Annotated in this window: 130 protein-coding genes (2 of these 130 cut by a window edge); 20 read left to right on the top strand and 110 right to left on the bottom strand. The window is 69.6% G+C overall.

Annotation, left to right across the window (positions count from 1 at the left end; genetic code table 11):
- Both ABTX60_RS07520 and uppS read left to right on the top strand, forming a co-directional pair.
- Nucleotides 1-235: the end of a YihY/virulence factor BrkB family protein gene (locus ABTX60_RS07520; RefSeq protein ID WP_352096124.1), read on the top strand. 731 nt of this gene lie to the left of the window's left edge; 235 of the gene's 966 nt are visible here — the last part of the coding sequence; its start codon lies beyond the left edge, outside the window; the stop codon is at nt 233-235.
- 67 nt (nt 236-302) lie between these two features.
- A complete protein-coding gene (uppS, locus tag ABTX60_RS07515) occupies nt 303-2186 on the top strand; it encodes a polyprenyl diphosphate synthase (protein WP_352096123.1) in 1884 nt (627 codons plus the stop codon).
- Nucleotides 2187-2269: 83 nt separating this feature from the next.
- Here the strand turns inward: uppS and ABTX60_RS07510 are convergent, their stop codons facing one another.
- Nucleotides 2270-3166 (bottom strand): alpha/beta hydrolase, encoded by an 897-nt coding sequence (locus tag ABTX60_RS07510; RefSeq protein WP_352096122.1) that lies wholly within the window; start codon nt 3164-3166, stop codon nt 2270-2272.
- 113 nt (nt 3167-3279) lie between these two features.
- On the opposite strand from ABTX60_RS07510, the gene ABTX60_RS07505 reads away from it, so the two are divergent.
- Nucleotides 3280-4260, top strand: coding sequence for a helix-turn-helix domain-containing protein (locus tag ABTX60_RS07505; RefSeq protein WP_352096121.1), 981 nt, complete (start codon nt 3280-3282; stop codon nt 4258-4260).
- Nucleotides 4261-4300: 40 nt separating this feature from the next.
- Here the strand turns inward: ABTX60_RS07505 and ABTX60_RS07500 are convergent, their stop codons facing one another.
- Nucleotides 4301-5353: an amidohydrolase family protein gene (locus tag ABTX60_RS07500; protein WP_352096120.1), complete on the bottom strand. Its 1053-nt coding sequence runs from the start codon at nt 5351-5353 to the stop codon at nt 4301-4303.
- Between the two features lie 35 nt (nt 5354-5388).
- Here ABTX60_RS07500 and ABTX60_RS07495 point away from each other — a divergent pair, with 35 nt between their 5' ends.
- Both ABTX60_RS07495 and ABTX60_RS07490 read left to right on the top strand, forming a co-directional pair.
- The gene (locus ABTX60_RS07495) at nt 5389-5565 is read left to right on the top strand and encodes a hypothetical protein (protein WP_352096119.1); all 177 of its coding nucleotides are present in this window, start codon (nt 5389-5391) and stop codon (nt 5563-5565) included.
- Between the two features lie 87 nt (nt 5566-5652).
- Complete coding sequence (locus ABTX60_RS07490; protein WP_352096118.1) at nt 5653-6114, top strand: MFS transporter; 462 nt, start codon at nt 5653-5655, stop codon at nt 6112-6114.
- 345 nt (nt 6115-6459) lie between these two features.
- Here the strand turns inward: ABTX60_RS07490 and ABTX60_RS07485 are convergent, their stop codons facing one another.
- Nucleotides 6460-8112: a site-specific integrase gene (locus tag ABTX60_RS07485; RefSeq protein ID WP_352096117.1), complete on the bottom strand. Its 1653-nt coding sequence runs from the start codon at nt 8110-8112 to the stop codon at nt 6460-6462.
- Between the two features lie 163 nt (nt 8113-8275).
- Here ABTX60_RS07485 and ABTX60_RS07480 point away from each other — a divergent pair, with 163 nt between their 5' ends.
- Nucleotides 8276-8530 (top strand): DNA-binding protein, encoded by a 255-nt coding sequence (locus tag ABTX60_RS07480; protein WP_352096116.1) that lies wholly within the window; start codon nt 8276-8278, stop codon nt 8528-8530.
- 88 nt (nt 8531-8618) lie between these two features.
- Here the strand turns inward: ABTX60_RS07480 and ABTX60_RS07475 are convergent, their stop codons facing one another.
- The 10 genes from ABTX60_RS07475 to ABTX60_RS07430 form a co-directional block, all read right to left on the bottom strand.
- Nucleotides 8619-8840: a hypothetical protein gene (locus ABTX60_RS07475; protein ID WP_352096115.1), complete on the bottom strand. Its 222-nt coding sequence runs from the start codon at nt 8838-8840 to the stop codon at nt 8619-8621.
- Nucleotides 8837-9244 carry a DUF6302 family protein gene (locus ABTX60_RS07470; protein WP_352096114.1) on the bottom strand — a complete coding sequence of 136 codons (408 nt, stop codon included), beginning with the start codon at nt 9242-9244 and terminating at the stop codon, nt 8837-8839. Before ABTX60_RS07470 ends, ABTX60_RS07475 begins: the two co-directional genes overlap by 4 nt.
- Before the next feature lie 75 nt (nt 9245-9319).
- Nucleotides 9320-9631 carry a DUF6087 family protein gene (locus tag ABTX60_RS07465; RefSeq protein WP_352096113.1) on the bottom strand — a complete coding sequence of 104 codons (312 nt, stop codon included), beginning with the start codon at nt 9629-9631 and terminating at the stop codon, nt 9320-9322.
- Nucleotides 9632-9707: 76 nt separating this feature from the next.
- A complete protein-coding gene (locus ABTX60_RS07460; protein ID WP_352096112.1) occupies nt 9708-10841 on the bottom strand; it encodes a methyltransferase domain-containing protein in 1134 nt (377 codons plus the stop codon).
- Nucleotides 10841-11806, bottom strand: a complete 966-nt coding sequence (gene tgmB, locus ABTX60_RS07455; protein WP_352096111.1) for an ATP-grasp ribosomal peptide maturase — start codon at nt 11804-11806, stop codon at nt 10841-10843. Before tgmB ends, ABTX60_RS07460 begins: the two co-directional genes overlap by 1 nt.
- Before the next feature lie 3 nt (nt 11807-11809).
- Nucleotides 11810-12106, bottom strand: a complete 297-nt coding sequence (tgmA, locus tag ABTX60_RS07450; protein ID WP_352096110.1) for a putative ATP-grasp-modified RiPP — start codon at nt 12104-12106, stop codon at nt 11810-11812.
- 60 nt (nt 12107-12166) lie between these two features.
- Nucleotides 12167-12355 carry a hypothetical protein gene (locus tag ABTX60_RS07445; protein ID WP_352096109.1) on the bottom strand — a complete coding sequence of 63 codons (189 nt, stop codon included), beginning with the start codon at nt 12353-12355 and terminating at the stop codon, nt 12167-12169.
- A 288-nt stretch (nt 12356-12643) separates the two neighbouring features.
- On the bottom strand, nt 12644-13018 hold the full coding sequence (locus ABTX60_RS07440) for a DUF6415 family natural product biosynthesis protein (RefSeq protein ID WP_352096108.1): 375 nt from the start codon (nt 13016-13018) through the stop codon (nt 12644-12646).
- Nucleotides 13015-13710, bottom strand: a complete 696-nt coding sequence (locus ABTX60_RS07435; RefSeq protein WP_352096107.1) for a hypothetical protein — start codon at nt 13708-13710, stop codon at nt 13015-13017. Before ABTX60_RS07435 ends, ABTX60_RS07440 begins: the two co-directional genes overlap by 4 nt.
- A 109-nt stretch (nt 13711-13819) precedes the next feature.
- The gene (locus tag ABTX60_RS07430; protein ID WP_352096106.1) at nt 13820-15013 is read right to left on the bottom strand and encodes a helix-turn-helix domain-containing protein; all 1194 of its coding nucleotides are present in this window, start codon (nt 15011-15013) and stop codon (nt 13820-13822) included.
- A 423-nt stretch (nt 15014-15436) separates the two neighbouring features.
- On the opposite strand from ABTX60_RS07430, the gene ABTX60_RS07425 reads away from it, so the two are divergent.
- Together ABTX60_RS07425 and ABTX60_RS07420 are read left to right on the top strand one after the other, a co-directional pair.
- Nucleotides 15437-15610, top strand: a complete 174-nt coding sequence (locus tag ABTX60_RS07425; RefSeq protein ID WP_352096105.1) for a hypothetical protein — start codon at nt 15437-15439, stop codon at nt 15608-15610.
- A gap of 116 nt (nt 15611-15726) precedes the next feature.
- Nucleotides 15727-16287 (top strand): hypothetical protein, encoded by a 561-nt coding sequence (locus ABTX60_RS07420; protein ID WP_352096104.1) that lies wholly within the window; start codon nt 15727-15729, stop codon nt 16285-16287.
- Nucleotides 16288-16387: 100 nt separating this feature from the next.
- Here ABTX60_RS07420 and ABTX60_RS07415 read toward each other — a convergent pair whose 3' ends face one another.
- The 6 genes from ABTX60_RS07415 to ABTX60_RS07390 form a co-directional block, all read right to left on the bottom strand.
- Nucleotides 16388-17341 (bottom strand): pentapeptide repeat-containing protein, encoded by a 954-nt coding sequence (locus ABTX60_RS07415; RefSeq protein ID WP_352096103.1) that lies wholly within the window; start codon nt 17339-17341, stop codon nt 16388-16390.
- Between the two features lie 329 nt (nt 17342-17670).
- Nucleotides 17671-18060, bottom strand: a complete 390-nt coding sequence (locus tag ABTX60_RS07410) for a hypothetical protein (protein WP_352096102.1) — start codon at nt 18058-18060, stop codon at nt 17671-17673.
- 68 nt (nt 18061-18128) lie between these two features.
- Entirely contained in the window at nt 18129-18830 is a 702-nt protein-coding gene (locus ABTX60_RS07405) for a collagen-like domain-containing protein (RefSeq protein ID WP_352096101.1), read from the bottom strand.
- A complete protein-coding gene (locus ABTX60_RS07400) occupies nt 18827-19177 on the bottom strand; it encodes a hypothetical protein (protein WP_352096100.1) in 351 nt (116 codons plus the stop codon). Before ABTX60_RS07400 ends, ABTX60_RS07405 begins: the two co-directional genes overlap by 4 nt.
- A 12-nt stretch (nt 19178-19189) precedes the next feature.
- Nucleotides 19190-19489 (bottom strand): hypothetical protein, encoded by a 300-nt coding sequence (locus tag ABTX60_RS07395; protein ID WP_352096099.1) that lies wholly within the window; start codon nt 19487-19489, stop codon nt 19190-19192.
- Between the two features lies 1 nt (nt 19490).
- On the bottom strand, nt 19491-20372 hold the full coding sequence (locus ABTX60_RS07390) for a peptidoglycan recognition protein family protein (RefSeq protein ID WP_352096098.1): 882 nt from the start codon (nt 20370-20372) through the stop codon (nt 19491-19493).
- A 188-nt stretch (nt 20373-20560) separates the two neighbouring features.
- Between ABTX60_RS07390 and ABTX60_RS07385 the strand changes: the two genes are divergently transcribed.
- Nucleotides 20561-21181, top strand: a complete 621-nt coding sequence (locus tag ABTX60_RS07385) for an endonuclease domain-containing protein (RefSeq protein WP_352096097.1) — start codon at nt 20561-20563, stop codon at nt 21179-21181.
- A gap of 139 nt (nt 21182-21320) precedes the next feature.
- On the opposite strand, the gene ABTX60_RS07380 is transcribed toward ABTX60_RS07385, so the two are convergent.
- The 9 genes from ABTX60_RS07380 to ABTX60_RS07340 all read right to left on the bottom strand — a co-directional run bounded on the left by ABTX60_RS07380 (nt 21321) and on the right by ABTX60_RS07340 (nt 31455).
- Nucleotides 21321-21623 (bottom strand): hypothetical protein, encoded by a 303-nt coding sequence (locus ABTX60_RS07380; RefSeq protein ID WP_352096096.1) that lies wholly within the window; start codon nt 21621-21623, stop codon nt 21321-21323.
- A 12-nt stretch (nt 21624-21635) separates the two neighbouring features.
- Nucleotides 21636-22388, bottom strand: a complete 753-nt coding sequence (locus ABTX60_RS07375) for a hypothetical protein (RefSeq protein WP_352096095.1) — start codon at nt 22386-22388, stop codon at nt 21636-21638.
- 67 nt (nt 22389-22455) lie between these two features.
- Complete coding sequence (locus tag ABTX60_RS07370) at nt 22456-22740, bottom strand: hypothetical protein (RefSeq protein WP_352096094.1); 285 nt, start codon at nt 22738-22740, stop codon at nt 22456-22458.
- A 4-nt stretch (nt 22741-22744) separates the two neighbouring features.
- Nucleotides 22745-23584 (bottom strand): hypothetical protein, encoded by an 840-nt coding sequence (locus ABTX60_RS07365; protein WP_352096093.1) that lies wholly within the window; start codon nt 23582-23584, stop codon nt 22745-22747.
- Between the two features lie 14 nt (nt 23585-23598).
- Nucleotides 23599-24315 (bottom strand): glycine-rich domain-containing protein, encoded by a 717-nt coding sequence (locus ABTX60_RS07360; RefSeq protein WP_352096092.1) that lies wholly within the window; start codon nt 24313-24315, stop codon nt 23599-23601.
- A gap of 73 nt (nt 24316-24388) precedes the next feature.
- A complete protein-coding gene (locus tag ABTX60_RS07355; protein WP_352096091.1) occupies nt 24389-24649 on the bottom strand; it encodes a hypothetical protein in 261 nt (86 codons plus the stop codon).
- A gap of 380 nt (nt 24650-25029) precedes the next feature.
- Nucleotides 25030-26058 (bottom strand): hypothetical protein, encoded by a 1029-nt coding sequence (locus tag ABTX60_RS07350; RefSeq protein ID WP_352096090.1) that lies wholly within the window; start codon nt 26056-26058, stop codon nt 25030-25032.
- Nucleotides 26058-27398, bottom strand: coding sequence for a hypothetical protein (locus tag ABTX60_RS07345; protein ID WP_352096089.1), 1341 nt, complete (start codon nt 27396-27398; stop codon nt 26058-26060). The genes ABTX60_RS07350 and ABTX60_RS07345 overlap by 1 nt, the downstream gene beginning before the upstream one ends.
- Nucleotides 27399-27411: 13 nt before the next feature.
- On the bottom strand, nt 27412-31455 hold the full coding sequence (locus ABTX60_RS07340) for a phage tail protein (protein WP_352096088.1): 4044 nt from the start codon (nt 31453-31455) through the stop codon (nt 27412-27414).
- Nucleotides 31456-32011: 556 nt separating this feature from the next.
- Here ABTX60_RS07340 and ABTX60_RS07335 point away from each other — a divergent pair.
- Nucleotides 32012-32374, top strand: coding sequence for a hypothetical protein (locus tag ABTX60_RS07335; protein ID WP_352096087.1), 363 nt, complete (start codon nt 32012-32014; stop codon nt 32372-32374).
- 223 nt (nt 32375-32597) lie between these two features.
- Here ABTX60_RS07335 and ABTX60_RS07330 read toward each other — a convergent pair whose 3' ends face one another.
- From ABTX60_RS07330 to ABTX60_RS07195, 28 genes are all read right to left on the bottom strand, one after another.
- A complete protein-coding gene (locus ABTX60_RS07330; protein ID WP_352096086.1) occupies nt 32598-32810 on the bottom strand; it encodes a hypothetical protein in 213 nt (70 codons plus the stop codon).
- A gap of 5 nt (nt 32811-32815) precedes the next feature.
- Nucleotides 32816-33352: a hypothetical protein gene (locus ABTX60_RS07325; protein WP_352096085.1), complete on the bottom strand. Its 537-nt coding sequence runs from the start codon at nt 33350-33352 to the stop codon at nt 32816-32818.
- A gap of 175 nt (nt 33353-33527) precedes the next feature.
- Nucleotides 33528-34286, bottom strand: coding sequence for a hypothetical protein (locus ABTX60_RS07320; protein WP_352096084.1), 759 nt, complete (start codon nt 34284-34286; stop codon nt 33528-33530).
- A gap of 266 nt (nt 34287-34552) precedes the next feature.
- Nucleotides 34553-35821: a GIY-YIG nuclease family protein gene (locus ABTX60_RS07315; RefSeq protein WP_352096083.1), complete on the bottom strand. Its 1269-nt coding sequence runs from the start codon at nt 35819-35821 to the stop codon at nt 34553-34555.
- Nucleotides 35822-35966: 145 nt separating this feature from the next.
- Nucleotides 35967-36347, bottom strand: coding sequence for a hypothetical protein (locus ABTX60_RS07310; protein ID WP_352096082.1), 381 nt, complete (start codon nt 36345-36347; stop codon nt 35967-35969).
- The gene (locus tag ABTX60_RS07305; protein WP_352096081.1) at nt 36337-36933 is read right to left on the bottom strand and encodes a hypothetical protein; all 597 of its coding nucleotides are present in this window, start codon (nt 36931-36933) and stop codon (nt 36337-36339) included. The genes ABTX60_RS07310 and ABTX60_RS07305 overlap by 11 nt, the downstream gene beginning before the upstream one ends.
- A gap of 12 nt (nt 36934-36945) precedes the next feature.
- Entirely contained in the window at nt 36946-37755 is an 810-nt protein-coding gene (locus ABTX60_RS07300) for a hypothetical protein (protein ID WP_352096080.1), read from the bottom strand.
- Complete coding sequence (locus ABTX60_RS07295; protein ID WP_352096079.1) at nt 37755-38459, bottom strand: hypothetical protein; 705 nt, start codon at nt 38457-38459, stop codon at nt 37755-37757. Before ABTX60_RS07295 ends, ABTX60_RS07300 begins: the two co-directional genes overlap by 1 nt.
- Nucleotides 38459-39154, bottom strand: coding sequence for a hypothetical protein (locus ABTX60_RS07290; RefSeq protein WP_352096078.1), 696 nt, complete (start codon nt 39152-39154; stop codon nt 38459-38461). Before ABTX60_RS07290 ends, ABTX60_RS07295 begins: the two co-directional genes overlap by 1 nt.
- A gap of 57 nt (nt 39155-39211) precedes the next feature.
- The gene (locus ABTX60_RS07285; RefSeq protein ID WP_352096077.1) at nt 39212-40621 is read right to left on the bottom strand and encodes a glycosyltransferase family 4 protein; all 1410 of its coding nucleotides are present in this window, start codon (nt 40619-40621) and stop codon (nt 39212-39214) included.
- Between the two features lie 63 nt (nt 40622-40684).
- Entirely contained in the window at nt 40685-41152 is a 468-nt protein-coding gene (locus ABTX60_RS07280) for a hypothetical protein (RefSeq protein ID WP_352096076.1), read from the bottom strand.
- Nucleotides 41152-42090 (bottom strand): hypothetical protein, encoded by a 939-nt coding sequence (locus ABTX60_RS07275; protein ID WP_352096075.1) that lies wholly within the window; start codon nt 42088-42090, stop codon nt 41152-41154. Before ABTX60_RS07275 ends, ABTX60_RS07280 begins: the two co-directional genes overlap by 1 nt.
- A 71-nt stretch (nt 42091-42161) precedes the next feature.
- Nucleotides 42162-42632: a hypothetical protein gene (locus tag ABTX60_RS07270; RefSeq protein WP_352096074.1), complete on the bottom strand. Its 471-nt coding sequence runs from the start codon at nt 42630-42632 to the stop codon at nt 42162-42164.
- A gap of 16 nt (nt 42633-42648) precedes the next feature.
- Complete coding sequence (locus ABTX60_RS07265; RefSeq protein ID WP_352096073.1) at nt 42649-43116, bottom strand: hypothetical protein; 468 nt, start codon at nt 43114-43116, stop codon at nt 42649-42651.
- Nucleotides 43116-43580 (bottom strand): hypothetical protein, encoded by a 465-nt coding sequence (locus ABTX60_RS07260; protein WP_352096072.1) that lies wholly within the window; start codon nt 43578-43580, stop codon nt 43116-43118. Before ABTX60_RS07260 ends, ABTX60_RS07265 begins: the two co-directional genes overlap by 1 nt.
- A gap of 227 nt (nt 43581-43807) precedes the next feature.
- Nucleotides 43808-44452: a hypothetical protein gene (locus ABTX60_RS07255; protein ID WP_352096071.1), complete on the bottom strand. Its 645-nt coding sequence runs from the start codon at nt 44450-44452 to the stop codon at nt 43808-43810.
- The gene (locus ABTX60_RS07250) at nt 44442-44648 is read right to left on the bottom strand and encodes a hypothetical protein (protein ID WP_352096070.1); all 207 of its coding nucleotides are present in this window, start codon (nt 44646-44648) and stop codon (nt 44442-44444) included. The genes ABTX60_RS07255 and ABTX60_RS07250 overlap by 11 nt, the downstream gene beginning before the upstream one ends.
- A 13-nt stretch (nt 44649-44661) precedes the next feature.
- Complete coding sequence (locus tag ABTX60_RS07245; protein WP_352096069.1) at nt 44662-48423, bottom strand: hypothetical protein; 3762 nt, start codon at nt 48421-48423, stop codon at nt 44662-44664.
- Entirely contained in the window at nt 48420-50726 is a 2307-nt protein-coding gene (locus ABTX60_RS07240; RefSeq protein WP_352096068.1) for a hypothetical protein, read from the bottom strand. The genes ABTX60_RS07245 and ABTX60_RS07240 overlap by 4 nt, the downstream gene beginning before the upstream one ends.
- Entirely contained in the window at nt 50726-51199 is a 474-nt protein-coding gene (locus ABTX60_RS07235) for a hypothetical protein (RefSeq protein ID WP_352096172.1), read from the bottom strand. Before ABTX60_RS07235 ends, ABTX60_RS07240 begins: the two co-directional genes overlap by 1 nt.
- Nucleotides 51200-51201: 2 nt before the next feature.
- Entirely contained in the window at nt 51202-52032 is an 831-nt protein-coding gene (locus ABTX60_RS07230; RefSeq protein WP_352096067.1) for a cupin, read from the bottom strand.
- 70 nt (nt 52033-52102) lie between these two features.
- Nucleotides 52103-53764: a major capsid protein gene (locus ABTX60_RS07225; RefSeq protein WP_352096066.1), complete on the bottom strand. Its 1662-nt coding sequence runs from the start codon at nt 53762-53764 to the stop codon at nt 52103-52105.
- Between the two features lie 122 nt (nt 53765-53886).
- Nucleotides 53887-54147 (bottom strand): hypothetical protein, encoded by a 261-nt coding sequence (locus ABTX60_RS07220; RefSeq protein WP_352096065.1) that lies wholly within the window; start codon nt 54145-54147, stop codon nt 53887-53889.
- A complete protein-coding gene (locus tag ABTX60_RS07215; RefSeq protein ID WP_352096064.1) occupies nt 54147-54305 on the bottom strand; it encodes a hypothetical protein in 159 nt (52 codons plus the stop codon). Before ABTX60_RS07215 ends, ABTX60_RS07220 begins: the two co-directional genes overlap by 1 nt.
- A 37-nt stretch (nt 54306-54342) precedes the next feature.
- Complete coding sequence (locus tag ABTX60_RS07210) at nt 54343-57789, bottom strand: phage minor head protein (protein ID WP_352096063.1); 3447 nt, start codon at nt 57787-57789, stop codon at nt 54343-54345.
- On the bottom strand, nt 57782-58012 hold the full coding sequence (locus tag ABTX60_RS07205) for a hypothetical protein (protein ID WP_352096062.1): 231 nt from the start codon (nt 58010-58012) through the stop codon (nt 57782-57784). Before ABTX60_RS07205 ends, ABTX60_RS07210 begins: the two co-directional genes overlap by 8 nt.
- Complete coding sequence (locus ABTX60_RS07200; protein WP_352096061.1) at nt 58009-59745, bottom strand: hypothetical protein; 1737 nt, start codon at nt 59743-59745, stop codon at nt 58009-58011. The genes ABTX60_RS07205 and ABTX60_RS07200 overlap by 4 nt, the downstream gene beginning before the upstream one ends.
- A 2-nt stretch (nt 59746-59747) precedes the next feature.
- Entirely contained in the window at nt 59748-60080 is a 333-nt protein-coding gene (locus ABTX60_RS07195) for a hypothetical protein (RefSeq protein WP_352096060.1), read from the bottom strand.
- 296 nt (nt 60081-60376) lie between these two features.
- On the opposite strand from ABTX60_RS07195, the gene ABTX60_RS07190 reads away from it, so the two are divergent.
- Nucleotides 60377-60874, top strand: coding sequence for a hypothetical protein (locus ABTX60_RS07190; protein ID WP_352096059.1), 498 nt, complete (start codon nt 60377-60379; stop codon nt 60872-60874).
- A gap of 51 nt (nt 60875-60925) precedes the next feature.
- Here the strand turns inward: ABTX60_RS07190 and ABTX60_RS07185 are convergent, their stop codons facing one another.
- The 3 genes from ABTX60_RS07185 to ABTX60_RS07175 form a co-directional block, all read right to left on the bottom strand.
- Nucleotides 60926-61198, bottom strand: coding sequence for a hypothetical protein (locus ABTX60_RS07185; RefSeq protein WP_352096058.1), 273 nt, complete (start codon nt 61196-61198; stop codon nt 60926-60928).
- 178 nt (nt 61199-61376) lie between these two features.
- Nucleotides 61377-62066, bottom strand: a complete 690-nt coding sequence (locus ABTX60_RS07180; protein ID WP_352096057.1) for a hypothetical protein — start codon at nt 62064-62066, stop codon at nt 61377-61379.
- 109 nt (nt 62067-62175) lie between these two features.
- A complete protein-coding gene (locus ABTX60_RS07175; protein WP_352096056.1) occupies nt 62176-62412 on the bottom strand; it encodes a hypothetical protein in 237 nt (78 codons plus the stop codon).
- A gap of 187 nt (nt 62413-62599) precedes the next feature.
- Between ABTX60_RS07175 and ABTX60_RS07170 the strand changes: the two genes are divergently transcribed.
- From ABTX60_RS07170 to ABTX60_RS07160, 3 genes are all read left to right on the top strand, one after another.
- A complete protein-coding gene (locus ABTX60_RS07170; RefSeq protein ID WP_352096055.1) occupies nt 62600-63916 on the top strand; it encodes a pentapeptide repeat-containing protein in 1317 nt (438 codons plus the stop codon).
- 182 nt (nt 63917-64098) lie between these two features.
- The gene (locus ABTX60_RS07165) at nt 64099-65655 is read left to right on the top strand and encodes a PIN domain-containing protein (RefSeq protein WP_352096054.1); all 1557 of its coding nucleotides are present in this window, start codon (nt 64099-64101) and stop codon (nt 65653-65655) included.
- Between the two features lie 3 nt (nt 65656-65658).
- Nucleotides 65659-66645: an ATP-dependent DNA ligase gene (locus ABTX60_RS07160; protein WP_352096053.1), complete on the top strand. Its 987-nt coding sequence runs from the start codon at nt 65659-65661 to the stop codon at nt 66643-66645.
- Between the two features lie 56 nt (nt 66646-66701).
- Here ABTX60_RS07160 and ABTX60_RS07155 read toward each other — a convergent pair whose 3' ends face one another.
- The 9 genes from ABTX60_RS07155 to ABTX60_RS07115 form a co-directional block, all read right to left on the bottom strand.
- A complete protein-coding gene (locus ABTX60_RS07155) occupies nt 66702-66953 on the bottom strand; it encodes a hypothetical protein (protein WP_502992286.1) in 252 nt (83 codons plus the stop codon).
- Between the two features lie 5 nt (nt 66954-66958).
- Complete coding sequence (locus tag ABTX60_RS07150; protein ID WP_352096052.1) at nt 66959-67261, bottom strand: hypothetical protein; 303 nt, start codon at nt 67259-67261, stop codon at nt 66959-66961.
- Nucleotides 67262-67640: 379 nt separating this feature from the next.
- The gene (locus ABTX60_RS07145) at nt 67641-67985 is read right to left on the bottom strand and encodes a hypothetical protein (protein WP_352096051.1); all 345 of its coding nucleotides are present in this window, start codon (nt 67983-67985) and stop codon (nt 67641-67643) included.
- Between the two features lie 196 nt (nt 67986-68181).
- Nucleotides 68182-68376: a hypothetical protein gene (locus ABTX60_RS07140; RefSeq protein ID WP_352096050.1), complete on the bottom strand. Its 195-nt coding sequence runs from the start codon at nt 68374-68376 to the stop codon at nt 68182-68184.
- Between the two features lie 53 nt (nt 68377-68429).
- Nucleotides 68430-69182, bottom strand: coding sequence for a hypothetical protein (locus tag ABTX60_RS07135; RefSeq protein WP_352096049.1), 753 nt, complete (start codon nt 69180-69182; stop codon nt 68430-68432).
- Between the two features lie 156 nt (nt 69183-69338).
- A complete protein-coding gene (locus ABTX60_RS07130; RefSeq protein ID WP_352096048.1) occupies nt 69339-70916 on the bottom strand; it encodes a terminase large subunit domain-containing protein in 1578 nt (525 codons plus the stop codon).
- A 3-nt stretch (nt 70917-70919) separates the two neighbouring features.
- Nucleotides 70920-71516, bottom strand: coding sequence for a hypothetical protein (locus ABTX60_RS07125; RefSeq protein ID WP_352096047.1), 597 nt, complete (start codon nt 71514-71516; stop codon nt 70920-70922).
- Complete coding sequence (locus ABTX60_RS07120) at nt 71513-72442, bottom strand: ParB N-terminal domain-containing protein (protein ID WP_352096046.1); 930 nt, start codon at nt 72440-72442, stop codon at nt 71513-71515. Before ABTX60_RS07120 ends, ABTX60_RS07125 begins: the two co-directional genes overlap by 4 nt.
- Nucleotides 72439-73794, bottom strand: a complete 1356-nt coding sequence (locus ABTX60_RS07115) for a putative antirestriction adenine methyltransferase (RefSeq protein WP_352096045.1) — start codon at nt 73792-73794, stop codon at nt 72439-72441. The genes ABTX60_RS07120 and ABTX60_RS07115 overlap by 4 nt, the downstream gene beginning before the upstream one ends.
- Nucleotides 73795-74107: 313 nt before the next feature.
- Here ABTX60_RS07115 and aroA point away from each other — a divergent pair, with 313 nt between their 5' ends.
- On the top strand, nt 74108-75409 hold the full coding sequence (aroA, locus tag ABTX60_RS07110) for a 3-phosphoshikimate 1-carboxyvinyltransferase (RefSeq protein WP_352096044.1): 1302 nt from the start codon (nt 74108-74110) through the stop codon (nt 75407-75409).
- A 130-nt stretch (nt 75410-75539) separates the two neighbouring features.
- On the opposite strand, the gene ABTX60_RS07105 is transcribed toward aroA, so the two are convergent.
- From ABTX60_RS07105 to ABTX60_RS07095, 3 genes are all read right to left on the bottom strand, one after another.
- On the bottom strand, nt 75540-75944 hold the full coding sequence (locus tag ABTX60_RS07105) for a hypothetical protein (protein ID WP_352096043.1): 405 nt from the start codon (nt 75942-75944) through the stop codon (nt 75540-75542).
- 358 nt (nt 75945-76302) lie between these two features.
- The gene (locus tag ABTX60_RS07100; RefSeq protein ID WP_352096042.1) at nt 76303-76746 is read right to left on the bottom strand and encodes a hypothetical protein; all 444 of its coding nucleotides are present in this window, start codon (nt 76744-76746) and stop codon (nt 76303-76305) included.
- A gap of 53 nt (nt 76747-76799) precedes the next feature.
- Entirely contained in the window at nt 76800-76967 is a 168-nt protein-coding gene (locus ABTX60_RS07095; RefSeq protein WP_352096041.1) for a hypothetical protein, read from the bottom strand.
- Between the two features lie 50 nt (nt 76968-77017).
- Here ABTX60_RS07095 and ABTX60_RS07090 point away from each other — a divergent pair, with 50 nt between their 5' ends.
- The 3 genes from ABTX60_RS07090 to ABTX60_RS07080 all read left to right on the top strand — a co-directional run bounded on the left by ABTX60_RS07090 (nt 77018) and on the right by ABTX60_RS07080 (nt 79754).
- Nucleotides 77018-77701, top strand: coding sequence for an NsdA family TPR-like regulatory protein (locus ABTX60_RS07090; protein ID WP_352096040.1), 684 nt, complete (start codon nt 77018-77020; stop codon nt 77699-77701).
- Between the two features lie 473 nt (nt 77702-78174).
- Nucleotides 78175-79221, top strand: a complete 1047-nt coding sequence (locus ABTX60_RS07085; RefSeq protein WP_352096039.1) for a histidine decarboxylase, pyruvoyl type — start codon at nt 78175-78177, stop codon at nt 79219-79221.
- Nucleotides 79222-79400: 179 nt separating this feature from the next.
- Nucleotides 79401-79754, top strand: a complete 354-nt coding sequence (locus ABTX60_RS07080; protein WP_352096038.1) for a hypothetical protein — start codon at nt 79401-79403, stop codon at nt 79752-79754.
- A 208-nt stretch (nt 79755-79962) separates the two neighbouring features.
- On the opposite strand, the gene ABTX60_RS07075 is transcribed toward ABTX60_RS07080, so the two are convergent.
- The 34 genes from ABTX60_RS07075 to ABTX60_RS06910 form a co-directional block, all read right to left on the bottom strand.
- Nucleotides 79963-80418: a hypothetical protein gene (locus ABTX60_RS07075; RefSeq protein ID WP_352096037.1), complete on the bottom strand. Its 456-nt coding sequence runs from the start codon at nt 80416-80418 to the stop codon at nt 79963-79965.
- A 57-nt stretch (nt 80419-80475) separates the two neighbouring features.
- Entirely contained in the window at nt 80476-81540 is a 1065-nt protein-coding gene (locus ABTX60_RS07070) for an LAGLIDADG family homing endonuclease (protein WP_352096036.1), read from the bottom strand.
- Nucleotides 81541-81719: 179 nt separating this feature from the next.
- On the bottom strand, nt 81720-82691 hold the full coding sequence (locus ABTX60_RS07065; protein ID WP_352096035.1) for a hypothetical protein: 972 nt from the start codon (nt 82689-82691) through the stop codon (nt 81720-81722).
- Nucleotides 82692-82767: 76 nt separating this feature from the next.
- Nucleotides 82768-83373 carry a hypothetical protein gene (locus tag ABTX60_RS07060; protein ID WP_352096034.1) on the bottom strand — a complete coding sequence of 202 codons (606 nt, stop codon included), beginning with the start codon at nt 83371-83373 and terminating at the stop codon, nt 82768-82770.
- Nucleotides 83374-83450: 77 nt separating this feature from the next.
- The gene (locus tag ABTX60_RS07055; protein ID WP_352096033.1) at nt 83451-84206 is read right to left on the bottom strand and encodes a magnesium chelatase domain-containing protein; all 756 of its coding nucleotides are present in this window, start codon (nt 84204-84206) and stop codon (nt 83451-83453) included.
- A 74-nt stretch (nt 84207-84280) separates the two neighbouring features.
- Entirely contained in the window at nt 84281-84754 is a 474-nt protein-coding gene (locus ABTX60_RS07050; protein ID WP_352096032.1) for a hypothetical protein, read from the bottom strand.
- A gap of 135 nt (nt 84755-84889) precedes the next feature.
- Nucleotides 84890-85105 (bottom strand): hypothetical protein, encoded by a 216-nt coding sequence (locus ABTX60_RS07045; RefSeq protein ID WP_352096031.1) that lies wholly within the window; start codon nt 85103-85105, stop codon nt 84890-84892.
- A gap of 120 nt (nt 85106-85225) precedes the next feature.
- On the bottom strand, nt 85226-86953 hold the full coding sequence (locus tag ABTX60_RS07040; RefSeq protein WP_352096030.1) for a DNA cytosine methyltransferase: 1728 nt from the start codon (nt 86951-86953) through the stop codon (nt 85226-85228).
- Between the two features lie 72 nt (nt 86954-87025).
- Nucleotides 87026-87349, bottom strand: a complete 324-nt coding sequence (locus tag ABTX60_RS07035; RefSeq protein WP_352096029.1) for a hypothetical protein — start codon at nt 87347-87349, stop codon at nt 87026-87028.
- Between the two features lie 121 nt (nt 87350-87470).
- Nucleotides 87471-88343 (bottom strand): hypothetical protein, encoded by an 873-nt coding sequence (locus ABTX60_RS07030; RefSeq protein ID WP_352096028.1) that lies wholly within the window; start codon nt 88341-88343, stop codon nt 87471-87473.
- A gap of 72 nt (nt 88344-88415) precedes the next feature.
- Nucleotides 88416-89297, bottom strand: a complete 882-nt coding sequence (locus tag ABTX60_RS07025) for a Hint domain-containing protein (protein ID WP_352096027.1) — start codon at nt 89295-89297, stop codon at nt 88416-88418.
- Nucleotides 89298-89362: 65 nt separating this feature from the next.
- Nucleotides 89363-90310 carry a hypothetical protein gene (locus tag ABTX60_RS07020; protein ID WP_352096026.1) on the bottom strand — a complete coding sequence of 316 codons (948 nt, stop codon included), beginning with the start codon at nt 90308-90310 and terminating at the stop codon, nt 89363-89365.
- A gap of 80 nt (nt 90311-90390) precedes the next feature.
- Complete coding sequence (locus ABTX60_RS07015; protein WP_352096025.1) at nt 90391-91080, bottom strand: HNH endonuclease; 690 nt, start codon at nt 91078-91080, stop codon at nt 90391-90393.
- A complete protein-coding gene (locus ABTX60_RS07010; RefSeq protein WP_352096024.1) occupies nt 91077-91496 on the bottom strand; it encodes a hypothetical protein in 420 nt (139 codons plus the stop codon). The genes ABTX60_RS07015 and ABTX60_RS07010 overlap by 4 nt, the downstream gene beginning before the upstream one ends.
- A gap of 58 nt (nt 91497-91554) precedes the next feature.
- Complete coding sequence (locus ABTX60_RS07005) at nt 91555-91782, bottom strand: hypothetical protein (RefSeq protein WP_352096023.1); 228 nt, start codon at nt 91780-91782, stop codon at nt 91555-91557.
- 113 nt (nt 91783-91895) lie between these two features.
- A complete protein-coding gene (locus ABTX60_RS07000; protein ID WP_352096022.1) occupies nt 91896-92723 on the bottom strand; it encodes a class I SAM-dependent methyltransferase in 828 nt (275 codons plus the stop codon).
- A gap of 94 nt (nt 92724-92817) precedes the next feature.
- Entirely contained in the window at nt 92818-94188 is a 1371-nt protein-coding gene (locus tag ABTX60_RS06995; protein ID WP_352096021.1) for a ParB/RepB/Spo0J family partition protein, read from the bottom strand.
- Between the two features lie 121 nt (nt 94189-94309).
- Nucleotides 94310-94600 carry a hypothetical protein gene (locus ABTX60_RS06990; RefSeq protein ID WP_352096020.1) on the bottom strand — a complete coding sequence of 97 codons (291 nt, stop codon included), beginning with the start codon at nt 94598-94600 and terminating at the stop codon, nt 94310-94312.
- A gap of 134 nt (nt 94601-94734) precedes the next feature.
- A complete protein-coding gene (locus tag ABTX60_RS06985) occupies nt 94735-95751 on the bottom strand; it encodes a DUF3560 domain-containing protein (protein ID WP_352096019.1) in 1017 nt (338 codons plus the stop codon).
- Between the two features lie 84 nt (nt 95752-95835).
- Nucleotides 95836-96507 (bottom strand): hypothetical protein, encoded by a 672-nt coding sequence (locus ABTX60_RS06980; protein WP_352096018.1) that lies wholly within the window; start codon nt 96505-96507, stop codon nt 95836-95838.
- A 129-nt stretch (nt 96508-96636) separates the two neighbouring features.
- Complete coding sequence (locus ABTX60_RS06975; RefSeq protein ID WP_352096017.1) at nt 96637-97665, bottom strand: YgjP-like metallopeptidase domain-containing protein; 1029 nt, start codon at nt 97663-97665, stop codon at nt 96637-96639.
- Between the two features lie 68 nt (nt 97666-97733).
- The gene (locus tag ABTX60_RS06970; RefSeq protein WP_352096016.1) at nt 97734-98309 is read right to left on the bottom strand and encodes a hypothetical protein; all 576 of its coding nucleotides are present in this window, start codon (nt 98307-98309) and stop codon (nt 97734-97736) included.
- A 122-nt stretch (nt 98310-98431) separates the two neighbouring features.
- Nucleotides 98432-99499, bottom strand: a complete 1068-nt coding sequence (locus tag ABTX60_RS06965) for an N-6 DNA methylase (protein WP_352096015.1) — start codon at nt 99497-99499, stop codon at nt 98432-98434.
- An 89-nt stretch (nt 99500-99588) separates the two neighbouring features.
- Nucleotides 99589-99825, bottom strand: coding sequence for a hypothetical protein (locus tag ABTX60_RS06960; RefSeq protein ID WP_352096014.1), 237 nt, complete (start codon nt 99823-99825; stop codon nt 99589-99591).
- Nucleotides 99826-99888: 63 nt separating this feature from the next.
- Nucleotides 99889-100194 carry a hypothetical protein gene (locus tag ABTX60_RS06955; protein WP_352096013.1) on the bottom strand — a complete coding sequence of 102 codons (306 nt, stop codon included), beginning with the start codon at nt 100192-100194 and terminating at the stop codon, nt 99889-99891.
- A gap of 134 nt (nt 100195-100328) precedes the next feature.
- Nucleotides 100329-100835 carry a hypothetical protein gene (locus ABTX60_RS06950; protein ID WP_352096012.1) on the bottom strand — a complete coding sequence of 169 codons (507 nt, stop codon included), beginning with the start codon at nt 100833-100835 and terminating at the stop codon, nt 100329-100331.
- A gap of 60 nt (nt 100836-100895) precedes the next feature.
- On the bottom strand, nt 100896-101072 hold the full coding sequence (locus ABTX60_RS06945; RefSeq protein WP_352096011.1) for a hypothetical protein: 177 nt from the start codon (nt 101070-101072) through the stop codon (nt 100896-100898).
- Between the two features lie 24 nt (nt 101073-101096).
- A complete protein-coding gene (locus tag ABTX60_RS06940; protein ID WP_352096010.1) occupies nt 101097-101987 on the bottom strand; it encodes a hypothetical protein in 891 nt (296 codons plus the stop codon).
- Nucleotides 101988-102042: 55 nt separating this feature from the next.
- A complete protein-coding gene (locus ABTX60_RS06935; RefSeq protein WP_352096009.1) occupies nt 102043-102417 on the bottom strand; it encodes a hypothetical protein in 375 nt (124 codons plus the stop codon).
- Between the two features lie 64 nt (nt 102418-102481).
- Nucleotides 102482-103246 carry a hypothetical protein gene (locus ABTX60_RS06930; RefSeq protein ID WP_352096008.1) on the bottom strand — a complete coding sequence of 255 codons (765 nt, stop codon included), beginning with the start codon at nt 103244-103246 and terminating at the stop codon, nt 102482-102484.
- A gap of 28 nt (nt 103247-103274) precedes the next feature.
- Complete coding sequence (locus tag ABTX60_RS06925) at nt 103275-103805, bottom strand: hypothetical protein (protein WP_352096007.1); 531 nt, start codon at nt 103803-103805, stop codon at nt 103275-103277.
- 18 nt (nt 103806-103823) lie between these two features.
- Nucleotides 103824-104165 (bottom strand): hypothetical protein, encoded by a 342-nt coding sequence (locus ABTX60_RS06920; protein WP_352096006.1) that lies wholly within the window; start codon nt 104163-104165, stop codon nt 103824-103826.
- A gap of 141 nt (nt 104166-104306) precedes the next feature.
- A complete protein-coding gene (locus ABTX60_RS06915) occupies nt 104307-104657 on the bottom strand; it encodes a hypothetical protein (RefSeq protein WP_352096005.1) in 351 nt (116 codons plus the stop codon).
- 36 nt (nt 104658-104693) lie between these two features.
- The gene (locus ABTX60_RS06910; protein WP_352096004.1) at nt 104694-105389 is read right to left on the bottom strand and encodes a hypothetical protein; all 696 of its coding nucleotides are present in this window, start codon (nt 105387-105389) and stop codon (nt 104694-104696) included.
- 173 nt (nt 105390-105562) lie between these two features.
- On the opposite strand from ABTX60_RS06910, the gene ABTX60_RS06905 reads away from it, so the two are divergent.
- Together ABTX60_RS06905 and ABTX60_RS06900 are read left to right on the top strand one after the other, a co-directional pair.
- A complete protein-coding gene (locus ABTX60_RS06905) occupies nt 105563-105847 on the top strand; it encodes a hypothetical protein (RefSeq protein WP_352096003.1) in 285 nt (94 codons plus the stop codon).
- A gap of 84 nt (nt 105848-105931) precedes the next feature.
- The gene (locus ABTX60_RS06900; RefSeq protein ID WP_352096002.1) at nt 105932-106651 is read left to right on the top strand and encodes an HNH endonuclease; all 720 of its coding nucleotides are present in this window, start codon (nt 105932-105934) and stop codon (nt 106649-106651) included.
- A 24-nt stretch (nt 106652-106675) separates the two neighbouring features.
- Here the strand turns inward: ABTX60_RS06900 and ABTX60_RS06895 are convergent, their stop codons facing one another.
- The 5 genes from ABTX60_RS06895 to ABTX60_RS06875 form a co-directional block, all read right to left on the bottom strand.
- Nucleotides 106676-106897, bottom strand: a complete 222-nt coding sequence (locus ABTX60_RS06895; protein WP_352096001.1) for a hypothetical protein — start codon at nt 106895-106897, stop codon at nt 106676-106678.
- A 118-nt stretch (nt 106898-107015) separates the two neighbouring features.
- A complete protein-coding gene (locus ABTX60_RS06890) occupies nt 107016-108329 on the bottom strand; it encodes a hypothetical protein (protein ID WP_352096000.1) in 1314 nt (437 codons plus the stop codon).
- Nucleotides 108326-108742: a hypothetical protein gene (locus tag ABTX60_RS06885; protein WP_352095999.1), complete on the bottom strand. Its 417-nt coding sequence runs from the start codon at nt 108740-108742 to the stop codon at nt 108326-108328. The genes ABTX60_RS06890 and ABTX60_RS06885 overlap by 4 nt, the downstream gene beginning before the upstream one ends.
- 17 nt (nt 108743-108759) lie before the next feature.
- Nucleotides 108760-109761: a hypothetical protein gene (locus ABTX60_RS06880; protein ID WP_352095998.1), complete on the bottom strand. Its 1002-nt coding sequence runs from the start codon at nt 109759-109761 to the stop codon at nt 108760-108762.
- Nucleotides 109758-110114, bottom strand: partial view of a conjugal transfer protein gene (locus ABTX60_RS06875; RefSeq protein ID WP_352095997.1) — the 3' portion only. 912 nt of this gene lie beyond the right edge of the window; only the last 357 of its 1269 coding nucleotides appear in the window; the start codon falls outside the window, past its right edge; it ends in the stop codon at nt 109758-109760. The genes ABTX60_RS06880 and ABTX60_RS06875 overlap by 4 nt, the downstream gene beginning before the upstream one ends.

Raw genomic sequence — 110114 nt, 5'->3', positions numbered from 1 at the left:
CGCGGTCCATCTGGTGCTGTGGATCACGGCCACCTGGCTGCTGGCGCTCTACGTCGCGAAGAGCGGCTCCTTCGGCGCCGTCTACGGGCCGCTGACCGCCTTCGTCGCCCTGCTGCTGTGGGCCAACCTGACCGGTGTGGTGCTGTTCCTCGGCATCGCGTTCGCCGCCCAGCTCGAAGCGGCCCGGGCCGGCATCACCGAGGCCGTACGGCCGGATCCGGGACCGGGGCCGTGAGGTACGTCCCTGACGCGCGCCCGGCCCCTGTGATCCACTCGGTCAACCAGGACGTATCGTCCTCGGTGTGAGCGATGTGCCCCCCGCGACCACAGCACCGGCGGACCGGAAAGCGACCTCCGAACCCCCGGAGCGAGCCGACCGCCCGGTGACCGGCGACGACCCGGCCCTGCGGGCGGCCTACCGGCTGTGCCGACGCCGGACGAAGGACCAGGACCCGGCGGAGTACGCGCTGATCCAGCTGGTTCCCGCGGCCCTGCGCCCGGCGCTGCACGCCCTGTGGGCGGCCGCCAACGCCCTCGACGACCTGGGCGACGACCGCACCGCACCCGCCGCCGAGCGGGCCGCCCGGGTCGAGGCCTGGATCACCGCCCTGCACCACGAACTGCCCACCGGCTCCAGCCCTGACCCCGTGCGACACGCGCTGGTGGACACCGCGAACCGCTGGCGCCTGGACCTGTCCGAGCTGCGGGACGCCATGGCCCAGGTCCGGGACGACACCCGCGGCAGGCACTTCGCCGACTGGGCGCAGTGGCGCGCCTGGGGCCGGGAAAACCTGCTGCCCTGGTTCGGTCTGGTCCGCACGGTCCTCGACCGGGCAGGCGTCCCCGTCGCCCTGCGCATGGACACCCGGGAGGCCTACGAGAAGTTCCTCGACGGCGTCCGGCTCACCGACATCCTCACCGACCTGGCCGCCGACCTGGCCCAGGACGACCTGCTCCTGCCCGCCGAGGCCCTCGAACCGCACCCCGGCTCCGCGGCCGACCTGGCGCAGCGCCGCTGGAGCCCCGCCGTCGCCGCCCTGGTCACGCACCTGACCGGCCTGGCCCGCCAGTGGGTGAGCCAGGAGGCCCTCACCCGGGGCATGCACCCCGGGCCCGCCACGGTCCTGGACACGATGGCCGCCCTGCTGTGCGCCCAGCTCGACGCCGTCGACGCGGCCGGCCCGGACCTGCTGCGCTCCCCGCCCCGGCCCGCACTGCGCACCCGGGCCCGCATCCTCGCCCCCGCCCGCGCCCGCGCGGCCCTGGCCTGGAGCCTGACCCCGCTGACGGTGCCGCCGCGACGCCCCGGCCCGGGCAGGGCGCCGGCACCCGCCGGGCCGGCGCCCACCGGCGCCTTGCGGCCGCCGCCGCCGCACCCGAGCGGCGAGCGGCCCCCCGAGATCCCGCCCGGTCTGATGCCCGCCCACGTCGCCGTGATCATGGACGGCAACGGCCGCTGGGCCCAGCAGCGCGGCCTGCCCCGGCACGCGGGCCACCGCGCCGGTGCCTCCGCCGTCCGCGAAGTGGTCCACGGCGCCCTGGACATCGGCGTGCGCCACCTGACGCTCTACACCTTCTCCACCGAGAACTGGCACCGCGAGCCGGAGGAGGTCGACGCGATCCTCGGCCTGCTCCACGACGAACTGGCCGAGGACCCCTTCCGCGACCTGGATGTCCGGCTGCGCTGGCACGGCCGCGCCGGCCGCCTGCCTCCCGACCTGGTCGACCTGCTCCACCTGCGGGAGCGCACCACCCGGGCCCGCACCGGCCTCACGGTGACGATGTGCATCGACTACGGCGGCCGGGACGAACTCACCCGCACGGCCGCCGCCCTGGCCCACCGGGCCCGGGCCGGCCGTCTGGAACCCGGTCTGATCGCCGAGGACGACTTCGCGGAGCACCTGCCGCTCCCGGACATGCCCGACGTGGACCTGCTCTGGCGCACCGGAGGCGAACAGCGCGTCTCCAACTTCCTGCCCTGGCACACGGCCTACGCCGAGCTGCACTTCACCCCCGGCCTGTGGCCCGACACCGACCGCCGCGACCTCTGGCAGGCGGTCAGCGCCTACACCCGGCGTCAGCGCCACCACGGGGCGACTCCGGCCGCCACGGGTGAGCTCGATCCTGCCGACGGGCCGTCAGCGGCCCGCTGTGTGACGACCCCTGCTGCGGGGCCGGGCGGGTGAACGGGCGGGGCCGCCCTGGAGCGGCTCCTGGTCGGCGTGCGCTCGTCCCGTCGGCGTGCGCTCGTTCCGTCGGCGTGCGCTCGTCACCGCAGATGTTCGGCGAAGAACTCGGCCGCCGCGTCGGAGACCCGGTCGAAGGCCGGACCTGCCTTGTACACGTCGAAGTGGCCGGCCGGCACGGTCAGCAGCCGCTTCGGCTCCCGGGCCCGCGCGTAGGCGCCGAGTTGCAGGTCCGGCGGGCACACCAGGTCGCTCTCGCCCACGATCATCAGCATGGGCGTGGGGCTGACCCGTTCGATGAGCAGACCCGGCTCGTAACCGGACACCAGCTCCATCGACCGCAGCGTCACCTCGTTGCGGTGCGTGGGAAGGTGGGCCTCCGCCTGGATGAACTCCCAGGAGTCGGGCGTGGGCAGCGCTGCCTGCGCGGTGGGGTCCGGACTGGCCACCGGGATCATCGCCGGCTCCTTGCCGGCCATGCGGGCCGCACGGTCGGCGCGCTGAAAGGCGGCTCCCGCGGCGAGGGCCGGAGCGGGCACCAGGCGCTGACCGCATTCCCGGCCACTGATCATGGGCATCTGGCTCACGATGCAGCGCACCCGCCGGTCCTGTCCGGCGAGGACGATCACATGCCCACCCGAGAGGCTGGAGCCCCAGGCGCCGATGCGCTCCGGATCGGTGTGCGGCAGCGTCTCGGCGAACGTCACGGCGTCGCTGTAGTCCCGCATCTGCAGCAGCGGGTCGATCTCCTGCCGTGGCGTGCCCCCGCTGGTTCCGAAGTTCCGGTGGTCGTACACGAGCACCGCGAGCCCCGCCTGTACGAAGCGCTCGGCGGTGGCGGGCGTGTGCCCTCCCTCTTTGACACCCGAGAAGCCGGTGGCCATCACGATCGTCGGGAACGGCCCGGGCCCTTCCGGCACGTAGTGCCAGCCGCTGAGCCGGGTACCGTCACTGGTCGGGAATTCGATGTCGGTTCGCATACCTGGATCCTCGCGGCGGCCCGGTGCCTGCGCTGATCCCCGCGCGCAACGGAACCTGCCGATCCGCGCAATCCGGCCGTCCCACGGCGCGGACGGCGTGGTTCACTCGTTGCATGAGCACTTCGGCAGTGCGGACGGCCCGCCTCGACTGGCGTGGCGGGCACGAGCAGGACGAGGCCCTGCTGTCCGCCACTCATCTGCCGTGGGCGGTCGAGTCACGGGCCGCGGCACCGCCCGGCGACCTCGGTGACCGGGTCCGGGTCCGCTCCTGCGAACTCGGCCGGGCCCGGCTGGTGGACTGTACGGTGGCCCCCCTCACCGCCCGCCGGGATCGCCGCGAGATCGCCCGGACAGAGGGCGAATGGATCGGCGTTCTCATCCAGTTGGCCGGCCGGAGCCTGATCAGGCACGGCGACGTGGCCGTCGAGTCGCGGGCCGGCAGCGTCACCGTGTGGGAGAGCACCATGCCGGGGCGGTTCACCGTCACCGAGACGGAACGCAAGCGCACGCTCCTGTTCCCCCGCGACGTCGCCTCGGGGCTGTGCCCGTCACTCGATTTCCGGTCCGTGATCCAGCTGCCCCGGGACCAGCCCGCGGTGCGGTTGTTCCGCACGGTCGCCGACGATGTCGCGAGCTGCGCCGCAGAGCTCGACGAGGGCGCTCGCCAGGCCGCGTCCCGGGTACTGGCGGAGCTGCTCGCGGCCTGCCTGCGACCGTACCGGGTGGCCGGGCGGGCCGCACTGCAGGCGGGACTGTTCGCCAACGCCTGCGCGCACATCGACCGGCACATCGGCGACTCCGGTCTGCGCCCCGCCACCGTCGCCGCGGAGCTGCGCGTACCGTTGCGCACGCTGCAGGACGTCTTCGCACAGCGGGGCGAGACCATGGGGGGCCACATCAAGTCCCTGCGGCTGACACGGTGTCACACCGCACTCGAGCGGGGTGACGACCGGACCGTCACGGAGATCGCGTTCGCCTTCGGGTTCACCAGCGCCGGGCACTTCAGCCGTGCCTTCCGCGAGCGGTACGGGGTCACGCCCAGCGAGGTACGCGCGGCGGCCGCGGCCGGGCACCCCGCCCCGCCGCGGCCGTGACCCTCCGGACCGGTGTCCGGCGAACCCGGGATGAGCGGCCTCAGCCGCGGGCCCCCTGGCCCTCCCGCGCGAGCAACTGCCGGTACTCCTCACGCGGTGGGCGCTTGTGGAACCGTCCGCCCTGCATGATGTGGGTGATCCGGTCCCGGTCGCGCAGGATGGAGACGTCCTTCAGCGGGTCACCGTCGACCAGCAGGAGATCGGCGAGGTAGCCCTCACGGACGAGTCCCAGTTCGTCGCCCATGCCCATCAGCTGTCCGCCGTACATGGTGGCCGCGGTGAGCGCTTCGGCCGGGGTGAAGTCGTACAGCTCGACGAAGTACTGCAGGTCGCGCGCGTTCGCGCCGTTGGGGTTCCACGGGAAGCCGTAGTCCCCGCCGGGCAGGACCCGGATGCCCCGGCGCCGCATCTCCGGGATGACCTTGCTCCACCGTTCGAGCGTCTCCAGCAGGCCCTTGGCCTCGGCGGTCTCCTGGGTGACACCGAACGCGGCGGCCTCGTGGGCCCCGGTGTAGACCACCCCGACGGCCGGTGCGACGAAGATCCGGTCCTTGGCCTCCTCCAGCAGGTCGAGCGCTTCCTCGTCGGCGTGCGTGCAGTGGTAGACGATGCGGAAGCCGTTCCGCACCGCCTGCTTGATCGACCCGGCGGCGTGCGCGTGGCAGGCGAGCCACACACCGGACTCCCTGGCCTGCTCCCCGGCCGCCCGCACCTCCTCGTCGGTGTAGAGGAGCTGGTGCGATCCGCCGGGCACGAACGCGTCGTCGCTGGAGAGCAGCATCTTGATCGTGTCGACCCGACGGTGACGGCCGCCACCAAACCTCCCCCCACGGCCCCCGCTCGTGACATCACAAGGAGGTGTGTCATCGTGACCGACGCCGTCGACCGTGACCGGCCGCAGACCGAGCTGTCGCCGCCCGCACCGGACCAGGCGCCCGCACCGGACCAGGCGGTCGCACCGGATCAGGCAGCCCGCGGCCCAGCCGGGCGACCAGCAGGACGTGCCCAGTTGACGCTGCTCGTGACGGGGATCTGCATGCCGGTCCTCGGATCCGCCCTCATCGCGCCCGTGCAGCCGCAGATGCAACGGCATTTCCGTGGCACGCCGGCAGCGACGTCCTGGTCCCCATGGTGGTCGCCCTGCCGGGATTGTTCCTCGCCCTGTCCGCCCCGCTCTTCGGTTTCGTCGCCGACGGCGGAGATGGTGCCGACGACGGCGGTGGAGTCGATGCCGATCCCGTCCAGGATGAACGGCAGTTCGACGACCAGGGTGAAGAAGTACAGTCCGCCGAACAGCGTGACTAGGCACGGAACCAGGACCTGACGGCGCGGCGGCGGCTCCAGACGCGTCCTGACGCCCGGCGTGCCGGTGCGGAGCGGCTGCCACAGCTCATGGCGCTGGCCACGGCCGCCGGTTCGGCACTCTTCCCCCGGCTGGCCGGCAGACCGGCCCGTGTCCTCGTTCCCCTCGAGTTCGCCGGCGTGGCCATCGGCCTGGCCACCGTCTTCGCGACCGGGGCGCTGCCCGTCGTCGTGGCCGGCGCGATCATCACCGGCTTCAGCACCGGGGTCATGCTGCCGACGCTGCTGGTGTGGGCGATTCACCGGCTGAGCTTCACCCAGCGCGGCCGGGGCACCGGCTGGTGGAGCGGCGCGCTGACCCTCGGGCAGTTCTTCTGCCCCCTGGTCGTCGCGGGTCTGAGCGCCGCGGCCGGAGGTCTCCAGCCGGCTCTGGCGGTCCTGGCGGTCGCGGCAGCCCTGCTCGCCGCGACGGTACTGCTGGGCCTGCGCCGCCGGAACGACCCGCTGACACCGTCCCACGGCGAGCCGGTCACGGCTCCGGTCGGCCCCTGAACCCCGGCATCACCCGAGTCGCCTGACCGCCGGCCAAACTGCCGGGCAGATCGTTTCCTCGCGGGCAGCAAGTGGTGGGGCGGGTGGGACTCGAACCCACGGCCGACGGATTATGAGTCCGCTGCCGAGCCACGGAGCCCCATGCCGGGCAATGTCGCCCAGTGTCGGCTACTGCCGATCTGTGCAGGTCACAGCCCTGTCCAGCATGGTAGCGCCGTTAGGCGCCTGTCGGCTTCTGCCGGGTACTTCCGAGCCGTTACGGGACGTTCGGGCGAGCATGGGGCGAGCAGAGAGGCCCCGCCACCTGCATAGATGGCGGGGCCTGGGCGCTGCTCGCCCGGCACTCTACTCGCTTCCACGACCCTCGTCGTCGTCCTGGTCGTCGCCATCGACCGGCTTCTCCGGCTCGGGCGGCGTGGCCTCCGGGGAGCGGCGAGCGCGGGGCACCAGGCCCGCCGCCTTCTCCGCGATGTCCCGGTCGACCTCCTCCAGCAGCTCGGTGTACGTGTCGCCCGTGAGCTGGATCGTGGAGTGCCGCAGCACCTTCTTCACCGCGAAAATGTCGCCACCGCCCGCATGGGTGAGCGTGGCCGCCAGGTGCCGCAGATCCCTCAGGTTGATCGGCGGCAGCCCGACCCGCTTGTAGATCCGCCGGAACTCCTCGGACACCTTCTCGGGGTGGAGCCACGTCCCGTCAGGCTCGGTCCACACCTTGCCGGTGTCGACCCAGTCGGCGACGTCCTTGCCGTTCGCGCGCTCCCTCTTGGCGTGCCGGTTCCACTCGTCCCGCTCGGCGAGCTGCCGCGCACGCTGCTCGCGCAGCACAGTGACGTTGAGGGAGTCGAGGGCGATCGTCGACGTCGACTCCTCCGTCTTGAGGTCGTCCTCGAACACCTCCCAGTTGTCGACGACGAGCGCCCGCGAGGGGGTGATGAGCCCGGCGTCCAGGTCGATGTTCGTCCACTCGATGCCGACGCCCTCACCACGGCGCAGGCCCCGGAAGGCGATCAGGTGGAAGAACGAGTACAGGCGCGAGCTCTCGGCCTCGTCGAGGAACACGCCGAGCTGCGGCGGCGTCCACACCATGACCGGCGACGGCTTCTCGCCCGTGCGCTCCCAGTGCGCGACGTTCTGCACCGTCCACAGCTTGGCCTTCGGACGCTTGCCGGACTCCAGCTCGACCCACTCGGCCGGGTTGAAGGTGATGAGCTGCTTCCTGATCGCCCCGTTGAGCGCGGCCCGCAGCGTCGCCCGGATCCGCTGCTTCGTCGCCGGACCGGTGATCTTCCGGTACGGCGGCATCGCCTTCAGCTTCTCGCGCTCGACGGCGAGCCGTTCAGAGACCGCGGGTGAGGGCCGGCCGCCCTTGGTTCCCGGGCGCCACTTGCAGCGCGCCTCCTGCTCGCGCCGGGCCTCGTTCTCCGCCCTGGCCACCTCGTTCTGATCGTCGATCGCGTCGAAGAACGCCTGTACGTGGTGGATGTTCAGGCGGTCGAGCCGGTAGTGCCCGAGGCCCGGCTTCAGGTGCACGCGGATGTGCGAGACGTAGCTGCTTGTCGTCCGGCGCTTCGTCTTCTTCGCTGCGGCCCACGCGTCGAGCCACTGGCCCACGGTCATGTCGCTGTCGAGCGCCACACCGCCGGCGAGGCGGCGCTTCACCTCGGCCGCATCCGGGATGTCCGCGCGGTCGCTCTGGACCTTGGCGAGCAGGTCGCCGATCTGCCGTGCGTAGTGGCCGTCGTCGTCGCTGTCGTCGGCGAGATCGAGGATGGCGCGGACCTTGTCGAGGTCGCTCTGCGCGTCCTTGCCCGTGGTGTAGCCGGTGCGCCGGAACGTCCGGCGGGTGCCGTCCGCCGCGGCGGGGATTTCCTGCCGCAGCTGGTAGGCGCCGTGGGTGCGTTTCGTCAGCTGCGGGCACTTCGCACCGAGCCGCTTACTGTCCGGGCCGCGACACTCGCAGCGCTTCGAAATGCCGCCAGCGCGACGCGCTCCGGCCATGCCTACCCCCCGAGGTCCCTCGCGAACTACGCGCGTACTTATGCGTACCCAGCTGACAGCAACGTACGTCAGCTGTTGCCTACTATCAACTCATCCCGTACTGTGCGTACTGCGCGCAGCAATGCGCAGTAACATCACGACGCTGTTCGGGAGTGGTCCGCACATGACTCAGCTGGCGAGCACGGAGAACCAGGAGTTCACCGTCGGCGACCTGATCAACCTGCCGCCGACGACCGACGTCGAAACGGCCGGGAGGGCATTCGGGTTCGGCCGCACGAAGGCGTACGAGCTGGTGCGGGCCGGGCAGTTCCCGTGCAAGGTCATCCCAGCGGGGCGCACCTACCGCGTCGTGACCGCCGACCTCCGCCGCGTCCTCGGCGTTCAGCAGGAGGACACCGAGCACTCGCCGGCGGCCTGACGCCACTTCACAGACCACTGCCCATCCCCCAGCAGCGGGCCCGGCCTCCCCTCCCCCCCCCGGAGGCCGGGTCCGCTTCCTTGTCCGGTCAGACGACCCGCGCGGCGAATGCGATGACCAGAGCCACGAGTAGGGCGACGTATGCCGCCCCCGCACAGGCCACGATCGGGTTCCGGCGCCACAGGAGGCGCCACGCCTCACGGCCCGAACGCCCGTCGGCCCGCACTCTCATGCCTAACGCGCTGACGCGAACGGACGTGTACTGCACGGCGGGCTCCTCACCAGGCGTCCGCGAACGGTCATTGCTCATGCTTCTCTCTCCTTCGTGAAGCGAGCGATGGACTGCTCGCTGTATCCGTAGAACCTGCCGCGCTCGGCGTCGCAGTCTGTGTCCGGCGGGTGCTCGCCCCACTCGACGACGTCGCACGCATCCAGGTGGAACGACCAACGCACCCGCACCGAAGGGAAGCCGTCGAGTCCTTCGAGCGCCTGGCGCAGCAACATGACCGCCGTCGGCTCGCGGACGGGCAGGTAACCGCCGCGCCGCTCCCCGCCGACCGGCACCGCGAGATAGCTGATTCCCCTGGCGACCACCGCAACCGCGGTGTTGAGGAGCGACGGGTCCGCCAGCCTCTCCCGATACCAGGACGCTTCCCACTCCTCGCGCATGTCCGGGCGCCGCACCTCGGCGGGACCCTCCACGACGTCCTTCATCCTCAATCTCCTCCGCACAGCAGTGGGCCCGGCCTCCTGTACCGCTCCGGAGGCCGGGCCCACAGCTGTGCGCGTTCAGGGCCTGCGGAACACCTGGGTAGGCCTGAACGGCCGCTCCGGAGCGGGCGGCAGAGCGCTGAAGCGCGGGAGGGCAACACGCTCCGCCGCGTCCTGCGCGCTCTCCTGCGCGGCCACGGCCTGGTCGTCGGCCACACCGCTCGGGATCCACTGGTGGCCGTCCCACTCCACCATCCCGCGCGGCGCGTCCGGGTCGACATGCGCCCCGTGTTCGGGGCCGTCTCCGAGAGGGACGGCCTTCCGGTCACCGGGCGCAGGCCGGCGGGCATCACGACGTGCGGCCCACTCGTCCAACGGCTCGTCGTCCACGGGCTTTCCCCTTCCCTGCGTGGCCACGGCCCTGCCAGTGTGCCCAGGGCCGTGCCGCCGCCGGAACCCCGGCCGGTCAGAGCGTGACGGTCCAGCCGCCCCGGGCCAGGGTCGTCGCACCGTCCGGCGTGATCGTCACCGTGGCCCCGTACACGGGCAGTTCGCCGTCCTGGAGCCACCGCCACCGGATGCCGTCCAAGATGTCGTAGAGGCGGCGTGGGCCGCCCTGGTGGACGGTCGCCGTACGGCTTATGGGCTTCGTCTCGGCGCGAGCCCAGGAGCCGTCCGGGTGAAGCATCCACGCTGTCGGGTTGCCGTCGTTGTCCGTGCCGGTGCGGTGCTCGATGCCGGGGGCCGTGACGGACAGCATCGACCACACCTCCCACGCCTGCATCACGTTGAGGACCGGGTACGGCGAATCGGTGACCTCTTCGCCCTCCTCATCCCGGGCCTGGGCGAACAGGTCGTCGAGCTGGGGCGGGTAGTCGTCGCCCGTGCGGGTGGCCATGAACGCCCCCCGGTCCCATTCGATCCGGCCGACCGCGCCGCCGTCGTCGCTCTTGTCGGCGGTCAGGATCAGCCCGGTTCCGGCGAGGGTGGTCACCAGGCGCCCACCCGGCCGCAACGCGCGCAGCCACGACGCGGGGACGGACGGCACGGACACCATGGACACGATCCGGTCGTACTCGCCGGGGAGCGCCGCGGTGGCGTCCTGCACGAGCATCTTCGGGTTGTAGCCCACCGAATCGAGCCGCTCCGAGGCGGCCTCGACCAGGTAAGGGTCGACGTCCACGGTGGTCACCTGGTGATCACCCAGATAGGCGCACGCCAGGGCCGCGCTGTAGCCGGAGCCGGTCGCGACGTCGAGCAGCTCATGAGCGGGGTGGAGCTGCCCGTGGCTGAGCATGCTGACCACCAGTCCCGGCAGTGTGCTGGACGACGTGGGCCGCCCCGTCACCGCCTGGTCGTCGGCCGCGTGGTCGGCGTGTACCGGGCCGACCTTGGTCACGAGGGTCTGGTTCGCGTACGCGGCGCGTGCCCAGGCCGCCTCGTACGAAGGGCCGTCCTTGGGAGTCCAGCCCTCCGGGCCGGCGGTGAACCACCGGGGCACGAACTCGTGTCGGGGTGTGGCCAGGACCGGCCTGTGCCACCGAGATGTGGGGTGCACCACCGAGCGGGCGAGCTGGGTGGCGTGGTGCGTCCAGTCCATCAGACTCCTTGCAGTTCGTCGGCGATCGCCGCGGCGATCGGCTGCCCGGTTGCGCCCGCGATCCAGTCCCATTGCCCGCAGGGATTGACCTCAAGGAACCACCACCGCCCGTCAGGGTCAACGACGAAGTCGGCGGCCCCGTACGTGAGGTGAAGCCGGTCCATCAGGAGGCGCATTCCTGCCTCCACGTCGGCGGGAACCGTCGTCGTGGCGTACGTGAGTGACCCGTAGTCGGCTCGCCAGTCCTCGTGCGCGGCGTCGCTTCCGGCGTGCACCTCGGTGGCGAACATGCGCGACCCGACGACCGTCAGGCGGACCTCGTGGCTCTTCTCGATCCAGGCCTGGAACAGGTGGGCGGTGGTTTCGATGCCCCGCAGGTCGGCGAGGTCATCCGGGGTGAGGCGGCGCGTGTACACCGCCTTGAGCTGGCCGTCCTCGATCAGTACCGGGGAGGCCACGGGCTTGCAGATCAGCGGGCCGGGCACCTCTGCGGCGAACTCGCGCACCGCATCCGGCTCGTTCGTGATCAGCGTGGGCGGGATACGCAGCCCACACGCGCGGGCCGCGTCGAGCTGGACCGGCTTGTACTCGGCACGGGCCATGAACGTCGGATGGTTGACCCACCGGCAGTCCAGCGCGGACAGCACACCACCAAGGCCGGCGCGGGCCTGCGCGGCCGCGAACCGCTCCTCGGGTCCGCTCATGCCGTCGGGGAACTGGAACGCCCCGGGGGCGCGGTAGTACACCGCGCCGACCCGGGACAGCTCCACCGTGCGGTGCACGGTGGCCAGATCCCCCGCCCACCCGTCGAGGCCCCAGTCGAGTCGGCCAGTCAGCGATATCCGCTGAGGGAAGTCCGCGGTGTCCATGCGGAACACCTCGACTCCCCGGCCGGTCAGCTCGGTCACGACACGATCGGTCGGCCAGTCATCGTTGGCCGCGATCACCAGGACAGGCAGGGACATGAGTTAGTCCTTCGCGCCTTCGTCCAGCGGCGGCGGGTTGCTCGTCGAGCCGTCCGGCACCGTCGGGCTGTGAGTGTTGGCCATGCACGTCAGCAGGCCGCCGTCGTACGACAGGTTGACCTGCCGGTTCGCGTCGTAGAAGTGGGCCGGGATGACGGCCGCGCCGGTCGAGTCGGGGGTGCGGGCGAACCGCAGTCCCCACGGCCGGGTCGCCGGCCCCGACGGCGCCTCCCCGCTGAACGGGATCGGACCTCCAGGCGGGGTGAGCGGGAACGCCTCACGGTTCAGAGCTGTCGTCACGAGTTCTCCTTCAGTCGGTAGTGCCACGGTGCCCGGTCTGTCTGGGCCGGGCCTGTCCGGTCAGACGCCGAGCGGCTGCCGCGCAAGGAAGTAGGCGCGGGCCTGCCGCATGAGGCGGTCTAAGCACTCCTCGCAGACGAGGAATGGGGCGTGCTGCCCGTCCCACTGCACCGGCCCGAGCCAGATCACCCGGAGCTGAGTGCGCTCGCACCCGAGCCAGCAGTCGCCGATGATCCATTGCCGCTCCACGGGACGGTCCTCTTCTGTGGGGGTGGGATGGGGCGATGCGGGCCGGCCCCGCCGTGGGGGAACGAGAAGGGGCCGACCCGCCCCCGCGCAGCGTTCTAGCCGTGTTGGTCGCTGCGCGGGCGTTGCTGCCGACGAGGCCAGGAGCACGTCATCCCAGCCCCGCCGACGTTCGGTGGACGAGCGGCGAGAGCGCCGCCGTGTGGGCCCCGACTCATCCGCCACGGGGGGGGACGGACGAGCCGGGGCCGGGCCCTGGAAGCGCGGGTCCGCAGTCACGCTTCCAGGCGTTCAGGTGGGGCTGAGAAGCCAGCCTCCGCTCGGCACCACACCAGGTATCGGTTCGCGGCACTGCTTATGCAGGACGAGCAGAGCCCGCGCGACGACGCCGAGGTCATGCAGCCGCGCGGGCAGGTTCGCGGAAGGCGCCGCAGGGTCGAGGACCTCGTCCACGTGCCCCAGGGTGCTCAGCGCGGCGTCCTTCGTCCCGCTCTGCATGCGCGGCACGATGGCGGCCACCTCGGGCGAAAGCTGACGGACGTAGCCCTCGATCTCCGGGATGAGCTTTGCCAGTTCCGCGTGGTCCGGGATCGGCTCCCACAGGGCGCGGTGACACGCCCGCTCGACAGCCGCGGTGTCGATCTCCGCTGCGACCGCCGCACTCACCGGACGCCGCCGTGGGCGGGCTCGGTGAGGGACTGGCGCAGCCTCTCGCGCAGCACGTTGAGCAGGTGCGCGGCGTCGACGTGCCGGCAAGCGACGCGGTCCGGCGGCATGAGCCAGAACAAGCCGGGCCGCTCCGTGCGACCGATGGGCGGCACCCCGATGTGACGAACGTACGGCTCGGTTCCGCCGAGACACTCCACCTTGACCGACTCGAACTCCTCGGCAGGCCACACGCGGTCCGTGCCGGCCTGGACGAGGAAGTACACGTACGGGCGGTACGGGTCGCAGAAGCTCGGACCAACCAGCCGCAGGTCGGCGACACAGGTCCGCAGCGCCTTCGGGGCGGTGTCGGCGTCGAACGAGGTGTCGAGCACCTCGTACGGCACCCGTACCGCGTCCCAGGTGCGGCCTGCGACGAGCAGCGCGACACCGCAGCTCCACTCGTTGAGCGCCACCTGCTCTTCCGGCGCCGCCTGAAGAAGCCACCGCTGCGCCAACTCCTGGCGTCCACGATCGGCGCCGTTCAAGACGTACTGCGAAGATCCGTTCATCATCACGTCCTTGTGAGGGAGCGTGGAACCGACGGCGCAGACACGCAGGCCCGACTCCGGGTGCGCGTCGAGGGAAAGGTCAAGGAAACCGGCGGCAGCACGTCGACAGGTGCGCTGCTGGGCCGGGTATCTGATCGTCATGGTCGGCTCCATGTCGAAAGGCCAGTGACGACATAGTGCCGACACGCCAAGGCCCCAACTATCAAGAATTGTTGATAGTTGGGGCCAAGGATTGACCGACTGTTACGGGCTACGCGTGCGCGGCTCCCAGCCAGGACCCGAACGACAGGAAGTTCTCAGGCAGCCGCCGGTAAGCGGCCTCCAGGCTCGCGTACGTCTCACGCACGGTCGGGTGGTACTTCGCCTGTTGCGGGGCGGCCTTGCGCGCCTTGAGGAGGCTCTGGTACGACGCGTCGATCTTGCCGGTCCACATCTGCGCGCGAGCGACCTCAGCGAAGTGGTGACTGGTCCGCGACTTGGGCCAGTCCTTCGGGATGTGCAGGTCTGACGTCGCCTCGACCGCCTCGCCGTACTGGTCGAGTTCGGCGAGAACCGACACACGGTGCACCTTGACGTTGGTCGGTCCGAAAGCGAGCCAATGCACCTGTACGGACTCGCCGGTCGCCCCGGCGATCCGCTCGGCTTCTCCGAGGTGCATGAGGGCCTGGTCCTTGTTGTGGGCGCGACCGGCCATGACGGACGCCCCCAGGTGGAGTTGCCCCGTGACGACCTCACGCTCTCGCGTCTCGTCGGCCTGTTGGAGCGTCGACAGCCCCAGGTTCACGAGTCGCTGCCCAGTGCGGTACTTCCCCTCACGGAGGTAGGTGAGCGCCCGCATGTAGTGGTACATGCCACCGATGACGGCGTCCGAGCCGCGCTGCGCGGCCCAGTCCATCCGGGCGAGCGAGAGCTGAGCGAGGTCGGGGAACCCGAGCTTGGTCGCGACGTCGTAAGCCGTCCGGTAGAACGACGCCAGGGTCAACCACCCCTCGGTGCTGCCGAGTTCATGAGCAGCTGTCGTCGTCTCCTCGATGAGCCCGGCAAGGTTGCTCGCCGCCCTCTTGATCTCGCCGGCGCGTACGGCGACACACAAAGCTTCGGCCTCATCGCCCAGTTCGGTCAGAGACCGGGGCTGGATGTCCGGGTCGGGGCCGAGGTCAAAGACATCGAGGGCCTCGCGCACCGGCATTATCAGAACGTCGAGTTCGTCGGCCCGCAGTTCCTCGGCGTACGGCTGTCCAACGACTGTCGCCACCTCAACCCGGATGGCTCGGGCGAAGGCAGCGATGACATGCGGCGTCGCCGAGATAACGCCTTGCTCGGTCTTCGTGTACGTGCTGTACGGGATTCCGGAGAGATCCGCAACGGCCCGTTGCGTGAGGTGGCGTTCGAGGCGGAGGCGCTTCATCCGCACGCCGGTGCGGTCTTCGGGCAGAGCGTGCATACTGGCTCCTGTTCTGCTTCGACACCAGAACAGTACCCGCGGTCGGCTGCGTGGGTCACGAACGAGCCCCGCTTCCCAGTGAGGTGGGGCTCTTCGTTTCCGGCTCCCCGCGCGGCCCGCCGGTCAGGCGCTATGGCTCTTGCACCTCACGCCCGGCCCCCACTTCGCCGACGCCACTGCGAAGCAGTACGAGCAAAGAGGACAGCCGCCCCGCCCGTATTTATGCGTCTTCCGCTGGCACGTCGAGCAGGGACCGACCTGGTCTCCAGGTGCGGTCAGCACGGAGGGATCGGGCTCCGCCATCGGAGGAATGTCCGTCGTCATCATCGCGTCCGTTCTGGGCGACGAGCAGCCGCCACCTCGAACGCAGAATAGAACAGGGCTCCCGGGCCCAATGTCAGTGCGGCGCCGTACGGTGTGGGCATGTCCTCCCCTCCCCGGCCTCACGGCCAGGTGACGCCTGCCCTCGAAGATCTCAACGAGCTGATCCGCAACCTCATGGACCAGCCCGCCGACGATCAGCGGTCGGCGACGTACTCCGAGCTCCTCGCCCAGTGGGCGGAGGTCACACGGGACGAGGTCGGACCGGCAGCGTGATCACCAAGAGGGCGCTCGCTCACGACGGCAGCGTCCGTGCGTTGCGGTGAACGCCCCACGCACCAAACTGCTCTGCTCTAACGTCGGGCTGAAAGCGCACAAGCCGGGGGCGGAACGTGGCATACAAGATGACAGAGGACTTCGCGACGACGATGGCCACCGTCATCCCGATCGTCCTGGTCGTGGGAACGGCTGAAGTCGCCACGCTCTCCCAGAACCTCCATGCGGACCTAAGAGCTATGAACAAGGACCGCGTGATCAGGCAAAAAACGGTGCTCGGCGTGAGAGCGCTGATGAAAGCCCTGATCGGCACCTACTGGGCGGCGATGGTGCTCCTTCACGCCCTTGTGGAAGTGGACCTGATCGCCTGGCTGGCGACTCCGAAGCGCACGGACGATCCAGATCTTGCAGCGCAAGTCGTTCACGTGAGCAAGGACGGGTTCCACTTCGTCGCAGCACTCACCGTGATCCTGCTGCTCATGCGGACGCTCGACGTCGAAGGCATGCTGCGGGATCTGCTGAACGCGCCTCCCCCAGGCTGGGATGAGCCGACTCCTCCGGCCTCAGACCGACCCGAGCCGACTCCGCCGCCACGCCCCCGGGCACGTCCCCTCTACCCAGCGCACCGGGCCATCCGCCGGCCGTCACGCCGCGACCGCTCGGTACCTGGTCGCTGACGGTATCGGACCAGCCCGCCGGTAGGGAGCGTTCCACGACCTACGCGGATCCCCAGGAGCTGTGGGCGGATATCTCGTAGGACGACGTCGAGCAGGCCGCCTAGTCATCGAGGGGGAGCCCCAGCGCGCCGGTCGTCGTGGCGCCTTCCAGTTTTATATCGGTCAGCTTGGCGCCACGGAAGTCCGCATTGGTCAGGTCCGCGTTGCTCAGGTTCGAGCGTGCAAGGTCTGCACCACGAAAATCTGCGCCTGACAGAATCGCGTAGCTGAGATTCACGTCGCTCATAATGGCGTTACGAAGATCAGCATCTGTCAGGTCGACGAGTTGCATGTCCACACAGTTTTGACGCTCTTCTACGGCGCCGGTCTCGTTGATGAATAGGTCGATACAGGTCATGTCTGCCCGGCGAAGATTCGCTCCCGCTAGGGACGAGTTGGGGAGGCTTGCCCCCGCCAGATAGGCACCCCAGAGATTCGCTCCTCCCAGATCAGCCCCTTCCAGGTTCACGTCCCACAAGTAGGCCTTGTGCAGGTCCGCACCGGCCAGAGAAGCCTCGCGGAGATCAGCCTCGGACAGATCCACGTTGGGGAGCTTGATGGGTGCCCTTTCATTGAATCGGAGACCACGCAGGTCGGTCTTGCTCAGGTCGACGATCGTTCCTCTGTCGAGGTTGGGGCGGCGGTGGACCAGCGTGGCGATCGCCGCCCGTACATCCGCCACCGGGGTAGGAGTTACCTCGGGGTCAATCGGCTTCTTCAGGCTGTCTGCGCTTGACCCTGCGTGCCTTTGCGCGAAGGCGGCCAGCACGGACACGACCGTCGGTTGGTCGCGGGGGGAGTCCTGCATGATGCGCTGCAAGGCGTAGATGCCGCCCAGACGAATGTCTAGGGACTGCGATCCCAAATGGTCAACTGCAAAGTTGAACCGGCTGGTGATCTGCCCGTGCTCGGAGATGCTCAGTTCCTTGCTGGCTTGTCCGACCTGCATCCAAGTGAACAGCAGCGCGCCCAGGGCGGCGATCCCTGGCAGGCTGAGCGCGATCAGACTGACCAACTGAAGCCGGCCCCGCCCCTCGGATGTAGGCGCCGACGAGCGGCCGTAGTGTCGACGCCGGCGAACGTGACGGCGACGAGCAATACGGCGAAGCCCGTCGGCGCTCGGTTTCCCAGCCACCTGTACATCGCATCTCGCAGGCCGAGAGCCAGCAACTCTCACTACTCCGATCGGACCACCGGCAAGGGGCGCCCGTTGGGGAATGCAGCGCAGCGAGCCCCCACCCGAAGAAGCCACGGGCGGGGGCTCACCTCCGAAATCCGATCAAGCCAGCCAGCACGATGGATTTGACGTGCCCAACGTATCTCCGGACACTGACAATCGGAGACCTACCTCCCGGGGTGCGCAGTCTCGTAGTGGTCGACGAGCGCAGCCTCCACGCGCTCCCGGAACAGCTCTCCACGCTCGTTCGCACTCGCGGTCAGCGCGGCACTCACCGCCTGCGAATCGTAGGGGGCAGCCACGACGATCGGCCCGTAAGCGTCGACCCCCGGCTCCTCCTGGTGGTGCCAGCCGCACCCCAGCGGGCACGGGTACCGGATTACCCCGAAGGCGGGGAACTCCGACGTGGGCACGATGCTCGGCTCCGGCCAGGGCGCGTTCCTCTCAGCCCGCCGCGCGGCCTCGATCTCCGCGAACACTTCAGCCGGCGTGCGGCGCGGGAGACGCGCCATCACCGCCTCCAGCTCGCGGCGGTCTTCCTCGGGGTCGTAGCTCATGCCCCGAGCATGGCAGACCCCTCGCCCTCTGGAGCGGGAGAGGACGAGGGGTCGTCTGGGGGAGGCGGTTACCCGTATTCCCGCCGAAACGGGCTCAGGGCCGCCTGCGGCGTCGGGCTCGGCTCGGAGGGGGGCACCTGGTCAGGCTGGCAGTCGTAGCGCGGGGCGCCCGGGTCGAAGCCGTCGACGGGCCCACACCTGTAGGTGACGCCTTCGTAGGTGAACGTCCACCCGGCGGGCGCCCGGCCGTCCTCGCCGTCCCGCCCGTCGCTGCCGTCCTGTCCCGCCGGGCCCGGCGGGCCCTCGCGGCCTTCGGGCCCGGGCGGACCGGCGACCGTGGACTCAGCGCCCGGCGCCCCGGACGGACCCGGCACCGTCGAGTCGGCGCCGTCCTGGCCCGCCTGTCCCGGCGGGCCCGACGGACCCCGCGACGGCGTGATGGTCGGCGCGGGTTCGCCCGGTCGTCCGTCGGCTCCCCGTTCGCCGGCCGGGCCGGGCGAGCCGACGATGCTCTTGCCGGGCGCCCCGCGTGAACCAGGGGGCCCGGCGACCGGCTTGCCGCCGAGCCGCTGCACCTGCTCCGCCAGCAGGTCGCGGGCCCGGTTCGCGTCCCGCAGATGGCCCGCTGTCGCCCGCAGGTCATGCGCCTGGGTGATCACCTGCACGGCGAGCCAGCCCATGAACAGCACGAACACGGCGCCCGTGACGGCGATGAGCCACTCGGCGCGCGGCAGGCGAGGACGGCGGATCATCTTGCGCCAGGCGTTCACTTCGCCACCACCGCCCATATGGCGATCACGGACGTGAGCAGGCACAGCAGGATGGGCACCACGGCCTGATACAGCCGCTTCTGCCGCTCGTCGTCGCGGCGTTTCGACTCGTCGCGCTGGTACTGCTCGAAGTCGTCCTCGAGTTGGGTGTTCGCGTCAGAGCAGCGCTGGATGTCCGTTTGCAGTTGCGCCAGGCGCTGCTCGACGTGCGTCGTCTGGATGGTGTAGACGTCCAGCGACACGACCTTGTCGAGGCGGGTGTTCAACTCCCCGAAGCGGACGTCGAGCAGCGCGTGGAGCGTGCTGATCTGCCGCCCGAGTTCGCCGTTGGACGGCTCATCAGGCATCAAGAACTCCGATCAGGCCCCGGGGCGGCTCTGCCGTAGCAGCTCGCGCGCATCGTCGGTCGGCTTGTACCGCGGCGGCCGCGCGTACCCGAGGAGCACCCCGGCGGCGCCCTTGACCCAGGCCGGCCATGCGGCCTTCTCGGCGGCCCGCTCGACGAGCCGGAACACGAGGTAGTACGCGCCGGCGACGGCAAGCGCGACGGCCGACTGGGCTGTGTCGCTGTCGAGGCTGAACCCCAGGCCGGTCAGGGCGACGATGATCCAGCCCGCGACCAGCGGAACGACGGTGCGCAGCAGCGAGGGCAGCAGCATGTCAGGACTCCTTCCACACTAGCGCCGACAGGACGGCGCTGGAAACGGTGACCGGCTGCTTCGATTGGTTCAGCAGCCGCACCCGCATGCCCCGCCCGGCGGCGAGACGCTTCGTCAGCGGCACTACGCGATACGAGCCGCCCTCCGTGCCCGTGACCTCGTCGATGGGGTGATCTGCGCGGTGCTCGTCACCCTCGTACTCGGACATGCGCACCTGCACGACGTCGCCTTCCTGCAGCCCGGACAGGGTCAGGGAGACGCTGCCGGTGAACCGGGCGGCGCCGCGCACGAAGACGCTGCCCCCGGTCGCATGGTCGCCGGCCGTGTCGTTCCACTCGCGCGTGAACTCGATCGAGTCCCAAGCGCCGGGCTTGAGCGTGAACGGCTTGGCCAGGCCGAGGTTCACATAGTCGGGCACGTCTTCCTCCTGTGTCTGGCCGTTGGCGGCGGCGACGATCCGCGGGAACAGCACCTCGCGGAACTGGCGTATGCGGGCGGCCCCAGGGCATGCCGTGCCGTCCGTCGACCACTGCGGGAACATCGAGTGGAAGCCGAAGCCCGGGTCGGAGTGGCTGCGACAGATCCGCAGCGGGATCCCGTGGTGCTGATGGAGCCACACGCCGAGCTTGATCAGCTCCTCGACCTGGGCGGCCGTCCACGGGTCGGAGCCCTTCGTGTTCGACGCCGTCTCGATCGACACCGCACCCGTTCCGTCGGCCCGCCGGTTCGCGCCCGCGTTCGCGTCAGCGCGGGTCTCCGTGCCGATGAACTGGCCCAGGTCGCCCTGGTAGCCGAGGCCGAAGTGGGACTCCAGTGAGGTAGATTTCCAATATTCGTAGAGCCGTTGGGCGCTCCACGGGGCGATGACGCTATGAACGATCATCTGTGTTGGCCGGATCGCAGGCTGCTGATCGCTCTCGGGCTGAAGCTCAAGCTTCTTCGCGAACGGGCACCAAGCCATCAGAGTGCCTCCTGCCTCTTCATCGAAGGGACGCCGGTGTGGACGTGCCCACCTGCACAATCGACGGATGCGACCGCCCTGTGCGCGTGCACTCCCGAGGATGGTGCGCCATGCACTACAGCCGCTGGCAACGTCACGGGGACACGGGACCTGGATCCGCACACCGCGTGCACGCCCGCACGGCGACGGAACCCCGACGGTGCGAGTTTCCCGACTGCACACGGCCGTACATCAGCAAGGGCCTGTGCGCCAGTCACAACTGGCAGCGCAACGCGGGACGCGAACTGACCCCCCTGCCGGAAAGGCGTGACGCCAAGCCGACCGACAGGAACGAACGGGGCGAGAAACAGTGCCGCACCTGCCTTGTCTGGCTCCTCCCACACATGTTCACCCGACTCGCTAGCGCCCCCGACGGGCTGCAAGGCCACTGTCGAGGCTGCGCGCGGGACGCCCAGCGCAGGGCGCTCTACAACATGCCTCGCGGGCAATACGACGAGATGTTGGCGAGTCAGAACGGCGTATGCGCCATCTGCGGACTGACGGACGATAACGCGCTCACCCTGTCCATTGATCATGACCACACCTGCTGTTCAGGCCCCGCCACGTCCTGCGGCCGATGTGTCCGTGGCCTACTGTGCACCGCGTGCAACCACGGGCTCGGGAAGTTCCGGGATGACCCCGCACTCCTGCGTGCTGCAGCCGCGTACTTGGAGCAGAGCCGGGCCAAATAGTCCCGCCAGTACTCGTCGGTACGCTGCGGCGTCCACGGCGCGACGATGGTGTGCACGATGAACTGCGTCGGCCTGATGGCCTCCTGCCGGTCACTCTCCGGCTGGAGCTCCAGCTTTTTCACAAACAAACACCGAACCATCAGGAGCCCTCCACCGTCTCAGTCGGGGGGATGTAGCCGGTCAGTGTCGTGGCCACCGCCGGATCGAGGTTCGCGGCGATCAGAGCGTCGTACGCGCTCTTCTTCTGCGCGATCTCGGCGGCCTCAATGTCCGCCTGGCGCTGCGCGGCCGCGGCCTGGATCTGGGAGAGCTTCGCCGCGTACGCCTCCGCGTCGAGCGGCGTCCAGCCCGCGGGGGTCGTGGGGTTCTCCTCGTTGGTGACCCGCTGCCGCAGGTTCCCGTCCGCGTCACCGTAGTAGAGCGTCTGCTGTGTTCCTGCCATGGGTCCGCCTCCTCACGCCTCGACGATGCTGTTCAGGAACACGCGGAGGGTGGCCTGAATGCGGGTGATCTCCGCGCCGCCGGAGCCACGGCCCGCCTGGATGTTCATGGAGATCGTCCGCGTCTCACCCGCCGCCAGGCGGATCTCGCTGATCTTGTTGTCCTGCGTGTGGGTGTTGAAGATCGTCCTGCTGCCCTGGTTGCCCAGGTAGGTCATGTCGTCGTTGTCGATGCCGGCCATGGCGCCGCTGTCCGGCGGCAGCATGAAGTCCAGGTCGATTTCCCTGAAGAGCAGGCCCAGCGCCGCCCGGCACGGGTCCGGGTTGGTCACCGTGAGGGTCATCGTGTCGACGGTCTCTTCGGGCGTTGTCGGCACCGGGATGGGCGTCGCGAGGACGTCGTTCCTCTCGTTGTGGAAGTAGTCCTGCTTCAGGGGCGGTTCGCCCTTGAGTTCGCCGGTCGCCGGGTCGCAGTAGATGCCCGAGCTGTTGTTGCCGATGGGGCACGCGTAGGGCCACGTCTGCGTGTTCGCGGTGACCGGGTCCGTTGCGGTTCCGGTGCCGGTGAGGCCGCAGCCCGCCGTCAGGGAAGCGGCGGGGACGTACAGGCCGCCGGAGTCGATCGTCAGCGTGTTGCCCGGCGTCGGGGAAACCTTCGCGCCGACCGTGATCGGGTTCGTCGTCGTGCCCGCCCCGGTGACCGTCGAGCCCGGCCCCTCCCGCACCACACAGTTGCAGGCACTGCCGCCGCACTTGCAGCTCGCCATGGGCCCCTCCGAGGGGAGTCAAGTTGAGCCCGGCCCACAACCAGCAGCGACCCCAGTTTAAGAGTGCTCAGGGCGTGTACCGGGTCAGGTACTTCGCCGTCTCCGGGCCGATCCCGGGCAGAAGCGACAGCACCGAGTACGCGGACTTCGCTGCCGCCTGCCGGGCCGCGAACGCGTCGTCAACGGCCTTCTGCCTGGCCGCCTGGTAGGCGGCCATCGACGCATCGAACTCGGCGGCCGTGATCTCCTCGATGCCGTCCACCTTCGGGGCGGACGGTTCGACGTTCTCACCCGACAGCATCAGCACCGTGCCGTCGAGGTTCCTGAAGTACCGGCTCGTCTGCACAGCCATCTCCTTAGTTCGGCAGGGAGAACACCCAGGCCTGCTGCCGGGCCTGGATGCGCGAGTACGTGGCACCGCCGAAGCCGCGCCCCATGGTGATGTTCAGGACGGTCGTCGCGGACCCGCCCGCTGGCACGTTGACGTTGATCAGCTTCCCGACCTGGGCGTGCACGGCGTTCAGCGGCGCGTCGCCGTGGTTCTGCATCGCGAACATGTCGTCGCCGCTGATCCCGTACGCTGCGCCCGATCCGTTCCCGGCGGACGGCAGGAACACGTCGGCGTCCACGTCCTGCCACACCATGGCGATCGCCGGGCGGCAGGTGTCGGTGTTCTGGAGCGTCAGCGACAACGAAGCGACGGTCGTATCCGTGGCGGGGACCGCGAGGTCGTTGTACGTCTGGTTCATCGACGCCGTGTACGTGTTCATGCGCGCCGGAGGGTCGCTGCGCAGGACGCCGTTGCCGTCGCAGTACACGCCCCCGCCAGCCGTGTTGACCGGGCAGGCGTACGACCACGTCTGGGTCCTCGCCGCCACGGGGGAGCTCGCCGAGCCGTTGCCGGTCAGGCCGCAGCCCGTCGTCACCGTCGCCGCGCCCGTCGGCACGTACAGGCCGTTCGGGCGCACCACGAGGTTGTTGCCCGGGTCCTCCGACAGGTCGACAGAGATCTGCCCCGTCGTCGCGCTGTAGCTGATCCCCCGCGCGTTCGACAGACAGGCCCGTACCTCGGCGCAGTTCGTCACCGCGCTGACCGCGAACGGATTGAGCGTGCTGCCCGACCCGGTGACCGTCGTGTTGTCGCCAGCGACCACCACACAGTTGCAGTCGCCGCCGCCGCACTGGCACCTAGCCATGGTTCCTCTCCCCCTCAGCCGTACAGCTCGATGATCACGGCGCCCGGCATTCCCGCCGCGCCGTCGACCGCGCCGCCGTACGACAGCGCTCCACCGGCCCCGCCACCAGCGCCACGGCCCGACGCCCCGTCCGTCTCGAAGGCGCGGGCCTGACCGCCGTGCCCCATGACGGACTCGCCGCCCACGCCGGACATTCCGTTCGTACCGTTCAGCCGGATCGACGCGCCGCCAGGACCACCGCCCTGCTTCCAGCCGCCCGTGCCGGCCAGCGGCCCGTTCGCGCCCGAGGACACATCGAGGCTCGTCCCCGACGTCTGGAGGGCATGCCCGCCATCCCCGCCGTTCGCCATGACGAACCCGCCGAACGACGAGGAGCCGCCCGTGCCGCCCGCGGTGGTCGCTGTGCCGGCTGTGCCGCCCGCGCCGACGACGATGGTCTCCGAGGCGCCCAGGTCGGCCGCCTCGATCAGCGATTCGGAGTAGCCGCCGCCTGCGCCGCCGGGCCGGACGATGCACTGGTCGGCGGCCGCGTTCGCGCCTGCGGCTCCGCCGCCCGCGCCTTGTACCCGCACCCGCACACGCGCGAGCCACGGATACGACGCCTTCTTGAAGGAGAACGTCCCCGGCGCGGTGAAGTACAGGATGTTCCGCAGCCCCAGCGAGCCGGGGACCATGGTCAGCTCGCCGTTGTCGTTGATCTCGAAGTACGACCCGTCGGCACACGCACGCAACCGGACTCACACCCCTTCGGGTTCACGGAGTCCGGCCCTCAACCAGTCGACGGGACGAGTTTACGAGCGGTGATCAGGCAAGGGTGCCCACCGCTAGGACGTGCACCTTGACCCCCGAGCCGGCCGGTGCCGCCGTCTGCCCGCCGACCAGCACACCGGTCGACGTCCACACCCGCACCACGGCCTGCGTGGTGGTGACGCTCTCCAGCGACACGAACAGGCCTCGTGCGTCGGCCGGGGCCGCATCGACGGGGAGCGCGCCGATAATCGGCGGCTGCGTGAAGGCCCGCGGGTAGACCCACGTAGCCCGCCCGTCGGCCCCCGTGGTGACCACGGTCGCGGCTGGCGGCGCCCCTGCGGGGCCTGGAGGTCCGGGAGGTCCCTGGGGGCCCGGCACTGTGGAGGCCGCCCCTGGAGGCCCCGGCGGGCCCGCAGGCCCTGGCGGTCCCGGCACCGTGGAGTCCGCCCCGGACGGCCCGGGAGGCCCTGGCGGTCCCGGCACTGTGGAGTCCGCCCCGGGCGGCCCGGGAGGACCCGGCGGTCCCGGGACCGTGGAGTCCGCTCCTGCTGGCCCTGGCGGGCCCGCGGGGCCGGGAGGGCCCTCGTCGCCTTGGTCGCCGCGTGGCCCCGGCTGCCTCGCCGAGCGCTGTGCCTCGCGCAGCACACCCGCGAGCGGGTTGTCCGGGATCAGTCTCGTCGCCGGTCGGTGCGCCATCAGTTGTCCTCCGAGGTGCTCACGGGCCCGAACTGGACCTTCACCTGCTCGCCTGCGCCGTCCGCCGACACGCTCAGGCCGGTGATTTTCATGCGCTGCGAGATGTTCCGGCACGTCGCTGTCGTCGTCAGGTCCACGCACCAGCCCGGCACGAGGCGGGCGATGTCGACGCCCGCGTCCGGGGACAGCGTGACCTCGCTGCTGTCGATGTAGACCGGGACCGGCAGCGATGCGTTCAGCCGTGACTGTGCTGCCGCGTCAGCGCTCGCCTGGTCCTTGATGCTCGTGTCCTGGATGCTCCGCTCGATCAGCCCGTAGTACGGGTGGACCCCGCCGGCCGTGCCCACGACTCCCGAGGCGTCGTCGCCGTAGACGATCCACCTGGTGGCCATCGCCGTGCCGTCCTCTTCGACGCTCAGCCCGTCGGGGAGGTCCGCGTCGGTGAGGAGGCCGATGCTCGCGCTCCAGTCGTCCGGCATGAGCAGCAGCGTCGCCCCGACCGCGGTGAAGTCGAGGCCGGTCTCCGCCAGGTTGCGAAGGTGGTCGCCGCTCTGTCCGATGTTGGCTCGGTAGTCGCGGGAGCCGAGGATGCCGGACTCCGCGAGGACGGTGACGGTGTGGCCTGGGTCGTCGGGGGCGAGGGCATCCTCGATCAGCCACTCGGCGATGTCGGTCAGGTCGGTGTTCGTGAACGCCTTCGTCTCGTGCGGCGTGCGCCGGTTCAGCACGGACACGATGTCGGCGGCCGAGATCGTCACCGTGCCGACACCCCACTTCGGCAAGAGGATCTGCCCACCCCACACGTACACGTCGTTGCGGTAGATGTGCAGCCAGTGGCGCATCGCCCGCATGTCGCCGAGGACGCCGCAGCAGTCGCCGTCCGGTTCGATCGTGACGCTCGCCGTGGAGGCGTCGTTCAGGATCCTGGACCATTGCAGGCTCGTGATGACCTGCGCCTGCGCGAGGATCTGCCCGCCCCGGTCCGTGATGTGGGCGGTGTACTCGGCTGCGCACCCGAGTTCGGCCATCAGAGGGCCCTCCCCGACACCGCGAACGACAGCCGCGCGTCCGCCGCCGGCGGCTCGAACGCGTCCGTCTCCACCAGGAGGCAATACTCCGCGCAGTCCAGGGCCGGCCACGACGCCGGGGCGCCCTCACGGCCGAACACCGTCGTCGCCGACGAGCACTCGCCGCCGCAGAACAGCACAGCCCGGGACGTCTGCCCGTCCAGGACGAGTTCCGATCCAGCAGCCAGGTAGCTCACCGTCCACTGCGCATACGGCTCACAGCGCTTCTTCTCGGCTATCTCCTCGCACGTCAAGCCCGCATCCGCTGCCGTCTTCTGGAACAGGCTCACTCTCAGCCGCCGCAGGTCGCTGCTCCCGGCGTAGACGCTGATGAGCGGCACGTCGTCCATCCACCCGGGCCGGTCGGACAGGTCGAGGGCGTAGGCGGCCGAGTTGACGGCGAGGGCGTCGCAGAAGCACGTCACCGGGGCCGTCGGAACCGGCGGTACCGCGCTGGCACAGGCGGGGTCGCCGCACTTGTCCTGGCTGTCCCGACAGGGCTTGAGACGGCAGTCCTTGCACGTGTTCGCCCAGTCCGGCAGCCACGGTTCGTGGATGCACCACTCTATGCACTCGCCGTCGGTATCGGTCGGCAGCGTGACGTCCAGCAGCTCCACCGCGTCCGCGTACGCGAACGGGCTCGCGGCCGTCATGGTCCATTCGACCTGGATGATGTCGGCGCCTATCGAGCACGTGCCTCCCGCGCAGGAGCCGTCGCCGTTCCTCGCCGTCACCTTCACCTTCGAGGTGAGCGCCACCCGCCGAAACGTCCGCCGGTGCGCCCGGTTGAACTCGTCCCGCGTCATCGCCTCGCCCGGACAACAGGCGTACATCTCGACGCAGTCGCCGCCGCACTGCGAGCCCGTGCAGCCCTGCAACGCCGCCTTGAGGAACTGAAGCCCGTACTCGACGCCGCAGCACGTAGAGCCGAGCAGCAGCGCCGTGAACGTCATCTGCCGCGGTTGCACCCGGGCCGGGCCGATCGAACCGCCACCGGTCACCGCCGTGTTCACCGACCGCTCCACCGCGGAGTCATCGATCCCGTCGATGCTGAGGAGCAGCACGCCGGCGAACTCCAGGCTCTCGGGCGCATCGGGGTCGTACCACTCGGCCGGGGTGAGCGGATCGTCGGGCGTGGTGTACGGCTGCCCGTCATCGTCCAGGACGGCCGCGGTGAGGCTCTCGCAGCCGCAGATGTCCGACCCGCTCGTCAGCGGCGACCCGACCGTCTGTAGGTACTGCCGCAACCGGGCGTGGTTGACCACCTCCACACCGCCCACGGTCACGAAGTCAGCAAGCACCAGAACACCTCTCTCAGGTCAGGTTCGCCAGCGCGATGCGCCGAAGGATCACGCGGGCCGTCTGCTCCGGGTCGTTGGCGGCCTGCACGGTGATGTTGTTCGTGACCGACGCACCGAACGGGGCCCGCACCGTGCTGAAGTCGGCGGCGCTGCGCCTCCCCGACCCGGGCGGCACGATCCCGGCGACGTCGCCGAGGGACGGCTGAACCACCGGCCCTGCCACCGTGCTCGCGAGGCCGGCCAGCGGCTCGTTGACCGCGTCGGTCAGGCGCCGCGCCGACGTTCGGGCCGCCTTCACCAGGTCGCCGAGGCGGCCGAGGAAGCCGTTGTGCAGGCCGAGGCCCGTCAGGTCGCCGATCTTCGCGAACACCACGGACGGCGACTTGATCCCGAGGGCCTTCCGGATGCTCTGCTGCATGGCCTTCGCGATCGAGACCATGAGCGTCTCGATGTCCTTCTGCTGGCCCTTGAGTCCAGCCAGGAAGCCTTTCGATGCCTGCTTACCGGCGTCGAACAGGTTGTCGGCGGCGCTCTTGCCGAGCGTGTTCGTCGCGTTGACCAACTGCTTTTGCAGGCTGTTGATCTGTTGCAGGCTGGCCGTCGACTGCTTCGACAGGAACCCGGCGAGCTGCGCGCCCTGCGTCGGACCGAGCGCGATGATCTGCGCCAGCAGGTCCTTGCGCAGGCCGCGCTTGGCGAGGTCGTTGATCTGCTTGGTGAAGCCCCGTACCTGGCCGATGGCCTGGTCCAGGCCCTCGGTGATGTTGAACATGCTCACCCCGCCCTGGGTGAGGTTCTGGAGGCTGAACGACTGGAGCGCCGACGCCGCGGTGTCCGTCGCGAACTTGTTGGCGTCGGCGATCCGCTTCGCGATGGAGTCCCGCTGGTTCGCGAGGGACACCAGCCGCTTGTTGCCGTCGGCGATCAGCTTCAGCAGCTGGTCATCCAGCTTGGTCTTCTTGCCCTTGAAGGCGTTACGGATGCTGGCGGCGATCTTGTCCGTGGTGGACTTGATCTGGTCCACCGTGCCGGTGAGACCGACGATGAAGCCCTTGCCGGTGTCCTTACCGATCTGGATGAACACCTTCGACGGCGAGCTGATCTTCAGGACGCTCTTCGCCGACTTGATGGCCGACGAGACGACTTCCTTCGCGGCCGAGGCGACCTGACCGGCCATGGCCCTGACGCCGCTGATCAGACCCCGGACGAGGTCGCGGCCGACGGACACCAGCGCCGACGTCGCCCCGGACAGTGCGCCTCGCACGCGGCCCGGGATGCCCTGGAAGAACGACACGACCTGCGAGCCGAAGCTCCGCGCGGCCGCCAGCGCCTGGGAGCCGGCCGACCGGAACAGGGACGACACGCGGCCGGGCAGCGACGACAGGAACGAGGAGATCCGGCCGGGCAGCGCCGAGAAGAACGACCCCACGGCCGACAGCCCGGACGACACCGCCGAGCGGGCGGCGCTCAACGCCGAGTTGAACAGCCGCAGGATCGTCGACCCCAGCGACGACAGGGCATTGGAGATCATGCCGGGCACGCGCGTGAACAGCGCGATCGCATGGCCGATGCCGAAACCGATGGCCGTGCCGACGGCGCGAAGCGCCGCATAGAACGCCTGGGACAGTAGCCCCGGCAGCGCGGCGAGCGCGCTCATGATCATGCCGGGCAGCGAGGTGAAGAAGCCGACGACCGCGTTGAACGCCGTGGTGATCATGCCGCCGAGCGCCGACAGCCCGGACACGATCATCGACGGCAGGTTGACGATGAAGTTGACGACGGACGTCACGGCGCCGAGCAGCCCGGACAGCACCGACACCACGGCCTGGATGATCGGCACCACGACGTTGATCGCCACCCAGCCCACGAACGCGGCGCCGATCTGGAGGATCGGGCCGACGATCTGCACGACCATGCCCACCAGCGGGGCGAGGGAGGCCACCAGTTGGGCGATGGGCGGGATCAGCGGGACGACAGCCTGGACGATCGCCAGGAAGGCGTCGATCAGCGGCGGCAGGACCGGCAGCAGCGCGGAAACGATCTGCTGCACGAGCGGCACGAACGCGTTGACGATCTGAAGGATCGCCTGCGACAGGACCGGCAGGATCGGCAGCAGGGCCCCGGTGATCTGCGCGATCAACGGCACGAACGCGTCGACGATCTGCGAGATCGCGGCGACGATCGGCGGCAGAGCGGGGGCCAGGCCGGTAAAGAGGTCGGCGAGGGCCTGGCCGACGCCAGAGACCAGCGGCTGAAGCGCGGTCACCAGCTGCACGAACGCGGCCGTCAGCGGCGGCAGGATCGGCATCAGTGCGCCAACCAGCGCCGAGATGATCGGCTGGAACAGGCTCGCCAGCGCCGACAGGATCGGAGCGAGGATCTGCCCCAGGGACGCCGCGAGCTGCCCGACCAGCGGCAGCACCGGCGCCAGGGCGACCGCGATCTGCCCGATCGCCGCGCCGAGCGGCGCCAGCGCCGGGGCGACCAGCGCCAGGCCCTGCGCGAGGCCGTCGACCAGCGCCTGAATGCCCGGCATGAGCGCCTGAATGGCAGGGCCCAAGGCGTTGACCACGGTCAGGATCGCCGGGCCCAGCGCGCTGAAGATCGGCAGTACCGCGGGGGCTATCGCCCCTACCTGCGTCACGAGCGCGGCGAGGATCGGACCGACCTGCCGGGCGGCCTCCCCAAGCGTCGCGAAGATGTTCCCGAGCGCCTCCTGGCCCGCCATCGACTGGACGAACGCCGCCATCTGCCCGGTGATCGTCTGAAGGTTGGCCAGCAGCCCCCCGCCGACGCTGTTGGCCGCCTCGGACATGCCGGAGAAGATCGACCCGACGTTCGACGCGATGGCGCCGAGCTGCTGGAAGACGGTGATCGCGTTCTGGATCCACGTCAGCCCTGACCCGGCGGCCGTGGCGCGCTCGAGAAACGCGGCGAACCGGTTGATCACCCCGTCGAGCGAGGCGCCCAGGCCGTTGAAGGCGGGAAGCGTCGACGACGCGAACCGGCCGATCGACGTCAGCAGCCGGTCGATCGTGTCGGACTTGATCCCGGTGATCTCCGTCTTCAGCCCGGCGAAGACGTTCCGGACGAGTCCGACCGCCGTGGACGACTTGGCGAACCCGAGCGCGGAAAAGGCGAGCCGCCCGAACTCGGCGGACAGGCCCGTCATGCCGGTCTTCAGCGGCCCCTTCAGCGCGTTCGCCGCCGCGGTGATGTCGCCCGTCAGCGGCTTGAAGAACGCGCCCTGGACGCTGGACTTCAGCGCGTCGAACGCCGGCTTCAACGCCCGCACTTCCTGGGCGGCTGCCCTCGCGGCCGGGGACAGACCCTCAAGGGACGCCTCGAAGGCCTTCGCGTCTCCGGTCAGCGCCGAGGAGAACGCCGCACCCACACCGTCAAGGGCGAGCTTCAGCGTGCCGATCGCAGCCCCGGCGGCGAGGAACACGGCCGGGGCCGCCGCGACGATGCCGACCGCGGGGGCGAGCGCGCCGACCAGAGCGGCGACCCCTCCAGCCGCGCCGGCCGCCGCCAAGCCGAGCGCGCCAAGTCTCAGCCCCGACGCGAGGCTGCGGCCGATGCCTCCGACGATCCGGCCCAGGCTGCCCAGCGCCCGAGTGAGCCGGTTCCCGTCGAGGTCCGCGTTGACGTTGACATCGACGTCCGGCGTGTTGTGCGCCCGTATCCGCGCGTCGAAATCGTCCAGGTCGGGGACGACCCGGATCGACACCTCTTCGTCCGCGAGAGCGGCCCGCAGCCGCTCCATGAACACCGTCAGGTCCGGCGCGACGGGGATGTTCAGCGAGTCGATCCCGGACAGCCCGGCGAGAAGCTGAGCGTCGAACCGGCTCAGGTCCGGATCCACACGGATCCGCACCGAGACGTTGCGCAGGCTGTTCTGAAGGTTCCGCTGGATCTGCCGGGCGATGCCGTTCGTGGCCCGGTTCAGGGCGTTCTGGATCCGCTGGCCGAGCAGCCGGGCATCAGCCACGATCCCGGTGTCGTCCAGGTCGATCGTGATGCGCGCTGAGCCGTAGTCCTCGTCCTCGCCGACCACCGGGCAACCCGCTTTCGCGTGTGGTTGCCCGGCCCTGAACCAGTCGGCTCTGGCCCCCCATCTACCTAGGGCGGCCGGTCTTCAGATTATCGGTTAGCGGTGTGCTGTCCCGGGACGCTGTTGGCAGGCGACACGCTTTGAGTGCCCTTGAACGAGGCGAAGGCCTCCGGGGTCGGTGTGGATTGCGAAGTCTGCGCCGATGCACAGGAGGCCTTTGCTGTTCCAGGGCCGCTGCTGCGGGCGGGCTGGTGCGGATCGACGGGCCGCCGCGGTGCCGCTTCGGCCGGGAACGTGCCCAGACAGCAATCCAGGCCATATTTATCCGAAGGTGCCCCGAAGCTACAAGTGAATCCCCGCACAGTTCCCCAAGGTTGCTCAGCATGCGAGTCAGCAGCGCCGGACGTAGCCTGGAATCAACGCTAGTCAGCGGCAGTTGCCGCACTGAAGCTCGTTCGGCCTCAATAAAAGGTGACCTCCCAAATATTGACGCCGCAACTGGTAAATCCAGCGAGACAGCGGAAGCCGCCGCACTGACGCTTACGGCTAGGAGGAAGTCATGACCTCTACCTCTTCATCGCTCCCGAACGGTGGCCAGAGTTACGGGACGACCTTGACAGACACGGCCCCAGAGATCATCGCTGCCAGCGAAGTGGACCCCACCGTCCGCAGTGCCGCGCGGCATTTCCGCTTCTCGGGGCGTCAGTTCTTCGCGATCACCTGCAACTTCCCCGAAGCAACTCCCGACAGCGTGGTGCTCGCGTCCGTCTGCGAACTCTCACCGACGACCCAAAGGCCATTCCTGGGCGGCGCCAGCGTTCAGACATTCAACGTCGTTCCGGAAAACGGCAAGGTGGTCGTGTCGGGAAGGATCTGGTGGGATTCCAACCTTCTCATCAGGGTCAGCCTGTTCCTGGCGTAACCGTTCGCTCTCCGTCCGGCGGTCGGTCAGCGACGCCGCCAGCGCCCCAGTAGTCAAGGCGCAGTAGGCGTTGTATCAATCGGGTCGAGGGAAGGCGCGGCTGGCCCGAGAATTCAACTCGGACCAGCCGCAGGGCGATCGGGCGATGACCTGATTCCAAATTCCCACCAGCGGGCGGGGACTGCTATGGCCCGCGGCAAGATCACGAAGTGAGACAGGAGGGTTAGCGGCTCATCAGCCGTGCGTCCTCCCTGGCCATGGCAGCCATCAGGGCTTGGGCGTCGTTCCTGCCCATCGCCGCCGACCTCGGCCGCCCAGAAGCGCCCGCCGGGGGCCGGTAGCCCTTCGGCGGGGCGTACAGCTCGGCCCGCTTCCGGGCCCGCTCACTGTCGTCCTTCGCCCCGGCGTCGAGCTGCGCCTCGGCCGCGTTCAGCATCCGCTTCAGCGGCCACGTGTGCGGGTCGACACCTTGGAGGGCGAGGGTCCCGTCCCAGGAGTCCCACCAGGCCGCGACCTGGGCGCAGAGCCTGAAGACGACGAAGTAGGGCGGTTACCACCGCCGTACAGCTCCACCGTCGTTTCGAGGATCTCGGCGATGGCCCGGGTGGGCAGACGCACCGCGTCGCGGATCTTCACGCCCGGGTGCTCGTCGGCGAAGGCCTGCGCCTGGTCCAGGTCGGTGAAGGACTTCAGCACCTCGCCCTCCTTCACGACGTTCAGCGTCAGGAACTCCTCGGCGCTCTCCGGCATCATCTGCCGGGCGAGGAACACCCGCAGCGAGCGAAGCGTCTGCCGCAGCAGCGTCGGGTCGGTGTCGCTGAGATTCTCCAGGTCGACGCCCTTGGCCTTGTGCGCCTCGTTCAGCTCAACGTAGGCGTCCACGAACTCGTCACCAAAGACCTCGGGTTCGAACTCAAGCTCGTGGGGGCCGACCACGATGACGTGGGGCTCGGTGTGCAGCGCGATGGTTTTGCGCACGGGTCCGTCCTTGTCTCCGCTCCCTCGCCCGGCCCTAAACCAGCAACGCACGCGGAATCCTAGTAGACCGCCCGCGGCTGGAGAGGCGTGGCGGGCTGTACCCCGATGGGCGCCTTCGCACCTTTGCAGACGTCATCGTCGAGGACATTAGGCGAGGCACGGCGTCACACTGGACCTATTGCAGGAGCCACCAAACGCCTCCTGCGATGAGCACCACGGAAACCACAACAACCACCGGCCCAAGCCAGTTGGCACGGCGCTTTGCTGTCGCCGGTGAGTCGGGCGCCGCCACCCTAGGCAGCAATTTTGCTGGGCTGGCCGCGTCCGGGTGCTCAACTACGCGTTCGACCACGGGGGACTCCCGATGCCCCCAGATTTCCTGCCCGCCGGCCCCCTGCTGCGCACGCCGCAGAGCACCGTAGCCCTCACGGCGCCAGCGGACCCCGGCAGCGTCGGTGAACTCGACGGTGACCTCACCCAGCTGGTCGTAGCGCTCGCCGACCGGAATGGGCGGCAGCGGGACGTGATGGTGGCCGGTCTCGACGAGTGGCAGTTCGCTTTTCACCTCGCCACGGAGGGACGCGCGCACGTCCCGGACCGGCTGATTGGACCCGTTGTAGATCACGACCTGCGGGACGACCCAGCTGTCGTCGAGAGAGGACGGGGATAGCCCGATATGCCCGCCGATCATGGATGCCTGATACCGGTCCCGCTCCCGATCGTGCGCTTCTCTCTCCTCTTGGGCGCGGGCTTCCATCTCCCGCCATTCCTGCTCGTGTCGCTGCCGCTCGTGCTCCATCCTCTGCTGTTCGTCCGCACGGAGCGCGCGCTCCTGCGCATCCTGCCGGACCTTCTGCCGGTGACCTGCGTAACTCAGCAGTAGCCCCGCAGTTCCGATCAACAGGCTGAAGACGGCAACAAGGTTTTGCACCATGCACGGACTCTGATCGATGGGACGCCGCCATGTCAGCATGCAACCCCGGCCACGCGGTCAGAGCACCTCAGAAGTCACCCTGCCGCCACGAGGGTGCTCCCTCCACCGGGGCACGCCCCTGATTGGGACTGGTTCACGAAACGCGGCTCGGTGTGCAGCGCGATGGTTCTTGCACACGGGTCCGTCCTTATCTCCGCTCCATCGCCTGGCCCTAAACCAGCAACGCACCCCTGAGGGTAGCCGCCGGCGCGGCTACCCTCGGGCACTCAGGCGCGGATGGCCGGATGGTTGTCGACCAGGTCCAGGACGACGGGAAGCACTCGGGTCGCGAAGTACTCCCGGCCGCGCACAGGCTTCTCGCCAGCGTCACGCAAGGCGGCCAGGAGCGTCTGTTCCAGCTCGGGGGCAACACTGGATGGCAAGCCGGTGTGCAACCTCACGACCTGGTCAAGTCCGGACCTCTCGTGGTGCAGCAGCCGTGGCCTCGGGTTGCCGGACGTGATCCCAATCTTCACGACGTCGTTGATCTCGTCCGCTACGACGTAGAAGGCGTCCCAGACCTTGCCCTTACAGAATCGGCACAGGCCACCACCATAGATGACGTTCTTCGGAATCGGACTCGCCTCATGCCCCTCTGAGCAGCGCACGAGCACACTCTCATGGATGTTGAACCACTCGCCGATCACTGTGCCGCCCAGCTCGGCGACCCGCTCACGGAACCGCTCTTCGACCACATGCGGGTCACGGCACGCGCAGATCCGGCAGATGCTCTTCTCTGGGAGTCCGGCTGGGCGCGGGCTGCAAAGGTGCCCCTCGGAGCACAAGACATCGTGAGGCTCATGCACACCGAGCCAGCGTGTGGCAAGGAGCGTCCCACCCTGCGCCTCCACGAGCGCCCGAAAGGCAGCCAGGCGGGACGCAGGGTCGAGACCGGCGCACACACGGCAGACGTGCGGCGAACGCACCACGACGGCGGGCCTGCCCGTGAACTCGTGCCCCTCAGCGCAGCGGAACCTCACCGGCTTATTTGCGCTGCGGTACGGATCGAGCAGCACCGCACCAATCTCGTCGAGTCGGACGAGGAGCTGCCGGACAGCCTCGGCGGGGTCAAGTCCGGCGCACACCCGGCAGATGCCCACGCCCTGTGCAACACGGCCGGGATACGGGTAGCTGGTGTGCCCTTCCTTGCATCGGATCTCATGCTTGACGCCGACACCCCTCCACGATGGCTCGACGACAGTCCCTCCGAGTTCCTCCACGCGGGTCTTGAACGTCGCCCAGGCGGTCGCCGAGTCACATCCGGAGCAGATCCGACAGACTCCGCCACCAGCGATCACCCGCTCAGCCTTCGGTGTGCACTCATGCCCTTCCGAGCAGATGACGCGATGCTTAGCCTTGGAGCCCAGGTAGGGGTCAAGCAGCTTCGCGTCAAGGGCCTCCAGCCGGGCACGGAACTTGGCTTCCGCCTCGTAGGACTCTGGTCGCCGCCTGCGGGGCTTGGGGATCGCGGTCGGGGATGCCTTACTGTCGGCCATAGGCCGTACTCCTTCTCAGGTAAGGAATCGGTCGAGGCCCCCGGTGCCGTTTGGCCGCATCACCGGGGGCCTCACATATGAGGTGTCATTGAGCAAGACGACTGAACTGCCCTTTTAGTTCCCGTAGTTGCCGCAAAGTGCCTGGTCAGCGGCCTAACCGCAAGGCCCTCTGTAGGAACGGGTTGGGCCGTGTGCCAGGGTGCCGAACGAGGCGGGTGAAGACCACGCGTCCGTCGACCTCGAACCTGAGCACGCCATTGCGCCTGCGTGGCTTTATGAGGTGGGGCCTCGTACCGTTCAGCACGTAGTGCACCGCGTGGTGGTCGCACACGATGACGCCTTGCAGGCCGCGGGGTCCCTCCACGACCTTCCAGGAGATGTACCTGCCCATGCTGCCGGGCGCTTCGGTCTCGGCGATCCGCGCGACGCGTTCGGTTCGCTGGCTCATCTTGCGGTGGGCGATGCTGCCCCGGGCGCGCAGCAGCCGGGCGATGCGGCCCGGGTCGATCCTCACCTCAACACTCACAGCCGGGTACCTCCTCCGGGCATTTGCAGCCGGGCAGCGCGATCGTGACCCGCTGCTCGACGCCGACGCAGCCGCCCTGCGGGCCGAGGGTCTGCTGACGGCCAAGGATGTACGGCCGGCCGCGCCGTCGTCCTGGTCGTTTGGTGGCCGCCAGGCAGCACGTGATCGCGTTGAAGACGCCGACGGCATCGATGTGGGTGACGCGTGCCGCCGCCTCCAGGTCCTCGCACGACGGCGGGCAGCCCTCCTCGCTGGGGCCCGGCGCGCACCGCAGCACCGTCACCACCAGCTCGACAGCGGTCGACAGCGGGGGCGTGCAGCCGCGCACGTTCTGCGGCGTCTGATCCTCGGCGGGGAAGTTCGTCGACCCGTACATGCGGGACAGGTTCACGGTCAGCTGCCCGCCGGCCTCGCTCGTGCACGGGTTCTCGCAGTCGTCCCAGGCGGGAAGGCCCGGGACGAGGCAGCGCCGGCATGTCGGGCAGCCCGGATAGTCCTCGACCTGCGTGGCCATCTCGTCGAGGGTGGCGCACACGCAGGCGAGGAGGTCCGAGGCGGCCTCGTGAATGGCGAGCGGCTGGAGCACGGTCGGTTTCCTCTACGGCCAGGTCTGGGTGCGTGGGCGCTTGAAGTCGGGGCTGTAGACCCGGCTCGGCGAGGCCTGCTTGTACGGGTTCACGGCGTTGAGCCACATGTCCACGGCGGGGAGGCCGGTCCGCATCTCGGAGTAGATGAGCGTCGGGTCCGCGAATTCGAGGTCGACGCCCTGCCGCGACAGTCGGCTCAGGTTCCGGTTCGTCGACACCTTGCAGCCGCAGCCGCCGCCGCAGTCCTTGACGAGGTGGCAGACCAGTGCGCTGTGGGCGGCGATCGCCGCGTCGTCGAGCGGCAGCCCGATCCGGTAGGTGACGCAGAAGGTGTTCGGGTCGCCGCACGATGCGGCCATGTCCTGGCAGTCCGGCCAGCATCCGCCGTCCGTACGGACCAGCAGCCCCGAGGCGTCGACCCGGTACGCGTCTTCCGGCAGTGTCTGCCCGTCGACCTCAACGGCGAGGATGTCGTGCACCGGCCCCTCAAGGCGCACTTCGCACAGTTCGCCGCACGAGCAGTCCGACTTGCAGCCGCAGACACTGGCGTTGCGCCAGGCCCCGTCGCGGCCGAGGTAGGGGATCCACGGGCCGGCGGTTTGCCAGCGCACGGTCAGCCCGCCGGAGTCGAGGCAGCTCTTCCGGCACGGCCGCACCGTGTAGGGGCATGACGGGCCCACGCGTCGCCCGGACAGCGCCCAGAGGATGAACGTCGCCACCGACCGCCAACGGTCGATGGTCGCCTCCTCGACACCGTCCGGCAGCGAGCAGCACTCAGGCTCGTACGGCCACGGCTCACACGGGCCTATCCGCAGCGGCATCAGCGTCTCCGCACCTCGTACGGGCACGGCTCGGGGAACGCCGCGCGGATGAACTTGCCGACGGCCCCGTTGGCGAAGGCGTCCGGCATCGTCGACAGGAACGGCGAGCCGGGGTCGAACTGGGGCCCGCGCTGCTGCACCTTGACGTCCGTCATGCGGGTGCCGCCGATGCCGTTGAGGACCCCGTACACCGTGCGCTTGTGGGTGTCGTGGCCCGGCGCCGCATCGAGCGCCAGCAGCATCCCGGTCTTCTCCACGGGCAGCGGCACGTGCAGGTCGTACGAGGCCGGGTCGTCGTGCCCCAGCTCGACGAGGAAGTCCCGCGTCCTGCGCATCTCGGCCAGGTACCGGTTCGAGCTCGGCCCGAAGTGCGCCTCCAGCTCCCGCACCGGCCCGCGGTGCCACACCGGTAGCTCGGCCGGCTGCGGGCGCATCACGAAGAAGTCGTCGTTGCACCAGATGAACGGGTCCGACACCTCGGGGTGCTCGCACGCCGCGCGCATCGCCGCCGTGGTGTTCGCATACCTCGGCTTGCCGCCCTGCTGGGTGGGGATGTGCCGGGCACCGGCTGCCCACCACGGCCGGAAGCCGACAATCCACACGTGCCGGTGCGGGAGGTTCGCCGCCCACGACCGCAGCGCGTACCGCAGCGGCTCGTTGTTGGCGCCCTCCCGCACCGGGACGACCAGGTCCGGCAGCTCCATCACACGAGTGACATGGAGTTGCAGACGACCGGCTGGTACTCGCACGACGGGGTGGGCGGGGGCGTCGTCGTCAGGAAGATCCGGCGGTGGCAGGACGAGCTGAGCGGGGTGAGCATCGGGCCCGGTGTGCCGGCCGCGTCGATCGGCATGACGTCGTACGGGCCCACTCCCCACGAGCCGCCCGCGCGGGTCGCGCCGGTGATCTGAAGCGTCACCGCCTCCGAGCCGACCTCCAGGTCACCGAGGAGCCCGTTCGTGATCCATGGCAACACGAAGTACAGCCACTGTCCCTCGGCGCCTTCCGCGCACTCCTCGCCGAGGACCTCCGCCCACAGTTCCAAAGCGAAGCCCGTCTTGCAGGCCACGCCGCAGGTGTCGATGCCGATCGGCGTGCCGTCGAATCCGAGGACGACCGGCTGGCCCGTGAGCAGCTCCAGGATCTCCGGGGAGACACTGAAGATATTGAGTTCCAGATCGAAACCGCGGAAGGTCGGACACGCCTTCTTGTAGCCGCACACGGTGCCGTTGGCGGCCTTGTACTCGATGTCGTCGCCGTCGTCGACGTTGTTGTTCATCGCGATGCTGCTGAAGCACTCCGCGACGAACGAATTGTCGTCACCGCAGACCGGGTTGCCGCACTGGTCGACGCGCGTGATCCGGATGACGTCGGCGTTCGCGATCAGGGGACAGGACATGGGCCGTAGCTCCCTCATTGCAAGGAGCCAGGCCCTTAACCATTCGGCGATGAAAGTCTATCCAGCCGCCGCCACTGCGAGGGCGCCATGCTGCTCTGTGACGCCCCTGGTCAAGCCCTCGATCGTGTCCGCCCACACCTTCAGTTCGGTGTGGGCCTGCTCGGCGAGGAACACGCTGCGGGCCAGCGCCGCGGCGGTCGCCTTCGCCCGGCGCGGCCCGTCGGCGTACAGGCCGGCGGCCGCGTCCGCCCACGCCTGGTGGTCGTCACGGTCGATGAACGTCGCCGCGTCGCCGAGGGCTTCGCGAAGGCCCGCGGTGGGGTGGGCGATGACGGGTACACCACTCGCGAGGGCCTCGACGGCCGCCATGCCGTACGACTCGTACACGCTGGGCACGAGGAGGACCCGCGTGTGCGCCCACACGTCGCCGCGCATGTCCGACGTCTGCCGGATCACCCGCATGTTCGGCGCGAGCGGCGCCGTGACCTGGATGCCGTGCGCTCCCATCACGCCGAGGAACGGCAGCCTGGGCAAGGCGCGGGCGACCGCCCGCCACGTGTCCACGCCCTTGTCGGAGGAGAGGTTGACGAGCGTCACCCGCTCCCCTGCCGCTGCGGCTCGGTGCTCGCCGGGGACGACGGGCGGGTGCACGATCAGGGACGGCGTCCGGTCGACTTCCAGATAGCGGGTGGCGAGCGATGCCCTCACCCACTCCGTGTTGAAGACGATCAGGTCCGGGCCGGCCTGCATCGAACGGGCCGCGTAGTCGAGGTCGGAGTGCATCAGCAGCACCGACCGAGCCCCGATCTCCCGCGCGAGGCCGGTAGCCCGCGCCGCGTAGTTGTGGTGCGTCACCATCACCTGCGGTCGCATCGACCGGAACAACAACTCGGCCGCGTGCGGCCCCAGGTGCAGGTACGGGACGCCGTCCACCTCCCACGACGGCGGAGCCTCTGGCATCGAGGAGCACACGACGAGGACGCCCATGCCCGCGTCGCGCAGGGCACGCATCATCGTCTGAAGCATCGTCTCCGACCCGGCCCGCCGATAGGGCACCCCGAAGTGGATCCACGCCACCACCTTGACCGGCTCCCCCGCGAGCGGATCGCCCGGCACCGTGACGCGGGCCTGCGCCTGCTGGTGCACGGGCAGCCGCCGGATGCACGCCTCCTCGAACTCGCCGAAGTCGGCGTCAGCGTCCGGAAGGACGAGCCGGGGCACGCGCCGCAGGTTGGGCATGAGCCGCTCGGCCTGCCGGTCACCGGCCACCGTCACCAGCACGTCGGGCCGGGCCGCCTGCTTGGCCCGCCACCAGTATCCGAGCGGCCACACCTGCACACCCTCCACCTCGCACGGGTTGTCCCGCCAGCGGACGGTGGCGATGACGTGCACCTCATGCCCAGCCGCCGCCGCGGTGCGCAGGTACGCGGGAGGCTCTTGAGTCGGCAGAAGTGCCAGGATGCGCATGCGAGCTGTCTCCGTCCTGGTGCGCGTCGCGCGCTGTTCCATATGGGTCTCCGCCGCGCGTGCTCATGCAAGTCGCTCGAATTGCAGTGTCGTGCGCCCGTTGCCGTCCGAGACCACTGACGCGCTGTCGGTGGTGCCGCTTGAGGTGATCCGGCTGGCTTCCAGCCGGATCGTACGGGTGCCCGGGACCGTGTACCGGGTCTCGATGGACGCTGTGCGGTTCCAGGCGAGGAGCGTTGCCGACGTGCCGCCCCCGACGCTGAGTTGATGCGCCAGGACTTCACTATCGGGGACGACGGCACCGGCGGTCACGTCGAAGAGGCGGGCGACGATGAACGCGCCCTCACCGGTCGTCATGGTGCCGAGGACCGTGCGGACAGTGGAGCCGAGCCGGTATCTACCCGCGGCCGGCAGCACGACGGATAGGCCGGTGGCCACCCATGCCCCGGACGCGGAGGAGTTGAGGTTGACGTTCGCGGGGAGGACGGCGAAGCCGTCCGCCTCGATGCGGATGCTGCCCGATGTGGCCATCAGTCGGTGTCCGTGTAGACGTGCTCGGTCCAGTGGACGAGGAAATCGGCGCCCGCGGCCGTCCCGGTGAAGATCAGGCTGCCGTCGAGGGCGAGGTCGTAGGAGTCGCCGTCGACGGCCCAGGTGAGCGTGACCCCGGCCGGTACGGTGACGTCGTCGGTGTAGGCGGTCGGCCCGCTGCTGCTGGTCGCCCCGGTGCCCACGGCGCGGACCCGGACGGCGCCAGCGAGGACGGTGAGGGTGATGGACTGGACGTCCGAGCCGAAGTCTTCCAGGTTCGCGGTGCCGTTGGTGCCGCTCAGGCGGGCAATCCGTGGCCGTACCCGCTGGGTGGGGGTGACCCGGGCGTCCGGCGTGACCTGGACGGTGCACTCCACGAGCTGCGCCGGGTCCGGGGCCGGGACGGTGGCCCCGTCGTTGTCGACCCACCGGGTGGTCGTCTGCCCTGAGCAGTCGATCTCGGTGATCCGCCGATAGAAGGTGTCCAGGACGACGGTGTCGGCCGGGGTGAGGGTGATGTTCTCCCCCGTGTCGACGTCCACGGCGGTCAGGACGCCGTACTTCGTGCCCGTGGGCGGCAGGGCCCTCGACCGCACGTGATAGGCGCAGGTGTCGGAGAGAGCGACCGTCCACCTGCCGGCGAACGGGTACCAGGTGTTGAGCGTGGCGGCGAGGTCGGACAGGAAGGGGACGCCGCAGGCGTCCCAACCGTCCGTGGTCGGGTCCGCGATGACGTTCTTGCCGTTGATGATCCACGAGGTGACCCGCACGTTGGGCCGGTCACAGACCGTGGACGTAGCGCCGTTGACGGCAGACACCCCGCACGGGGTGCTCGCCGAGTTGTCGTAGGAGACGTACCGGTATCCCGGCACCTTCCAGCACTCGTTGGCGAGAGTGGTCGGGCAGTCCAGGGAGATCCCGGCATTCGTGCCGCTCACGCCTACACCTTCCAGCCCGAACGCGCCAAGACGCTGCCGCTGATTCCGTACATGAGGGGCTCCTTGGGGGGTCAGGCAACTCGGAGGTAGCGCAGGGTGGTGCGCTGGAGCGTGTCGGAACCGATACCGGCCACCTCAGTGGTCCCCGAGACGTCGATCCGTGCGGCTTCCACCCGGATCGTCCTCGGCGAGGTGGGCGTGTACTCCACACTGATCGCCGCGGAGGCGTTCCACTGCAAGGCAGTCGCAGCGCCCGGGGCCCACTCCGAGATCTGCACGACGATGGCCTCACTGTTGGGGACGACGGCGCCCGCGGTGACGTCCCACAGCCGGGCGGCGATCAGCGCGTTCTCGTTCACCGTCATGTTGCCGATGTTGCCCCGCACGATCGCGTCCAGGTGGTAGGTGCCGGGCGTGGGCAGTGTGAGGGAAAGACCGAGGTCGACGAACGCGCCGGACGCGGCCGACGTGAGGTCAACGCCTGCTGGCAGTGCGGCGAACCCGCTACCGCCGGTGTCGATACTGCTCGCGGTTCCGGTCATGTGGCAGGGCCTCGTTTCATACTCGGACCCGCACCCAGGAGGCGCGGGTATAGCCGTCGCCGTTTCCGATGACCGACGCTGCCGCCCCGGCGGCCGTGATGGAGCCCCTCGCGCAGGCCACCATGGACAAGACGTCCCCAGCGGTGAGGCCCACCAGGAAGCTGGTGCCGCTGCCCTCATTGGTGCCGACCGGGACTGTGGTGTTCGCGATCTGGTGGGCGAGGTGCTCGGTGCCTCCGATGACCGCGCCATTGCGGGCGATGGCACCGACGACCCATACGTTTCCGCCGGCCGGGACGTTGATCGCGGCGCGGGTGTCGGCCGTGACGAGGTACAGGCCGGACTCCTTGATGGTGTGGTCACTGCTCGTCGTCGGTGCCACCTCGGTCCACGCGCCCGAAGCCGGGAGGGCCAGCCCACCGCCCGCGAAGACGCATTGCCCGGCGATGGGCGGCAGGTAGACGCTGGCTCCAGTTCCGGCCATCAATCGGCCAACTTTCGCCACACGATGAGGTTCTGCGAGGCGCCGCCGTTCTGTTGGATGGCGTGCTGGACGTTCGCGGTGGTGGCCGCCGAGCCGTTGCCGGTTCCTCGGATGCCGCGAAGACGGAACGTCGTCGGCACGGTCACCGATACCAGCGCCCTCACGACGACGTTCTCCCACACGGAGGCAAGCCCCACAGCTCCGACACTGCCGCCCGGATCATCATGCACCCACCACCGGTTACTCCCCGGGACGTTCGTACCGGTGGTGACGTTGAACCACTGCGCCACGATCGCGGCGACGTGTCGACCAGTGAAATTCCACGAAGCGATGAACAGCAGGTCAGCGGTCAACTCATAGACCCCCGCTTCGGGGAGCGTGATGTCACTCGACGGCACATCAAGCGGTGTGCTCTGGGGCACCGTGAGGAGGTCGAGGGTGCCCGCGTTGCGCTGCCCGCTCACAGGAGTGAGGCGGGCGCCCACAGTCCACGTCTCCGGGCACGCCTCGGCGGCCGGTGCCGTCACGTCGACGTCTACGGAGCGCTCCGTCCCCACGGCACCGCCAGGGGCGATGCCCTGGAGCAGCGTGCGAGGCACGAGGAGGCCACTCGCCGTCTCCGTCAGGGCGTTGCAGGCCGCCGGGTCGAGCTTCGGGTCGATGCGGTACGTACGCCCGCACGCCCCGGCCATCAGTCGCTCACCTTCGTGAACCTGAAGTTGTGCGCCCAGAGCACTTTCTGTGAGGTGGTGCCGGAGTCGGTCCGCCAGGACCCGTCCACCCGGAGCGTGCTCGGCCCGGCCACCTGGTACAGCGCCGACGCCGACGCGTTGGCCTGGATACCTGTCGTGCCCCCGGCAGCCTGATCGGTGAACAGGACCACCCGGCGGGTGGTCATCGGGACGTCGGCACCGGCGGTGACGTCGAAGATCCTGGCGTCGACGATGGCGTTGGAAACACCGGCCGCCCACGCGATGGAGCCTTGCACGTCGGCGATCACCTCGTAGACGCCGGCCTCCGGAAGGACGAGCTGCGCCCCGGTGACGGGAACCCAGGTGTTGGCCGCTGCGGCGTCGAGGGCCACAGCTCCGGATGCCTGCCCGGAGACGGGCGTGAGGCGCGCTCCGACCGACCACGTCTCGGGGCAGGCCCCCGCCGCGGGGGCCGTCACGTCCACGTCAACGGACCGCTCAGCGCCGACCGCGGTTCCGGGGGCGACACCCGCCAGTTCGGTGCGAGGTACCAGCAGGCCGGCGGCCCCCTGTTCGAGGGCGTTGCAGGCGGCCGGGTCCAGGCGCTGTAGGACGCGGACGCTGCCGCAGCAGTTACCGGCCATCGCTCACCGCCGGGAGTGGGCTGGAGGTGGGGTCGGGCAGGCCCTCCAGGTAGGCGGCCTCGTCGACCTCCTCGTAGCCGAGCTCGAAGTAGGGGGAGGCGTCCCGAAGGTTGTAGACGACCTGGACGCCCTCCCCGTCCTTCGTGAAGTAGCGCGGATTCCGGGGCTCCGGGCCCTGAGTGGCGTCGTCGCTCATGGCGCGCGTCTCCTTACCGGTAGGTGTAGTTCAGGAGGTACTGGGAGGCCGCTGTCGCCCCGGCGAACGAGGCGGCGGCCAGGGCCGCGTCGTCTTCCTTCGTGACGGACCAGGTGAGCGACACCCCGGCCGGTACGGCGACGTTGGAGCCGTCGGTCATCGTCACGTTCACCGACCCGGCGAGAACGGTCAGGGAGACGCTCTGAAGGGTCGGGAAGGAACCGGCGAGGTTCTGCGCCGCGGTGCCGGTCACGTTCCGCACGCCCGTGCTCAGCGGTCCCGGGGGCAGGTCTGCCGCCGTGCACTCGACCGGCGCGACCGGCGTGTACGGCTGCGTCAGGCCACCATCCAGGTAGGTGCCCATCAGGACGGGGGCGGCCCCGCCGCACGGGTCGACGGCCCACAGCTCCGTGAACGTCACATCGCCGGTTCCGTCGCCTGTGGTGTCGTCGCAGCCGCAGCGTTCGACCACCTGCTTCGCGCAGTCGAGGGTGCTTCCGCTGCCGCCGCACGCGGCGAGGTGCCAGCCGTCCGGGACGGCGTCCTGCCGCTGCCCGTCCTCGTCGAGGTAGTAGACCGTGTTGTCGCAGCAGATCATCCGCGTCCAGGACCGCGTCTCCGGGATGACCTCATAGGTGACGATGAGGTGCACCATGAGGCCGGCGCCGCCGCCGACGGTCTCCTCCACGTCCAGGTCGAGGGTGTTCCGTCCGGCCTGGGCGCCCGGGATGGTGTCGGGACCGAACACGTACGTCGTCCCGTTGTGCGTGGCCGTGGCCGGGAGGGTCTGCCAGGCGCCGCTGTTGAGACGGAACGCACGACCAATCTGGTCGGCGTTGAACACCGTGGCCTGCACCTTGATGCTGGCGGGGTCGGCGTTGGCCGGCAGGTCGAAGAAGGCGCGCGGGTACCAGTGCGTGTTGAGGAGGGACGGGCCCTCGTTCGGCAGGGCCGGACTCGCCTGTGCGGACGCCCCGTCGGGGTGCGGGCTGACCCACCAGGCCGGCCGCGCGGTGTCGGAGTCGACGACCGACCAGGCTGCCGAATACTGGCGCTGGTACATGTCGTACCAGGGCGGGCTGGCCGCGTTGAGATCGGTCGTCCACTTCCATACCGGGTCCACCGTGTTGTCGTTGCGGTGTTCCTCGTTGGAGATGAACTCGACCTGCTGGGTCGTGTCCTGCTGGATGCACACCTGGACCGGCTGGCAGCACGCTTCGGGCTCGGGGTCCGGCGGCGGCTCGCATACCCCGACGGCACCGAGCGGCGTGTAGGCCGTCGTTCCGTCCAGCTCGGTGTCGAGGACCGAGACGACTGCCCCGCCGCAGTCGCGGCAGATGGTGCGCAGGAACTGTCCCGGCGGGGTGATCTGGAACGCGCCGATCTTGTAGTTCCCGAACACGCCGCAGTTGGCGATGCGGGCGCCGAGGTACCTGGCGGTGACCGTGGTGACCGGGTTGGTGGTGCGGAACCGCGGCGAGGTCGCCACGTGCGGGTCTGTGAGGTACGTACACGGGTCGTTGAGCGTGTCCCCGGTGGCGGTCAGGATGCCGGTGGCCGGGTCGTAGGTGTACCCGTCCGGCAGGCTGACGACCTCCAGCCCGGCCGGGAGCTGCGCGGTGTTGTCGGTGCCCGTGCCGCCCGCGTGGTAGCGGATGTACACCGAGAACTCGACGATGGCCGGCCGGGACAGCGTCCAGGTGCTGTTAGGGAACACCGAGTTCGGGAACGTGGCGAGGCCCCACCAGGAGCCGTCAGCGTTGCTGTAGGTCGCCGGGAGCGGCGCACTGCCTCGTGAGGACCAGGCGACGCCGTTCGCGAGCGTGCCGGACGACATGCCCGTGCCGCTGATCGTGGCCGGGTCGTTGCCGCCTTCGTCGCACAGCAGCAGCGTCTCGCAGTTCAGGCACGGCGAGACGCACACGCCCACGGTGCCGGTCGGCGTGTACGCGGTCCCGTCCAGCAGGTAGTCACTGTGCCCGGTGATCGCGCCCAGCTCGTCCCTGCGGAAGTCCCGGACGAACGAGGTCACGGTGCCGTCGGCAGCCACGTCGCACAGCTGGACCAGGTCCTGCTCGGGCTGCTCCGTGCCGGTAGGGCACACGGTGACAGTGCCCTGCGGCGTGTACGTCTGCCCGGTGGTGGCGTCCACCAGGCGCACCGACTCGATCGACCCGTCTGCGGCGTAGGTGTACTCGACCAGGACGAGGCCGAGGACGTTGCCGCTGGCGTCGACGTCGCAGAACGTTCCGGAGACCTGGATGGACTGCGAGTCGCCGCACGCCAGAGTGCCCGCCGGTGGTGCGCCCGCCGCGAACGCGCCCGTGACGAGGTTGACCCATCCGTCGCGTGTGACGGTGCCCGCGCAGTCGCGGGTCATCACCACGGCGATCGGTGTCCCGTCCGCCAGGCACAGCCCGATCGTGGTCGTCGGCGTGGTCGGCGAGTCGCAGTCCGTCGTCTGCGGGCAGCGGCCGACGGCGCCGGCCGGGCTGTAGGCCGTGAGCCCGTCGAGGGTGGTGTCCGTGACGGCAGCGACCGCGCCGCCGAGGGTTCCGTACGAGACGTGCCGCAGGAACGGCGTCACCGTGCCGTCGGCCGCGGTGTCGCACAGCTCGACGATCTCCGCGTCGTACCGCTGCTGTTCGGCCTGCGTGGCCTGGCACTCGCCGGGCTGGCCGGTGAGCGTGTACGGGGCACCGTCGATCGTGGTGTCCGTTGTCCCGGTGACCTGGCCGGTCTCGCAGTCCACGGTGACCGTGCGGAGGAACTGCGTGTCGCATCCGGCCTGGTCGTACGTCGCCGCCGTGGTGAACGCGGACAGCTGCCAGCCGGTACGGCGCGGGCTCGGGTCGCACGCCCCGGGGGTGTCGTCGTAGCCATCGAGGGCGATCGCCACGGCGATGTTCCCCGCAGCGAGATCAGCGGCCGGGACGTCGGCCTCAACGGTCACCGTGCCGAACCAGCCGGCTGGGGTGTTGACCGGCAGGAGGGCGAGGGCGGCTTGCGTCGTCCCGTTGAACAGCCGGACGTGTCCGGTCTGGGCGCATCCGTTGTCCGGGCCCTGCTGGAGGATGTTGACGGCGACGGCCACGTGCGCGGTGCCCGTGTCGCAGGCCGGGCGCGGCGCCTGGACGATGGCGGCGAGGCTGTTGACCATGCCGGGGGCGCCTGGCTGGGGAGCCGTACCGGCCGGCAGGTCGAGGGTGCCGCCGTCCCACAGAACCTGTGCGCCGGTGACCGGGGCGCCGGTCCCGAACGGGTAGTAGGGCGTCGGGTCGGTGTCGGTGACGGTCGCGGCCGGTGAGCCGTCCTGCGGCACGTCGCACAGGAGCAGCACATTCGAGTCTCGGCACGGGCCGGTGCACTCGCCGACCGTGCCGGCCGGGGTGTAGGCGGTCGTCCCGTCGAGCGTCGTATCGGTCGTCGTGGTGACCTGGCCGGCACAGTTCCGGCAGATCGTCCGCAGGAAGAGCGTCACCGCGCCGTCGGCGGCGGTGTCGCACAGCTGGAGCGTCTCGCAGGTCTGGCACGGCGGCGCGGTCGCGCACGTCTGCAACGTGCCCTGCACCGTGTATGCGGCGCCCGTGACGGGGTCCACGGTCCGTGTGCCGACCCGCGCGCCGCTGCTGGTGTCGTACACCGGCTCCAGGAGGACGGTCGCCGCTACGGTGCCGTCGGCGAGGACGTCGCAGAGGATCTCGGTTTCGACGTTGACCCGCGACGGTGTCGGGCCACTGATGACGACGGGGCTCTGCCCGCAGCATCCACTCACAGGTCAACTCCAGTCGTGAACGTGACGGTGATCGTTCCGGTGGCGGCCGTGATGGTGAGCGGCCCGACGAGCCGCACGTCTGGGTCCTTGCTGATCGACCAGGTGGCCGTCTCGCCCTCGAACAGAGTCGAGGTGCCGTCTGTGGTGGTGACGGTGCCGGTGCCGTTGTGGGCGGTCGCGGTGACCGTGCGGAGCGTCCCGTACAGGAGGCCGTTCCAGCTTTGGCCGGGCGCGAGCTGGACCCGGCGGGCTTGCACCCCGGACAGGACCGGCGGGACGGGTTCGACGTCCGGCCAGCAGTCGACGGGCGACACCGGCGTGTACGGCGCTTCGAGCGTGCAGTTGTAATTGCCGATGCTCCTGACGACGCCGAGGCAGTCGATGCCGAGGAGCTCAACGAACGACGTGTCGGGCAGTCCGTCGCCGGTGGTGTCGTCGCAGCGGTCGGCTTGGATGACCTGCTGGACCGGGCACTCGTCCGGCTGGCACGTCCCCACGGTCCCCTGCGGGGTGTAGGCGGCGCCGTCGAGGGTGGTGTCGAGATGTGAGAGGACCGTGCCGGTCTCGCAGTCGGTGACGAGGGTCCGGAAGAACTGGGTGGTGCAGTCGTCCAGGTCCGCGGTGACGGTGAACTGGTCGGCGGTCCACGACTTGCTCGTGCCCAGGTGGTAGGTCTCCAGGACCAGCACGGCGTAGATGGAGCCGCTGGTGAGGTCGGCGGCCGTGACCGGCGTCGACAGGCTGATCGTGGTGACGCCGCCCACCGCCGCATTGAACGGCGTCTCCCGGACGTCGAGGACCTGGCCGTCCTTGTGGAGGCGGAACGCGCCGGTGAAGGCGAGCCCGGGGTCTGGGCCGTTCTCGGTGACGCGGACGGACACGGTGAGGGTGCCGGACGCTTGTGGGCATCCCGTGACGGTGGCGGCGATCTGGCCGACGGCCGCCCGGTACACCTGGTTGCCGTCGCCGGCCGCACCGTTCGTCTCGGCCGGGAACACCAGGCTCCCACCGTCGAACAGAGCCTGCTCGGGTCCGGCGAGGTCGGCCTGGGCGGGGCGTACGGCTTGCGCGGCGGCGAGCGTGGATTGGGTGACCGTGAGGGCGACCGTGGTGGTGATGTCGTCACACAGGAGCTGGGTGGCGGTCTCACGGCACGGTTCGACGCACAGGCCGACGGTGCCGGTCGGCGTGTACGCGGCGCCGTCGAGCGTGTAGTCCGAATGGCCGCTGATCGTGCCGTTCTCGTCGCGGCGGAAGTCCCGCACGAAACGCGTCACGGTGCCGTCTGCCGCGACGTCGCACAGGATCACAAGATCCTGCTCCGGTTGCGGTGTTCCGGTCGGGCAGGTGGTGATGTCGCCCTGCGGCGTGTACGTCTGCCCGGTCGTGGCGTCGATGAGGCGGACCGAGGCGATCGACCCGTCAGCGGCGTACGTGTACTCGACGAGGACCAGGCCGTGCACGTCGCCGGTGGCAGGGTCGACGTCGCAGAACACGCCGGACGTCTGGATGGACTGGGAGTCGCCGCACGACATCGTCCCGGCCGGGGGGTCGCCGGCCGAGTAGCTGCCGGTCGTCAGGTCCAGCCAGCCCTGCCGGGTGACGACGCCTTCGCAGCCGCGGGTGACGATCACAGCGATGGGTGTGCCGTCGGCGAGGCACAGGCCGATCGTCGCGACCGGCGTGGTCGGCTGCTCGCATTCCTCACCGCTACAGGCCCGGACGGTGCCAGCAACGACGTGGGGGGTCTGCCCGTCGAGGGCGACGTCTTCGTACGACGCCTGCCCGTTGAGGAACACGTAGCGGCGCAGGAAGGGCCCGCTGTCGTCGCACAGCATGACCGTCTCGGACTCGGGGCACGCCATGGTGCAGTCGACCGGCGAGACGGGCGTGTAGGGGGTCGACGGGTCGTTCTGGTAGGTGAGGATCAGTGCTGTGCTGCCGTCGGGGTGGACGCACCACAGTTCGCTGTACGTGGTGTCGGCGGTGCCGTCGCCGGTGGTGTCGTCGCAGCGGGTGACGCAGATCGTGTCGACACAGCCGCAGCCGTCGCACGGCTGGGCGTCGGCCGGGGCCGGGCCCGCGGTGAACATCCCGGTCGCGGGATCGACCCAGCCGACTACCTCAGGTGCGGTGGGGGCCGCGCCGCAGTCGGCGCAGCCGGACTGCACGACGACGATGATCGTCGAACAGTCCGGGCGGCACAGGGGGGTCGAGGTGATCGACGGGGCGCAGCACGCCTCCCCCGTACCGCCGCCTCCTCCCCCGCCGCCGCAGGCGCACGGGACGGGCGTCAGGGCCATCAGTCCACCTCCGGGTGTGCCTGTCGGCGGTGCGTGTCACGGCCGCGCGGGGTGGTGAAGGGCCGGGAGCACACGTCGCAGGTGACCGCCGCGTCCTCCCCCTCCGAGGGCGCGGCGGCCGGGGCCGGCTCCAACTCCGGCTCGGGCTCCGGCTCCGGCTCCGGCTCCGGCTCCGGCTCCGACAGCGGAACAGCGTCGGGCCCGTACGCCTCTTCGGGGACCTCGGGCAGGGGCTCGCCGGGGACGCCTGTGACCCACTGCGCGGTGGCAGCGGTCGATTCCTCTTCGAGGGGTGACCGGTATGGGTGGCCGTCGACGAGCGAGCCGACGAGGAGTTCCTCAGGCATGTGCGTGAACAGGCCCGGGGGGACCGCGTACTCGATGTGCGAGCAGGTCCGCACCATCGGCGTCTGCTCGATCGCCCACTGGGCGAAGTCGACGCGCCGTTCCCTCGCGGGCTGCACTCGGATCATGGTCAGCACGGGCACAGCTCCACTCGGATGGCTGCGGCCTCGCAGCAGGCGACCTCGACGACGAACGTCCTCTCCGCGAGGACGAACCTGTCGTTGGTGGTGGTGCGGACGCTCGCGGCGTCCGTGTCCGGCACGATGATCGGCGCCTCGCGGCGTACCCGGATCGGGCCCGTGATGTACAGCCAGGCCTCACCGGCGGGAGCCTGCGAACAGTCCGGCGGGCCGACGTTGACGGCGTATCCGGAACCGAGGACGACGCAGTTCCCCATCAGGGTACGGGGCGCGCCCTGGTCGAGCTGCACGACGCGGCAGCAGCCGAGCAACGCCGCTGCTCCTGCGGGAACGTGCAGCACGCCCTGGCCGCCGTACGTCTCGGCGAGCCACCCTTCGAGGGCGGCGACGCCCTGCGCGATCGGCAGCGCCGCCCCTGGGGTGAGGTCGTTCGCGGCGGCCATCGTGCAGAGCTGCTCGCGCATGAACCACGACTCCAGGGCGCGCTGTTCGCCCATGCGGAGCGTCTCGGCCGCCTGCTCGGTGGCCTCGTCGTAGGACCAGCCGATCGGATTGCAGGTGGCGCCCGAGTAGATCGTGACCGGCGGCGCCGAGCACGGGCCGAGCCGGTCGAACTCCTTCGGCGACGGGCCGCTCGTGCCATCCGGGCCACACCACTCGAAGTCGTGGGCTTCCGCGCAGGAGCGGGGGATCCAGTCGGTGCCGAGCAGCTCGTGCGGGTCTGTGGCGTCGACGACGTCCACGCAGTCGCCCAGGATGCCGTGAGGCAGCGGGACACCGGGGACGGCCTGGACGCGCTTTCGAAGTCCTGCCGAAGGCATCTGGTGCCTCACCTCCTATCCGCAGGCAGCCCCGGCCGGCAGAGGGCCGGGGCCACAGCGGTGAGCAGGGTCAGGCGATCGGGCAGGCGGGGACGGCGCGCGGGCCGACCGAGCCGTCAGCGCAGATGTCGACAGTGACGCGCCGCGCCTCGATGCCCCGGTTGACGAGGGCGACGCACTCCTCGGCGAAGATCGCCGTGAAGTCGTTGGTCGCGAACTTCGTCGAGTCATGCACGACCCCGAGGTTGATCTCGGCGCCGCGCCCGAGCTGGAACTGGCCGCTCGGGTAGATCAGGAACTCGACTTCGGCCGGCCACGCCGTGGCAGGGGTCGGGCCGCCGATCGCGGTCGGGACCGCGGGGATGAGGCCCTTCGCCCACTGGACGCGAATGCCCAACGTGGCGAACGCGTCCTCGATGCAGCGCGGGTTGAGGTCGCAGACGTTGACGCCGTTCTGCCGGGCGATGTCCGCGAGGAACATGTTCCTCATCCAGTACGGGAAGACGACCTCGAGACCGATCCGCTCACACAGGTTGTGCTTCTCCTGGATGTCGACGGCCTGGAGCGCGACGGCACCGTAGACAGCGGAGAACGCGGCGAACGCGGCGGTCGTGGTGACCGGCGTCGACACGTTGCGGGCCTGCTCGTACAGGGCGCGGCGGATGCGCATCTCGTGCGCGATCATCACGTTGCGCTGATACCAGGAGATCAACTCCGGGAAGTGACGGCTCGTCAGAATTCCTGCCTCCAAGCACACACCGACGGCGTCGCAGCGGACCTCGGTCGGCGTCGGGCAGGGAATCTGGAAGCACGGCTTCGTGGGCCCACCGGGCGCGCCGGCGGCCTGGTCCTGCGCCTCGGTCCAGATCCACGTCATCGCGTTGACGTCGAGGGTCGGCGTCTGGAAGAACCGGATGCCGCCGCGCGACAGCTGGATCTCGGGCAGGTCCCACAGGCCGTCGGGGCACGCGATGTCGGTGATCTCGTAGATCGTTTCGCTGGGCGCACACCATCCGCCGCTCGCGACGAGGTCGCCGTCCTTCAGGCGCCGCTGGTCACCCGCCTTGACGACGGCGTTGAGGCCTTCGGCCGGGTTGCCCGGGTCCTTCACGACCAGGCCGTCATCGTCGAACGGCAGCCGGTACGAGGCGACGATGCCCGTTCCACCACCCGACGTTGCGAGCGCCCCGGCACGGCGGATGATCCCCTCGGTGAGGGTGTCCATGCTGATGCCCTCGCCGGGCGCGATGCCGGGCATGTCGACCGACGCGACGATCTCGGGCAGCTTCGCGACGGGGGCCGCGGTCTGCGGGACCAGCTGTCGCGGCTGACGCTCACGCACGGACGCGAGGGCGATGACCGGGCGGCGCGGGAGGATCGACGCGGCGACTTCCTCGGGCGTCGGCTCCTCGACGACCTCGGATGCCACAGCCTCCTCGACGGGCTCGGCAGGCTCCTCGACCTCCGGTGCGGCCTCATCGCCGAGGACCTTCGCTGCGAGCTGGTCGAGTTCGGCGACGGCGGCCTGAGCGGTCTCGACGCGCTCGGCCTGCTCGACGCGCAGCGTCTCGATCCCGGTGGCCAGCTCCCGCAGGGCGGGCAGGTCCTCGGTGGTGAGATTCGGGTCCTGGCGGCGGGCGTTGAACGCCTCGACGGCGGCGGCGAGGGTGGCGTCGAGGTCCTCGCTGCTCAGAGTTGAGAGGTCTTCGGGGAGCTGGAAGGGCTCGGCCATGCCGTGACTCCTGAGTGAATCGCAGGAGCCCGGCCCAAAACCAGCAGCGTGTATGACGTGTGTGGAAGGAATCTTAGCTGCACGGCCGGTCGTGAAAGGGCCTCACGGCCGCCCGTGGCCAGCTACAACGTCTTGACCGCTTCTGCGGTCTCGGTGCTGCTCGCGGAGTCCTTCACGGGCTCCTGAGCGGCGTTGGTGTCGGCGTCCGGGTCGGGGTCGATGCGGCTGCCCGGATAGTTCCGGGCGACGTTCTTCGCCGTCACGGGGTTGGTGGTCTGGAAGGCGACGCGCTCCGTCCGTTCACCGACCATGACCTTGTACAGGGTGGCCGGCGTGCCGCTGCGCGCCCGGGTACGGCCGCTGCCGCATGATCCGCACGCCATCAGGCGCCGTCCTTGGAGACCTCGCGCACGGTGCCGCTGTGTCGCTGCGCCATCGCGTCGGCCGTCGTCTTGTACGGGGTCGGGCCGAACACGCGCGTGCCCTGGCTGTTGATGACCTCGTACTGCTTCTTGTTCTTCTGGCAGGGTGCGCAAGCCATGTCAGTGTCCTTCCGTTGGTGCCGGGGGCTGCGGTGGTCAGGGGCGGGCCGGTTCGACGCGCTGTGTCAGCTCGTCGAGTTCGGCGCTCATGCGGGCTCGTTCGGTCTGCCGCTGCTCGACGGCGTCGAGGAACCGGTCGAGGAACTCGGTACCGGCGAGCAGCGACGACGCGACGAGCTGCGCGGCGGTCTCGGCCACATCGGCCGGTGCCGTGGCGGCGGGCTCGTGCTCGGCGATCGGTGCCGTGGCCGCGGGGGCGACGTCGGGGGCACGGTCGTGCTGCGGCTCGGGCTCGACGAGCGGCGCGGCCACCGGCACCGCCTCGGTCACCGGCGCAGCCGCGGTGTCGAGTGCTACCGCCGCGGCGGTGAGCGCGAGGTTCGACCGCTCGACGACGGCGGTCGCCGCGAGGTGCGCTGCGGCGGCGAGCCGGTACGAGGGGTCCATCTGCGACGGGTGCGCGGGCACCGGCACCGACAGCACGGCACGCAGCTGCCACTTCCCGCCGCTGCCCTGCGTCATGTGGTAGCTGGGCTGGCACGACCTGAAGACGGACAGGTCCCACTCGGACAGCCACGGCGCGGCAGCGCCACTGAACCAGAGGCCGCGGTTGTTCTGGCCGACGGTGACGATCCCGGCGACCGTCCCCGAGTCGTCGAACTGGCATGCCGCCGTCTCGCACTGCCAGCCGTCGCGGTGGTGCCCCACGTTCATCGTGATCGTGCCGACGGCGATCTCTGTGCCGTCGTCGAGGGCGAAGCGCGCTCGCAGGAAGTTCGACAGGTCGAGCCGGCCGAGCTTCTCGATCTGCACCTTCCGACCGTGGACGGCGTGCGGCACTCCGGCCTGAGCGACCCACCCGTACACGCGGCCGTCCTTGTAGTGGACGCCACCGCTGCCGGGCGGGAGTTCCGCGAGGGTTGGTTCCCTGAACCATTCGGCGGGCATGGGCGGCTGCTGCTGCATGACTCGCCAGGCGGACGCTTCGAGTTCGCTGTCGATGCCGGGCACGGCCAGCTCGTCCTGGACGGCCGCGGCGGCCGCCATCTCTCCCTCTGGGATCGTCGACGGCGCCGTGTACAGGCCGTGCGCGATGCGGACGATCCGCTCGGCGCTCACTGCTGCGCGCAGAAGCCGCTTCGTCGTCGACATCGTCAGGGCGAGCGCCTGGGCGACGTCACGGGGGCCGACGGGCACCGGGGACGAGCAGACGTGCGCGACGACGCGGTCAAGGTCGCCGGCCACCTCCGCCGTGTCGGCCGCCTGGACCGGCTCGCCCTCGTCGACCGGTTCGATCGGGTCGAGGACGATCCGCGCCGTCGAGTACGCCGGCATCGCAACGAGCGTCGCGCCACGGACACGGGCGCGGGTGATGCGAACCAGGTAGTCGCCGCTGTTCTCGGCGTGGATGACGACTCCCGTGTCCGGGTCGTCGGGGTCGCCGGCTGCTGCGGTCAGCGCGCCGGGGAACAGCGTGCGGGCAGCGTCAGCGGGTATCCGGCCGCCCGGCCCGGATATCACCGACGTCGTCTGCCGGGTCCGGGTCATCGCGACACCGGCCGCCGTCCACTCCGCTGGGCGGTCCGCGGTGAGCATCCACCCGTCGGCGCCGAGGCTGAGGACGCTCAGCCGCGGGTACGCCGCGGCAGCCAGGACGAGCCCCCCGTCCTCGCCCTCGGACACCTCGTCCGCGTCGGCGGTGTTGTCCCACAGTTCGATACTGACGTCGTCGAGGTCGACGGATACGCCGAGCGGCGCGTCCTGGTCGAGGAGGAGTTCCGCCTCGTACCCGGCGCGCTGCGTCAGGTACAGCACCCCCGTACCGGTGAGCCGGTCACTGTCGCGTTCCATCTGCTGGATGGCTCCGGCGAGTTCTGCGCCCTCGTGGCCCATGCCCATCTCGTCGGCGTACTGGAGGGGCCACGGCCCGCTGTCCCAGTGCAGGGCGCCCGCAGCGAAGATCCGGCCGTCGCCGGTCTGCTGGTTCTCCCAGGCGAGCGCTGCGTCCCCGGGCGTGGACCAGGTGCGCACAGGCGGCGTGTATTCGCTCGCGGTTGTCTCTTCCATGGGGGTGTCCTCCTCGGGGCCGAGCGGGATGTCCGTGTACGAGCCGGCGAAGGCGATCCGTAGCCGGTCGAAGGTCACGTCGCCGAGCCGTTCGGTCATCGGCGCGAGCGGCCACGTCTCGGTGCTGTAGGCGGCGGTGACGTGCGCGACCCACGGGGAATGCGGGCGCGGCGTCTCGGGCCGCTCGTGGGTGCGTTCCAGCGCGTCCACGGCGACGAGGTGCGCGAGCCGCAGGTCGGGGCCGTCGCTGTCCGGGGTGTCGCTGACGGCGTACACCCAGGCCGGTTCGTCGCTGGCGGGGTTCCACATGTTCACGCCGAAGGCGCGGGCCCGGACCGGCCCGGTCAGGTCGGCGTCGACGGCCGTGCGGAGGACCCCGATCAGTTCGTTGCGCTGCTCGTCGGTCCAGTCGGCTGCCTCGCCGAGGTACATGAGCGTGCAGTGCAGCTCGTCGACGGGCTCACCGTCATCGAGGGCCAGCCGCCGGGCGTCGTCGTCGGAGGGGACGAGCGCGATCATCGCGCCCGTGTGCTCGCCGCTGTCGGCGGCGGTCACTTCGGCGTTCTGGGTGACGCGCAGGACCCTCGTCTCCTTCGAATCGGAGACGTCGCCCGCTGGGGACGAGTTCGAATCGAAGGACGCGGCGCGCTCAGCGGTCTGCAAACGCAGGATGCAGCGGCAGTTGACGGTGAGCGCGGCCGGGGCGGTGGGGTCGCCGGGGGCGCTCATGGACACCCCGGCGACGGTGAACGGCTCATCGAGACGCCTCAGCTGACCATCGACAGCGTCGTGAGCGTCGCGTACGTCCTCGTCGCGGCGGGTCTGCCACTGCTTCACGAGCGGCTGGTCCGGGCCGGTCATAGCCTGGGCGGCGGCGAGCGTGGACGCGTTCCAGGCCCTCGTGCTCTCGGTGCGTGCGATGCGTTCCTCGCGGGTCTCGCCGAGCTGGGCCCCATCGGCGGCGAACAGTGCGCGCAGCCGGATACGGAGCTGCTCGACGTCCTCCCCGTCGTTGAGGCCTTCGGCGAGCGCGGCCACCGCTGCTTCGGTGAGCCGGTCGCCGACGGCCCGCACGAGGTGCTCGGTCGCTTCGGCATAGTCGCCGAGGAGGGCCGGGAGGGTGCCGACGTCGTAGCGGGCGGGCAGGTCATCCCACCCGTCAGGGAGTTCACCATCAGTGTCGCTGACGGCCTGCTCAGCTGCCTGCTCGGCAACCCCGAACAGGCGGCGCATGAGGCGAGGTACCCGCTCACGCCACATCGTGGCGATCCGGCCCAGGCTGAACCGGGCTGCGACGATCTCCCTCGCGTCGGCGAGGTGGGCGGCGATCTCCTCGGCGAGTTCGTCGAGAACGATCCGCACTTCCCCGGCGACCGCCTCCTCGGTCGCCGCGAGTTCCTGCTCGACGTCAGCCACGCTGCACCTCCGGGTCGTCGGGGTCGGTACAGATCACGCACCCGTCGACGCTGCCGATGACCGTCACCCCGCCTGGATGCAGGGCGACGACATCCACGCTGAAGCCCGTCAGCGCCTTGCACGCCGAGCACCACAGGTCACCGCTCAGGTTGGCGAGGTCGAGGAACACGCCGGCCGTGCGCGGCCTGTGGCGCGGCGGGGTGGGCCTGGACTCGCCGCTCATGCGGCTTCCGCCGGGCACGGGGTGCGCAGCACTCGCACGGTGTCCTCGAAGGTGTGTGGAAGCCGGGCGGCGATCAGCGCGCGGGCGTAGTCGTCGAGGACGTCGGTCAAGCAGTCCGGGTTGAGGCCGTACCGCTTCGCGATCTCGGGGACGCGGACCCACGCGCCGGCGAGAAGGTGCCATTCGTCGATCAGGTCGGGCTCGACGGGATACCGGGTGTGCAGTTCGGCGGGCACCATTTCGCGGGCCCGTGCGCGCTCGCTGCGAGGACACACCGGTTTGTTCCGCAGACGGGTGCCGGCCGCGGAGAGGGCGGCCCAGATCAGTCCGTCGACGGCGGCAAGGACGTCCGGGCTGGCGGGACCGGCGGGGGCGGCTGAGGCGGGAAGGGTGTCGGGGATGTCGTTGGTCTCGCTCACGGGCAGGCTCGTCACGGTGCTGTCCTCGTCGTCAGGTGGGGTCGCCTCGTCGTTGTCGTCGCCGGGCGGGGGTGCGTCAGGGGCGTCGCTCTCCTCGAAGCCGGTCTCACGCCGGGCGGCGGTGCCGGAAATCAGGCCGAGATTGAAGGCCTCAAGGGCGGTCTGGGCTCGGTTGGACTGCACGCGCAGGGAGCTGGTGTCGTGCCAGACGAGCCAGTCGTCGGCGTCCTCGTCGCCCTCGGCTTCGAGGATCGGGCGCAGCCACATCGTGGTGAGGGCGTGGCAGACGATCCCGAGACGCGGCTCGACACCCATGCGGATCGCTTCGGCGGTCAGCGCCCACGCCGACCAGTGGTTCGCGTCGCCGAGACCCAACAGGATTTCCGCTGGCACTTCCAGCCCGTTGGCGAACCGGCGGATGGCCTCCTCGCGGAGCCGCAGCGCCAGCTCGTCGAAGGGCGACTCGAACGACATCCACTTGATGTCGCTGATCACTTCGGCGGGGACTTCAAGGATGATCGGAACGGTCGCCGCAGCGGAATCGGGTTCGCGGATCGCGGTCGAGGAGACCTCAAGGAACACCTCAAGCAGGTCATCCTCTGCATCGCCGCTCGTTCCGGGTGCGGTCGGGAACCTGGTGCCCTTGGGGACGAGGAGCACGCCACGGCCGGTGATGCGGGAGCGGGCGATCGCGGCGACAGCCGCGTTCAGCAGCTGGAGCTCTTCGAGGAGGACCATGCTGGAGCGGACGGGGCTGTCGGCCTCGATGTGCCGGTCGGGGGCCGGCTTCCACACGCGTATCGCGATGGGGGCCATGGGGTCCGGGTCAGCGTTCGGGTCGTACGGCGGGATCGGCACGTCCTCACCGTCGATCTCGGCGGTCAGCTTCCCGCCGCCCTCCTGCTTCACCTCGCGGGTGGACAGGACACGCCAGTCGTAGCCGTTGACCGTGTCGTTCTTGTCGAGGGTGGGCCGGACGACGATCCAGCCTTCCCCGGCGACGACGAGATGCGGCCCGAAGTCGCCGAGGAGGACGGACTGCCCGTCGGGGCCGCCTGCGATCTCCCGGACGATCTCGGCTGCCCGGTGGTCGTCGGGGGCGCGTTCGATCGTGCCGTCCTCGCTTCGGCGTCCCGCGAACAAGGTGGCGCCAGACATCGCGTTGCCGACCCACGTGCCGGCGAAGCGAACCTCCGGGACGTCCTTGTAGAACTGCCAGGCACTCTGCTGCCATGACGAGTCGACCCGGCTCACCCGGCTGCTGGTCGTCTTGCGGCTGTAGCGGGACGCTGCCGCAGTGAGCTGTCGAGGCACCTTCAGCCGCCGAACGTGTCGTCACGACGGTTGAGGAGGGCCTGCACGCCGGCCACCGCGAACCATTCGATGCCGTGGACGATCCACGGGGCGTCGTTCCAGCTGTCGGTGGCAAGGAGGTACACGAGGAGAGTCACGCCGGACAGCCACCAGCCGAAGCAGTAGACACAGCTGACGAGTTGGAGCAGGAAGGTGCGCGGCTTGGAGTCGACGTTCTTCGCATGCCAGGCGGCGAGCCGCTCCCGAGGACCGTCGAGGATCGTGTCATGGACGCCGAGCTGAGTCGCCCGGTACGCGGCGAAGCCGAGCACAGCGAGCACGGGCAGAGAGATCACAGGCCGCCTCCGTCGAGATCCCCAGGTCAGGAACGGCGGCAAGGATACTGCGCGCAGTGCGCGAAGTGCGCACACTGCGCACGGCTGCGTGGTGACGGAGGCACAGCAGCATCGGGGTTCAGAACAGGGGCAGCTTGGGTCGCGCCACGACGGCGTACCACCCTTCGCCTACTCTGCCAGGTATGCCATGTGTCATTTGGTCTTGGCCTGCTTTGGCCGCATTTTCCTCTGCGGATTGGGGGTCTGTCCCGGCATGGGTGGCTGGCGTCTTCGCAGGTCTAGCTGCGGTTGGCGCCTTGGCGACCCTAAAGAGCCAGAGGGAGCAGATCAGGGACCAGCGTGCGTTCATCGCAGAGCAGACCGACGTACTGCAATTGCAACGCGACGAGTTGTCGGCGTCCGCCGAGAAGCGCACACGGGAGCAGGCGCAGGCTGTTCGACTCAATCCACAGGAGGACGTCCGTGCGCGATGGCAGGCCCGGGGAATCGAGCGGGTGGCGGAGGTGAGGAACGAAAGCGGCGCTGCGGTGCATGACGTGAATGTGCTACTCGGCAACCATGCGGCAGGAGGAGTCGCTGTACGCAGTTTCACCGGAAGATGGGGACCGCTGCAACCACCGCCGGTGTCGCGGCTTGGCCCTTTTGAGGTTGCAGCGTTCTGCTTTTTCAAAGCGCTAGGGGATACTGCCCCGCATGCATTCTTCACGGATGACGCCGAACGGCGATGGCATGTGTCCGCTGAGGGGCTGCTGAGGCCTGCGCATCCTGGCGACGGCTTCCCCGAGCCGCCGTGATCTTCCTGCGGTGGGGGGCGCGCTAACTCCGAGGAGCAGCCCTATCTCCGGTCACGGGCGGGAACGCAGCAGAGTCGTCTGTCGGAACAACGGCAGCGTGTCGATGCTGTCGGGCTCGTCCGTCGTCTCGTCGGCCGTGAACTCCAGCTGCCGGGCGGGCAGCGGCAGGTCGACGATGGCTAGGGAGCCGGGGCAGGACAACAGGGCGGTGCCCCGGCCGGGCGGGTCGTGGCGCCATACGCGGCCCTTGCCGAGCCGTCCGGCAACCGGGCCGGCCGCGATGTGCCGCTGGCAGGTCTGGCACTCGATACGGGGCATCTTCACGCTCAACAGTGTGCAAGGCCGGGCCAGTGCACTGGGACCCCCGCCGGGCCCATGACCACCGTCGCAGGGGCCATCCGCCGGGCCCATGACCACCGGCGCGGACACAGGCAACGTAGCAGGCGGCATCCACGGCCATGGGCGCTTCGCGGGCCTCGCCACGTTCAGAGGCCACGTGGCCTCATTTGAGGAGCACTAGGTAACCCGGCTCCACGCCGTCAATCGTTGTGAGGGCTGTGCCCGAGGTGACCCAGACGCTGGTCGGCTGCTGTCCTGTCGGGATCTGGAAGATTCCGTGTGCCGGTCCCCGGCTGCCCGGGTTGAGCCCGAAGGTCGGTCCGGTCTGTCCTTTGCTGTTGAAGTACTGCGCGTAGTCCAAGGCGTAGGTGGAGTCCGTCTGGGACTGGTTGTAACGGGTGTCGCCGACGTTCAGGCTCACCGAGTTGGCGGCGTTCCAGTTCGCCTCGCTCTTGCCGACGTTGAGCGCGTCTATGGCCACGACGCAGAACTGTTTGCTGGCCTCGGGTGTGGGAGTGGGGGTGGGTGAGCCGACCGACTCGGCTGCATAGGCCATGACGGCTGGGTCCAGCGGCTTGCCACAGGTAACGCTGCGTACGGTGAACTGCCAACGGTCTGGGTCGTCGGCGGGGTCTCTGTACTCGACCGTCACGGTGAACGGCTCCCCTGCCCGTACTGTGCCGAGCACCTCCGCCCCCGGCGGCGCTCCGTCCGTGGGGGCGACTGGGGCTGTGGGGGTAATTGGGGCCGTGGTTCCTTCCGTAGCCTGGTCGGCGTTGTCGGAGCAGGCGGCCATGACCACGAGCAATACAGCCGCGGCGACAGTGCGGGACACCTTGAGGCGCGCGTCCATATCCTCATGCTCGCGCCGCTGCCATGAGTGCGCACGCCCACAGCTGAACGATCACGGCCTGCCGCTCCGTGCTCCGCGCCGGTTCCCGAACCCAGCGGGCCTACCCGCGTCAGCCTGAGACAGGGCCGCGGTGCGGCATATCCCCCTGCCGGGTCTCGTCGACGCCTCTGGTCGGCTCCGAGGCGCTCCGGCGGGCCACCCGCAACCTGGGCTGCGGCCACTGGTACATGAGGGTCCGGACCCTCGCGTCCCCGAGCAGGTCGACCTCCACCTGGTAGCGGACCGTGCCGTCGGGCCAGTTCTGCCGCGCCCGGACCGGCGCGCGCCGCCACTTCCCGGCCGACATCACCTGGAGCGCCGGGTGCCAGCTAGGCGGTGTCGGGGACGACCCATGGTGTGGTTGAGGCATACCCGAGAGACGATCGACACAGCCCAGCGGTTGCCGATCTCACTCCACGTAGGCGCCGTGCAGTACGCGCACGCCTGCACGGCCAGCTGCAACCATTCGTGCGCAGTGGACAGTCCTGTCGGCCATGAGCCCACGTTTACCCCGGCGCCAGGCCGAACGGCGCGGTCTGCGTCTGTGGCCCGTCGGTATCGTCCTGGTCCTGGCTTTCACCACTGCCGTACTGGTGGCTGCTGCCGTGTTCTACACCGGGTGGGACTTGCTCGGGGCACGCGAGTTGAAGCCCGAGCGGCGCCTCGACTCCAAAACGCTGTTCGACTTGGTCAAGCTGGCGTTCGGCGTAGTGGCCGGCGCGGGTGCTCTGGTCGCCCTGGTCGTGGCCTACCGCCGCCAGCGCGTCGACGAGGACGGCGCACTGCGCGACGGCACCCGCCTGCACACCGAACGCTTCACCACCGCCGTCTCCCAGCTCGGTGACGATTCCGCCGCCGTGCGTCTGGGTGGCGTGCACGCCCTGGCCGGACTTGCCGACGACGCCCCCACCCGCGAACTACGCCAGACGTGCATCGATGTCCTGTGCGCATACCTCCGACTCCCCTACACCGCCGAAGCCGACCTACCGGCGAACGATGCGGGAGCCCGCCACACTTACCTGGCTGTGCGGGAAGTCCGGCACACCATCATCAGGCTCATCCGCGACCATCTCCGCCTGCCCCTCCAGCATCACCACTCGTGGCAAGGCCACGACTTCGACTTCACCGGCGTCACGTTCGACGGCGGAGACTTCGGCCAGGCGATATTCTCCGGCGGCAGGGTCGACTTCCACCGTGCGGAGTTCTCCGGCGGCATCGTCGACTTCCGCCTGGCAGTGTTCTCCGGCGGCAGGGTCGACTTCAGCGGTGTGAAGGTCTCCGGCGGCACGGTCGACTTCGACGGGGCGAAGTTCTCCGGCGCGAGGGTCAACTTTGGCCTGGCGGTGGTCTCCCGCGGCAGGGTCGAATTCGAAATGGCGGTGTTCTCCGGCGGCAGGGTCGACTTCGAAATGGCGGCGTTCTCCGGCGGCACGGTGGACTTCCACGCCGCGGAGTTCTCCGGCGGCACGGTGTCCTTCGGCGGGGCGAGGTTCTCCGGCGGCATCGTCCACTTCGGCAGCGCGATGTTCTCCGGCGGCACGGTCTACTTCGGCGGCACCATCGGCGGCGGGGCGACGTTCTCCGGTGGGACGGTGTCCTTCGGCGGGGCCACGTTCTCAGGCGGCACGGTCAACTTCGGCGGGGCCACGTTCTCAGGCGGCACGGTCAACTTCGGAGCGTCGACGTTCTCCGGCAGCATTGTCACCTTCATTGCAGCGACCGGGGCCGTCCCGTCTGGCCTCCTTCCGGCAGGCTCTCCCCTTCCGGAAGGACTCATCCTTCCAGCAGCCTGGCAACCGACAGCGTCCTGATCACCTGATCCCCCGCCCGTACGCCGACGTCGCGCCCCGCGAATGCCCGCCCGGCTGGTGGTCTGCGGGAGCGGGGCTTGGACGATGGCGGCCGCCGGACAGTGATCGTCCGTTTTCCCTACACCCGCCTTCCTGGGACTCTTGTGCCGTACTCACAGCTGAAGGAACCGGAGCCGCCCGCCTTGATCATCCTGGACACGAACATCCTGCGGAGCTTCAAGCTCGACAGTGTGAGCTCGGACCTGCTCAAGACGATCCGTACCACCGGCATCGAATCCGTCGGCGTGCCGTGGGTCGTGCTGGAGGAACTGGCGTCACACCGGGCAGTGCCGTACCGGGAGAAGCACGAAGCAGCCGTGCAGGCCGTGGAGAACTTCAGGAAGACCACACCGTGGCAGGTCGCCGCCCTGCTCCCTCCGCTCGACCTGAAGCACTTCCACGCGCATTGGCGGGAGCAGTACCTGGAGATCGTCGACGAGATCCCGACGAGCGAGTTCGCGCTGCGTGAGGCGACATTCCGGGAGGCGAACGTCCTCCCTCCCTGCAAGGCCGTCGTCATCAACGAGCGCGGCGAGAAGGTGAAGACCGGGGGCCGGGACGCCGCGATCTGGCTGACGGCCGTCGAGTATGCGCGGGCACACCCGGACGAGAAGGTCTACTTCGTCAGCAAGAACACGAAGGACTTCGGAGACGGCACGACATACCCGCCACGGATGGCCGCCGACCTGGAAGGCCTCGGGGACCGATTCGTACACCTCACGTCCCTGGGCGAGGTCCTCCAGCGGTTCACGGAGACGGCCGAGGTCGACGAGGAGGCAGTGCGCGCGACCCTGTCGAACCCGGAGAGCCTCAAGGCGGTCAGTGCCGAGGCGGCCCGACTGATGTCCGTACCGCAGGGAAACCCCTGGTTCGCTGAAGGCCCCACGCTCGAAGTGGTGATGGCGTTCCTGTCGGAAGACCTCGGAAATGGCGAGTTCGAAACTGTCACCACTGAGCCGGTGCGGATGCTGGGCTGGGCCGGGGCGCCCACGGTCGCGTTCCAGAGCATGGGCGAGCTGAGCGCCTACCGCATCGGGGACCACGTCTGGTGTGCCGCGACGGTGCGGTGGGTACTCAGCGGCCCCGCACTGACCGATTCAAACGGGGTGGAGGTCGTCGGGTGTGCGTGGGAGACACGCGTCCTCGCTAGCACGACGAATACGGACTCCCGACTCACCATCCTCCGCAGCCAGACCCCGCGCGCTGTCAGCACATCAGAGTTCGGCCGGTTCGCTCCTCCCGCGACGTCGCTGGCGAAACGACGAGCGTTCGCCAGGCGTAACCCGCATATGTGGGTGGGCCACGGGGTCGGCTATAGCTTTCCTCTGACCAGGCTGGATCGAACCCTTCAGGTCCCGCACGACAGCCCATGGTTCGTCCAGCCACCGCGCTGGAACAGCGCTCAGTTCGCCGAGCCGCGTGAGGACACAGACGACAGCCCCTGGTTCGCCGGGCCGCCAGAGGAGGACGGATACCCGAATTTCGCTGAGCCGCGCGAGGACGCACACGACACCCCCCAGTTCGCCGAGCCGCGTGAGGACGCCGACGACACTCCTCAATTCGCCGAGCCTCGTGAGGACGCCGACGACACCCCTTGGTTCGCCGGGCCGCAGGACAACGGGCACGACCACCCGAGGTTCGCCGAGCCGGAGGAAGGTGACGACCAGGAGCAGCGGACCGAGGGTGCCGACAGGGGGTAGATCGTGGTCCTGACTCCGCCGGTTCAGCCGATGCTCGCCGAAGCCCGCTCCGAGTTGCCGCCCGCTCGGGCGTTGCCGGGCGGGTTGGCCTTCGAGCAGAAACCGGACGGCTACCGTGCGCTGCTCTTCGCCGGCCCCGGCCGCGCGTACCTCCAGTCCCGCAGGGGTGCCGACCTCGGGGCTGGGTTCATCGAGATCGCTGCTGCGGGCCGGGCCCTGTCCGTGCCGCTCGTCTTGGACGGCGAGCTCGTCGTCGCCCAGGAGGGCCGCTTGGACTTCGGCCAGCTCCAGCAGCGGGCCCGGCGTCGCGGCGCCGGTGCCCGACTGGCCGCCAGGGAGACCCCCGCGCACCTGATTGTGTTCGACGTCCTCGACACGGCAGACGGCCCGCTTCTCGACGAGCCGTACCGGGCCCGGCGCGCGCTGCTTGAGACGCTGTTCGCCGACGGGGTGCTGGCCGCGCCGTTTGTGCTCTGCCCGGCCACGACGGACCGGGCGATCGCGGAGGACTGGCTCGACCCGGCCTGGGGCGCGGCCGGTATCGAGGGCGTCGTCGTGAAGGGCCTGTCGCAGAAGTATCAGCCGGGCCGCCGAGGCTGGATCAAGGTGCGGGCCCGCGCCAGCGCGGAGGCTGTGGTCGCCGCCGTGACAGGACGGGTGGCCGCGCCGTCGACGCTGCTCCTTGGCCGCTACGACAGTCGCGGGCGGCTCCGTTTCATCGCCCGGACCGTTCCGCTGTCGGCGACGGCCCGGCGGGAGATCGGTGGACTCCTCTACCCGAGCGACGACACCCACCCCTGGGAAGGGGTCCGTTTCTCCGCCGCTTGGGGCACTCGTGAGGCCATCGATCACCGGCCGGTCCAGCCGGACGTCGTCGTGGAGTTCGCCGGGGACACCGCGATCGATGCTGGCCGCTACCGGCACCCGGTGCGGTACCTGCGAGTCCGTGACGACATGAGTCCCGACCAGCTGCCCCCCGTGGGCGCCTAGCTGCGGGACAGGCGGTGGCCGATCCTCCGTCCGCCGCCGACAGCCGCGCTGCCCGGTCAGAACAGGGACATGGCGTCGGCGTCGCCGGCGTCCTCCATCGCCTCGTCGGTGAACTCCAGCTGGCGGGTGGGGAGCGGCAGGTCCACGATGCTCAGCGAGCCGGGGCAGGACACGAGGGAGCCGTCGTACAGGTTGCGCCCCTCGGGGGGATCGTGACGCCACAAGCGGCCCTTGCTGAGGCGCCCAGCGACCGGACCGGCGGCGATATGCCGGCCGCAGGCCCGGCACTCGATACGGGGCATCTTCACGCCCATCAGTGTGCCGGGCCGGGCCCACCCTGCGGGGGGCGGCCCGGGGAGCGGCTGGCCGTGTCCTCGACCTCGGCGATGATCTCGTCCATGTGCCGCTCCGTCCGGATGCCTCCGGGCTCGTCGACGCGGACCAGGGCGTGCTGGATGACCGCCTTGCGGGTCAGCAGCGCGAAGGCCAGTTCGGCAGGACTGTGCGTGACGTAGTGGGCGACGGCGGCCTCATCGCTGGCGAACGGCACTTCGGCGTCATCGCAGAGAGGGCAACCCTCACCGGTGCCGTCGTAGCCGATGAGCTGACTCGGCATGTGTGTCCTCTCCGCCCTCATCCGGTGCCGCGCCCGTACCGACAGCTGGCGTCCTGGCAGGCGTGTTCCTCGTCGGCGGGCCAGCGGGGTGCCGTGGACCGGGACTGCGCCTGGGCCCTCTGCCGGGCCCAGAACCACCGACGCAGAGGGCTGTCCACCGGGCCCGTAACCACCGACGCGGACACAGAGAACGTATCAGGCGGCATCCACGGCCGTGGGCGCTTCGCGGGCCTCGCCACTCGCGCGGGTGATCGGCGCGCTTGCGGTTGCGGCGGCTCGGCGCCAGTCCCGCACAGTGGGATCGACGCCGTTGGTGTCGGTCTTCCATCCGGAAGGGGCCCGCTCCCGTGCCAGATCGTGGGGAGCGGGCCCGCCCGCGTCACCCGGGGACAGGGCCGCGGTGCGGCATCGCGCCCTGCCAGGTCTCATCGACGCCCCTGGTCGGCTTCGAGGCGCTACGGCGGGCCATCCGCAACCCCGGCTGTGGCCACTGGTACGTGAGGGTCCTGACCCTCGTGTCCCCGAGCAGGTCGACCTCTACCTGGTAGCGGACCGTGCCGTCGGCCCAGTTCTGCCGCGCCCGGACCGGCGCATACCGCCACTCCCCTGCCGACATCACCTTGAGCGCCGGGCGGTCGGTGCTGGGCCAGGTCCACACCTCAGGCCGTGGCCCGTCCTCCCTGCGCCACGGGCGGGCCGGCTGTGCGTCCGGGATGCTGCTCATGCCTCCGACTGTAGGTCAGCCGATGCGGCGCCCGTACGCCGACGCCGCACCGCCAGGCCGCCCGGCCGGCTGCCCACCTGGCAGTGGGGCGGCGGATCGGGAATGTGGACGCTGGGGGCGTGACAGCGCGTACGCAAGGGCCCGCATCGGCTAGTGCCGGGCGGGCCCTGTAAAACCGCGGGGTGGGCGAGTCACATCAGGTCGCTTCAGAGGGTTGATCCTCGGCGGGCCGTGAGACGGTCTGCCCCTCGGGGTGAGTGAATCGCCAGGCGAACTTCACGATCGGGCTCAGCCCTCGAACACCGTCCTCGCGGACGCTCTCGAAGAACGCGTCCAGGTCGCCCGGGTCAAGCTCACGGGGCGGCGCCTCTGGCGCAAGGCCAGCGCTCATGGCGTCCTCCTCCCTGCTTGCTTCCATTTCGGACTACCTCCAGTGTGGCCCAATCAGGACAGTTTGACCTGATCGTGAATCGGATCGGCCGCGAGCATTAGGGCGATGGCGCTCACCCACCCCAGCGCGCGAGGCTTAGAGATGTGCTTACGGGAAGTGGCGTCGACGATCACGACACCGACGGCAGCACGGCGGTCCCCTTGGTACTGGACGGCCGAGCCGATGGCGAGCACTTTAGCCCCCATAACCGCACACAGGCTGTGTGTCTTAAGTCTCCCGTTCCGCAAATAGGACGATGTATTCCTGTGCATGACCTCCTTGGCCGCGACGAGCGCGTCACCCGACAGGGTGCCGGGCGCAGGGTTGCTCTGACGCCCGGCGGATCGGACCAGCTCAAACACGTCACTGGCCTCCCTGTACAGGTAGAAGCTGGCCCGCACGACCTCATCGTCATCCTGCGGAGCCAACTTGTAACGCAGCACGTCAAGGCCCTCTTGCCATGCCTCACGTCGACGGGTCTCACGATTGACCCCCCGCGCCGAGCCGATGGCCCCAGCTTTCTTCACGAGCCTTGCCGCACCGGCCCCCACAGCTCGGAGCTCGGTGGGCGGTTCGGCCTGCTCGGCAAGCTGTAGAAGGGTCACGACAGCTTGAGCTACTGCGGCGATCACGACGAGGGTGATAGCCCAGGCGAAGTGCTTCTCCCGGATCCAGCCGGAAAAGAGGGCACAGACGAACGAGATCAAGGGAAAGGCCGCTCGGACCGCCCACAGCGTCTTGAAGGTCAGCGCGAGTCGGTACTTCATATCCGGAACGTAAGGGAGCCTGAAGACGTCCGCTCCCTGGCTTCCGCCGTTGGTGGAGTCGAGGGCTCAGCCGGCGGTGCCGACACTTTCGACGACCATCCCCTGCCCGAGATCGACCGCGTCGGAGGTGGACCGCGAGGCCGCCCGGTCGGTGCCTCAGCCGATGCGGCGCCCGTACGCCGATGCCGCGCCACCAGGCCGCCCGGCCGGCTGGCCGCCCGGCTGCGGGGCCTGTGCGAGCGGGGCGTGGACGATGGCGCCCGCGTTGGCCTCGGGTATCAGGCCGTACACGAGGATGCAGGAGGCGTCGATACGGCCGGGGCTGTCGGGGTCGGTGGACTGCCAGGTCGACCACTCGCGTTCCATGTCGGTGAACACGCCCCGGAAGCGCACCTTGTCCTGCACCATCTGCTGGGCGATCGGCTCGGCCCTCAGCAGCTTGCCCTGCTTTGCCCGCACGGGGGCGATGGCGGGCATCAGGACGTTCTTGGGGATCTCCTCCTCGTTCTGGAGCTTCTCCCACGACGTCTGGATCGCCAGGACACACATGTCGCGGCCGAAGTTCCACTCGACGTAGATGATCGACGCGTTCGTGCGGTACGCCAGGCGGCACGCCGCCATGGACCAGTCCGCCGACGACATGGGGGCGGACACGTCGTCGGTGATCCAGACGCGGCCGTCGTCACCGAGGAACCCGCCGATGACACCGGCGACGTCCCGGCCGCCGCCGGAGGGGTCGATCGACACGGCGATCTTCTGCGGCTCCACGGGGGTGGTGGTGTCGCGCAGCAGGCGCAGCAGTTCCTCCGACACGAGCGCTCCTTCAGCAGGCTGGGGGTCGCCCTGGTAGAGGGCGTGCCAGTCCCGGACGATCGACGTTGCCTTCTTCTGCGCCCACCACGCCTTCAACCGGGCGACTGCACGGGTGGGGATCTTCGGGTGGGGCAGCGGCTCGCCGGGTTCACGGCCGAGCGGGTCCGGGCCGAACTTGGGGTCGGCGACCGCGGGGAGGTGGATCACCTTCCACCGGCCGCCGTCCTCGATGCGGCCCTCTTCCTGGATACGCCGGCCGGCGAAGTCGTCGGGGTGCCAGCGAGTCTGGATCGCCACCACCGCCGACCGGTCCGGCTGGAGGCGGGACAGGGCGGCCGACGAGTACCAGTCGTGCAGCGCCCGCCGGGAGGCCTCCGATTCTGCGTCCGCGCGGTCCTTGTGCGGGTCGTCGATGATCAGCAGGTTCACGTCGAAACCGGTGAGGCCCTTACCGACGGACACGGAGCGGCAGCCGCCGCCCTTGGTGACCTCCCAGTCCTGCATCGCCCCGGAGCCGGCCTTCATCCGCAGCTCCCACTCGTCGCCGTACTCCTCGACGTAGCCGCGGATCCTCTTCCCGCGCCGCAGCGCCAGGTCGTCGCCGTACGAGGTGACGGCGACCTTGTCGCCCGGGTAGATGCACAGCCACCAGAACGGGAACCACTCGGCCACGCTCGTGCTCTTGCCGACCTGCGGCGGGGTCAGGATCAGCAGCCGGTCGTACTCGCCCCTGCCGACCGCCGCCAGCGCCTCACCGATCACCTTCAGGTGGGGGCGCATCCTGAAGTTCCGGTCGAGGCCGCGAGCGAGCGTCACCGGGTCCCGCAGCAGGTCCGCGCTCATCGCCCGGCGCGCTGCCTCCAGCTGCCGGTAGACCTCCTCGTCGTCCAGGTGCTCCAGCTCGTCCACGGCCGTCGTCACGGGCTATGCCTCCTCGTCCTCGTCGTCGCTGCCGTCCACGGCCTTGATCCGCTGGTTCACCGACGCGGCCAGCTCCCCGAGTCGGGCACGCCGCTGCTCCGGGGGCATCTCCGCGAAGTCGGCGAACTGCTTGGCGAGCGCGTTCGTGCCCTCGGTGGTGACGGCGATCGTCTCCGTGGGGTCGCCGAACAGGACGCGCCGGTGCCGCATGGCGACGTCCATGAGCCGGATGAAGTCGCCGGCTGACAGCTCCTCGGCTCGGAGCGTCTGGAGCCGCTGCGCCAGCTTGCCGACCGCCGCGCCGAGGATCTTCGCGTCGTTCTCGGCGGCCTTCCGGCGTTCCTCCAGCCACATCGCCTCGTACTGCCGGTCGAGGTGCCGGTCGTACGCCTCGACGCGCTCACGCCACCGGTACTGCGCCGCGAGGTTCCTCACGTGCCCGTACGCGAGTGTCAGCCTTTGCGCGGCTTCGGTCAGGGTGCGGGTCCTACCTAGGTCCCTGTACGTCGCGAACTGTCCGTGTTTGTGGGGGGTCTCGTTGGGCTGACGTTCCCACGGGTCCAGTTCGGGGTTGAGGGTGATGGGTGGGCGGGTGCTCATGCGGGTTCACTCGGGACGCGGTTGGGGCCGGAGAGGTACTCACCTGCCAGGCGTTCGAGGAGGCGCCACCCCTGCCCCTGCTCTATCTCTCCCCTGCCTTCCGCTGCCGCGATGGCCTTGTTGATGGTGACGGCCGCGGGTGCGGGCAGGGTGCGCGCTCCGAGGACGGTCTCGAGTCCGACGTTGCCCGAGTGAAGGTGGGTGCCGTCGGGGGCGGTGTAGCCCTCGGCGAGTTCGTCGAGGTGGCGTTCGACGATCGCGAGGATGGCGTGGAGGGCTGTGGCGACGTTGCCGACTTTGTGGGCGGCGTGTGTGGAGGCGAGCGTGTCGAGGGTCTGTTCGTAGTCGGCGCGTGCGGCGAGCCAGCTCTCGTTCTGGCCGAGGCGTGCCTGTTCGAAGGCTTCGCGGGCGGCTTCCAGTTCTGCGGGCAGGAAGATGAGGGAGACGGTGGCGAAGTCGAGGTTCGCTTCGGAGAGGCCTTCGGGGCTGACTTCGGCGAGGAGCTGGAGCTGCGCGTCGTCGAGGCCCGAGTAGGCCCGCCAGTCGACGTCCTCGATCTGGTCGTAGAGCTGCTGGAGGGTGGCCGGGTCGTCTTTGCCGGTGATGGCGTTGTGCGACAGCTGGCGGGCGATGAGCTGGTCTCTGCTCTGCGGGTCGTCGATGAGCAGGCAAGTGATCTCGTCGAGGTCGGCTTCCACGGAGGCGTCGCAGCGGTGGTTACCGGAGACGACGAGTTCTTCGCCTTCCGGGTACTCGCCGGCCCCGTAGATCAGCGGGATGGACGTGAGGCAGCCGTCTTCGCGGATGTTCGCGACGAGCCGGTCGTACTCCTCCTTGGTCTGGTAGTGCGCGTTGACGGCGAGGCGGGTGAGGCGGCGCGGGTCGCGCTGGACGAGGCGGGGCCGGATCTGGCTGCTGGTGGTCATCGCATGTCCTTGCCGTGCTTGGTCTTCCAGATGGTGAGGGCTTCGTTCAGGTCGTACTGCCCGAGGGGGCCGCCGTACTGGAGCTGGTAGCGGTGGATGCCGTCGCCCGGGTCTTTGCTGCTCGCCTCGGTGCGCTTTTGGAGCTTCACGCCGGGGATGCCGCGCCCGTACTTCGCCGAGTTGGGCCGGTCGGTGAACGCGGTGGTCGCCCAGCCGTCGATCCTCTTCGACAGGCTGCGCTGGATGAGGAGCTGCGCCTCACTCGTTGAGGCCGCCATGACGATGAGCTTCGCCAGGCGCCGGTAGCGGGTCCACGAGACGGGGAAGTCCGACATGAGGTAGGCGGTGTTCGGGTCGAACTTCGGCGGCAGGTAGGCGAACGCGCCGATCAGCTTGCCGTCGACGGCGACGCCGCACGCGAGGAGCGGGCTGCCGGGCTTGATGGTCTTCGACATGAACTGTGAGCGGATGCCCGCGAACTGGCCGCCGGTGAGCATGTGGAGCGTCATGCGGTCGCCGAGGGCCTCGTCCTGCCCGATCTTCGGCATGGGGATCGGCTCGACGGGCTGGTGGGGGCGGACGATGCGGCGCGGGCCGGCGGCTGCGTACACGTAGATCGGGAGGCCGCGGTTCGCGGTCTGGACGACGCCGGCGAGCTTGTCTCGCAGCTCGGGGCGTTCGATGTGCAGGCCGAGCACCCAGTTGGGCCGGTCCTGTACCTGCTCGATGATGTGTTCCTTGCCGTCCTCGGTCAGCTCGTCGAACGACGGCTCGGGCCAGTTGAAGGCGGCGTCGATGGACGCGAACTGGGCCTGGTAGTCCTTGGCGTAGAACGGCGGGAACATCACCACGGGCGCGTCGGCGGGCACTTCGTGGTCGAGGTAGTCGCGGACGTCGCCGGCGAAGAACGAGCCCAGCCGGGTCTGGAGGGCGCGGAGCTTGGTGGCGGTCTTGTCGTGCATCCGCTCCCACTGGTCGCGCGTCGCGTCCATCATCCGCTTGTAGTAGGCGCCGTCCTTGTCGACGTACTGGAGGAAGCGGGTGCCGAGCATGAGGGTGGCGAGGAGGTCTGTGCGGTCCTCCAGGTAGGGCTTGAGCCAGCCGAGGGACTCCTCGTACTCCTCGCGCAAGGTGTAGTTGAGGTCGTCGCCGGCGAGGTACCAGCCGAGGGCGCACGAGTACGCCTGGATGTCGTTTCCGTGGACGCGCCGGGTGTCGCCGAACCGGGCGTGCAGCACGCGTTCGATGGTGAAGTTGCCCGAGCAGCCGACGTAGATGTCCTCGCCCGGCCAGGTCCCGGCGTGCTCGTAGATGATCGACCGGAGGGGCGCGGGTATCGAGCCGTGGAACATGAGCCGCTCCAAGAGATCTGACGTCGCAGGTTCTACCTGCGGTTTCGTCGACCTATTGTCAGCGGTCGCGCGGAATGCGAAGGTCCCTGCCCGGGGGCTGCGGGGAGGGGGGGCAGCCCGCCGTGGACGACGCGCTCTACAGCGTCTTCGGTGCCGTGGACTTCACCGACGTGCCCACTTCGTGGATCGGGGCCCGCGGGGCAGCACATGCCACGTATGGTCAGATCGGAGCGTGATCGTTCGGGCACGCGTAGTTCTGTCCGGCCCCTCCTGCTCGGGCCGCACATCTTCCTCCCGTAGAGAGAGAAGCCTCATGACCCCTGATCTCGACGCCGTCTCCAGCCTCCAGGTGACCGGTGCCGGGCCTGCCCGTGGCTCACTTCAGGTGCCCGGTGACAAGTCGATCTCGCATCGGGCTGCACTGCTGGCGGCGATGGCCCACGGCTCCAGCGTGATCACCGGTCTGTCCCGGGGCCAGGATGTGACGCACACGCTGCGCGCGGTCCAGCAGTTCGGAGTGACCGTCACCGACGTCGGCGAGGGCCGTGTGCGGGTGGAGGGGCCGATCCGGCACGAGCCGGCGAACTTCCTCGACCACGGCAACGCAGGCACGGGCATCAGGTTGATGGCTGGGGTCTGCGCCGGAATCGACGGCCTGTCGGTGCTCACCGGAGACCGGTTCCTGCGTCGGCGGCCCATGGACCGGATCGCCGAGCCGCTGCGCAGCATGGGCGCCACGGTCGACGGCCGTGAACGCGGTCGCCTGGCGCCGCTCGTGATCCGTGGGGGCGCCCTGACCGGCATCACCTACGCCCCGAAGGTGGCGTCGGCTCAGGTCAAGAGCGCGGTTCTCCTCGCGGGTCTGTCCGCGACGGGGCCGACGACGGTGGAGGAGATCCACCCGACGCGACGGCACACCGAGGAAATGCTGGCCGACTTCGGGGCGCGGGTGCGAGTCGATGGGCACGCGGTGACGGTCGAGCCGGGTGAGCTGACGGGCACGGACGTCGAGGTGCCCGGCGACCCGTCGCAGGCCGCCTTCTGGGCGGTGGCCGCGCTGCTCGCCGACCAGGGCGAGGTGACCGTCGAGCGCCTCTACCCCGGGTTCGGCCGCGCCGACTTCGTGGACGTGCTGAAGCGCATGGGCGCGGACATCGACTTCGACCTCACCACGGGGACGTTGACCGTGCGGGCGTCGAAACTGCGGGCGATCGAGCTCACCGCCGATGACATCCCCGGCATCGTGGACGAGGTGCCCATACTGGCGATGGCGGCCGCTGTCGCCGAGGGCACGACCACCATCTCCGGCGCGGGTGACCTGCGGGCGAAGGAGTCCGACCGGATCGACTCGACCACCCGCATGTTGCGGGCGTTCGGGGTGCAGGTGACAGAGACCGAGGACGGCATGGTCATCGAGGGCACGTCCCGGCTGCGCCCGGCCCGGGTCGACAGCCACGGTGACCACCGGATCGCGATGACGGCCGCTGTCGCCGGGGCGTGCGCTGCCGAGGGCACGACCGTCATCGACGGCTGGGACTCTGTGGCGACGAGCTACCCGGCGTTCGCCGCCGATCTGGTGCGGCTGACCGGGGCCGGCGTCGAGCCGGGCGCCTAGTCACGGCCGACGGCCGGGTGGCCCGTCGGCGCAGGGGCTCGGGTGACGAGTGACCGAGTCGGCTTCGACGACGAACGGTACGGGAAGCGCATCGTCGTCGAGCGAGCGAACAGTGAGACGCACTACCACGTCACGGATTGACGCAGTAATACCAGAAGGAGAACTCGCAGACTCCAGGCGCCAGATCTCTGCACTCGAGGTGCACGTCGCAGCCTTCCCTCTCGGTCGGCTCTTCAGCGATGAACTGCCGACTTAGCCCGAAGCTCTCGAAGACTTCGAAGATCTGCGTCAGAGGAAGGGACATTAGCGGCTTGTAGTATGCGGACACCATTCCGCCGTTGCGGAAGGCCAGGCTGTCGAGGAACTCTTTGTAGTCCTCATAGCTGAGGTTTGACAGTGCGTGCTGACGGCTTACGCGTAGGCGCTCGACGTCCTCGGCGGTGCGGGCGAACCAGTCTTCGTCGCTCGCCAGCAAGTCGGCGTACTCCTTCTCGTTCTTCGCCAGCCGGTTTCGGTCGATCTCCGTCGACTTCATGCTCTTTCCTCCTCTCGCAGATCTCGCGAGAGTCCCGCGGGATGTCGCCAGTGAAACGCACATGGCCATCACCTGAGTGGCGAAGGGAATTTGACCGTTGAAGAGATCGCAGATACTTGACGCCAGGGCCCCTGCTCGTACGGCACCTAATCACCATTGTTGGCGACGCTGAGCGGCCTCGCATCCTGGGGCGCATGTCTGACGGGGCGGCGGCTCGGGTCATTCGCAAGGGGCGGCTGTGACGGCACAACAGCACTGCACCGGCGACTAGTTCTGTAACGGCCGGACCATTCCTTGTCACGGCCGACGGCCCGCTCCGCCCTTACGGGTGGAACGGGCCGTCGCCGATCGGTGCGTACTACCAGGTGTAGCCGTGGTGCGTGAACTCGGCGGCGTACGCCTCCTCGATCGCCTGACGGGCCGCGGGGGTGAGGACCTGACGGTAGTCGCTACCCGGGGGCCGGAACTGCGACTTCGCCCGAGGCAGGGTCAGCGCGGGCAGGCCGACACGGGCACACAGGGCGTCAAGGCCCGATTGCAGGTGCTCGTGGCGGACGATGACGTCGACCATCACCTCCCCTCCGTCGGTGTACAGCCCCCAGTTGAAGGCGTCACGGAACTCGCCGGACTCGATGAACGCGTCGATGGGGATGCGCGGCTCGGTGCGGTGCCGGTGGAAGTAGAGCGAGATGACTTTCTCGTAGGGGCTGCGTTCCAGGCACACGGTCAAGTAGCGGTCCCACATGCTGGCGCCGAGCGCGTCGCGGATCTCCCGGGCAGGCATGTGGTTGTAGAAGCGCACGCCGGGCCCAGGTCCGGGCGGTACCGGCTCCGGGCCCGGCCTCTGCCCAGGGTTCAGGTGGTGCTGTGGGCCCGGCCTCCCTCGGTCGCCCGTAACGCCTCGTCGCGCGGCGACTTCGAGGTGATGATGTCCCGCTGGCCGGCGTGACGGGACAGGGCGATCTCCACCGACGTGCCCGCGGTTTTCCGGGTGCGGACGAAGATCAGCCCCGCGTTGTGCATGGACCAGCATGATCGGGTCTCCTCCCGTCGGGTCACAGCTCCGGAGGCAGGTGGCCGTCGCCCGATGCGCCGGTGGTGGCCAGGGCTCGCCGGTAGGGGGCGGGTGCGAGGTCGGGAGCGCTGCGGGCCGGGAGCATCGGGTCGACCTGAACTTCTGGACCGTCGCCGCCTACAACACCGGCCGCTACGCCGACGCGGAGGACATGGCCTCCACCGGCCTGGCCGCAGTTCGCGGACGTTCCACCCCCCGCGTCGAGGCCATGCTCACCAACCGGCGAGGCCGTGCCCGTGCCCACCTCGGAGACGCCCGCTGCTGGGAAGACTTCGACCGAGCCGAAGCCCTCCTCGCCGAGGCGTCCGGGCACCACGACCCGGACTGGGCGTACTGGTTCGACGAGGCGGAGGTGCTCGGAGCCCGAGCATCCAGCCACCGCGACATGGGACAACCGAGCCCCGCCGCCGAGACATTCGCCCGGGTCCGCGACCTCATCGACCCAGCCCACGTCCGCACTACCGCCCTCTACACCGCACGGCAGGCGGACGCACTCCTCGACGAGGCCGAGGTCGACGGCGCGTGCTCAGCCGCTCACCATGCCTTGGATCTCGCCGAGGCGATCAGTTCCCACCCGTCCACCGGTCCGCTGCTCGACCTCACCGAGCGGCTTGCCCGATTCGACAACACACCGGCCGTACGGGACCTCCGTGAGCGGGCGCAGGCCGTGCTCGCAGCGTGAGGCTGCGCCGGAACAGAGCAGGGGGATGCAAAGGACCCCGCCCGGGGGGGGATGGGCGGGGTCCTTCGATGGTGGAGCGCCGGCCACGACTTGAACGTGGTCCTACCCCCTGGAAGGGGGCCGTGCGGCGGTTACACCTCCGGCGCATGAATTGATCGTGTGCTGCTCGAAACGATCAACCGCCTCAGATCATACATGCGGCGGCTCCAGTCGTGGGTACAGGTCGGGCGGCAATCAGGCAGGGAGAGGCTGTGGTTCCGCCTGCGGCTGTCTCGTTGTTGGCCTTGGGGTTATGGAGGGACCAGTAGCGGCGCGCCGCTGAGCAAGACCACATACACGCTCTCGCAAGCACAGCAGAGGGGCTCGACAGCGAATGCATCTGATGGGCAGTCGAGTTACGCTGAAAGTGGGGCCGCTAGCGAAGTCGCCTAGCCCTTCCATTCAGACCGATCACGGACTGAAGGGGCACTCCCATGAGCACGGCACCAGAACCGGAAGAACAATTCACGCCGCCAATCACCGGCAGCAGGAAACGACTGGAAAATGTGGCCCGGAATGCGGTCGGGCCAGAACCCAGGTACACCATCGGCTACATGGATCCAATGCGGCCGCGATACACCATTCTCGGGCAAGGCACTTCCTACATAGCAGCGATGAAGCTTTCAGCAGCCAAGGCTCCGGCTGCGGGTTTGGACGCCGGCACGGAAGGCATTGTGTCCTACGACCTATGCGAAACCGCAGACGCCAATATCGGTCAAATCAACATGATGACCGCTTCATCTTTCTGTGGGCTCGGGGGCGCATTGTGGGGGTACCACCTGGCCAGAGGGGTCCCTTACGATCACCTGACTGAGATCATCCCTGACGCCAACCGGAACCCCGAACACTTCATTCCGACCGCGACTGCTGCTCCACTGCTCAACGCAAGCGAACGGCTCTTTGGTCACGCAAACGATAACAGGCGTCACCCGCCACTGCCCGGTTCACACGTTGTCTGCGCAAACAAGCACATAACGGTCCGGGGTCCCGCATACGCGTGGGCCATCATAGCTGCGGCGATAGCCAAGGACCCCGAAACGGACAGCAGTCTCTTCATTGAGGACTGCGGAAAGTTCGACGCCCACGCTTACGGAGACAGGGCAGGCACCATAGCCCCCAGCCCTGCCGCAGTAGAGGAAATGCTCGAAGAGCACCGCAACGCAGTGATCACAAGCATCGCAGCCTGCGGCGAAAACTACGGCGGACACACGGATGGAAATTCCAGGTATTCCGGAGCCTTCATATCCGCCAGAGCCATCTATGCCGCAGCCGATGAAGTAGCGTGCGCACTGGCTTGCGCTCCGTACATACTCCTGGCCCAGGATGACATTCCGTTCAACTCCGACGGGACGAAGGAGGATCCCAAACTTCTCCTCGACCTCGACATCGAAGAATGGGAGCAGCGGGTATGGCCCGGCCAGGGGGATTTCCGGACCTCTTTCCCGCCCGACAAGTGGGTGCTCGTCGAGGGCGTCCCATAGCATGAAGGATCGGGGAGCAGCTCAAGCTGCACCGCGGCGGGCAGCCCTTCTCACCCACAGTCCCGGCCCGTGGCGCCAGCTCGGCACTCACTCCGGCCCCCCTTCCGCTATAGCCAACCGTCACCTCCAGCCGCACACCCGCCCGGGTACTCTGCATTTCAATGACAAAGGGGTTCTCCATGAGTATCACTTCGGAGATTCTTGCGCTTCCTGACTCGGAGGCTCTCGAAGCGCCGTCAGGGCCATATGAGGGTGACCTGAGCCCTCTCGCCGCTTCTGTGGTGCGCCGGTGGGGGGAAGGTCGCCATGAGGGATTGAAGTGGCAGGGGTTCACCTTCAGCAGCGGCATCGTCAAGCCTGATTCAGGCGTTGTGGCATCAGTCTGGGAGCTTCTGAACGACCAACCGACCCTGGGGGCGGCGGCAATTCGAGTAGCGAACCTCCTTCCAGGCAACAACAGGGTCGATGTGGTAGTCGACGTGGGCTGGGATTCGCCTTTGACCTACCAAATCATGTTCCTGATCGTCAACTAGCAGGGACCACATCGGCGACGCTGCCGAAATAGCGGCACGACCAGAAACGGAAAGGCCCCGCCCAGGGGCGGGGCCTTCGTTCGTGGAGCGCCGGCCAGGGCTTGCACCTGGAACCCCCGACTGGAAGTCGGGGCGTGTTACTTACACGCACCAGCGCGGGCGGTCGGTCGCGCCACAGCTGTAACGACCGGCCGATTCGGATCGTACATCAGCCAGCTGGAAGGGCGAGATCCCTGGTGGCGTCCGTGATCGACTTTCGGAGTTCCGTCATGTCCCGGTAGCCGAGTTCTGTGCCGAGGAGGTTGCGGTGAACCTCGTGGTGGACGACCCAGGGGCCGCGGATGTGGAGCCGGTCGCCGTCCACGGTGACGGTCCAGTGGGAGTCAGCGGCCGGGCCCTGCTTGTCCGGCGGGAGGGTCCAGGAGGTGTCCGGCTGCTCGCCTTGGGCGGGCCGCGTCCACCGTTGCCACTGGGGGTGTCCGGTGACCTGGTCGAGGGCGGCCGGGATCTGGGGCGCATCCGCGACGGGCACGGTGACCTCGTACCGGCCGGGCTGGGTGACGACGCCGGCCGGGGCGTCAATGCGGTTCAGGTAGAACGACTCCCCTCGGATCTCGACCCTGTACGGGCCCATGGCCGCGGTGGGTTCCTGAAGTGCTCCCATGGCTGCTCCTTCGTGGCTGTGTCGGCAGGCTATCTGCCTGCGGTGGGCTGGCGGGGGCTATCCCTGCGGATGCGGGCTGGCCAGGACGCCCGTCATGAGGTCTTCGCTGAGGGCGAGGGCGTCGACGCCGGGAACGTGGACCGTGGACACCTCTGCTTGCTGGCCGGTGGGCTGCACCTCGTCGACTATCCAGTGCCGGACGTGCTGCTCGCGGATGTCGGCCCTCGCGGCGACCCTGCGTCGATGCTCCTCGATGACGAAGAACCAGTCGGGCAGGTCGGGCGCGGTGATCGTGACCGTGTGCAGCGGGGTCGGCTGGGTGCCCGTGCCGACGCGCATGGACGTGCGGAGCGGCCCGTATCTGATGCCACAGATGGCGGCGACGCTGCGGACCAGGCCGAGGGCGTCCTCGCTGGCCGAGCCGATGCGTGCTGAGCCGTCTTCGGTGACCGTGCCGTCGGCCGCGAAGTACCCGGCGAGCCAGGACAGGAGGAACGCCCGCGTCTCGCGGAAGTCGGGCGCCGCCTTCCAGAGGCGAGGCAGGCCGTAGATGCGCAGCGCCTCCTTCCCGCCGTTGGCGGTGATGAGCTTGGTCTCGTGCGCGGCGAAGAAGGGCAGCAGCGCTTTGTCCTTGTCCTGGTCGTAGATCGTCAGGGTCGCTGGCCGTTCGCCCTGGCCCTTGTCGCCGTCGCCGTCGCCGTACACGAAGCCCTGCGCCACGGCGAAGGGCACCATGCCGGTCCGCGTGGTCGGGGAGGCCTTGACGTCGCGGAGCACCGCGCCGGGGGTGAGCTGCTCGGTCGTCGTGCGGGCCGTGACCGTCTCGTAGCCGTTGTGCCGCCCGTTCGCCTTCGGGGGGCGGAGCTTGCGCACGTGCGTCATCCAGGGGTGGTCGGCAGTCGTCAGCAGCTCGCGCTTCTGACGGCCGCGGTGCATCGTCACCCGCCAGACGGGCCGCAGGCCTGCGTACTCCACCTCGACGTCGCGGAACATGGCGTGGCTGCTGATGCCGTACGGGGTCGTCTTGGGCACGAGGAGTTCGTGCAGGCCGTCGTAGAGGTCGCCGATCCGCCTCAGTCCGGACCGGGTCACGACCTCGACACTCGCGGCCAGGGTGCTCATGGGTTGTCCTCTCGTAGGTGAGGGCGGGGCGGAAACCGGCCCAATGAGGGCGATGGTTCCGCCTGTGACCGCCTCGTAGTCGGGGCTTGGGGTGGTGGAGTGCTCGGGGGGTTGAGGTGCTTAGATCCGCAGTGAGGGCCGGGGGCGCTGCCTGCCCCCGGCCCTCACTTATGTGCCGGTCAGTGCTGGTCGGTCCACCGCATCCACGGCCACAGGCCGCCGATCTGGTAGCGGTCGTCCCCGTCGGGGGTGACGGTCTGGGTGCCGTTGTCGTCCCGGTAGCGCTGGTCCCAGGCGAAGACGAGGTCGGCACCGTTCCACTGGGCGGTCAGGCCGCATCCGGCGTTGAGCGTGTTGAGGTCGTGGGCGATCTGCTCGGCGGTCGCCCGGGTGACGCTGATCGGCTCGTACGGGCCCCAGGAGTCGGTGGCGGGCAGAGCCGGGTACGGGCCGTAGTCGCTGCCGTCCACGGTGAACAGCTCCTCCGGGTTCTTCGGGCACGGCCACCACATGGTCATGGCGTTCGCCCCGTAGTACATGGCCTGGCCCATGTCGTCGAACCGTGCCGTGTCTTCTGGGGTGCAGCCGCATCGGATGTGCAACACGCCGAGCTGCGTGGTGCGCAGGGTGATCCCGGGGCGTGCCGGGATGTCCCACTCGGTGGCGCCGTCGGTGCTGTGCACCCGGTAGACGGTGGGGGTGGTACCGACGCCCTCGATGTGGACGAGGATGCCGATCCGGTCCGGCCTGGCAGGGTCGAGGACGAGGGTGGTGCTGCTGGTGGCCTCCACCTGGTAGGGCGGGGCGGGCTCCAGACCGTCAGCCGCGCGCTTCCTGCCGATCTCGGCCGCCTGGATGCGGCGCATGCGGGCGATCTCCAGGAAGGCGAGGCCGATCGCTTCGCGTCGTGCGCCGCCGGTGCCCCACACGCGGCGGTTGCCGTTGACGTCGCGGACTTCCCACTCGTCCCCGTTCTCCGGGGTGCGGTAGACGGCCATCGGCCAGTCGGGGACGTTGGTGTGGGACGGGGTGTCCTCGGGCCAGCTGCCGGGGACGGTGAACAGGTAGCCGTGTTCGCCGAACGGTGAGGGCTTCGGGAAGCGGTCGGGGCCGTAGATCGCGAGGTGGACGTCGGGCGGGTTGTCGTTCACGGGTGCCTCTCTCGGGCTGGTTGGATGGAGGGGAGGTCGGGGCGCGCTGCCTGCGCCCCGGCCTCACCTGCGGGGGTCAGTTCTGCGGCTGGGCCGTCGTCGCGGCCAGGACGTGCACGGCGGAGCTGGTGCCTCCCGGGCGGGGGCCGGAGCAGAGGTACTCGCCCCACTCGTCGTTTACGCGGCTACCGGTGCCGTCCCAGATGAGCTGCCGGTGGCACTGGGCGCAGGTTCCGGCGTCCTCCCCCGGTGTGCCGTGCGGCCGTTCGTCGGCGGCCGGGGCCGCCTGCTCCTCGCCCTGGTCCTTGTTGGGGTCGGCGGGCAGGGTGACGAGGAACGTGTCGGGCTGGCCCGGGACCGACGTCCAGTCGGCCGCGCGGAGCAGGGAGTTCGAGCGGTTGAAGGCGAGCATGTCGAGGAGCGTGTCCCGGATGTGCTGCCGGGTCGGGGCGCTCATCTTGGGGAACAGGGCGCCGTCGTTGAACCGCCAGATGGTGTCCTCGCCGTCGCGGACGCTGGTGAGGACGCTGCCGTTGACGGTGATGGCGGTGGCGGTGGGCAGCTCCTCGCGGATCAGGTGGGCGATGAGGAGCAGGCCGCGGTCGAGGACCTCGCGCCGTTTCTGGCCTGCCTCTCGGTAGGCGTCCTCGAAGTACTCGGTCCAGAAGGCCTTGCTGGTCATGTCGGGTGGTTCCTTCCACTGGTGGGCTGGTCGAGGTGGGGCCGGGGGCGCTGCCTGCCCCCGGCCCCGGGAGGTGATCAGGAGTTGGCGCGGTTGGCGCGGTCGAAGGTCTGGAGGACCCGCACGGCCTGGTCGATGTTCTCGGCGCTGTAGACGCCGATGCCGGCCGTGTCGAAGTCGCTCATGTTGGCGTCGGGGATGAGCGCGGTCGTGCAGCCGGCGGCGATGGCGTAGCGGGCGGCTTCGTTGACGTCGGCCACGGGCCGGACCTGACCGTCGAGGCCGAGTTCGCCGATGAACGCGACGTCGGTCATGGCGTCCGGGGCGTAGTGTCCGGCCGCGCCGAGGATCGCGCAGGCGATGGCGAGGTCGTGCGAGCTGTCCAGGGGGCGGCCGACGACGGTCTCGACGGTGACCGTGACGCGGCCCTCGGGCCAGCTGTAGCCGCCGTTGAGGATGGCCGCGCGGACGCGGTCCATGGTCTCCCGCTCGTAGCCCGTGCCGCTGATGGTGAACCAGTTGGGGCCGGGGCCGACCGTCGCGTGGATCACGGCGGCGGACTCGCTTGCCGCGCTCACCTTGGCGCGGCCCTGGCCCGCGGTGTCCTGCTCGGCGGGCCAGGCGACGCCCAGGCCGCGCTGGTCGTGGTCGACGACCAGGCCGGTGCGGTACAGGGCGTCACCCACCACGTAGTTCGGAGTGGTCGCGTCCTCGAGAACGTCGCCGGGCGCGGCGGCCAGGACGGCGTACTTCAGGTTGAAGGGGTTGCCGTCCTCGGTGAGGATGCCGTTGTTGATGACGCCGATGCGGGTGGGGCGGGCCGTGTTACCCATGGGTGCTCCTTCGTGGAGGTTGAGTTGGGGCATGGCCGGGGGACGCTGCCTGTCCCCCGGCTGCGGTACGTCGGTCAGGTGCGGTCGTGGGCCTTGGCGCGTACGGGGAAGTAGGCCATCGGGCGGTGGGGAGCCAGGGTCCAGCCGTTGCGGGTGAGGGCGTCCGGGCCGTTGCCGAGGTCGAGGACCTGGACGATCACGGCGTCGACCTTTTCGAGGACCTCGTCGAGGTCGTTCGCGCTGTAGGTGACGCGCTTCCCGTCGCTGTCGTAGCAGGAGTCGACGATGCCGGCCTTGGCGTCGACGAGGAGTGTGGCGACCGTGGGGTGGTCCTTGAGCAGCTCGGCGATGTGGGCGGAGGCGGCCTTCGTGGCGGCGGTGGCGGCCTGTGTCGCGGCCTGCAAGGCGGTCTCAAAGTCGTTGTGCACGATCGGGCCGACGTTCTTCGCGCAGTCGGCGCAGTAGACGACCGTGCCTCCCCAACCGTCGGTGCTGGGCTTCGTGTTGCCGCAGGTCTGGCATCGGACGGTGAGCGTGGCGTCGCTCATGCTCGTGACTCCTTCTTGGGTAGCGGAGAGCCGGCTCGGGGGTCGGCGGTGGCGGTTCCTGGGCGGGCAGCGCGCACCGGGCCGTGGCTCGTCGCGCTGCCTGCTCAGGGGGCGGCCTGCTGGCCGCCCGGCCGGTCAGTTGCCGAACTCGCAGTACTCGCAGAACACCGTGCGGATCTCGCCGTTGTTGTCGCGGAGCGCGCTCAGGTCGCTCTTGCAGTCCTCGCAGGTGCCGAGGTCCGCGGTGGGCAGGGGGGTCGACATGCGCGCCGCGGTGGGCAGGTCGAGCGTGGTGGTGACGTCCGCCTTGACGACGCTCGCGGTGGTGGGAGTGAGGCGGATGTTCAGCATGGCTCGCTGCCCTTCGGTTCAGGTTGGTGTGTTTTGAACTACTTTCATTCTTGCCTAATTGGCTTGCCCTAGCCAGTTTTAACAAGCCAATTAAGCAAAGAATCGTCAAAGGAGCGCGGGTCAGGCGGTCACGTCTTCCGCGTGGATCACGGCCCGCAGCCGGGCCGCGATCCAGGCGCCGACTGCCGGGGACACCGCATTCCCGTACCCGTCCACCTGGTCCCGGTTCGAGCCCCAGACCTTGAACGTGCCCTTGCGTCCGGCGAAGTCGACGTCGAAGCCGCAGCCCTTGCCCACCTCGTTCGCCTTCATCATCCGGAAGTAGCACTCCTCCAGGGGCAAGTCCGCGAGGGACGCCTGCCACTCGGCGACGAGGAGGCCGGTCGTGTCCCGCGCGGTGAGGGTGCCGAGCGGGTCGGTGAGCGGGTGCGGTGCGGTCTCGTTGCCCGTGGAGCCGTTCTGCTTGAACCATCCGGCCGCGGTGAGCAGCCCCGGGATCTGCTCCGAGGTGACCGTCGGCATCGCCTCGGCGTGCGACGTGGGCATCGTGTTCCTGCGGAACGGGACGATCCCGGAGGACACCACGGCGAGCGTCTCCGAACCGACCTGGGTGGGCAGCGGGATGTGGGCGCCACGCGGGCCGCCCTGGTAGTTGTCGACCGCGAGGAACACGGCCTTCTCGTGCGTGGCGGTGACCGTGTCCATCGGCCGCAGGATGTGCTGTCCGTCGCCGTTGTGCCGGTGCGCGGCGATGATCGCGCCGGTCGTCAGGATCGCGGTTTCCTGCTGGCTCGTCTGGGTCGAGAGCGGCTGCCACGGGTGGCGTTCCGTCCCGTAGACGGCCTTCGCAGGCATGAGGACGGCGGGGAACTGGGCGAACTTCTGGCGGCAGCGTTCGGCGCGGGCCATCGTGGTCTGGGCGAGCGGCGTGTCCCGGTCGCCGATCTTCGTTCCCAGGTCGGAGAGGTCGAGCGCGACCAGCGAGGGCGTCATCGGCGGGACGACCTCGCGGCGGCAGCTCGGGCACCTGTAGTTGTACTGCTTGCCGTAGCACACCGACCCGGACGGCGGGAGTCCCGTCTTCCACGACCACACCGCTTCGACGTCCTTGTCGCAGTGCTGGCAGCGCGACACCGGCCGGTGGTCGAGGTCGGGCGTGGGCAGCGACCTGTCCCAGAACGCGATGTACAGCCGGTCGCGCGACTGCGGGACGCCGAAGAACTGCGAGTTCAGGTACAGCACCCGGTAGCGGTAGCCGAGCTTCTCGAACTGGGCGAGCCACCACCGGTAGGTGCTGCCATCGCCGACCTTGGGGCGGCCGGGGATCGCCGGCCCCCACGACTGGAGGCCGGTGGTGCACTCGACGAGGATCAGCCGTGGGTGATGCTGGGCGGCGTAGTGCAGGACGCAGTTCGCGGTCGCCCGGTCCCGTTCGGATCTCGTGACCCGGGCCTCGAACTCGGGGTCTTCCAACCCGAACAGGGTCAGTCCCTGCTCGTACGCCTTCTCCGTGTTCGCCTGACTGTGGTTCACGCAGGAGACACCGGCGGCGAGGAGGTCAGCTGCGGGCAGGTCCCGGGCGTCGTGGTAGTCGGACGCTTCGGGGTCGACCAGGTCGGCGATCCAGTGCTCGGCGTGCGGGTGGTTCGTCTCGTGGACCTGGACTTTGTACTCGTTGTGGTTCGCGGCCATGATCGCGTCGAATCCGGCGTCCTCTATGCCCTTGGTGAGGCCGCCGAAGCCGCTGAACAGATCGCACGCGGTGAGGCTGTCGTGGCGGAAGCGGCGGCGCCTCTTGGCCGGCCGGTGGGCTGCGATGCGGAACTTCTTCTTGGATGCGGTGGCCACGTCGTCTCTCCTTGCGGGCAGGACGAGCGCCGCCCCGGGTGGGGCGGCGCTCGTGGGTGGGTGGGGTCTGGGTCAGTGGGTGTCGGCCAGGGCGAACACCGCCTGGAGGGTGCGGTAGTTGTTCCGCGCGCTCTCGCGGGTCCAGCGAGTGGTGATCGTGCCGGTCGTCTCGTCCTGCTCGATCTCGTGCATGGAGGTGAGGAGCTGTGCGCGGACCAGGGCGGACATGCCGCTGCCGGGGACGGTCTCGGTGTGTTCGGCGGTGGGCTGGCCGGGCTCCCGGATCGTCAGCGTCCACGTGTAGGTGGCGTCGTCGTCGATGTGGAGCTGGGCCAGGGCGGCGTCGGCGTCGGCGTGGAGGGCGTCGAGGGTGGTTCGGCGGATGTTGGCGCGCATGGGGTCTCCCGCTGCTGGCTGGGGGTGGTGGTTGGTCTCAAGATCATTCTTTCCTAATCGGGTTGCCCTAGCCAGTTTGGACAACCCGATTAGGTAAAAGAACTTATAAGAAAACCGCAGGTCAGACGGCCGCAGGCTGGAAGGGGATCAGCGGGTGCAGGTCGTCATCCAGCGCGTACCAGCACCAGTCATGGCCGCCGACCGCGTACCTGCCGACCGCGTTCGGCCGCAGGACTTCGGTCGCCTTCTCGTTCCACTCGTTCCCGAGATACATCCAGGAGACGACCAGCACGACCGCGTGCGGCTTCCCATCGACCACGCCGTCCAGGACGTGCACGGTGTCGACCGAGCCGTGCCCGAACGTCTTGGCATCCCTCTGGGTGTCGGCCGCGATCCGGCGGACGGTGTCGAGGTCGAACCAGGGCTTCACGTACCCGGCGCGCTGGTCGGCGGGGTCCACCTTCGCCGGGTAGCGGTCGCGCTCGTTCGCGCACACCATGGCGTCGACCATCGCGCTCGGCAGGCTGGCGGATACGGGCGGGGTGAGCGGGAGGGCTGCCGCCCGCAGGAGGTCAAGCCGGTACGCCGGCCGCCCGTTGCGGTACTCCAGCTTGGAGCACAGCGGGCGCCAGACGTCCCGGGTGTCTTCGTTCAGGTAGACCGTCCACTCGCTCATGCCGTGGATACCGTTCCCGGCCTCGTTCTCGCCGACGGCCTCGGTGAAGGTTCGCTCATCGCCGGCCGCCATCCAGTACCGGCCGGTGGGGAACAGGGAGCCGTCCTGGCCCTCGATCAGCTCGACGCCCGCCGCATCGAACGGGGCGTCGGTCTTGTGGCCGGTCAGGATGTCGCGCACCGCCGCGGCGGTGGTGACGACCATCGCGTGGCCGAGCCGCTCACGCGTGGTCCAGGTGGCTTCCAGGGCCGCGTGCGCGGCGGCGCTGACGCTGGCGGGGATCTCGTAGGCAGGGCGAGAGGTGGGCTGGTCGGTCATGAGGCGTCCTCGTTTCGTGTGAGTGGGATCAGTGGGTGGCGCGGCTCGTCCGCGCGTCTGGTGTCGTGATGGTCAGAGGCTGTGGGTCGTGATGCCGTCGGCCACAAGGGAGCCGCTCCCGGACACGCGCAGGGTGAACACCTCGGTCCTCGGGCCGTGCTCGACTCGAAAGGCACGGTGCCAGCGATGGCCGTCGTGGTCCCGGCGTCGTCCGCCTTCGCGCTTCCACGAGAGCAGCCACCCGTCATTGCTGGGCTTGCGCTGGTAGCTCATGCCGCCGGCCAGTCCCAGCGAGCAGACGAGCAGTCGCATGCCGACCATGAACGCCTTGGAGGCCATACGCGTCTGGAACTGCTCCCGGTGGGGGGCATCGTTCACCAGGCCGTCGAGGAGCGCCCTGCGCAGCTCCTCGGGCATCGTCAGCACCCAGGCCGGGAAGCGGCGCCCAGCGCCGTACACCCCGAAGTGCTCGGCGAGCCAGTCGACCAGGTCAGGGCGGACCGCCGCAGCAGCCGCGCCCTTCAGCCGGATCATCGTGCCGACCGCGCGGAACCGCTCGGCCTCGTCGGCCGCGGCGGGGAGGTCCGGGACGGGCAGGGCGGCGCCGAAGTCGATGGGCGAGGCAAGCCGGTGCCGGTCGGTGAGGTCGGCCGCAGTGGTCCACCGGGCGGCCGACATCCCATCGGCTTCACCGCCTGCCAGGAGGACCGGCGAGGTGCGCGTGTAGAACAGCCGCCCGGCGGTGGCCGTGAGGCCGGTGGTCAATGAGGCGCAGTGGACGCTGACCGTGTCGGCGATCCTCCGCCCGGTGGACGTCACCGGGTGCCACTGGCGATCGTGGGTGAACACCTTGTCCCCAAGGGTGACGTCCTCAACGGGGACGATGCCGCGCAGGGTCAGGATCATCGTTCCGGCCGGGAAGCCCTCGGACGGGTTCGGGCTGCTGGCGGGCACTCTGGGAGTCGGGCCAGGGTGGGCATGGTTCGCCATGTGGCGTCCTCGTTTCGTGTGGCTGGAGGTCAGTTGGTGCAGGCGGCCGGGAAGGTGATCCGGTACAGACGGTCGGACTTCTCGTCCGGCACGCGCTCCCAGCCAGCCGCAGCGAGGTCGGCCGGGGTGGCGTCGTCGAGCGCCTTGCGGAGGATCTCGTCGGCCCGGCCGAGGGTCTCGGTGTCGAACACGCCTCCGTCGTCGGCGGTGTCGATCTCGTCGTCGCCGGCGACCGAGCAGATCGTTGCCGCATTCGTGAGGTCGACCAGGGCCGATGTCGCTTCGGGGGCCCGGTCGTGCAGGACGCATGCGGCGGTCCAGGTGGCGACGCCGAGGAGGGTGGCCGGTCGGGTGAGGCCGCACACGCACTCGGTGTCGTGCCACTCGTCGTAGGTTCCGCAGCGGGGGCACCACCAGACCTGACTGCTCCACGTCCACTCCCAGCCGCCGATGCCGTACAGGCCGTCGCGGTTGGGCTCGATGACGTTGGTGGCCGTGTGGCTCTCCTCGGCCCACTGCCAGCGGACGTGGACGACGACGGTGCGGGGCGCGCCCTTGCCGTTGGGCTTGCGTCGGCGGGATGCCTTGCGGGCGGCCGGGGTGGCGACGGCGATCGTGGTGGCCTGCTCGGCTCCCTTATTGTCCAGGTCTCGCCAGTTGACGCGGATGGCGATGGCGAGCGGCTCGGGGTCCTGGTCGTCGTCCTCCTCGTCCGTGCGGCGCTTCACGTCGCTCTGGATGATGTGGACGGTGTCCCGGCTGTCCGCGCGGCCGTCGATGACGTGGATCGTGTCGACGCAGTCGTAGCCGTCTTCCTCGGCCATACGGATCGTCTGGGCGGACAGCTCGCGGGCGGCGTCCAGGGTGAAGTAGGGGCTCATCCAGCCGTTCCACCGGTTACGGGGGTCCAGTCGGCAGTCGAAGGGGCCGAGGAACTCGTCGAGGTGGACGCGGCTCGCGATCATCTTGTGGGGCATGGTGGTTCGCTCCGTTCGGGCATGAGTCCGGCCGGGACCCCACGGGGTCCCGGCCGGTTGGTCGTGCGGTGCTGGGCTGGTCAGACGGCCAGGTCGAAGTACACGCGGTAGTCGAGGTGGCCCACGCGGTCCGCCTTTGAGGCGTTGCAGGACCGGCACAGGGGCTGGATGTTGTCGATCTGGTGGTAGCCGCTCAGGGACAGCGGGATCACATGATCGGCCTCAAGCGGCAGGTCGTTCCGCAGGCAGCAGAGGCAGTAGCCGCCGTACGCCGCGACGAGGGCCCGCCACTCGGCGAGGGTCACGCCGACGCCCGGGGCCGCAGCCTTCCGAGCGCGGTACCGAGCCCGCCGAGCCCGGTTGGCCTCTGGGTTGTTCCGGATCCAGGTCGTGTTCTTCTCCGCGTAGTACTCGCGGTTCTGCCGGTAGTGCGTACGCTTCGCCTCCAACACCTTGTTCCGGTTCCGCTGCTGGTAGTCGCGCCTCCTGGCCCGACCCTTCTCCGGATCGGCCTGGTACCTCTCCCTGTTCACCTCCTTCAGGCACGGCTTGCAGCGGCTCACGACGTAGTCGCCCTTGTACGTGAACTCGCTCAGCGGCTTCTCCTCGCGGCACCGCGTGCACGTCTTGCGGTCGGGCCGGGGTGCGCGCGGCTTCGGCTCGCGCACCCGGCACGCCTTGCATTCGCTGCGACGGCCGTCCGCCATCAGCTTGTTGCGGTGGAAGGCGTCCAGGGCCTTCTCCTCACCGCATCTCGTGCATCGCTTCACCAGAGGCCGCCCTGCGGCGAGACCTTCCGCGAGCCAAGCTCGGGGATCTCCTCTCCGGTCTGCTCCAACCACCACTTCGCGAACATCTCGCGGTGGCACCAGTCGTTGGGGGGCTTCAGCCGGTCGAAGCGGTCGAAGCACAGCAGGACCAGGCGGGCGCCGCCGTTGCGGGCGGCGAGGTCGGCCAGCTCGGCGTGGATGCGGTCGATGCCGTAGCCGTTGAGGATCCGCCGGTAGCTGAACTCGTACGCGTCCTCGGGCAGGTTCTGCGCGAGCAGCTCTCGGGTCGGCGTGATGAGCCGCGCGTGGCCGGCGAGCTCGTAGCCGAGGGGGAAGCGCGGATGGCCCGCGGTGGTGCGTATCGGAGCGCCCATGCTGGGGGTGCACTCCTGGTAGGTGCAGGTGGCGAGTTCCATTCCCGTCCTTTCCGGGGTGGAGGTGGGGGGCCGCCTGGGCGGCCCCCCTTGTGGGCTGTCAGCCCTTGCAGATGCAGGTCTCTCGATTGAACGGCTCGGTGCCGTAGACCTGGTTCGCGGTCCTCATGATCTTGGCCATGACCTGGCAGAGGTCCGAGTTTTCGTCCTTCCTGTCCTGGGTGGTGAGGGTGTCCCGGAGCCAGGGGAGGAGGAGGGCCATGTCCTCTCGGGTGAGGATGAAGAGGTCCCCGCTGTTGATCTTCTTGATGATGTCCGGGTTTTCCATGGCCCTGGCCTCTCTGGTGGGTGGTTGTGGTGCTCCTCTCATTCTTTCTGAATCGGCTTACCCTAGCCAGTTTTTACAAGCCGATTCAGTAAAAGAAGTCAAAGAAGCGCTGGTCAGGCGCTGGCGAACAGGTCGAGCTGCCGGGGTTGCCGCTGGTGCCAGCCGTGGGTCGGCAGGGGCCCATCGGGCTCGGCGTCGACGACCAGGAGGACGGTGCGCACGCTCGTCCCGGACGGTACGAACGACTCGTCGGGCAGCGGGATGAACTCCCCCTCGGCGGAGGCGATCAGGTCGCGGAACTCGACGGTGGCGCGGTCGCTGTGCCACATCACCGACTCGGGCAGGACCGCGACGAGCGTGCCGTCGTCGTCGAGGAAGCCCATCGCGTGGTGCACGTGCTGTACCGCCGCCGCGAACGGCGGGTTCATCAGCACCCTGCGGTAGCCATGGGAGCAGTCGAGCGGGTCCAGGTCGAGGAAGTCCGCCTCGACCACGCGGCGTGCGGCGCCCTGCTCGCGCAGGACGCGGGCCCGCCGCTCGTCGAACTCCACGCAGTCGACGACCGCGCCGCGCCCGGTCGCCGGCCCTACGATCGAGCCGGTCCCGGCCGAGGGCTCCAGGACGCTCATGCCCTGTCTGATGGCCGCGTGCTCCAGGATCTCGTGGACCACGGGCGGGGGCGTCGGGTACCAGCCCTGCTCGAACCGGCTCGGGAACTCCCGCGTCGCGAGGCACGCGCGCATGAACTCCTCGACGGGGAACGGGAAGACATGGGCTCGGACCTTCGTCCGGCCGTCCCACCGGCCGCCGATCTCCTTCAGGATCTTGTTCACCTGCTCGTACTGGGCGCGGTCGAGCTGGAACGGGATCTGCACCCGGTCTCCGGTGATGGCCGTGCGCGGGTCGGTGAGGACGTCGTAGACGCCGCTGGGGATCTCCATCGGACCCTCCGAGGGGTTTGGGGTTCTGGCTGCGTGAACGGGGCTTAGGGGGCTGTGTGGCGCACTGCTGTGCGCCACACGGCCGGGGGTGGGGTCAGGCGGCGGCTTCGGCGTCGGGGTTGACGGTCAGGCCGCTCGCGCGGACTTCGGCGACCATCTCCGCCTTGCGGAGGTTCGCCATCGCCTTGGTCGCGATGTCCTGGAGGTGCTTGATGCGCAGGCGGTGGCCGCCGATGCCACCGGGCGTCCCGGCGAGGAGGAGGGCCAGCTCTTCCTCGTCCGTGGCCGCGAGCAGCGACAGGATCTCCCCGGCCTGGCCGAGCTTGTCGATCTTCCCGACGAGCTTGCTGCGGTCGGCGAGGATCCGCTCGCGCTCCTCCTCGGGGACGTCGAGGGAGCCCGGAAGGGCGTCCTGCCCGTTGTCCTTGCGCGCGGCGGCGGCCTCCTCGGAGAGGACGAAGAACGAACCCTGCTCCTCCTGGCGCTTCTCCTCGGTGTGGAGGGCCTGCGCGAAGGACTCGGCGTCGCGGGCGCTCTTGAAGTCGCCGCGCACCCAGCGAGCCAGGAACCGCACCTGGTTGTCGTTGGCCAGCTTCCCGACGTACCAGGCGAGGCCGACCGGCAGCTGGTTCTTCACCAGCGCTTCCTGCGCCTCCGGGCACAGGCGCAGCAGGTCGATCCGCCACTGGACGTACGCGGCGGACTTGCCGACCAGCTCGGCGACCTCGTCCACGGTGTACCCGGGCTCGATCTCCTTGCCGTCCCCGTCCACGCGGCCGTCGACGAGCTTCTTGAAGCCCTTCGCCTCCTCGATGGCGGTCATGTTCTCGCGGCCGACGTTCTCGGCGACGGCCTTCGCGAACGTCTCCAGTCCGTCACCGGCACCGTGCAGGACGACCGCCTGCATCTGGGGCAGCTCGGCGATCTGGGCGGCCCGCCACCTGCGCTCGCCCATGACGAGCGTGAACCGCTTCGTCTCCGGGATGTACCGGACGGTGATCGGCTGGAGCTGGCCCAGCTTCTCCATGGACTTTGCGAGTTCCCGAAGGGAGGCCTGGTCGAAGTGCTCGCGGGGCTGGCCCGGGTCGCGGTCGATCTTGCTGGTCGGGATCGTGCGGAGCTGGGTCCGCTTCTCGTCGCCGGCCGTCTGAGGGGCCGCCTTCTTCGCGGGGGCCGACTTGGTCGCCGCGATGGTCTTTCTCGCGGGCTTCTTCGCGACCGGGTCCTTCTTCGCGGGCGTCTTCTTCGCGGGGACCTCGGTCCGGGTCGCAGCAGCCCGGGTGCGGGCGCGGCGGGGACGCGGCTGCGGCCGGGCGGGCGTCTCCTCCGTGGGGAGGTCGTCATCGTCCGGGGCGCCGAGTCCGTCCGGGGCGAAGCCGGCCAGGGTGTGGCTCGGGTCGACGAAGTCCTCCGCGCAGTCCTGGTCGGTGGTCGCGGTGGTGGCCTCGGTGGCGGTGGTGGTCATAGCGCGTCCAATCGCTAGCTGGGTGGGGTGGTTTGAACTACTTTCATTCTTTCCGAATCAGCTTGCCCTAGCCAGTTTCAACAAGCTGATTCGGCAAAAAAACTTCTAAGAAAACCGCAGGTCAGGCGGTGAAGAGCGCGATCCACTTGTCCGCACCCGGGGCCAGGCGGCGGGCGCCCGCCTGGGCCATCGTGTCGTCGATCTGGCGGGCGGCGGCCGCGAACTGCTCGGGGGTGAAGTCCTCGCCCCGCTCGATGGCCTGCGCGAGGGAGTGGGCCTGGCAGGCCGCGCTCCGCATGGCCTCACGCTCCGGACCGTTGGGCATGAAGTCCGCGCGGGCGCCAGCGACCAGGTCGTAGCCGGTGAGGCCGGCGGGGGCTACGCGGGCGGTGGTGGCAGTGGCGGCATTCATGGCTTCCTCCGGTCGGGGTGGGGTGGTTTGAACTACTTTCATTCTTTCCGATATGACTTGCCCTAGCCAGTTTTGACAAGCCATGTCGGTAAAGAAACTTCTAAGGAACCCGCAGGTCAGGGGCCGCCTTGGAGCTACTCCCCTGCCCTCTCGGCGAGCATCGCCGCCATCTCTTCCGGGCTCTTCCGGCCGCTCACAGACGTGTACGGCACCCGGCCATTCCACGAGTACCGGCGGGTGGCGATCGAGATGATCCGCCGCTCGTCCGGGCCGCCCGGCACCGTGAGCGACTTGTCGTTGACCCGCACGACCTGACGCCACCGGCCGCACACCAGCGCGTAGTCGTTCTTCTTGAAGTCGCCGGGGCCCCACACCTTCACGCCCTCGGCCTTCGCCTGCTCGACGAGGGCCTCCCAGTAGCCGATCTCGTCGCACAGGTCGAAGTGGTCGGCGTCGAGGCGGGCCAGGGCGTCGGCGAGCCTCTCCGGGTCGATCGCTGCGGCCGACCCGGCGACCCGCATAGCGGCATCGACGGCCGCCTTCTGCTGCCGCTCGATGACCCGCCGGTCGGCGGTGAGCTGCTCCAGGCGCCGCAGCGTCAGCTGCGGGTTCCTGCGGTGCTGCTCGAAGTGCGCGGCGGCGACGGCCCGCCCCTGGTAGTAGGTCGCGTCCTGCTGCTCCTGGACAGCCTGCCCCATGAGGTTGTGGGCCCGGTCCAGGTCCCGCATGTGCCGCTTCGCCGAGTAGTGGTCGATCTTCACCGGCTCGCCCGCGTAGCCGCGGGTGATCGCGCGGCCGCGGTTCCACTTCGCATCCGAGGACGCCTGGGCGGCGTCGGCCTTCTTCTCGAACCGTACCGCGCGCTCGCCGGCCCGCTCGTAGCGTTCGGCCTCGGCCTCGGCGAAGCTGCGCCGCTCCATCTCGTTGATGTCGACCGTGACGGTGTGCCCGGCCGCGCGTAGCGCTGCCGCCGCACTGTCGATCTTCAGCCGGTTGGCCCGCCGGTCGCGGGAGCCGCGCAGGTACATGCACTGGAGGGTGGGCGAGTAGCGGAAGCCGTGGGGGTTCATCAGCTCGTACACCCCGTCGCCGGTGGGGCCGTCGACGAGCGTGCCGTCCGCTCTGGTGTGGGTGATCGTGATGTCGGCCATCGTGGTTTCCCTTCTGTGCGGGTCCGACCCGGCGCTCGGGGCGCTCGAGGGCGCCCGGCGCCGGGCCGGTGGGCGGTGGGTGGGTCAGCGGGCGAGGATCGCCTCGCCGGTCCGGGTGAGGCTGACCGGCTGGCCGATGTGCAGGGGGGTGGAGTGGTCGGACACGGCCCAGCCCTGCTCGATGGCCCACAGGACCATGTCCTTGCGGGGCTTCTCGCCGTCGTTGACGGCCACTCGGAGCTGCCCGACGCGCGGCTCCTGGAGCTTGACGCCGTTGTCCCGGATGGCCTCCAGGGTGCGCTTCTGGGCCGGGGTCGCCTTGGGGGCGTCCGCCGAGGCGGGAGCCGGCTGGGGCTCGGGCGCCGGGGCGGGCTCCTCGGCCGGGGCGTCACCGAACTGGTCCAGGAGGTTGTCCGTGTTCGCCAGGAAGCGCTGGGCGGCCTCCATCTCCATGCGGGTGGCCTCGTTGCGGATCTGGCAGGTGCTGGAGCTCATCGAGCGCGACAGCAGCTGGCGGGTCAGGTCGCGCCGCATGTCGGTCAGCGCCTCGCGGAGGCCGGCCTTCTTGGCCCACTCCAGGACCTTCTTGTACGGGAGGGCCTCCGCTGCGGTCTCCATCGCGGTCCGGATCAGGCTGGTGTCGACGGCCTGGCCGAGGTCCGTCAGGCAGTTGGCCAGCTTGGTACGGGCGTACTCTTCGCGGCTCGTGAAGCTCTCGGTCAGGGACTCGAAGACCTGGGTGAGGGTGGCGGTCATGGCTGGCTCCCGATCTGTGCAGGTTGGTGTGTTTTGAACTACTTTCATTCTGTCCGAATCGGCTTGCCCTAGCCAGTTTTGACAAGCCAATTCGGTAAAGAAACTTCTAAGAAAGCGCAGGTCAGGGACTCAGACCGCGTAGCCCTTGCGTCTCAACTGGGTGATCTTGTTCTCCATCCCCTTGTACTCCCTCGGGTCCGAGGTCCCCAGGAAGCACAGCTCCCTGCCCGGCTGTGTCACCCGGTACCGCGACCCGCGCTTCACCACGGACGCGCCGTTCTTACGGAGCTTGGCCACCAGCTCGTCCGTCCTCTTCGATCCCATGGTCTTGGCTCTTCCTTCGTGCGTTGCGATCGGTTCGGGGATGGTCAGGACGCGAGGTCGCCCATCCAGACGCGGCGGCCTTCGTCGTCGAGCTGCCGGGCTTCCTGCCGGGCGCCGATGTGGCCGCGCTCGAACGCTCGCCAGAACTCGGGCCCATGCGGCTTGCCGGTGCGCACCAGCGCGTGGGTGAACTCGTGGGCCGACGTGCCGGACGAGGGTCGGCCGGAGCTGGAAGGTCTGCCACGCGATCCGCACCTCGTGCTTGCCGCTGTGGTAGACGCCCCAGCGTCGCCGGCCGATGTCGGCCGCCCGGACCGTCGGCATCGGCCGCGCGCCCGCCATCTGCCACCACATCGGGGCCGTCTCCTTGGAGAGCCAGGCGGTGCCCTCGCGTACGTACCAGTCGATGAACGGCTGGGCGCCGAGCGGCACCGCGTCCCGGGCCAGGAGGAACCACCACTGCCCGGTGTGGGCGCGCTCCAGCGGCACCCGCGCCTCGTCGACGATCTTCAGCCGGTCCGAGCGGCCCAGCCACAGGAACCCGGAGCCGCCGACCAGCTCCTTCGGCGGGTGGTCGGGGGCGTGCTCGCGGCTCTTGCGGATGAGGCCAGCCAGGCGGTCCGCGTTCCCCGCGAGGGTGCTGATCACCAGGTCCGCTCGGGTGCCGACCGGTACGTGCAGGGTGACGCCGGGTTCGCCGGGCTTGATGCTCATCCCGAGCGTCTTGCGCCGGGTGCTGACCTTGACCTGGTGGACGTACTTCGCGAGCCGTCCGTCGTTCTGCAGGGCGGCCTTGATGAGGGTTTCGGTGGTGGATGCCGTCGCGTCGAGCATGTGGAATCCCTTGAGGGGCCGAGGGGCGCACTGGGGGCGCGCCCGGATGGTTGGGAGGTCGGGGCGCGTCAGGCGGCGCGGGAGGAGCGGTAGGCGGTCAGGCGCCGGTCATTGCAGCCGTGGCAGACGCTGTACGTGTGGACCTTCCGGCCCTTGCCGGGGATCCGGTCCTGCCAGCAGTGCACGCGCTCGTGGCTCGGGGCCTTGCACTCCGTGTCGGTGCACTCCTCCGTGCGCGGCTCCTTGTGGCCGATCGCCCGGTGGTGGTGCGCCTGCCACGCCTCGAAGCTCTCCGGGGCGAAGTAGCCGTCGGTGTCGGCAAGGCCGTCGGACACGTACTGGCTGTAGGCGGCGCGCTCGGCGTCCTCGTCGCAGACGTGGCCGGCTGCGGCTTCGGAGCAGTCGTCGCAGACCTGGTCGCCGCTCGTGAGGGCGGGCTTCACGCCGCACTCGGCGCACGGGGCGTACTTGTTGTCGAACGGCGAGTGGTACGCGCAGAAGTGCTGGCCCTGGTACGTGTGGATCGCGTAGGCGGGCTCGCCGTCGGCGCTGGCGCATCCCCTCTTCCAGGTGTCGCCCTTGCACAGGATGTCCTCGGCGGGGAAGCGCAAGCCGCTGGTGATGTAGGGGAGGAGGGTGGCCATGTCGGGCGCCCCTTTCATTCGGGTTGGTGTGGGATGAACTACTTTCATTCTTTCCGAATTGACTTGCCCTAGCCAGTTTTCACAAGCAGGTTCGGTAAAGAATCGTAAAGGAAACGCGCAGGTCAGGCGGCTTCGGCGGCTCCGGAAACGAGACGCTCGACCTGGTGCACCGCGCGGGCGATCGCCATGGCGGCCGCGGCGTCGTCCCGCGCCTTCACCAGCATCCGCCGGTGCTCCACCGCCCGCTGCCACATGCTGCCCTCGGCGAGCGTGTCACCGCAGGCCACCATCGAGTTCGGGCCCATGCCCCACACGATCATGTTGACGGCGCAGCCCGCCGCCGCGAGCGGGTCGATCTCCTGCGCGAACCACGTCATGCGGGCTGGGTCGATGCCCATGCTCCGCACGTGGTTGGCGGCCGACCGGAACATGCCGCCTGTACCCGCGCACGGGTCGAGGACCGAGAAGCCCGCCCCGATCCGCTCGGGGTCGCTCCCGAGCGTCTGGGCCGCGAACATGTCGCACACCTCCGGGGGCGTGTGGTACTCGCCCAGACCGGCCCTCGCCGACTTGTGCCGCAGGGTGGTGACCGTCCACGACATGAGGTCGATCTCCGCGTTCCACGCCGGGTCTTCGCGCCCGGTGTGGTCGAGCACGTTCGCGTTGAGTGCCGCGTGGAACGTGGCCCGGATGGCAGCCAGCTCGTTCTTCGTGAACCTCTCCGCCTCGGCCCAGCGGAACAGCACCGAGGCGGTGTCGATCAGGTCGGGGCGCCGCATCCACCAGTAGGCGGCGACCTCCCGGACGCAGGCGATGAGCTGCTCAACGTCCAGGCCGCGCAGGAATTCGGCCAGGGTGCGCGCGTGCTCCTTCTGTGGCCACAGGGCCAGGGTGGCGACGATGCCGACTGGGATTTCCATGCGGTTCCCGCCGTGCGAGCCGTGCCAGGCGTCCGCGATGGCCTCGCCGAAGGTGACTCCGTCGGCGGGGCGGATGGCGAACTCCGGGCGGAGCCGGGCCGGGGCGGGGTCCGCGTCCGGGATGAGGGCCGGCTGCTGGGGCTTCGGCTGCGGGGGTCTCGCCACGGTGGTCGCGTACTGGCCAGCGGTCGGCTTCGGCAGGGTGATCGTCTTCTCGGGCTTGGGTGCTTCGGGCTCGCCGAGGTCGGCGAAGAGGTCGAGCTGTTCCATGGCTTCCTCCGTGCGGGCATGGGGCGGCCCGGCACCTCGTGAGGTGCCGGGCCGGGTGGTGAGCGGTAAGCGGACCGGGGTCCGGATGTTCAGCGGTTGCTTGCGGCCTGGCGGATGGTGTGCCAGTACGGGCCGCTCTCGTCCGGGCCGTGAATGAGGGCGCGGACGAGTACGCTCCAGGCGCCGCCGGGTGCGGTCTCGTACTGGAAGTAGTGGAGCACTCCGCCGATCTCGCGGGTGTGGGAGCCGTGGGTGCCGCCGCCGTTACGGCCGAGCTGGTGGGTGGCCGTCAAGGGGCCGAAGGCCGGGGTCTGGGTGCTGAGCATGGGGGTGCCTCCTGTCGGGGGGAGCCGGCCCGGCGGGTGCCGGGCCGGGTGTGACGTCGGGGGCTAGTTGGCGCCGCCCATGGCCCAGTGGTGGCCGCGGGCCTCGTTGTACTTCTCGCGGCGGCGGGCCTCCAGGCGCTGGTCGCGCTCTTCCGGGGACTCCTGCCAGACCCGGATGTCGGACAGCGGGCCCTCGTGCCCGAACTGCTTGGCGACGATTGCGGCGGCCTCTTCGGGGCTCAGCAGCTCCTCACCGTTGTTCAGGTAGGTGGTGTTGCTCTCCCGCCCGTCGCGTGCCCAGTAGGCCTCAGGCGAGGCCGGGTAGCGGTAGGTGATCTGCCAGCGCTGCCGGGTGTGGTCGACGGTCACGATGTCCTCCTGGGCGTCCGGGTGGGTGGTGCGTTTTGAACTACTTTCATTCTTTCCGAAACGGCTTGCCCTAGCCAGTTTTAACAAGTCGATTCGGTAAAAGGACTTCTAAGAAACCCCAGGTCAGGAGTCGTTCACGGGTGGCGCGTCCAGACGATGTCCGGCCAGCGGAGTTCCTCGCCGACCTCCTCGACGCTCGGCCCGCCGCGCCAGGTGAGGGACGCCTTCACCCCAGGCCGCTCCCTCAGGACCCACTGGGCGTCCGGCCAGATGAACCGCACCCGGTACAGGATGCTGCTGATCTCGACCGGCTCCTTGCCTCCAACCGCAGGGGCCACCGACCGTTGCAGCGCTCCCCCGATCTCCGCCGCCAGGTCGGGCGCCGCCTCCAGCAGGTCGACGGCTTCCTGCAACGTCTCCAGGGTGACCGCCGGAAGTCGCCGACCGTCCTCCACCGGGGCGAGCGCCGCGGTGACCGACGCCGACTCCAGCAGCTTCAGCAGCCGCTCGGCCTGCGCGTGGCGAACCTGGCAGCGCACGACCGCGACGAGCGCGGCCAGGCGGCGGGCGACAACCTCCGTCACCGTCACCACCTCACCGATCGGCTCAGGCGCCTCGGAGGTCTTGATGTCCTTGCTCATGCTCGTCTTCCTGTCTTCGGGATCGGATTCCGCCCGGGTCCGGGGCGGCTGGGGCGGCTGCTACCAACCGGGCGGGACGGGGTCCTCGAACGGCGATGGGGCCTCTGGCCCGGTCTCCAACGTGGGGTCCTCGTAGTGCTCGCACCACGGCTTGCAGGGCTGGCCCTCGTGGGCCCCGCACTCGTCGCACTGGAGGCATTCGCCGCCGGTGGAGCAGATCCGGCACTTCTTGCTCATGTCGCTTCCTTCCGCTCGGGCTGGTCAGTGGTCGGCGAGGTGGGCGCGGAGCGCTTCAGCGGCGGCCCGTACGCGGTCGGTGGTCCAGCCGGAGCCGGTGAGCGTCAGGCGGGCTCGCTCGTCGTGGATGCCTTCGACGGCGACGATCCGCACGCTCATGGGCCGGACGTCGACGCCGATGCGGAGGGCGCCGCTGGTCTGCGGGGTCATCTCCCGTGCCTGCCACCACTGGACGGGCACGCGTTCCTCGTCGGCTCCATCCGGGCCGGGGCACGCGTGGGAGATGGCGTTCAGCAGTTCCTCGCTGTGCGTGCACGCGCCGTAGTGGTGGAGGAAGGCGACCCGCGTCCGGTTCACACGGAACCCGTGCCGGGTGAACGACGGCCACGCACGGGTGGTGATGGCACAGCCCCAGGCGGGGACGCGCGTGGTGCGCTCTAGCCAGAAGCCCTCACCGTGCTCGTCGAGGTGCGGGCGACCGAGGTCCCATCCGCGAACCCGGACCGCGTCCTCCCAGCTCCACGGCCGCCGCTGCCGCTCGCGGTAGTCCTGGTCGTCCGGGCCGGTCGTGACCCACAGGCGCCATCCATCCGGGCCGCCGAACAGGGTGTTGGGCGCGAAGACCGGCTCGCAGCGCACCAGGACCCGGGGAGCGTTCACCGGCACGAGGGTCCACATGTCGTGCAGCGCCCTCCGCATCGGACAGTGCTCGCAGTCACCGCGGTTGATGCAGGGCCCGAACCCGCCCCAGCGGGCCCGCCGAGTGTCGTGTGATTCGAGGAGCGCGCCCCAGCGTCGGGGCCGCAGGGCGCACTGATTAAGAAGGCCCATGTGAGCGTTGAGGCTCAGCCTGTTCCAGCCTTTGCCGTCGGGGCCACCGGCCGGGGCCTCGGGTGCGCGCAGGAAGATCGGCACGTCCGTTCCTTTCTCGGGTCGTGGCCCGGCCCCGTGCGGGGCCGGGCCGGGGTGGTCAGGCGTCCTGCTGGGCGTGCTCGCCGCCGTGCTCCTCGATGAGGGCGCGGATGTCTTCGACGGGCACCTCGTTGAACAGGCGGCCCTTCGCGGGCTGGTCACCGGCCGTCAGCAGCAGCTCCCAGGAGTCCTCCAGCTCCCAGCCGTCGCTGTCGCCGGGCTCCACGCCCTCGTCGAGGTAGACCTCCAGGTGCGTGAACGGGCCCGCGTAGTCGCGGGGCCTGCCGTGGATGCCAGAGACGCCGGGGCAGGGCAGGCAGCTGACGCCCGGCCCGGTCCGAACGGTGATCCTCTTGCCGTCGGCCAGGTGGATGCTGGCGGGCAGCGCGTCGGTGCCGGTGGCGGCGAAGCGGTCGAGGCGAGGGGTGCTCATCGCGGGGTCCTTCTCTCTTCTCAGGGGCGAGGCCCGGCCCCGGGTGGGGCCGGGCCCAGGTCGGTCAGTTGGGGCGATGTCCGAACATCACGTCGGTCACCGAGTGGGAGCGGCCGCTTCCGCCGCTTCCGGGGAGGCGGCCGTACACCACGCCTTCGCCCGGTCCGCGGTGGTCGTCTCGGGTGAAGCGGTCGGCGTTCGCGACGAGCCAGCAGGCGAGGGACAGGGCGGTCGTCGCACACTCCTCGGCGAGCGGCATGCCCGGCCGGGCGGTGAACAGCTCGTTGATGTACTCCCCGTCGGCCGCGTACAGGGACGCCGTCCAGGGCTCGTCGTGCTGGTCGGCGGGGCGTCCCGCGTCCTCGCCGGAGTGCAGGAGGACCCTCGTCCCGGTGTGGGCGGCCCCCTCATCGTCCGTGCGGTCGGCGGCGACCAGGACGTATGAGACGCCTCCGTCCTCGGCGTAGAACGAGGGGATGCCGTAGGCGGCCAGTGCGGCGCGCAGCATGCCGCCCTCGGTGGGGCCGCCGGTGGCTGCGGCGTCCTTCGCCGCCTGGAACAAGGTGACCAGCACGTGGTCGGCGACCTGTCCGGTGGTGAGGCCGGCCGCGATGAACGCGGCGCGCAGCCCGGCCAGGTCGTAGCTGGTGAGCTTGCGCATGACCTGCGTGGTCATGTCCAGGTGGGACATGCACGAGGCGAGGCCAAGTCCGCTGGTGGCGGTGACGACACCCGTCGCCTCTCCTTTGCGGCCGAGGATCTCGCAGCCGATGCACGGCATCTGGAACCAGGGCGGGATGCTGCTGGTGCTGGTGGAAAACGTGATCATGTGGGGCACTCCTTCGCGTGCTGGTGGGTCAGTGGGAGGCGAGGTCGGCGGGGGCCTTGCCGCGGTGGCAGGGCCGGGCGTTGTCGACGGCGACGGCGGCGGCCAGGCGCTCGTGCTTGCGGTGCAGGCCGATCAGCCCGGTGAGGGCCGCGTTCAGCACGTCCTCGTCGCGGGAGTTGAGGTGGCCGTGCTCTATGAGCGCCATACGGCGGGCGCGGAGGTCGGCGTCCTGGCGGGCGAGCCGGAGACTGACCGCGTTCAGCGGCTCCATCTGCGGCAGGACGCCGGTCAGTGGCGCAGTCGCGTAGCCGAGGATCGCCGCCGGGATCATGAAGTCGTGCTGGGTGAGCAGGTCGGTGGCCTCCCGCAGCGGGAAGCACGCGGTCAGGGGCACCTCGTCCGGGCACGGGATCGGGTAGTCCCGGACGATGTCTGCGGCGTCCTCGATGGCCCCGGCGAGCGTCTCGACCATGAAGCGCTGGGGGTGGTGGGCCCGGCCGCGCACGATCCGGGCGAGGTGCATCAGGCGGCGGGTGACGGCCACTTGGGGGGCGGACATGAGCGTTCTCCTTCGCGATCAGGCGGCGGCCACGAACTGGGCGGCCACGGCGTGGTAGCAGCGGACGGAGCGCAGGCCGGCCGGGCAGTTGCACTGACCGGAGGCGGCGGTCCGGTAGACCTCGGAACCGTCGTCGGAAACGACGAGGAAGATCCGGTTCTGGCGGAGCGGGACGACCGCGCCGAGCTCCAGGAGTTCGAGCGCTTTGGCGACCTGCCACTTCGGGTGTGCCGTGTTGGTGCGCGCCTCGCGGCGGACCTTGAGGCGGCACTTGGGGCCGTAGCCGTCGGGCGACGGCTTGCGGAGCGGACGTCGGCACTTCAGGCACCTGCCGTGCTCGGTGGCCTTCTTTGCGCGCATCGTCCGCTCCTGTCGTGGTGGTTGGGGTTTGAACTACTTTCATTCTTTCCGAATCGACTTGCCCTAGCCAGTTTTAACAAGTCGATTTGGCAAAGGATCGTAAAAGAAAACCGCAGGTCACAGGCCTGCGGTGACGTCGCCTCACCCGGTCTTCTGCTCGGCGGGCCGGGTGCAGTTGTCGTGCCGGTGGCAGTTGCAGCGCCCGCAGGCGACGCACATCCAGTCGGCTTCCAGGCCGCAGCGCCCGCAGCCTCCCGTCAGCTCCAGTTCGAGGTCATCGGCGACGATCATGCGGTTGATCGCGGCCTCCCGCTCCGTCGTGCGCCGGTAGCGGCGGACCACCATCCAGAAGTCGTCCGGCGCGTTCGTGTGCTGGTCCTCGACCATGAAAGCGGCGGCGGCGTTCACGTCGCACGCCTGGTACGGGTCCACCCCGCACGCGGACAACACGCGCTCGATCTCACCCTTGAAGGTCTCGAAGCTGCGCGTCACGATCTCTCGCCGTCCCTTCTCGTCGTCTGCTTCTGGTCAGGCGCTGGCGTTGTCGAGGATCCGCTCGACAGTCACGATGTCCCACGCGGCCGTCTCGACGGGCACCGCGAAGCTCCACCGGCCGCGGTAAGTACGCCGGCTGTCCTCCGCGGTGGCACCGCTGACCTCCGCCCACCATTCGCTCGCGTCGATCTCGGCGTCGATCCGGGTTCCGGTGTCGTGGACTCGCAGCCGGGCGCCGAAGGCGAACAGGATGTCGCCGGGCTCGACGAGGAGGCGCGGGATCTCGATGGGCACCGGCTTGCCCGTGGCGATGCGGGCCGCTTCGGCGGCGACCGGGTCGGCGAGCGCGTAGCCCAGGTCGATGGCGATCTGCTCGGCCTGCTCCGCGCTGTAGGCGTAGTCGCCGTGGCAGAACTCGCGGGCGGGCTTCGGGAGGTGGGAGTGGGGGTGGAAGGCGCCGTGCCGGTCGGTGATCGCGACCGGGCGGATGATGACGACGAAGCCAACGACGCGTTCGGACTCGACGACCAGGATGTCCCTGTCCTTGACCTGCCCCTTGTCGGCGGCTGCGTGGGCGTCGGTGCTGCTGGCGAAGTGCCACACCTTCGGCTTGGTCTCGTCGGCGACCGCGCGGGCCGTGTCGACGGCGTCGATGATCTGGCCGAGCTGGTGCGCGGCGGCGGCCTGCCGGTTGTCGTAGGCGGGGCGCTCGGTGTGGGTGCTGCTCATGGCCGTTCGTTCCTTCCTGGTGGGTGCGTGTGGTGGTGCTACTTCCATTCTTTCCAAATCGGCTCGCCCTAGCCAGTTTAAACAAATCGATTTGGTAAAGTGACCGCAAAGGTTCGCGCTCGCAGCGGACGTGCACCCGGTTTGCCCTAATCGACTCGTGAAAGGCTGGAGTCATGCCCAAGCCCTATTTCGGCAAGCAGCCGCTGCCCGAGTACAAGCCCAGCGAGGCCGTCCGTAAAGCTCTCAAGGAGTGGGAGGAGGCCCTCGCGAAGGAAGAGGAGACGCGCCATGCAGCTCGCAAGGCGCTGGCCGAGGAGCTGAAGGCTGACACCGACCTTCCCTACGCGGCCGTGGCAGCCCACCCGCTCGTGCCGTGGACGGAAGCGACGCTTCGCATCATCGGCACCGAGTACAAGGTCCCGCCCCGGCAGCCCAACAAGGCCAAGAAGGCGGACTAGGGCCGGCCCGGCGGATCAATGCCGGAGCCAGAGCCAGAGCCGGATCGAGGCGACGGTGAGGCGCCATGGAAGAGGTAGGCCCTCTTGCTGCACCAGCGCACGAAAGACCTTGAGAGCTCATGGTCCGGCTCGATTACGCTGGAGAAAGCAGGGGCCCTCTCTTCTGCGCCAGGCGCCGGAGTCATCATGCTGAGCCGTGCCAACAGCGTATCCATCAGGTTCCAGAGGATTTCCGTCCCCTTGAGCTGGGCGTACACGCTCGGCTTCAAGCGCAAGGAAGCCACGCCCGTCCAGGGTCGGGCGTGGCTCCGCATCGGGCGTGAGGAATACCCGAGCGACCTTGTCACCGAAGAGGCCTATCTCAAAGAAGAGCAGCAGCAACGGCATGAACCGATCCTCATGGGGGCCATAGACGACCGTCGGCTTTGGAGGTATCAAGGCCGTCAACTCTGGTGGTTCCAGGACAGGTTCTACTGGGACAACGACAACATGGACGGCGACGATGTCCACGCACTGCTACTCACCAGGCACCAGCGGGAACGTCAGCGCGTGGACCGGGCACGAGCCATGGTCGCCATGGGCGAGGAGCCTCGCACCCGTGAGCGCGGACACATACCGGACGACGTCAAACAGCTTGTGTGGATACGCGACCAGGGGCGTTGCCGCGCATGTGGCGCTACTTGGGAGTTGCAGTTTGACCACGTCATTCCGGTAGCCATGGGTGGCTCCAGCGAGGTCGACAATCTTCAACTGTTGTGCGGGGCGTGCAACCGCCGTAAAGGATCGGGCCTCACGTTGCCTTAGCGAGACGGTTACTGCGCGTCTGGATCAGCCGGTCTTCACCAGGATGCCGACGAGCAGGACCAGGGCGACGACGACGGTGGCGATCTTCTGCTCCCGAGGCAGGTCGACGAACCGCATGCGCGGCACCTCCACGATCTCGTCAGGCCCGTGAAAATCGTCGCGGTGTGCGTCGCGCAGGGCACGCGCCTGGGCTCGGGTGTCGGCGGGCTCGACCGTCCCGCACAGCTTGCACCGGTACTCGTACATGGCGGGCCTCCTCACGCGCGCATCGCTGGTGCTCATGATGCTCGACGAGGCGCTCCGCTGACCCATGATTGCCTTCCTTCACTGTCCGAGATGAGGTTCGATTCCGTGCGCCGGCTGGTCAGTCGACGCCCTTGAGGCGCTCGACGCGTGCAGCTGTGGGGCCCGCGCCGGGGTCGTCGACGATCCGGAACCCGCGTGCGGCTTGCTCGGCCGTCCACCCCTCGGGGAGCTTCTGGCGCCCCTTCCGGGCGCTCTCCGCCCCCGGAGAGCGGCGGAGAGCAAGCGGAGAGATTCCCTGGTCAGGGCCACTCTCCGGGGGCGGAGAGTCGTTTCTCTCCTCCTCTGAGCCGCTCTCGGGGGAGAGCAGCGGGGGCAGCTCAGATCGGTGCACTCCGGCGCGCCCTGCGACCCCCCTCGCGCGGAACGTCTTGGAGGGGTCGAATCCCGCCTGAACGAGCCGCTCCCGGAGCTGCTTATCGGTGGCTGTGGCGAGGCCGGGGAGGCGCTCCCGCATGGCCGGCCGGAGGACGGCGAGATGCACCCCGTTTTCGTCGCCGATCAGCTCCCGGATGAGGGCCGTCAGCGGGGGCTCGGCGGGGGTCTCGGTGGGGGTCTCCTCGGGCTGCTCGCCAGGGGTGTCGTCGAGCGTCTCGGCGGGGGCGTCGTCGGCGGTCTGCGCTGGCTTCCTGCGGAGCCAACCGCCGAGCCCCTTCCGGCGGGGTGGGGAGGCGTCGTCGGCGTCCTTGGTGGGGGCCTTCTCGGCGGGTTTCGCCGCCGTCTTGCCGCCGTCCTTCTTCTTCTCGCCCTTGGCCTTCCTGAGCAGCACGTCGAGGGCTCCGGTCCGGTGGGCGAACCCGATCATCACCCACCCCCACACGAGACCGAGGACGCCCTCGGTGGGGTACTCGGCGAGGCTGTGGGCGATGCCGAGAAGCACGGCGGCCACTCCCCCGAACCTCATCAGCCGCGAGCCCTTCTTGCCGTACTCGCCGGTGAGCCAGCCGACGAGCAGACCGAGCAGTGCCGCGGCACCGGCGAGCATGTGCCGGACGGCGAGCGCAACGCCGGCCACCGCGTGGCGGGCGATGCTGCGGGCGGGTCGGCGGCTCGCCTTGAGGCCGCGGCGAGTGACGTCGACGACGGCCTTGGGGTCGGCATAGGGGCGCAGGTTGGGCAGGACGAGGGTGGGGAGAGGCTCAGGCCGCCTCTCCCCCAGCTCGCCGGGCTCAGGCTCGCCGGGCTCACTGGACTCAGGCTCATGCGGGGACTCAGGCTCACGCGGGGACTCAGGCTCACGCGGGGGCTCAGGCTCACGCTCGTGGACAGGCTCAGGCTCACGCAGGTCGTGAGCCTGAGCGCCGGTGAGCCCGACGGCGAGCTGAGTCGTCTCGCCGTCGGGTCCTGGCGTCTGCTGGGTGGCGGGGGTGGTCATGATGCGAAGTGCTGGGCGATGGCGTTGATCTTCTCGGAGATGACGCCGAGCCCACCGCCCGCGCCCGCCAGGATGTAGAACAGCACGATCCCGATCACGGCGACCTGTCGGCGAGTGAGTCCCTTCCACACCAGGAAGGCGATGAGCGAGAGGCCGATCGCAGGCAGGGACAGGCCCGGCTTGATGGCCGCGATTGCGCCGACCAGATCGCCCATGACGAGCTTCGGGACGACGTCGAAGGGCCATCCGGCCGCCACGTAGGACGCTCCGGCGAGCAGGCTCAGGAACAGAACCCACCACCAGCCGAGCGGCTTCGCCTTGCCCTCCTTGGTCTCCTTCGTGCCGAGGAGCAGCACGACCGTGAGGACCACGGCAAGGCCTTCGGGCCCGAGTGCGGGGATCAGGGATTTCACGGCGGCTGGCTTCCTTTTCAGGGCTGGTCGGAGAGGTGGTCGAGCAGGGTCGGCATGTTGGCGATGGCCTCGCCGACGGTGTTGCCGTGCAGCAGGGCGCCGACGAGCACGGACACCGTGATGCCGCGCATGCACCAGCCGACGAGCCAGGACCACTTGCGGGTGGCGCGGTCGGCAGCGAGGACGAGGACGGCACCGGCGCCCCAGAAGTAGGCGTCGACGTTGTCCCGCAGCGGCAGGGGTGAGTCGGCGACGCTGCGCGTGACCTCGGTGGCATAGCCGACGACGCCGAACAGCAGCCCGCCGGCGAGGCCGGTCAGGTTGTACAGGGCGAACTTCAGGTCCGGGCGGGTCTCGCGCCAGGCCTGGGCGAGGGACTTCTTCTCCTTCTCCTCGCGGGGGAAGACAGGCGTGGAGAAGCGGGGGCGCTGGCTGGCTTCCTTCACGGGGAGGCGGAACCTGCGGCCCCTCCCCTCCCCCACTCGACGTATCTCGTCGGCGCCCTCTTCGGACTCTTCACCCTGGTCAGCGGCAGGTTCCTTGCTGACCCTGCGGCGGCCTGGCCGGTCGGTGCGCTCGCTGATCCCGTCGTCGGGCACGTCGTCCTGGTCGTCGTCATCCGCGCCCGTCTGCTGCTCGCTGCGAGCGGCCCGGCCCTTCTTGAGGATCTTGAGGAGGCCGAACCGCGGGTCCGCTTCGAGCGGGTCGCCGTCGGCCTGCTGCGGGTCCTGCTGTTCCGGCTGCTCGTCGTCAACGGCCAGGGCGGGCTTGTCGTCGATCCACCAGTCCGGCACGCGCGGCTGACTGCCCTGTCGGCGGGCGGGTGCGGGGATGATCGGGGGGTGCTCAGGCCGGGGCGGGACAACGACCGCGACCGGGGCGGGCTGACGTCCGACGGCGGGGGCCGGCTGCTGTTCGGCGTCGACGGGGGCGTGCCCCGCCGGCCGGGCGCCGAGCCTGAGGAGCGTGGCCCGGACGGCGGTCTCGTTCTCATCGGGTTCGGTGTGCTGGGTGGTCATAGGTACAGCCCCTGTCCTTCTCCGACCAGCTGTCGTGCTTCGTTCAGTCGCGCTCCGGCGGTGCGCTCGTCAACGCCGAGCAGCGGGGCCGCCGACGCCGGGGTGAGCCGCTCACCGGCCTTGAGGTGCCCGGCGAGCTTCACGACGCGGCGAGCCTGGGTGAGCCTGCGCTGAGCCGTGGCCACGCTGACGCCGAGCACCGGCGCCGCCGTGCTCTTCGTGATCGCCATGCCGTTGATCAGCTCGTCGTTCTGGAGGCGGGTAGCGAGCATGAGGATCTGGCGCTGTTCGAGGTCGGCCGCCGAAAGCGCAGGCTCAGGCTCACGGGGCTCACGCTGAGCCTGGCCCGGGTC

Origin of the sequence: Streptomyces sp. NPDC126510, from assembly GCF_040302345.1 — a bacterium.
In the GTDB taxonomy this organism is placed as follows: domain Bacteria; phylum Actinomycetota; class Actinomycetes; order Streptomycetales; family Streptomycetaceae; genus Streptomyces.
Note: the sequence above shows the minus strand (reverse complement) of the source record. Positions and strands in the feature narration are given on the sequence as shown.

Bases quoted from the DNA above. Each gene is read 5' to 3' on its own strand.
- ABTX60_RS07480 (WP_352096116.1), top strand. From the start codon at position 8,276: ATGACTCAGCTGGCGAGCACGGAGAACCAGGAGTTCACCGTCGGCGAC.
- ABTX60_RS07020 (WP_352096026.1), bottom strand. From the start codon at position 90,310: ATGCCCCACAAGATGATCGCGAGCCGCGTCCACCTCGACGAGTTCCTC.
- ABTX60_RS07095 (WP_352096041.1), bottom strand. From the start codon at position 76,967: ATGCACAACGCGGGGCTGATCTTCGTCCGCACCCGGAAAACCGCGGGC.
- ABTX60_RS07430 (WP_352096106.1), bottom strand. From the start codon at position 15,013: ATGCACGCTCTGCCCGAAGACCGCACCGGCGTGCGGATGAAGCGCCTC.
- ABTX60_RS07410 (WP_352096102.1), bottom strand. From the start codon at position 18,060: ATGAGCTACGACCCCGAGGAAGACCGCCGCGAGCTGGAGGCGGTGATG.
- ABTX60_RS07175 (WP_352096056.1), bottom strand. From the start codon at position 62,412: ATGTCGGCCGGGAAGTGGCGGCGCGCGCCGGTCCGGGCGCGGCAGAAC.
- ABTX60_RS07460 (WP_352096112.1), bottom strand. From the start codon at position 10,841: ATGGACTGGACGCACCACGCCACCCAGCTCGCCCGCTCGGTGGTGCAC.
- ABTX60_RS06880 (WP_352095998.1), bottom strand. From the start codon at position 109,761: ATGACCACCCAGCACACCGAACCCGATGAGAACGAGACCGCCGTCCGG.
- ABTX60_RS07115 (WP_352096045.1), bottom strand. From the start codon at position 73,794: ATGTTCCACGGCTCGATACCCGCGCCCCTCCGGTCGATCATCTACGAG.
- ABTX60_RS07170 (WP_352096055.1), top strand. From the start codon at position 62,600: ATGAGCCCACGTTTACCCCGGCGCCAGGCCGAACGGCGCGGTCTGCGT.
- ABTX60_RS07000 (WP_352096022.1), bottom strand. From the start codon at position 92,723: ATGGAGATCCCCAGCGGCGTCTACGACGTCCTCACCGACCCGCGCACG.
- ABTX60_RS06925 (WP_352096007.1), bottom strand. From the start codon at position 103,805: ATGTCCGCCCCCCAAGTGGCCGTCACCCGCCGCCTGATGCACCTCGCC.
- ABTX60_RS07120 (WP_352096046.1), bottom strand. From the start codon at position 72,442: ATGACCACCAGCAGCCAGATCCGGCCCCGCCTCGTCCAGCGCGACCCG.
- ABTX60_RS06985 (WP_352096019.1), bottom strand. From the start codon at position 95,751: ATGGCCGACATCACGATCACCCACACCAGAGCGGACGGCACGCTCGTC.
- ABTX60_RS07055 (WP_352096033.1), bottom strand. From the start codon at position 84,206: ATGGGTAACACGGCCCGCCCCACCCGCATCGGCGTCATCAACAACGGC.
- ABTX60_RS06970 (WP_352096016.1), bottom strand. From the start codon at position 98,309: ATGGCCACCCTCCTCCCCTACATCACCAGCGGCTTGCGCTTCCCCGCC.
- ABTX60_RS06990 (WP_352096020.1), bottom strand. From the start codon at position 94,600: ATGAATGCCGCCACTGCCACCACCGCCCGCGTAGCCCCCGCCGGCCTC.
- ABTX60_RS07140 (WP_352096050.1), bottom strand. From the start codon at position 68,376: ATGAGCGCTGGCCTTGCGCCAGAGGCGCCGCCCCGTGAGCTTGACCCG.
- ABTX60_RS07490 (WP_352096118.1), top strand. From the start codon at position 5,653: ATGGCGCTGGCCACGGCCGCCGGTTCGGCACTCTTCCCCCGGCTGGCC.
- ABTX60_RS07315 (WP_352096083.1), bottom strand. From the start codon at position 35,821: ATGGCCGACAGTAAGGCATCCCCGACCGCGATCCCCAAGCCCCGCAGG.
- ABTX60_RS07225 (WP_352096066.1), bottom strand. From the start codon at position 53,764: ATGGCCGAGCCCTTCCAGCTCCCCGAAGACCTCTCAACTCTGAGCAGC.
- tgmB (WP_352096111.1), bottom strand. From the start codon at position 11,806: ATGTCCCTGCCTGTCCTGGTGATCGCGGCCAACGATGACTGGCCGACC.
- ABTX60_RS07495 (WP_352096119.1), top strand. From the start codon at position 5,389: ATGGTGGTCGCCCTGCCGGGATTGTTCCTCGCCCTGTCCGCCCCGCTC.
- ABTX60_RS07510 (WP_352096122.1), bottom strand. From the start codon at position 3,166: ATGCGAACCGACATCGAATTCCCGACCAGTGACGGTACCCGGCTCAGC.
- ABTX60_RS07335 (WP_352096087.1), top strand. From the start codon at position 32,012: ATGACCTCTACCTCTTCATCGCTCCCGAACGGTGGCCAGAGTTACGGG.
- ABTX60_RS07500 (WP_352096120.1), bottom strand. From the start codon at position 5,353: ATGCCGTTGCATCTGCGGCTGCACGGGCGCGATGAGGGCGGATCCGAG.
- ABTX60_RS07320 (WP_352096084.1), bottom strand. From the start codon at position 34,286: ATGGTGCAAAACCTTGTTGCCGTCTTCAGCCTGTTGATCGGAACTGCG.
- aroA (WP_352096044.1), top strand. From the start codon at position 74,108: ATGACCCCTGATCTCGACGCCGTCTCCAGCCTCCAGGTGACCGGTGCC.
- ABTX60_RS07285 (WP_352096077.1), bottom strand. From the start codon at position 40,621: ATGCGCATCCTGGCACTTCTGCCGACTCAAGAGCCTCCCGCGTACCTG.
- ABTX60_RS07505 (WP_352096121.1), top strand. From the start codon at position 3,280: ATGAGCACTTCGGCAGTGCGGACGGCCCGCCTCGACTGGCGTGGCGGG.
- ABTX60_RS07470 (WP_352096114.1), bottom strand. From the start codon at position 9,244: ATGAAGGACGTCGTGGAGGGTCCCGCCGAGGTGCGGCGCCCGGACATG.
- ABTX60_RS07075 (WP_352096037.1), bottom strand. From the start codon at position 80,418: ATGGGAGCACTTCAGGAACCCACCGCGGCCATGGGCCCGTACAGGGTC.
- ABTX60_RS07125 (WP_352096047.1), bottom strand. From the start codon at position 71,516: ATGAGCACCCGCCCACCCATCACCCTCAACCCCGAACTGGACCCGTGG.
- ABTX60_RS07030 (WP_352096028.1), bottom strand. From the start codon at position 88,343: ATGACCGACCAGCCCACCTCTCGCCCTGCCTACGAGATCCCCGCCAGC.
- ABTX60_RS07240 (WP_352096068.1), bottom strand. From the start codon at position 50,726: ATGGCCCTGACGCCCGTCCCGTGCGCCTGCGGCGGCGGGGGAGGAGGC.
- ABTX60_RS07485 (WP_352096117.1), bottom strand. From the start codon at position 8,112: ATGGCCGGAGCGCGTCGCGCTGGCGGCATTTCGAAGCGCTGCGAGTGT.
- ABTX60_RS06890 (WP_352096000.1), bottom strand. From the start codon at position 108,329: ATGACCACCCCCGCCACCCAGCAGACGCCAGGACCCGACGGCGAGACG.
- ABTX60_RS06895 (WP_352096001.1), bottom strand. From the start codon at position 106,897: ATGTACGAGTACCGGTGCAAGCTGTGCGGGACGGTCGAGCCCGCCGAC.
- ABTX60_RS07050 (WP_352096032.1), bottom strand. From the start codon at position 84,754: ATGAGCGACGCCACGCTCACCGTCCGATGCCAGACCTGCGGCAACACG.
- ABTX60_RS06975 (WP_352096017.1), bottom strand. From the start codon at position 97,665: ATGCTCGACGCGACGGCATCCACCACCGAAACCCTCATCAAGGCCGCC.
- ABTX60_RS06930 (WP_352096008.1), bottom strand. From the start codon at position 103,246: ATGATCACGTTTTCCACCAGCACCAGCAGCATCCCGCCCTGGTTCCAG.
- ABTX60_RS07085 (WP_352096039.1), top strand. From the start codon at position 78,175: ATGAGCACGGCACCAGAACCGGAAGAACAATTCACGCCGCCAATCACC.
- ABTX60_RS07265 (WP_352096073.1), bottom strand. From the start codon at position 43,116: ATGGCCGGAACTGGAGCCAGCGTCTACCTGCCGCCCATCGCCGGGCAA.
- ABTX60_RS06920 (WP_352096006.1), bottom strand. From the start codon at position 104,165: ATGCGCGCAAAGAAGGCCACCGAGCACGGCAGGTGCCTGAAGTGCCGA.
- ABTX60_RS06910 (WP_352096004.1), bottom strand. From the start codon at position 105,389: ATGAGCAGCACCCACACCGAGCGCCCCGCCTACGACAACCGGCAGGCC.
- ABTX60_RS07220 (WP_352096065.1), bottom strand. From the start codon at position 54,147: ATGGCGTGCGGATCATGCGGCAGCGGCCGTACCCGGGCGCGCAGCGGC.
- ABTX60_RS07180 (WP_352096057.1), bottom strand. From the start codon at position 62,066: ATGGACGCGCGCCTCAAGGTGTCCCGCACTGTCGCCGCGGCTGTATTG.
- ABTX60_RS06980 (WP_352096018.1), bottom strand. From the start codon at position 96,507: ATGACCGCCACCCTCACCCAGGTCTTCGAGTCCCTGACCGAGAGCTTC.
- ABTX60_RS07290 (WP_352096078.1), bottom strand. From the start codon at position 39,154: ATGTCCTGTCCCCTGATCGCGAACGCCGACGTCATCCGGATCACGCGC.
- ABTX60_RS07365 (WP_352096093.1), bottom strand. From the start codon at position 23,584: ATGGCTAGGTGCCAGTGCGGCGGCGGCGACTGCAACTGTGTGGTGGTC.
- ABTX60_RS07205 (WP_352096062.1), bottom strand. From the start codon at position 58,012: ATGAGCGGCGAGTCCAGGCCCACCCCGCCGCGCCACAGGCCGCGCACG.
- ABTX60_RS07400 (WP_352096100.1), bottom strand. From the start codon at position 19,177: ATGCCTGATGAGCCGTCCAACGGCGAACTCGGGCGGCAGATCAGCACG.
- ABTX60_RS06965 (WP_352096015.1), bottom strand. From the start codon at position 99,499: ATGGAACAGCTCGACCTCTTCGCCGACCTCGGCGAGCCCGAAGCACCC.
- ABTX60_RS07385 (WP_352096097.1), top strand. From the start codon at position 20,561: ATGCACTACAGCCGCTGGCAACGTCACGGGGACACGGGACCTGGATCC.
- ABTX60_RS06935 (WP_352096009.1), bottom strand. From the start codon at position 102,417: ATGAGCACCCCTCGCCTCGACCGCTTCGCCGCCACCGGCACCGACGCG.
- ABTX60_RS07235 (WP_352096172.1), bottom strand. From the start codon at position 51,199: ATGATCCGAGTGCAGCCCGCGAGGGAACGGCGCGTCGACTTCGCCCAG.
- ABTX60_RS07105 (WP_352096043.1), bottom strand. From the start codon at position 75,944: ATGAAGTCGACGGAGATCGACCGAAACCGGCTGGCGAAGAACGAGAAG.
- ABTX60_RS07425 (WP_352096105.1), top strand. From the start codon at position 15,437: ATGTCCTCCCCTCCCCGGCCTCACGGCCAGGTGACGCCTGCCCTCGAA.
- ABTX60_RS07070 (WP_352096036.1), bottom strand. From the start codon at position 81,540: ATGAGCACCCTGGCCGCGAGTGTCGAGGTCGTGACCCGGTCCGGACTG.
- ABTX60_RS07330 (WP_352096086.1), bottom strand. From the start codon at position 32,810: ATGCTGAACGCGGCCGAGGCGCAGCTCGACGCCGGGGCGAAGGACGAC.
- ABTX60_RS07060 (WP_352096034.1), bottom strand. From the start codon at position 83,373: ATGACCAGCAAGGCCTTCTGGACCGAGTACTTCGAGGACGCCTACCGA.
- ABTX60_RS07150 (WP_352096052.1), bottom strand. From the start codon at position 67,261: ATGCCGAGTCAGCTCATCGGCTACGACGGCACCGGTGAGGGTTGCCCT.
- ABTX60_RS07250 (WP_352096070.1), bottom strand. From the start codon at position 44,648: ATGAGCGACGACGCCACTCAGGGCCCGGAGCCCCGGAATCCGCGCTAC.
- ABTX60_RS07380 (WP_352096096.1), bottom strand. From the start codon at position 21,623: ATGGCAGGAACACAGCAGACGCTCTACTACGGTGACGCGGACGGGAAC.
- ABTX60_RS07255 (WP_352096071.1), bottom strand. From the start codon at position 44,452: ATGGCCGGTAACTGCTGCGGCAGCGTCCGCGTCCTACAGCGCCTGGAC.
- ABTX60_RS06995 (WP_352096021.1), bottom strand. From the start codon at position 94,188: ATGACCACCACCGCCACCGAGGCCACCACCGCGACCACCGACCAGGAC.
- ABTX60_RS07295 (WP_352096079.1), bottom strand. From the start codon at position 38,459: ATGGAGCTGCCGGACCTGGTCGTCCCGGTGCGGGAGGGCGCCAACAAC.
- ABTX60_RS07475 (WP_352096115.1), bottom strand. From the start codon at position 8,840: ATGAGCAATGACCGTTCGCGGACGCCTGGTGAGGAGCCCGCCGTGCAG.
- ABTX60_RS06960 (WP_352096014.1), bottom strand. From the start codon at position 99,825: ATGCTCAGCACCCAGACCCCGGCCTTCGGCCCCTTGACGGCCACCCAC.
- ABTX60_RS07390 (WP_352096098.1), bottom strand. From the start codon at position 20,372: ATGATCGTTCATAGCGTCATCGCCCCGTGGAGCGCCCAACGGCTCTAC.
- ABTX60_RS07005 (WP_352096023.1), bottom strand. From the start codon at position 91,782: ATGGAAAACCCGGACATCATCAAGAAGATCAACAGCGGGGACCTCTTC.
- ABTX60_RS06950 (WP_352096012.1), bottom strand. From the start codon at position 100,835: ATGAGCAAGGACATCAAGACCTCCGAGGCGCCTGAGCCGATCGGTGAG.
- ABTX60_RS07435 (WP_352096107.1), bottom strand. From the start codon at position 13,710: ATGACGATCAGATACCCGGCCCAGCAGCGCACCTGTCGACGTGCTGCC.
- ABTX60_RS07215 (WP_352096064.1), bottom strand. From the start codon at position 54,305: ATGGCTTGCGCACCCTGCCAGAAGAACAAGAAGCAGTACGAGGTCATC.
- ABTX60_RS07395 (WP_352096099.1), bottom strand. From the start codon at position 19,489: ATGCTGCTGCCCTCGCTGCTGCGCACCGTCGTTCCGCTGGTCGCGGGC.
- ABTX60_RS07270 (WP_352096074.1), bottom strand. From the start codon at position 42,632: ATGACCGGAACCGCGAGCAGTATCGACACCGGCGGTAGCGGGTTCGCC.
- ABTX60_RS07080 (WP_352096038.1), top strand. From the start codon at position 79,401: ATGAGTATCACTTCGGAGATTCTTGCGCTTCCTGACTCGGAGGCTCTC.
- ABTX60_RS07035 (WP_352096029.1), bottom strand. From the start codon at position 87,349: ATGCGCGCCAACATCCGCCGAACCACCCTCGACGCCCTCCACGCCGAC.
- ABTX60_RS07300 (WP_352096080.1), bottom strand. From the start codon at position 37,755: ATGCCGCTGCGGATAGGCCCGTGTGAGCCGTGGCCGTACGAGCCTGAG.
- ABTX60_RS06905 (WP_352096003.1), top strand. From the start codon at position 105,563: ATGCCCAAGCCCTATTTCGGCAAGCAGCCGCTGCCCGAGTACAAGCCC.
- ABTX60_RS07230 (WP_352096067.1), bottom strand. From the start codon at position 52,032: ATGCCTTCGGCAGGACTTCGAAAGCGCGTCCAGGCCGTCCCCGGTGTC.
- ABTX60_RS07045 (WP_352096031.1), bottom strand. From the start codon at position 85,105: ATGCTGAACATCCGCCTCACTCCCACCACCGCGAGCGTCGTCAAGGCG.
- ABTX60_RS06945 (WP_352096011.1), bottom strand. From the start codon at position 101,072: ATGAGCAAGAAGTGCCGGATCTGCTCCACCGGCGGCGAATGCCTCCAG.
- ABTX60_RS07350 (WP_352096090.1), bottom strand. From the start codon at position 26,058: ATGGCCGAACTCGGGTGCGCAGCCGAGTACACCGCCCACATCACGGAC.
- ABTX60_RS07010 (WP_352096024.1), bottom strand. From the start codon at position 91,496: ATGGAACTCGCCACCTGCACCTACCAGGAGTGCACCCCCAGCATGGGC.
- ABTX60_RS07370 (WP_352096094.1), bottom strand. From the start codon at position 22,740: ATGGCTGTGCAGACGAGCCGGTACTTCAGGAACCTCGACGGCACGGTG.
- ABTX60_RS07280 (WP_352096076.1), bottom strand. From the start codon at position 41,152: ATGGCCACATCGGGCAGCATCCGCATCGAGGCGGACGGCTTCGCCGTC.
- ABTX60_RS07135 (WP_352096049.1), bottom strand. From the start codon at position 69,182: ATGAAGTACCGACTCGCGCTGACCTTCAAGACGCTGTGGGCGGTCCGA.
- ABTX60_RS07145 (WP_352096051.1), bottom strand. From the start codon at position 67,985: ATGAGCAGCATCCCGGACGCACAGCCGGCCCGCCCGTGGCGCAGGGAG.
- ABTX60_RS07375 (WP_352096095.1), bottom strand. From the start codon at position 22,388: ATGGCGAGCTGCAAGTGCGGCGGCAGTGCCTGCAACTGTGTGGTGCGG.